This window comes from Chryseobacterium sp. 'Rf worker isolate 10' (assembly GCF_050753305.1).
Lineage (GTDB): Bacteria > Bacteroidota > Bacteroidia > Flavobacteriales > Weeksellaceae > Chryseobacterium.
Genome location: NZ_JBOZOF010000001.1, coordinates 1,045,978 through 1,161,320, shown reverse-complemented (window position 1 = coordinate 1,161,320; position 115,343 = coordinate 1,045,978). Strand labels below are relative to the sequence as shown.

Here is a 115,343-nt window from a genome sequence, read left to right as displayed (position 1 = left end):
GAAGTAATTCCTCATCATGACCGTTTTGAGAAAAAAGACTATGAATTGACCGAAAAAACAATGCGTCAGTTAGGTGAAATGGGACTTTTGGGAATTACAGTTCCAGAAGAATATGGAGGCCTTGGAATGGGATTTGTGAGCACAATGCTGGCGTGTGATTATGTTTCAGGAGGAAATGGCTCATTAGCAACAGCTTATGGAGCACATACCGGAATCGGGACTCTTCCAACTCTTCTTTACGGAAGTGAAGAATTAAAAAAGAAATATCTTCCGGATTTAGCTACCGGAACAAAATTTGGAGCATATTGTTTGACTGAACCGGATGCCGGATCTGATGCCAATTCAGGAAAGACAAGAGCAAAATTGTCTGATGACGGAAAACATTACATCATCAACGGACAAAAAATGTGGATTTCCAATGCAGGTTTTGCTGATACTTTCACTTTATTTGCTAAAATTGATGATGATAAAAACATTACAGGTTTTGTCATCAACCGTTCAGAATTAGAAGATCCAAACAGCTTATCTTTTGGTGAAGAAGAACATAAATTAGGGATTCGCTCCTCTTCGACTCGTCAGGTTTTCTTTAATGATATGAAAGTTCCTGTCGAAAATATGTTAGGAGAAAGAAACAATGGTTTCAAAATCGCTTTGAATGCATTAAATGTTGGTAGAATTAAATTAGCTGCTGCAAATCTTGACGGACAAAGAAGAATTTTAAACCATTCTATTCAGTATGCAAACGAAAGAAAACAATTTGGAGTTTCAATTTCAACTTTTGGGGCTATCAGAAAGAAAATTGCTGAAATGTCTACCGGAGTTTTCGTAAGTGAAGCAGGTTCTTATCGTTTAGCAAAAAATGTAGAAGATAAAATTGCTGAATTGGTTGCAGGAGGAATGGATCATCAACAAGCTGAATTAAAAGGTGTTGAAGAATTTGCAGTTGAAGCTTCTATCTTAAAAGTTTTTGTGTCTGATCTTACTCAAAATACAGCTGATGAAGGAATTCAGATTTATGGAGGAATGGGATTCTCAGAAGATACTCCAATGGAGTCTGCTTGGAGAGATGCAAGAATTGGAAGAATTTATGAGGGCACCAACGAAATCAACAGACTTTTAGCTGTAGGAATGCTTATCAAGAGAGCAATGAAAGGTGAATTAGACCTTTTATCTCCTGCAATGGCAATCAGCAAAGAATTGATGGGCATCCCTTCATTTGAAGTTCCTGATTATTCAGAATTCATGAGTGAAGAAAAAGCTATTATTGCTAACCTTAAGAAAGTATTCTTAATGGTTTCCGGAGCTGCTCTTCAGAAATACATGATGGATATTGAGAAGCAGCAACATTTATTATTGAATGCATCTGAAATTCTTAATCAGATCTATATGGCAGAATCTGCAGTATTAAGAGCAGAGAAACACTTCTCTCCTGAATCTGTAGAAGCAGCTATGGCCCAGTTGAACCTTTACAAAGCTGTTGAGAAAATCATCACTGCGGCTAAAGAAGGAATTGTTTCTTTCGCTGAAGGAGATGAGCAGAGAATGATGCTTTCAGGATTAAGAAGATTCACTAAATATGCCAATCACCCGAATGTAGTAGCGCTTACTGAAAAAGTAGCTGCTCACTATATCGAAAAAGGAGCTTATTAGTCTTAATAACATAAATTTGATTCAGCGTCTCAATCTTTGAGGCGCTTTTATTTTTCACCGTGTTTATTGCCATTATCGTTGAATTTACTGACATTCAATGGCTTTATTCAAAAAAAAATTATTATTTTTATTTAAAATTAAATAACACATGAAAATTATATTATTTCCCCTACTCCTTATATCGGCTGCTCTGACAGCACAAAAACGGGATAAACTAATCCCTTTTCCTAAAGCAGATACCGCAAAAATTCAGAATAAAGATTTGTTTAAAAATTTTGGACTGAATTCTACTCAGCAGCAGAAAGGACTGTATAAAATGCTGGTAAAAAAGCCTGGTGATACAATTGCATATCTTGCCTTAAAAGAATCTTCAAAGGACTATTCACAATACAAAATTTTAAATGCCATTACCCCAGACAAAATACTGGCGAAACCTAAAAAACTAATACCATCCAAATAATCACAACACCAAACTCAAAACTATTACCATGGGAAAATTTATTATCTCTAAAAGGATAAACGGAGACTTTCAGTTTAACCTTAAAGCAGGAAACGGACAGGTTATTTTAACCAGTCAGGGTTACAGTACAAAGCCATCCTGCGAAAACGGAATCGGATCTGTAAAAACCAATTCACAGGAAGATTCAAAATTTGAAAGAAATACCGCCAATGACGGCCGATGTTATTTTAATCTTAAAGCAGGAAACGGGCAGATCATAGGAACCAGCCAGATGTATGAATCTGACAATGGTATGGAAAATGGAATAGAATCTGTAAAAAACAATGCTCCACACGCTCCTATAGAGGATGAAATCAATTCATAAAATCATCTGAAATAATTTTAATAAAAATGCCTTAGTTTTTAAGGCATTTTTTATTTTTGTATTCTATTTTTCATTAGAAATGACAAAAGAAGAATTACTGAATAAAGCAATCAAAATAGCCGATAAGGCTCATAAAGGACAAACTGATAAATACCATGCCCCATACATTGCCCATGTAATGCGCGTAATGGAATATGGTAAAACACTGGATGAAAAGATCGTAGGAGTACTGCATGATGTAGTAGAAGATCATCCGGAGGAATTCAGCCTGGATTATTTAAGATCTGAAGGCTTCCCTGAATACATGATTTTCGCCATCAGCTGCCTTACAAAATTTGATCCGGAAGAGGATTATGATGAATTCATTAAAAGAACAGAAAGATCTCTTCTCTCTGTTGCTGTAAAAATTAATGATCTTCGAGACAATATGGATCTTAGAAGAGTAAACAGAGAGCTTACCCCTAAAGACATTAAGAGATTTAATAAATATTTGAAAGCGTATCGCTATCTGATAGAGAAATATTAATCTGCACCCGGGAAATCGTAAGTCTTCGTGTGGTGGTCTGTTCCATCAATATTGATGTTTAAAGCAAGGTAAACAAAATGTAAATTTTTATTCCCTTTTGCTTCAAATTCACGCTGCCACAGATATCCGCTTACGATTCCAAAATAATCATCGATCTGATAGCCGAAACCGCCATAAACCCTGTTTCTGGCAAAAGTAGGCTTCATCGGAGAGACAAAGAAAACTTCGTCATAAGCATTAGCGAAAACAGTTCCTTTCTTGATGGTTTTGGAATTTAAAGGAACACTTACGTTCAGACGGTATCTGTAACGCATTCTCTGGGAAGTCTGATCTGTTTTGGGCTCATAAAACCAGCTCTTTTCAACACGGAAACGGTTTTCAAACTTTACGATACCTTTCTTGATATCAATAACGTCCTGCAGCCATACCCTGAACTCTTCTCTGCTTAAGCTGTGATCTTTATAATTTACATATCTTCCAAGTCCCACAAAAGGTTTATGATTTTTGGTAAGATTATACCCTAGTCCCCCCTTTATCTCATAATAATCAGGGTAGGTATAATCTTCATTACCACGTATCTGCCCTTCAGCATAAAGGAAAAATTTTGGATGAAACTTATAGGTCAGAGTCACTGCATTGAAGCTGGAAATGTGTTCCTGTGCTTTAAAAAAAGAAATTCCAAGTAATAAACCTAAGCCTATAAGACGTTTCATAAAAAATTTTTGCAAATGTATATTTTTTAACAATTTGTTAATATTAACTTTTATTCACATCAAATTAACATCTACTTAATATTAATCGTATAAGAAAACCCAATGTGGAACCACCTTTGCGGCATTGCTACCCCAAACGCCTCCGTGTATTGTGTATTCGTAATATTGTTAATCAGCACATACACCGAATAGTCTTTTTTAGCAAAGCTTAGTTTCTCATCTACAAGATTATAGGTTCCCAGATTTACTCTTTCATTGTAACGGTAAACAAGCTCATTGGTAAAGTTTTTCAGGAATTTGACCTCTAATTTAGAAATAAACTGATGTTTCAGATTGTCCAGAATGTATCTTGAAACCAGACCATTTTTTTCTTCATATTTGCTGTCGATATAAGTGTATCCAATTGTATACTTTAACCAGTCTATTGGTCTGTGGCTCCATTCTGCTTCAATCCCTTTGGTTCTGATATCTCCTACATTTTCTGCAAACCAGATTTTATCATTTATATCTTTTTTCACCCAGTCGATAGAGTTGCTGGAGTTTCTTAAAAACCCGCTTACTTTGGCTAAAATTTTACGATCATGATATTGATATCCCACCTCTGATGACACAGCATTTTCAGGGCGTAAATCAGGATTTCCCTGTTCCGTTTTGCTCACATAATAAAGATCGGTAAAAGTCGGAATACGGTGTACTTTTGCGATATTACCATACACTTTATGATTAGGATTAAAGTTATACCCTACATCCAGCCCAGGATAGAAAAAGTTTCCTTCTTTTGAATAGTTTGCCCATGAAATTCCCGGAGTAATATTCAGTTTTTTATCCAGCAATGAAAAATGGTGCTCAAAGAAAACCTGAGAAACAAAACGGTTTCTGTTACCCAGATTACTGCTCGCTAAAAATTCTTTTCTAAGTTCAACTCCAATTCCGGTTGTTCCCAATCCCCACTGATAACTGGAATTCACTTCTCCGCCAACATTATTTCCGATGTGCATATTTCGGTAAAAATCTGGGTTCCATCTGTCATAAAGGTACATATCCTGACCTCTTCTCCAGTATACATTAGAATTAAGTTTTAGTTTTCCAAAAGTCTGCTGATGAGCAACACTTACAATAGATGCCTGCGTTTCCTCATACTGTTTTGTGGCAGCACTGGATGCATAAAAGCCATTCGCTCCGAATTTCTTTTCAGAAAAACCTGCCTGTACTCTTACATCTCCATTTTTGATATTCAGTTTTCCCTGATAAAATACGTTTCTGATTTCATAATCAGTATTGAACATATAACCTTCTGAAGAAGCAGAATTTGCCTGAAGAGAGTTCGTGAATTTTTCATTTCCAATCTGCGCGTTGAATCCAAGACCGTAAGTACTGTAGTCTCCACCATCTGCACTGATCTTCACTTTTTTCCCGGGGCTCGTTTTAGTAATGATATTGATAACACCGGCATAAGCATTCTGTCCGAAACGTCTGGCAGCAGGTCCTTTTACGATTTCTATTCTTTCCACGTCATCCAGATCTACCGGAATATTCATATTATTATGTCCGGTTTGGGAGTCATTCATCCTGATTCCGTTCAGAAGCAGAAGAACCTGCTCAAAAGAACTTCCACGGAAACTGATATCACTCTGCACCCCATTAGCTCCTCTCTTTCTGATATCCATACCTGGCACCTGCTGAAGAATTTCATCAATACTTTTAGCCGGAGAATTTACAATCTCTTCTCGGGTGATGACACTGATGTTCTGATTGGCACTTTTATATGGTGTGGAGATAAATTTCCCCTGAAATTCAATGCTTTCAATATCCATTGTCTTTTCCTGTGCATTTACCCAAAGTAAAGATCCCAGAAAAAAAGCACTTCCTATCTTTTTGATCATAATCGTTTCCGTAGTTTTTTAAGATCCCAAAAGTAAGGGAGTTCACCAAGACAGGCAAATGATAGTTGTCATAAAAAAAGATGCAGCGTAATGCTGCATCTGTGTGAGGGAGTAATTCTATCTTTTTCTCATTAAATGTGTAACTAGATCTCTGAATAATTTTCTCATTTCTATATTACATATTTACGGATACAATTTTAAATAATTTTAAAACATAAAACAATACTTAAATAAAAAAACGTAATGTATTTTGCAAAGTCTTGTAAAATACTGTAAAATAAACAGTAAAATAACAATAAGTCAACAAAACATACTCATTTTTACTATTTTCCTATGGAAATATTTTCATTTTTTCGTCTTATTTAACGTTTACAATAATAATTTTTAACAATAAGATAAGCATAAAATTTTCACTAAAAATTCGTAATTTTGTGGGTCTTAATTTTATGATGAAAATATTCTTTTTCAATGATAATTTTTGAGGAATATATTAAAAAGTTCAATTGATGACAGCCCCGGAATGTTCTGTGGCAAAACACCATTACTGACAGCCTGAATGCTGTACAGTCTTTTTATGAATAAACAAAATATGGCTAACACAACAGAAATAGATATAAAAAAACAGATTTTCGTTAAGAATGCACATCTTAACAATCTGAAACATATAGATGTCCTGATTCCAAAGAACAAACTGATTGTTATTACAGGAGTTTCAGGAAGTGGTAAATCGTCTTTAGCTTTTGATACTATTTATGCAGAAGGACAGAGAAGATATGTTGAAAGCTTAAGTTCTTATGCCCGTCAATTCTTAGGAAAATTAGAAAAGCCAAAAGTAGATGACATCAAAGGACTTGCACCTTCTATTGCCATCCAGCAGAAAGTAATTTCTTCCAATCCGCGGTCTACTGTGGGAACTTCTACAGAGATCTATGATTATATGAAGCTTTTATTTGCAAGGATTGGTAAAACCTTTTCACCGGTTTCCGGAGAAGAAGTGAAAAAAGATTCGGTTTCTGATGTGATTGATTTTATTAAAGCCTCTAAAAAAGATACTTCTTTTCTATTGACTGCTCCTTTGGAATATGATGCAGACAATTTTAAAGAAACTTTGAATATTTTAAAACTGGCAGGTTTCACAAGACTTGAAATCAGTGGAAATGTAGCTGGTATTGAAGATCTGGAAAGCTTTGGTTTCACTCCTGAAAAAGGAATGGCAATCAACCTTGTCATTGACCGTTTCTCCTATGAAGAAGATGAAAGCTTTTTACAAAGACTTGCAGACTCTATTCAAATGGCATTTTATGAAGGACGCGGCTACTGCTCATTAAAGAACACCGATACTGAAAAAGTAAAGGAATTCTCCAATAAATTCGAACTGGACGGAATGGAGTTTCTTGAACCCAACGTTCACTTTTTCAGCTTTAACAACCCATATGGGGCTTGCCCGGCATGTGAAGGATATGGAAAAGTAATCGGAATTGACGAAGATCTTGTAGTTCCTAACAAAACACTGTCTGTCTACGAAGATGCTATAGTTTGCTGGAGAGGAGAAACCATGAGCGAATGGAAAAAAGACTTCATCAAAAAAGCAGGTGACTTCCCTATTCACAAACCTTATCACCAATTAACAAAAGAACAGAAAAATTTCCTTTGGAAAGGTGACGGAAAAGGCAATTTCCCATGCATCAACAATTTCTTCAAAATGCTTGAAGAAAATTTGTATAAAATCCAGTACAGAGTAATGCTTTCGCGCTACAGAGGAAAAACCCTTTGCCCTACGTGTGAAGGATTGAGACTGCGTGAAGAAACAAGTTGGGTAAAAGTTGACGGACACAATATCCAGTCAATGATTGAACTTCCTTTGGATGAATTGGCTCCTGTAATCAATGGATTAAAGCTTTCAGATCATGACAAAGAAGTAGCGAAAAGATTAATCTACGAAATCACAACCCGCCTGGAATTCTTATTAAAGGTTGGATTAGGATATTTAACATTAAATAGAACATCCAATACTCTCTCAGGAGGAGAAAGTCAGAGAATCAACCTGGCAACCAGTTTAGGAAGTTCTTTGGTAGGTTCTATTTATATATTAGACGAACCTTCTATCGGGTTGCACTCTAAAGACACGGAAAATTTGATTGAAGTATTGAAAAACCTTCGCGACCTTGGAAATACCGTAATTGTGGTGGAACATGACGAAGATGTGATGAGAGCTGCTGACTATATTATTGATATTGGTCCGGAAGCAGGTTATCTTGGTGGTGAGCTGGTATTTGCCGGAGATTATAAAGATCTGAAAAAGGCAAACACCCTTACTTCAGAATACCTTACCGGAAGGCTTGAAATAGAAGTTCCGAAGAAAAGAAGAAAAGCAAAAGAGTGGATTCACATAAAAGGAGCACGTCAGAATAATCTTAAAAATATAGATGTAGATGTTCCTTTGGAAAGTCTGGTAGTCATTTCAGGAGTTTCAGGAAGTGGAAAATCTACTCTGATGAAAGAAATTCTTACCAATGACATTCAGATTCAGCTTGGAATGGGCGGTAAAAAAGGAGACTATGATTCTGTAGAATTCCCGAAAAAGCTGATCAAAAATATTGAATTGATTGATCAGAACCCAATTGGAAAATCATCCCGTTCAAATCCTGTAACGTATCTGAAAGCTTACGATGATATCCGTGATCTTTTTGCCAAGCAGAAAGTAGCCAAAATGATGGGTTATAAACCTAAACATTTCTCCTTCAACGTAGATGGCGGACGATGTGATGAATGTAAAGGAGAAGGAGTAATCAATGTTTCCATGCAGTTTATGGCAGATATTGAGCTTGAATGTGAGGTTTGTAAAGGAACACGATTCAAAAATGAGATCCTTGAAGTAAGATTTGATGAGAAAAATATCTCTGATATTCTTCATATGACCGTAGATGAAGCGTTGGAGTTCTTTAAAGATAACAATGAAGACAAAATTGTAACGAAACTGAGACCTTTGCAGGAAGTAGGTTTAGGTTATCTGCAGCTGGGACAAAGCTCTTCTACCCTTTCCGGTGGTGAGGCACAACGTGTGAAACTGGCTTCATTCCTTGTAAAAGGAGTAACCACGGATAAAACGTTATTCATCTTTGACGAACCTTCCACAGGACTTCACTTCCATGATATTCAAAAATTATTGAAATCATTACAGGCGCTGATCGAACTAGGACATTCCGTGATTGTTATTGAGCATCAGCCAGACATCATCAAATGCGCTGATCATATTATTGATATAGGTCCGGAAGCCGGAAAACACGGTGGAGAAGTGGTATTTGCAGGAACACCTGAAGATCTGACTAAAAATAAAAAGTCTCACACCGCAAAATATATCAAAGAAAAATTGGAACAATAAATACAATCGGCTGTTTTTAAAAACAGCCGATTTTTTATTAAGATTCTCTATCTTTATTAACCCATTACAAAAAATATTTTTATGCCCTGGAATCCTGAATTATATGATCAGTACAAAGATGTACGTTACAAACCCTTTTACGATTTAGCAGCATTAATCAAGCCTGAAAATAACATAAAAGCCATTGATTTAGGCTGTGGTACCGGAGAACAGACTTCTATTCTGGCTGAAAAACTGACAGGTTCCACATTTTTAGGAATAGATTCATCGGCAGAAATGCTTGAAAAATCTAAAAAGTTTAAGAATGATAATCTTCATTTTAAACTTCAATCCATTGAAGAAACAGCGCAGTCTGATCAGAAATGGAATCTTGTCTTCAGTAATGCAGCATTACAATGGGCTGATGATCACGAAACACTATTTCCTAAAATCATTGGATTGCTTTCACAGAACGGACAGTTAGCCATACAAATGCCGGTTCAGAAAGAAAATATCCTGAATCAGATTCTATCGGAAATGGCAGATGAAGAACCTTATGTATCACAGTTAAATCATTTCAACCGTGATTCACCAGTGCTTTCAATGGATGAGTATGCACAGATATTATTTGATAACGGAATTGAGGATATAGAAATATTTCAGAAGGTTTATCCCATTATTGCAGATGATCATGAAGCCTTATACGCCTTTATTTCAGGAACAGCATTACTGCCTTATCAGGAACGTCTGGAAGGGGTACAGAAAGAAAATTTTATCTCTGAATTTAAATCGCGTATCGCAAAAAGATTTACAAAATATCCGGCCATCTATGCATTCAAGCGTATTCTGATGTATGGACGTAAAAAATAAAAAGTTTTAGAAATATAAGCAGTCGTCTCAAAATTCGAATAGTTTGAATGGTGTCATTCTGACGAAGGAAGAATCTTATTACTGGCTAATGAGTGAGATTCTTCATTACATTTTATTTCATTCAGAATGACATTTCTGAAACGACTGCTTCTGTTGATCAATTAAAACACTTTACTCTTTCACATTATACAAAAACGGACTTTTCCTGATATACTCAGAATCCTCGATCTGAGAAACCAAAAACTCCGCCAGATCTGCAGTACTGATGCCTTCACCTTTACAGTCTGTGAGACTTGTTTCCGTTGGAAAATTTCCCTCGGTAAGATGAATCAGCGGTAATCTTACCAACGTCCAGTCGAGATTGCTTTCCAAAAGAAGTTCATACTCTTTTTGTTTGTCAGCTGTTGTCTCAGGATAATTCTGGTACATCCAGTCTGTAGCCATTTTTATCCTTTCATTTTTATGATCGTATGCTGTATTTACACTCAGACCAGTGGTTACAATATAACGCCTGATCCCATGATGATTCATTGCAGAGATGATATTTTTTGCAGCATCACTGAATATAGATTTCTCTCCTTTTGGCTGCCCCAAAGTACTTATTACAAAGTCAGCTCCTTTAATCAAGGTATAGATTGCAGCTTCATCCCTTGCATCCCCTTTTACAACTTCAATTAACGGATTCTGAAGAGTATAGTTTTCTGGATGTCTTACTAAAAGTTTGAGGGAATATCTCTTTTCAAGAAGGTTTTGTACCAGATATTGTCCGGTTTTTCCGGTTCCGCCGATTACGGCAATTTTATAGGTTTTCATAATGATTTTTTTTTAATATTAAATATCAATAATCAACAGCTGATTAAACGCTAATGACCATTGAAACAGCAAATGACAATTTGTCTTTGCCTAATGATGATATAATAGAGGTATTGGGCTCAGAAAATTGAACCTAAGATGTTCAGGGTTTAAAAAATAACACCTGATAATAGTAATATGTATTACGAGATTTTAATGAATTAAAGTTACCTATTTTTTATCATTAAAAAATTAAAAAATTTATGATTTTGACAACATTTATTAAAAGAGAAAGTTTTTAACTTTGATAACCATCTTACTATCAATATTTTCCAAAAACAACACTTACACCAATAAAATATAATCATATGGAACCATTTACAGTAAACATTCCTGAATCGGTTATAACCGATCTTAAAAACCGTCTGCAAAATGCCCGCTGGCCGGGAGAACCTGAAAACTCTGGCTGGAACTACGGCACGAATGAAACTTATCTGAAAGAACTTGCCCACTATTGGATCAACGATTACGACTGGAGAATGCATGAACAGCAATTGAATCAACATCCTCAGTATATCGCCCTGATAGACGGAATTTTGATTCATTTTCAATACATAAGAGGAAAAGGCTCAAATCCAAAACCGCTGATCCTTACTCATGGCTGGCCGGACAGCTATTACCGTTTTCATAAAATTATTCCTTTGCTAACAGAAGGTGAACAGAGTTTTGATCTGGTTATTCCTTCCATTCCGGGATTTGGCTTTTCTGACAAAACAGCGGTCAGCAGTGAAAGAGTTGCTGATCTTTGGAAAAAGCTGATGACTGAAGTACTTGGATATGAAAAATTTTGTGCTGCCGGAGGGGATATAGGCATGGGAGTGGTAAAAGCATTGACTTCAAAATATCCTGAAGTACTGGAAGCCGTTCATCTTACAGATGTAGGATATCCTACCGGTCAGGAAGATCCGGCAACAATGAGCGAAGATGAACAGGCATTCGCTCAGTTTGTACAGCAGTGGTGGTACAGTGAAGGAGCTTACGCCATGGTACAGTCTACCAAGCCCCAATCGTTGGCTTATGGTCTTAACGACTCTCCTATCGGACTTGCAGGCTGGATCATAAGCTTTACCAATGCAGGAGCTCCTCCGGAATTGATTGAAACTGCATTTGGCGGAAGAGATGAAATGCTTACCAATATTATGATCTACTGGGTCACTCAAACCATAGGTTCTTCAGCCAGAATGTACAAAGAAGACGCAGCTGCTTTATGGAGTGGCACACAGGTTCATCAAAAAAGCAATGTCCCTGCCGGAGTACTTGTATTTCCCCGTGAAGCTCAGTTTCCAAAAGAATGGGCCGAACGTTTTGTGAATGTGACGAGTTTTAAAAAAATGAATGAGGGCGGTCACTTTGCCGCATTGGAATTACCTCATATATTTGCAGATGAACTAAGATCATTCTTTTATTCTGCACAATAAAATAATTCATGAAGTACAATCTATCCGCTCTTATTCCATTTTCTCTTTTGATGATGAACTGTTCTATACAAAAGAAAAATACTGAAAGTAATGATTATGAAGTAAAAATGGACACTTTAACCCTATTTGATTCAAGCAGAAACCGTAAGATTCCTGTTGCTTTTTATTATCCTAAAACAAATAAAAAGATTTCTAATCAGGAAGTCATTATCTTTAATCATGGGTATGGATTTAATAAAGGCGGAGATTATTTTGTATATTCTTATTTAACGGAAAAACTGGCTTCAAAAGGTTATTTTACAGTAAGCATTCAACATGAGCTTACAACAGACAGTCTTTTACCGACAGAAGGAAATTTACAGATCGTAAGAAGACCTTTCTGGCAAAATGGCTCAGATCATATTCTGTTTGTACTGAATGAGCTTAAAAAGACAAAACCAGAACTCGATTACAAACATCTGACACTTATAGGACACTCTAATGGAGGTGATATGGCAGCATTATTCGTCAACCAGCATCCTAATCTCGTCTATAAACTGATCACTATGGATAACCGGAGAATGTTTCTGCCGAGAACATCCGTTCCTAAAGTGTATACTTTACGATCCAATGATTATCCGGCTGATGAAGGAGTATTACCCAATGAAGAAGAACAGAGAAAGTATCAGATGACGGTACAGCCTACTCTAATTAATCATGGACACATGGACAATAAGGGAACTGATAAAGAGAAAAAAACCTTGACTAATTTTGTTTTAAAATACCTTTCTGAACAGTAATCTCAGATAAGCCTATAAGTTATCCACAATAAATTGTGGATAACTTGTGAATTTTAACATTAAATTCATATTTCGTATTAAATTTATTACTACATTTACTATGTAATAAACATCGAAGTGGAAACTTTATTTGCTTTTCTTACTACCATTGAAATTGCAATTAAATTTGAAATAAAAATTTAAGCACAGCATTGTCGGCTGTGCTTTTTATTGTTGTCTAATTAAAAAAATGAGATGTATTTATCTACTGAATCTACCCCTAAAGGGTAGATTCTTTTATGTATACTGCCTTAAGACAATGATTGTTACTGTTTTGTAATTCCTATAAATTGATGAATGCATATTCATCATACACAGTATTGATAAGCTCATCAGCATTGATGTTTCGAGAGAAAATGGGGTAATGAAAACGGTCAAGTTTATTTAAAATACGGATCAGATCCATCTTTTCCTTATGATTAAGATTTCCTGCTACAATATTGGTAGCCTGGCGAATCTTCTCCATTTGTTTTTCCAGAATCATTAATCCTCTTTCAGAAATTCGGATTAGTTTGCTTCGTTTATCCAAATCAGAATCTGTCTGTTCTATAAGTCCCTGACGCAGCAATCTTGTAATGATAAGCATACCAACCGGCTTATCATGGATATTTTTTTTGATGAGTGCCATTTTGGTCATTTCACCAAAAGCCTTTAAATTGATTAAATAGATAAAGTCTTCCTGAGTAGAAAATTCAGAATCTGATATGGCAGATTTCGAGTAGGTTTTTGCATATCGGTTAAGATGTACCAATAATGTACTTATTGCACTTTCCGGTGTTCTTCCATTTTCTTTACCCTCCCAGTAGGGCTCTTCAACATTTATCACCTGTTGAATATTCTTTTCATCAGAAATCCAGGACCTAAAACCTTCAATGGTACTAGGATAAGAATCAGGATTGGCATTCGATTCAAATTGCTCAAGGAGCGTCATAAAGTCTTTAATAAGAGGAAAATTCATTTGCCGTTAAAATAGTATACAAATATACTTTATTTTATGATAATCTCCTTTATTTTTAGTTTATACGGTATAACTTTTGTATTTTAAAGTGTAATTATCAACATTATGGACGAAACTAAAACAGAACCATTAGACCTGATTAATGATAAGCATTTAATAGATGAGTATTTTAATTTCAAAGTAAAAACTGAATTTAATATTGACATTGATCTTAGTAACGAGTACACTACTGCACACAATATTGTTTCAAAAAAATTAATTCTGGTGCAGACATTTTCTGATACCACTATTGGAAATCCACAGTTATATCTTTTATTACGTTCTTTAATTCATAATGTCAACAGTTATCATCTGACAAAAAATCAAATGATTTCTACATTGAAAAATAAATAAAAAAAATCTCTCAACATTTGAGAGATTTTGGTTTTTGAAAAAATTGCAAGGTTTATACCTGTTCTTTTATGTGTTTTGCCACCATATCTTCCAGGTCATCCAGATTGAAAGGTTTTGATACATAATCATCTGCCTGCGCCTCGGAAGCTAAAGCAGCGATATCGTTATTTGCCGTAACATAAATGACAGGAATATGATTAAATTCTTCACTGCTTTTAAGAAGTTTTGTAGCTTCCACTCCTCCTATTTTAGGAATCCAGTTGTCCATCAGGATAACATCAGGATGATATTCTGCTACTTTTTCCAAAATATCATGTGAAGTTTCTGAAATTTTTACATCGTAGCCATTTTCTTCAAATATGATGGTAATCACTTCTAAAATGGCAGCATCATCATCAAAAATTAAAATTTTCTTTTTGTTCATATTATTTAGGTTATTCTTATTACAATTGATTGATATAATCTGCTAAATTATCCGGTGTGATAATCAGATCATAATCAATTTCTTCTACGGCATGTTTGGGCATATATTCCACTTCTGCCGTTTCAGGATCCTGAATCCAAACCTGTCCGTTATTTTTTTGAATATAGCACAAGCCTTCTACCCCATCAGCATTGGCTCCGGATAAGAGAATTCCAACCATATGCTCTCCATAAATCTCTGCTGCCGATCTGAAGGTAACATCTATTGAAGGGCGGGAATAATTCATTTTTTCTGAGCTGTCTAATGACATATTTTTCTTATTCTCAAACAGCAGATGATAATCAGCAGGAACAATATATAAGGCATTGTTATTTATTTCAGTTTTATCTTCCACTTCTATCACTGGTATTTTAGTAAACTGCTGCAATAAAGTCCGCAAAATATCTCCGGATTGGGCTTTACGGTGAAGCACAACAACTATTGGGATTTTCAGAGTATCATCAAGATTTTTGATCATTTCAATAATGACCTGCAGGCTTCCTGCCGATCCTCCTATAACAATTAGTTCAATGTTCATCTGTGATTTCATAGCAGTATTTATTAATGATGATCAAGCCTTTTCCAGATTTTCTGATCTTCCACCTGATGATAATTCTTTTCAATGGTAGAAAACCGAAGTGTTTCTTTTGCTCCAAGAGCCAGAAAACCTAAATTTTCCAGACTGTTGTCAAAAAGCTTGAATACCCTTTCCTGCAGCTCCCTATCAAAATAAATCAGAACATTTCTGCAGATAATCAGCTGAAAGCTATTGAAAGAACTGTCTGACACCAGATTATGAGTCGATAAAATAAGTTTTTCCTGTAAGCTTTTATCAAATTTTACACTGTCATAATTGGCTGTATAGTAATCTGAAAAATCGCGTTTCCCTCCTGAAAGCATATAGTTTTCAGAATACAATTTCATCTGGTATAACGGGAAAACACCGGCTCTGGCTGTTTCAAGAACAGCAGGATTCAAATCTGTACCATAAATCAGGGATTTATCATATAAACCTGCCTCTTTCAGTAAAATAGCAATGGAATATGCTTCTTCACCTGTGGAACATCCTGCAATCCAGATTCTGATCAGCGGATAAGTACCCAATTGAGGCAGAACTTTCTCTCTCAATGCTTTAAAAAAAGAAGGATCCCGAAACATTTCTGTAACGTTTACCGTAACTTCTTCTACAAAACGTTTTAAATATTCTGCATCATTCATAATGGTATACCTAAGTTCCGCGAAACTGGTAAATCTGTCTAAAAGGCATATACGATTTACCCTTCTTTTAAACGAAGCCCTGCTATAACCGGAAAAGTCGTAGCCATACATTTCATAGACATCATTAATCAGATGTTCTACTTCTTTATCTTTTACGATACTTGGTTCCAGCATCTATGAAAGTTTTTCTATTGCCATCATTAAAAGTTCTACGTCAATTGGTTTCGAAACATAATCATTAGCTCCTACCTCAATACATTTCTGACGGTCTTCAGGCATTGCCTGTGCAGTAACCGCAACAACTGGAACATTTTTAATTTCAGGAGTGTTTCTTATGATCCTTATTGCCTCATAACCATCTATTCCAGGCATCATCATATCCATAAGCACCACTGAAAACTGAGGATCAGCCTTTAGCATATCTAAAGCTTCCTGAGCCATGGTACAGGTTTCAACTGCATATCCACGAGCCTTAAGGGTTAGTTTCAATGCGAATATATTGCGTGGATCATCATCCACAATTAAAATTTTCTTACTCATCAGAATTTTATCTGTTTAACTTTCATATAACCAAACGCGAAGCAGCGACAACAGCTGATCAATATCTACAGGTTTTGAGATATAATCTGAAGCTCCTGCTGTAATACATTTCTCGCGCTCTCCAATCATCGATTTTGCGGTTACCGCTATAATAGGCAGTCTCTTAAATGCCGGCATTTTTCTGATCTGCTTGATGGTTTCGTAGCCGTCCATTTCGGGCATCATCATATCCATTAAGATTACATCTATATCAGGATTGTGGTGAATTTGCTCAAGGGCATGCTTTCCATCCATGGCTACAATAACTTCAACTTTATATTTTTCCAGTGCTTTGGTTAAAGAAAAAATATTGCGGACGTCATCATCAGTAATCAGTACTTTTTTGCCACTCAGCACTTCAGTGAGAGATCCAAGCATTCTTCCTGTTGTATTTTCTGAAGAATTATTTTTTTCTTCCACTAAATGCAGAAACAGTCCTACTTCATCTAAAATTCTTTGGTATGAATGTGCTGTTTTTACTACAATTGAATCTGCATACTGTTTTATTTTAAGTTCTTCTTCTTTAGATAAATGGTGTTCTGTAAAAATGATAATGGGCAGATTTTCCAGTCCTTCATGACTTTTTATTGACTCTATTACATGATAATCATTTCCTTTTGAGCTTCCAATATCCAGAATAACGCAGTCAACAAGATCAGAAGTGAGGGTTTTCACACTATCTTCCACCGTATGTTCTACGGATAAAGAGATATTAAAATTGCTCAGGAAATAAGACAATGCACTGGCATGTTTGGCGTTTTCTTCAACAATCAGAACTTTTTGAGATCCTTTTTTCAAAGCTTCTTCAATCTTTCTGAACACATCGGTCATTTTATCCAGCGCTACCGGCTTATTAATAAAATCTACAGCACCTTTCATAAGACTTTCCTTTTTAAAATGAAGGACAGACATCATATGAACCGGAATATGTTTGACATAAGGATCAGCTTTCAGTTCATCCATTACTTCCCAGCCATCTTTTACAGGAAGCTGAACATCCAGTAAAATGGCATGCGGATGATACTTCTGAGCCGCTGAAAGACCATGATCTCCTCTTACTACAACCACTCCTTTATAGCTCTGCAGATGGGCATATTTCAATAAAGCTTTTGCAAAATTGATATCATCTTCAATGATCAGAATAACTTTATCTCCTTCCTGAATATTTTCCCTGTCGTCCGGTACATCTTCCGGGATTTCAAGAGTATTTAAAGGAATTACTTTTGCTTCTCCTTCATCAAGAATATTTTGGATTTCCTCCACATCTTCACGGATCACCTCTACAAGATCCTGATCTGTTTCAGAATGAGCAATTTCAGTTACGGCATGTACAGGAATGATAAAACTGAACTCACTTCCTCTGTCTACCTCACTTTTCAGAACCAGCTCTCCTCCAAGAAGTCTGGCGATTTCACGGCTTATTGACAGACCTAAACCTGTTCCCCCAAACTTTCGTTTGGTAGATCCGTCTGCCTGCTGGAATGCTTCAAAGATGATCTTTTGCTTATCTTCTGCTATTCCAATACCTGTATCTTTAACTGAGAATATAATGAAATCAGGTTTTTCAGAATGTTTTTTGATGTGTAAACCGATGCTTCCTTTTTTGGTAAATTTTAAAGCATTAGACAACAGATTTCTCAATACCTGATCAATTTTAAGACGATCACTTTCGATCACTTTCTGCACATTTGCATCAATTTCGATATTAAACGGAAGAGATTTCTCCTGAAATACCGGATTGAAAAGACTTTTTAGATCTTTTACCACTTCTTCGATCATTACTTCCTGATACTCAAGAGTCATTTTACCGGATTCTATTTTTGCAAGATCCAGAATTTCATCGATCAGGGTTAATAAACTTGTACCGGAACTATGAATTACTTTTGCAGATTCTACTTGATCTTCATTGAGGTTTTCATCCGGGTTTTCCGTCATCAAACGGGATAAAAGAAGGATTGAATTCAGCGGAGTTCGCAATTCATGAGACATATTGGCTAAAAACTCAGATTTGTATTTGGTGCTTAATGCCAGCTCCTCTACTTTTTTCTGAATTTCATTATTACGTTCTGCAATCAAATGATTTTTCTCTTCCAGCAGCCTTGAGCGTTCTTCCAGTTCTGCATTGGCCTGCATCAGTTCTTCCTGCTGTACTTTGAGCTCTTCCTCCGAAGCCTGAAGCTTCTGTGTTTGTGCTTCCAGTTCTGTATTCAGATTTTCAAGTTCAGAGTGCTGAACCTGCAATTCTTCAGACTGTGCCTGGGTTTCTTCCAGTAATTGCTGTTCTTTTTCTCTGCCTTTGGCAGCGTTCAGGGCAATTCCTATATTGACGCAGCACTCTTCAAAATAACTTATCCTGTCTTCTTCAAAATTAGAAGTTGCACCAAGCTCCAATACTCCAATAATGTGGCCGTCTGCAAAAAGTGGAAGCAAAATAATTCCGTAAATTTTTATGGTACTGCTGGCAAAAGTTACCACAAAGTCATCTTCATGAAGATTATTATAAACCTGACTTTTAGCATTAACAAAAGCCTGACCTACCATTCCTTCTCCGGGCTCAAAAGCTTTTTTCATATTGGATTCTAATCCAAATGCTTTATTAAGTTTTAAAATACCTTCATCATACAAATACAGTGAACCATTAATGCAGTTTCCATATTCAATCAATTGTATTAAAGCTTTATGGGAAACTTCCTGAACAGTCTTATTCCCTACCAGGGATTCATTCAGCAAAGCAAGACCTTTCTGACGCCAGTCACTTTTATTAATTTTCTCAAAAGAGATTTTGAGAGATTCTGTCATATTGTTCAGAGATCCTACAAGATCTCCAAGATCATCCTGAGCATTATCCACTACTTTTTCACTGTAATCACCGTTAGCGACTCTGTTGGCAATCTTTTGAATAGCACTTACACGGCGTGTCATTTCTTCATCTTTCTGCTTAAGCATCCTTTCCAATTTATCTCTTCGGATAAGATCTGCACGCATTTTTATATAGAAAAATGTAGTTACCACTATCGCAGCAATTGCGGAAAAAAGGATAAAAATAACCGTTGTACCGGATGAGCGATTGAGATCGTTATTTTTAACTTCAACCTGACTTTCTTCATATTGTACAAAGTCACTGACAATTTTCCGGCACTGATCCATATAGGTTTTCCCTTCAGTAATCTGTTGCTGAGTCATGATAATGCCTCTTCGTCTGTTCTCAACCAAATGCTTCAGATTCTGCATTACCTGATCAACAGCTGCTTTTAAACCTGCGAGTCTTTGTAATTGATTCTGATCATTTAGCCCCAAAGATTCAGCACGTATCAAAGCTTTAGGGTATTCTCTTAATCCCCGTTTATAAGGTTCAAGAAAATCTTCTCTTCCAGTAAGCTGATAACCTCTGTTTCCTGTTTCTGCATCCAGTAAAGCAACCAGCACATCTTTCACAGCTGTTACAGACCGTCTGCTTTTGGAAAGGCTTTCACGGTGTTTCATTTGATTTTGGATACTCCAGTAAGAAGCCAGTGAACTGGCTATTAAAATCAAAAGTGAAAGACCTACTCCAAATTGAAGATTTCGTATTATTTTTTTCGGCATTAAAATTAATTTAGTGGTAATGTGAAATAAAAAGTAGAGCCTTCATCTACTATACTGGAAACCCCAACGCTTCCATGGTGCTGTTTGATGATCTCAGAGCAGATAAACAATCCGATTCCCATCCCCTGAAACTGCAGTGAAGATTCTTCTACACGATAAAATTTCTTAAATACAGCATCCTGTTTAAAATCCGGGATACCAATTCCAAAGTCGGTTACATTTACTCTTACTTCTTCTGCCTCCTTATCTACAAAAGTGGTGACAATAACCTGATTATTATCGGGTGAATATTTAATGGCATTTGTCAGAAAATTGATGAGTACCTGTTCTATGCGGATTTCGTCTAAAGGAATTAAAATATCCGGTTTTGTTCCGTGGCGCTCAATTTTCACTTCACGCTGATCATGAGTTTGTAATATTGTTTCAATCGCATTACTGATCAAATTTTCCAGATTAACCGGTTTTTTATTAATTTTCAACTTGCCGTTTTCTATTTTAGAAACATCCAGCAGGTCAGTGATCAATGTATTCAGCTTTTCAATCTGCCCCTGAACTTTCGTTACAAATCCTGCTTCAGAGCTTTCTTTGTCTAGCTTCAACTTTCTTTCTAATAACTGAACATAGGCTTTAATACTTGTTAAAGGAGTTTTCAGTTCATGGCTGGCGATGCTTAAAAATTCGTCTTTTTCTTTTTCAACTTTTTTCTGATCATCAATATCAGTAAAAGTTCCAACCCAGTTTTTAATGTGATCTTCATCATATACCGGAGTTACTCTAAGCAAATGATAGCGGTAATTGCCCGAAACAACATTCTTTATTCTTATTTCCAGCTCAAGAGCTTTTCCTTTTTTTCTGCATCTCTCCAACTCCTCCGTGATATCTGGGTCATCGGGATGTATTTCAGGAAAACTCTGTTCGGAGTCTGAATATTCATACCATTTACCATTCACAAAATCAACGGCTCCTGCTTCATTCAGTGTGAATGCAATTTGTGGAAGTGACTCCAGCATTAAGTGAAAATGATCTATCTGAGACTTCATCGTCACTTGTGATTCACGTCTACCCTTAACCTCCAGTTCAAGATTCTGCTGGGTCTTTTTCATGGCTATATTCTGCTCTTGAAGGTTATAAAAAGTTTTCACCTTAAGCAAAAGGATCTCTGGATCTACAGGTTTGGTTACATAATCTTTAGCACCCGAGGCATAGCCTTGTGTTATAAATTTTTTGTCTGTGTTGACAGCCGATAAAAATATAATGGGAACTTCTTTTGTTTTACTGTAATCTGCCAGTGTTTCCGCCACTTCAAAGCCGTCCATATCAGGCATTTGAACATCCAGAATAATGAGGGCATAGTCGTTTTTGAGGGCTTTACCCAGAGCCTCTTCACCAGAATTGGCTGTTTCCACCTGAAAATCCTTGGATTCGAGTAATTTTTGCAGTGAATAAAGATTACTTTGATTGTCATCAACAATTAAAATCATAGAAGTTAAAATCAATAATTAGTTACAGATATTTAAACTTCAAAAATACTCACAATATTTCAAAACATAGCAATTTTTAAAGTGTTATGAATAACTATTTCATACCACATTTTACTGTTTAAATATTAATGGAATAAGGACTGAAATGGTTGATAATATTTAAAAAAAATTATATTCTTGTGAGAAATAAAGCCTATGAAAAAATTGTTTTAGTTTACAAACGACTGAAGTTGTAAGAATTACTAAAACAATTCATGAAAATGCTTTAGAAACAAGCTGAACCTATGTTGGAAATAAGAGTGCGTTTGGTAAAAAATTTAAAAATGGGGACTTTTATCAGAGCTATGAAAACGTTTATAAAACTTTGCGGGGGATTTAATGGAAAATCAAACATCCTAAAATATAGAACATAAATAAACCATAACAAATAGTAAATAATAAAAAGCCAGAACTTTAACAGTTCTGGCTTTTTTTATGAAACTAACTTTAATTTGTCTTCTTTCTCCATTCCGCTTTTACGTCTTCTGCAGCATCTTTTGTATTTTCCCATGCTTCATCAGCCTTATCTTTAATATCATCCCACGCGTCAGAAATATTAGATTTCACCCTTTCCAACCAGTCTTCCTGAGTTGCTTCTTCATCATTATTTCTTTTTTCATTGATATAATCTCTGGCTTTATCAGCTAAGTCATTAATCTTCCATTTCGCATCATTAGCAGCATTCTTTAGAGTGTTTTCTGTTTCGTTAACTGCATTTTCCGCTTTGTTGTAATCTGAATTATTCATAATGTAATATTTAAGTATTTGGTATATAAATAAACAATATCCGTGCCTTAAAAATATTTCACTTGTTAAAATATTCTTAAAATAAATCAATAGTTATTTAAGTTTGCTTAATAATTTACTTTTTCAATGGGTTTTTCCGATCCTGCTTCACCCAGATCAGCTTAGAAGTATCGTAACCTATTTCTCTGGCTTTAGAAATGAAATTCTGTTTTACATTTTCAGGGATGTTTTTTTCACGGGAAAGGATCCACAGATAATCTAAATTTTTTCCCGCTACCAATGCATATTGATAATCTTCCAGGGCAATTACATTATATCCTGCATAAAAAGGGCCGAAAAAACTTACTTTTAAAGCAGCTACACTCTTATCTCCTCTGAATTTTGCAGTTCCATTTACCGAGACCCATTTCTTCTTTTTTATATTATATCCGCTATTGATAACATTTACACTGCCATCATTATTAAGGCTATATTCAGCCATTGCATTGTCGAGATCCTTTTCAAAGCGATAATCGAATCTTGCAATCTCATACCAGGTACCTAAATATCTATTCACATCAAACTGAGATACAGGCTGTGCTCTTTCAGGCATACTGGTACAGGATGCCATGAAACACAATAATACACAAGCAGCAATCCGTTTAAAAATTGTTTTATTTTTCATTTTTAGTTATTTTTTTAAAGAAGTAAATATTCAGCAGAAACTGACTGTATCCATATACTGCATCTTCAACAGGAATAGTGGTCATTCTTATACCAAGAAATTCCTCAGGATTATAATTTACAACCGGAGATGGAATCAAAGATCCTGTGAGAATTCCATTCACTGCAAAAAAACCGGGCATCAAAACCAAGTATACAAAGCTGGCCTTTCCTATCCATTCTTTTTTAGCGATAAAATGGAGATAGCAGAGTGTAAATAAAGTTACAATGACTGTAAGCAAAGTATATATTCTGTCATAATAAAGAAGTCCTACTACACTGAGAACAATAGCAGATGTAAATACGATAAGATTATTTAAAGCGTTAGCCACGTTCATATTGAAAAATTTTTCCAGGCAGTAATAGGTAAAAACACAAGAAAAAGGAATACAGTAAAAAAACAGCCATTCTTCAACAGGAAGTCCTGCTATTTTAAATCCCAAAGTATAGTTAAGATCAAACCACCATACTCCTCTTGCAGTAAACCATATGTCCCAAATAATGAAAGGAATTGCAACAATGGTAGACGACAGAAGAAACTTTCCAAAAAGCTTATTAAACTGTATTCTTCTGTCAAATGAAGCTACAAAGCAGATAATGACAGTGAAAAAATTAATCAGTATGTAAGTATAAGACATCATTTTTTATTGAAATACATTTTAAAATATTTAACAGGAACCCATAGAAATCCAAAACATTCTCCTTTTTCTTTACCCAAATGTTTGTGATGCTGCTTATGAGCACGTCTTATAGCAAGGAAGTAGGGATTTTTCGTTTTTGTAAAAATTTTGGCTCTTTGATGGATAAAAATATCATGCACAAAGAAATAGGCCATTCCGTAGAGACTTATTCCAAGACCGATAAAAAACCAATAACTGAATTCCTGCTTTACTCCCAGATATAACAAGGCAATCGCGGGGCTTGCAAAAATGAAAAAGAACAGATCATTTCTTTCAAGTTTTCCATCATGGCCGTGATCATGATGGTCCCGATGCAGGCTCCATAGAAAACCGTGCATAATATATCTGTGGATAAGCCAGGTAGCACCTTCCATAGCAATAAAAACACCCAAAACAATCAGAAAATTCATAATAAGGATGTTTTGCTGTTAAAAAGATCATCCAAAATATTGTATCTGAAATCGAAAATACTTTTGAGTTTTTCTTTTACAAACAGCTGATGGACAGCTCTTCCCAGAATACCAAACGGAAGCTCATAGTCTACTGTATCTTTCATCAATATTCCCTTTTCATTAGGAATGAATTCATGAAAATGATTCCAGTATTTATATGGGCCTTCTTTCTGAAAGTCGGTAAAACTTTTATACTCATCAACCTGGCTGATAATTGTTTTCCAGCCCATAGGAATTCCCAATACGGGAGAAACCTTGTAATCTATTTCCATTCCTTCAAAAACAGGCTCGCTCTTACCAGCTGAAAGAACCACAAACTTCATACTTTTCGGCGTAATTTTCGCCAAATTATGAGGGGATGAAAAGAACTTCCATGCCGTTTCTCTATTGCAATTCAACTGTTGTTCTCTGTATAATCTGTACATCTTTTCTTTTTTACTAATTCTTAAACTTTTCAAAAAATTAAATTATGTTATTAGAAATAAGCAGATTTGTAGCGTATATAACTTTTGAATGCAACCAGAAGTTTCTGTGAATTTGCAATCCTGATTCTTTGCTGCAAAATATGCTGTGAGCTTGTTTTCTTTATTTTTTCAAACAGAGACAGATAATATCTGTATGCCAGATATACCCCAAAAATGGAAGAGCCCGGCAGTTTTTTAATTCCCTGTAATGCTTCTTTAAATTCTTTTTCAATTTCTTTTTCAATCTGGGCCTTTACTCTATTATCAAAAACCGACATATTCAGAGAAGGAAAATAGGTTCGACCTAAAATCTGATAGTCATCTTTCAGATCCCGCAAAAAATTTACTTTTTGAAAAGCAGATCCAAGTTTCATGGCAAACGGTTTAAGCTCTTCAAACTGCTGTTTATTTCCACCTGTAAATATCTGCAGGCACATAAGACCAACAACTTCTGCCGAACCGTAGATATACTCATTGTACAAATCAGAATTGTAATCTATTTTCTGAAGGTCCATTTCCATACTGTGTAAAAACTGACTGATAAGCTGAACATCAATATTGTACTGACGAACTGTCTGCTGAAATGAGTTCAGAATGGGATTAATTGAAATCCCATCTTCCAGAGCATCATAGGTTTCAGTCTTTAACTTTTTCAAGAGTTTTTCTTTATCATAACCATGAAAACTGTCTACAATTTCATCTGCAAGCCGTACATAACCATAAATGGCATAAATAGCAGATCTTATTGATGGTTTCAATGCTAATATGCCTAATGAAAAACTGGTACTGTATTTCCGTGTAGTATACCTGCTTACTTCACAGGACAACTCATCAAACAATTTTTTCATATTAATTTAGTTTTAGTTTATTGACTTCAGACGCTACAATTTTTCCGGAAATAATTGAAGGTGGTACTCCTGGCCCTGGAACAGTTAATTGCCCTGTATAAAAAAGGTTTCTGATTTTTTTGTTTTTGATTTTAGGTTTTAATACTGCTGTTTGAGACAAAGTATTGGATAAACCGTAAGCATTTCCCTGAAACGCATTATAATCTGAAATAAAATCACTTACACAATAGCTTTTTTTATATTCGATTCTTGAAGAGAGGTCGTTTTCTCCTGTATGCTTTTCAATTCTTTCAAGCATTTTCGTCAGATATTTTTCGCGAACAGGCTCTTCATCATTAATTCCCGGTGCGAGAGGAAGCAGCAAAAAAAGATTTTCACCATCTTCTGGGGCAACATCCGGATCTGTTTTTGAAGGACAGCACGCATAAAAAAGTGGTTTTGATGGCCATTTTTTATTTTTATAAATGCAATCTATATGATTATCCAGTTCATTTTCAAAGAAAAGGGTATGGTGCTTCAAATGAGAAATTTTCCCCTTAATTCCTAAATAATAAATCAGACATGAAGGAGCAAACATTTTTGACTCCCAATAGGCATTATTATAATTTCTGAGAGATTTAGGAATTAATGTTTCGGTATGATGATAGTCTGATGAAGCAATGACTGCATCAAATTCAAACTCTTTACCATCTACCGTTATTGAAACAACTTTCCCATTTCCTGTGTTGATTTTCTGGACCTCATGATTAAAATGAAAAATTACCCCCTGTTTTTCCCCTACTTTTTTCATAGCCAGAACAAGCTGATAAAATCCTCCCATCGGGTATTTGGTTCCTAAAACATAGCCTCCATAATTCATGAGACTATAGAGAGCAGGAATATTCTGTGGAGAAGCTCCCAGAAATATTACAGGGAACTCCATCAAAGACTTTAATTTTGAATCAGAAAAATATCCTGATACATATTTCCTGAAATTACTTAGGAGATCAAGCCTGAGAGCACTGCCTGCTATTTTTAAAGAAGCGAACTCCAGCCAGCTGTAACAGGGTTTGGTAACAAATTCCTTCATTCCTACTTCATATTTAAATTTTGCAGATTCCATAAATTTGTCATAATTCTTACCCGCTCCATTTTCTATTTTTTCAAAAAGTTCTCTTATTGCATCATTTTTCTCAGGAACAGAAACTTTTTCTCCTGAAAAAACCATTTCAAACTGTGGATCTAAGGAAACAAGGGTAAAAAAGTCAGATACTTTACAATCAAAATCATTAAAAAACCCTTCGATGATATCTGGCATCCAATACCAGCTGGGACCCATATCAAACACATACCCTTCTTTAGTTTTAAACTGTCTTGCCCGGCCTCCGGGTTGATTGTGTTTTTCAAATACATGTACTTCATTACCTGCTTTAGCAGCGTAAGCTGCTGCTGAAAGACCGGAAAATCCAGATCCTATAACTGCTATTCTTTTTTTTGAGCTTCCAGTATTCATTGTTATTTTAATTAAGAGTTTATACAACTCATTAGTCCAGTTTTTCATAAGCAGCATTCAACATATCCACTGTTTCAAGATTCATTTGATAAACAGAATAATGGAATTCATCCAATTTAGAAAGTATTGAAATCAGCAGCATTTTCTCAGATTGATTTAAATTTCCCGTTACTACCTGAGATGCTTTACGAATTTCGTCCATATGATTATTCAATACAGCAAGCCCTTTATCTGTTATTTTAACATGCTTTGTTCTTTTATCTTTTTGAGAGACGGTCTGTTCTGCCCAGCCATTATGGATCAAGCGATTAACAACCAGTATACCCGATGATTTTTCCTGAACATTATGTTTTATCAATTCCATTTTTGTCATCGCTCCCAGTGTCTTTAGACTTATAAGATAAATGAAATCATCCTGACTTGAGAAAGCAGAATTACTCATAACCGAACGGGAATAAGATTTTGCATATCTGCTCATTCTTATTAATAAGGTATTGATTACACTATCGGAGCTTCTTCCTAATTCCTTGCCTATCCAATCTGGATTTTGTGACCCATGACAAGTTTTTTGCGAAACATTAAGCCATTCTATAAATCCATGAATATCATTACCATATGTAGTTTTCATATCATTTTGCTCCACAAATTGCTGAACAAGTTCTACAACTGATTTTATAAGATCAAAATTCATATTAAACAAATTAGTATACAAATATACTTATTATCATTAATAAAGTATATTAATACACTTTAAAAATTCAAACTAAAGATATAAAACACTAATTTACAGCATGTTATTTTTCTGATTAAAGTAATAGGATCTAAAAAAAATGTATATAAATAAACATTTTTTGAAAAAGCATATGAAGAATATGCAATGTAAAGTTTATTGTAAAGCACCATAAATACCGAAGAATCTGCAATTGTAACTCCAAATTAAAATCATAAACCGATCATTAAACTATTTCAGCGAATAATTTGTAATTTTATTGAGCAGGGCCTCATAGTTCAATGGATAGAATAGAAGTTTCCTAAACTTTAGATCCAGGTTCGATCCCTGGTGAGGCCACAATTTATATCAAAATCAACCTAAATCGGCAATAATTTAAAAATACGTGGCTGAGAAAAAAAATCCCCGGAAATCTCCGAGGATAAAAACTAATAACCATGAAAACTCAAATTAATAATGAGAATCTAGTTCAAAATTAAAACATATTGAATTCTTCTACAATCGATCACATCAATGAGTACTATTTTAAATAACTTTTTCTAAAATACCATTATTCTGCCTTCTCATTTATATACGACAAATTCATGCAATTAGTTTTATGAATTACTTTTTAATACAGATACTTTATTACAATAAAAACCTCCAATAAAGGAGGTTTAAATGTAATTTGAACTATAAAAAAGTGATGTGGTGTTAAATAATTTTTATCTCTAAAAACTTGTGTTAACATTTACAATGCGTATGCCAATAAACATCACTGTTTAATGAAACTATACTTTTGTGGTATCTTTTATCAAATAAAACCCCTCAAGGCCTGGTGAGGCTACACTAAACTGAATTTTCCCAAAAAAAATGTAAGAATCTGAAACAATTAAATCTGATCACAAAAAAAACCTCCCGAATCATCGGAAGGTTATACTGTAATTTGTCAGAAATATGAAATTTTCTATGAGCCAAATATAACTAAGTGTTTACACCGTCGAATATGATCTGAATCATATCGCTATGAAAAATATTCATGTATCAATGGAGAATAAAACATTAGTTTTAAAGTTATGGCTTTGCTTTTATTCAAAAATATCTGCTACTTTTTATTCATCACTCAATTTTTATCAAATTAAATTGTACATTTGTTTTTCTATTATGCAAAAATTTCTCAGAGTCTTTTTTGTTTTTTCTTTACTTCTGATATTTGTTTCTAATGTCAGCGGCGTAAGCACATGTCTTGATCATGCCAAGCACACCAAAAGTAAAGTAATTTATAAAAAAGGGGCAAAAGAAGAGAAAATCCCTACCTTTTCCCAGGACGATGAATGTCAATGTGTACTTCATATGCATATGAATAACGTACTTCTTCCTGAACCTTTAGAAATGGATTTTGCCATCAATAGTACCAATGATAGCGAAATGCCGCAACCAAAAGCCATTTCGTATCGTTGTCTTCTGGACTTTTTCAGCTCCAGAGCTCCCCCATCCGCATTTTTCGCAGCAGCTTAATCTACGCTGCCCTAATTTTTTGTTTACAGATTTCTTAGTCTGTACTGTGATTCCGTGGATACCTGTGTCTTCACAACATTAAGGATATCCTTCTATTAATGGGCTTATTTACTGCCCGTACATTCCTATTCATGATTACCAGTAATTTTAATTATTCGGGAATAATTCATTGTATTTCCCCAAATCCGGTGAAACTTTTCAGCGTAAGTTTCATCACCGCATCATCATTTTTATATGCTCAGTCCCGTTCTGAAGATTCCTTATCTACAGTAGTTCAAACCGTTGAAGTCATTGGAAGAAAATCTAAAGGTTATACTTCCGACTACTCTTTTGCGGCCACCAAGATTGCTATGAAGAATAAAGATCTTCCTTTAACGCTTAATACAGTTACCAAAGAACTGATCACCGACCGCCAGGCTTTCCAGCTTGGAGAGGTTATGAAAAATGTGAACGGAGTTTCTCCTTCAAGCTATTACAACCAATACAACATCCGGGGAATCAGCCAAAATGAAGAAGGCCAGATTATCAATGGAATGCGAACAAGGCAATATTATTTTTTACAGCCCATGACTTCTAATATCGAACGTGTGGAAGTCTTCAAAGGTCCGGCAAGTATTACCATGTCCAGTGTGGATCCCGGAGGAACGATCAATATGGTCACCAAAAAACCATTGTCTAATCCTCGTCATGAGATCAGTTTATCAGGAGGTAGTTTTGATACCTACCGTATTACCACAGATTTGACAGGTCCTTTAAATAAAAGTAAAACCTTATTATACCGTTTTAACGGAGCTTATCAGAATGCTCAGTCATTCAGGGATCATGTTAAAAACAGTGGTATTCTGATCTCTCCTTCCATCACGTTTGTTCCTAATGAAAAAACATCGGTGAATGTGGAAATGATTTTCAATGATCTCTATGGAAATCTAGACCGTGGACAACCTATTTTCGGAGCGGTGGCAGGAAAAACAGATTTATACAGCACACCAAGAACTCTGAATCTGGGAGCTCCGGACGATTTTTTTAAAACCAGAGAACTCATATTAATGGGAACGGTTGCTCATCATTTCAACTCATCTATCAGTTTTAATGCTTCTTATATGAAACAATACTGGAGAGAAAACCTGCAGGAGCACAGAACAACCAATTCTTTTGTCCCTGATATGGATAACAAACCGGTTTCCAGTCTTGCTATGATGCAGTTTGTGCAGAGAAAACAAAACTGGGCTACAGATAATATTAATGCTTATTTTAATTTTACATTCAAAACAGGTTCTGTTCAGCATCAGGCTTTGATAGGCTATGACAATCAAACTTGGGAAAAACGCAAAGGCGGACAGCAGAATGCAGCAAGAGGTTTTCTTTTAAAAAACGGTTCTGTAGTTTCTTCCTATAACCCGGCAAAAGCTTCTGAATATCAGACCGCCAATTATAATGGAACGATCATTCCTAAGCCAAATGTCACTCCGTTTGATCTGAATCCGGGTGCAGAAAATTATCAGGGTGCTGATTTTAATACATTGAATGTAATCACTACTCTACCTTCTGCTCTTACCACCACTCATGCAGCTTATATTCAGCATCTTTTCACCTGGAAAAAGTTTAAAATATTATCAGGACTCCGCCAAGAGTGGTTTCAGGATATTACCAACTTTAAAGATTCCAATGAGTCATCTTTTAAAAATAACAAACTTCTTTACAGGCTTGGTATTACCTACAGCTTGACAGATAACATCAATCTGTATGGAACTTATTTAACCGGATATCAGCCCCAGTCCAATACAGTAACATTAATGCCCAATACTTCCAACATTACAGGATCTGCAGCAAGATTTAAACCTTTGACCTCCGATCTCAAAGAATTGGGAATCAAAGCCCAGCTTTTTGGTAGAATCTCAATGAATCTTGCTGTGTATGAAATCAACCAAAAAAATATTTTAATCAATGCCAATAATCCTTCAGAACCAGACGAGCTTGTACAGCGTGGTGCTGACCGAAGCCGTGGATTTGAAGCTGAATTTTCAGGACATATTCTTCCTCAATGGCATATTTACGGTGGCTACAGCTATATTGATGCTAAAATACTGGATGATACCAACCGTGATCTTATAGGAAAAAGGAAAGAAAATACCTCCAAAAACTCATTTAATATCTGGACACGCTACAATTTTTCAACTATTGAACTGCTCAAAGACTTTGGAATTGGGGCAGGAATGCTTTACCAAAGCTCTAAAGTTCCATGGTTTACAAGGAGTTTTGAACTTCCCGCCTATACAACAATAGATGCTGCCTTGTATTACACTCCGGCAAAATCTGTCCAGCTTTCGTTTAATCTGAATAATATCACCAACAAAGTCTACTGGATAGGAGCTCAGAACTATTTAAGGCTATTTCCGGGAACTCCAAGAAATTATTTACTAACTGCTACTTATAAATTTTAAATTATGGCTATTTCAAACTTACAACTGATGGTGAGAAAAACCTGGCAGGATTTGTTTAAAGGAAAACAAAATCTTCTCACCACTATTGCCGTACTCTTATTCTGTATGCTGAGTATTGGTATAGGATATACAAAATATACGGACTCTTTTTCGAAAATAAAAGAATACCGCAAAGAAGTCCGGGAAAGCTGGGAGCATCGACCAGATAAACATCCGCACCGTATGGCTCATTATGGCTATCTGGTTTTCAGAATCGGGCATCCATTGAATATTTTTGACAATGGACTGGATGATTATCTTGGAAATGTCATATTCCTGGAGGCTCATAAACAGAATACCGCCAACCTTTCGGAGGCCGGAAGCTCGGGCACCTTGGTAAGATTCGGAGCTTTCAGCAGTGCATTTATTCTGCAGAGTATTGTTCCACTAATTATTCTTTTTTTAGGATTTGGATTAATTGTTCAGGAACGTGAGAATGCCACATTAAAAATCATCAGTGTACAGGGAACTTCCGGAAGGGATATTCTTTGGGGCAAAATTTTGGGGCTCTGGCTGTTTTCCCTATGTTTTCTGATTCCGGTAATTCCTATTGTTTTCATGGCAGCATTCCTATCAGAGACTACCAATACAGCTGATATTGTATTACGCCTGTCATTCCTGCTGCCTGCTTATATGATCTATTACTTTTTCATCAGCACTTTGACTGTTGTGGTTTCCGCAAACAGTAAAAGTACCTCATCAGCATTGATAAGCCTCATCGGTTTCTGGCTTCTTTTTATTATTGTTTTGCCAAAAGGAATTCAGTTTGCCGCACAGAATTTATATCCTGCACCTTCCCGAATTGCTTTTGAAACTACTCTGGAAAAAGATATTTTAAAATCGGGAGACAGCCATAATCCTGATGATCCGCATTTTAAAAAGATTAAAGATTCTTTACTGGCAAAGTATAAAGTAAAGACGACCAATGAACTTCCCTTCAATTATGGTGGATTTGTCATGAAGGAAGGGGAAAAAATAAGTTCACATATCTACATCAGACATCAGAAAGAATTACAAACCATTTATAATAAACAACAAATCCTGACTGATTTTTCAGGATTGATCAACCCTGCGATTGCTGTTAAAAACTTTTCCATGATTGCAACAGGTACAGATTTCTTCTCTTATAACCAATTTCAAAAACAGGCAGAAGAATACCGCTATCAGATGGCTCAGCATTTAAATGATTTACAAATTGAGCAGATCAGCAATATTAAACCGGAAAACGGCGGTCCACCTGCTGTAATCGACAAACACAACTGGGAAAGGTTTCCGGATTTTAAATACCGGTATACGTCTGTTCTGAGCAGTATAAAAGAACAGCCGATACCTGCTGCTGCATTAGTTCTATGGTTGATTATATGCGTGATTGCAATCGAAATAAGTGGAAGAAAATTAAAACTAATCTAAATGAATCGTTATTTATATACCCAATTTTACCGTAACAAAGCGTATATCACTGCACTGCTGTTTTTATTCATGGCGGGGCTTATGGCTATTTATACAGGAAAAAAATTCCTAGACAGAAACGAAGATATTATCTCCAAAAGCGGAGATTTTCAGAAAGAAAGTATAGAAAGGAATACAAAATTTCATAAGGATGATCTTGGTCTGCTACTTTATTATATTAAATTCAATCTAGTTAATGAAACACCTAGATTGGCTGCTTTAAATATTGGAATGCGTGATTTAAATCCCTCTATTCAAGGAGTTACCATCCGAAATCTGGAGGAACAGCGCTACAATGCTGATTTTTATAATCCCGCCAATGCAGCAGTTGGCAATTTCGACTTTAGTTTTGTGATTGTTTTCCTTTTTCCACTGGTGATTGTGGCATTCTGTTATAATCTGATTTCTGAAGAGGAGGAAAAGGGAACGTGGAAGCTGCTTTCTGTTCAGAGCGGCAATTTACAGAAGCTTCTGGATCATAAGATGTTCATACGTTTTTTAGCAATAACAGCTGTATATCTTATATTAATTGTCATTGCTTCGATCTGGATCAAAATACCTTTAGACTCCTATTATATTGTATTTCTTATTACCGGATGGTTTTATATTCTGTTCTGGTTTGCCCTGTGCAGATGGATTGTTTCTTTCCGAAAATCATCGGCTCAGAATGCTTTGATCCTTTTGATTGTTTGGGTAGGAATCAATTTTATTATCCCAATGAGCAGTAATATTCTGATACAAAAACTCTATCCGGTGCATGAATCCCTTAAAGCGGTGATGGAACAGAGGGAAGGTTATCACAACAAATGGGATGGGGCCAAGCGCCCTACGATGGAGAAATTTTACCAAGCCTATCCTCAGTACAAAAATTTCACTGTGGAAGAAAATGATGCATTCACCTGGACATGGTATTATGCCATGCAGCATATGGGCGATCTTGAATCTGCCAAATCATCAGAACAATACACTGAAAAAATGCAAAAAAGGAATCTGGCTGCAGCTTATTTAGGCTATCTCCTTCCGAATCTTCATACTCAGCTCGTAGAAAGTCATCTGGCAAAATCTGATATGAATAATCATTTGCAGTATACTTCATCACTCAAGAAATTTCATGAGAAAAAAAGGTTGTTCTTCTACCCTCTTATTTTCTCCGGAAAGAATGCTGAGTCTATCAACTGGGCACAGCAAACTATACAGGTATTCAAATTTTCTTCATCTATTAAATGGGGACAGATGCTTCTTCCCTACCTCATTTTTATTGCTTTATTCATCATGCTTTCACAATACAAATACAGAAAACTATGTTAAAAACGGTCAACTTACATAAAAAATACAACGATTTTACAGCACTTCATTCTCTTAATCTGGAAGTAAAAAAAGGAGAAATATTTGCGCTGCTCGGGCAAAACGGAGCGGGAAAAAGTACAACGATCAATATTCTTCTGGGCCTCATTAAAGCCACTTCCGGTGATGCATTTATTAATGACATTTCAGTAAAAGAGGAACCGCAAAAGATAAAAAAACACCTTGCTTACATTCCTGAAACGGTTCTTTTATATCCTAACCTTACGGGAATAGAAAATCTTGATTTTTTCTCCAAAATTGCAGGATTTAATTATCAAAGAGAAGAATTATCTGCCCTTCTTAAGCGTACAGGATTACAGGAAACGGCACACCAAAAAGCACTAGGAGGATATTCCAAAGGGATGCGACAAAAAGTAGGTATTGCCATAGCACTTGCCAAAGATGCGAAAGTCCTTCTTCTGGATGAGCCCACCAGCGGACTGGATCCAATAGCCACAGCAGAATTTACAGAAATTATTCGTCAGCTGGGTAAAGAAGGCAGAACTGTTCTAATGGCTACTCACGATATCTTCAATGCGGTAAGCGTTGCCACGAATATCGGAATCATGAAACAGGGAGAGCTGATACAAAATTTAACTTCCAAAGCATTTACAGCGCAGGAATTACAGGAGCTGTATCTAAAAACGATTTAATACTCAGTTACTTTCATATTAAATATCAATTGGTTGATGCCCGGTGACATTTTGTTTCCGGGCATTTTGCTTACCATATTATTTATGCCAAAGCTTTTTTATATTCGGATAAAGCTCTTTCGCGGGCAAAGGTATGTTCTACTATGGGTGAGGGATAGGCGGAGATATTCCATTCAGGGAGCCATTTTTTGATATACAGTAAGTCTTTATCAAATTTTTCCATCTGTGCGGTAGGATTAAAAACCCTGAAATAAGGAGCAGCATCACAACCTGAACCTGCAGCCCACTGCCAGTTTCCATTGTTGGCAGACAAGTCATAATCGTTGAGCTTTGAGGCAAAATAAGCTTCACCCCAACGCCAGTCGATCAGCAAGTGTTTACATAAGAAACTAGCAACAATCATTCTTACGCGGTTATGCATAAAGCCTGTCTGATTCAGTTCTCTCATTCCGGCATCTACAATTGGGTAACCAGTAGTTCCTTCACACCAGTGTTTAAATTCATTTTCATTATTCCGCCAATGGATATTATCATATTGTCTTTTAAACGATTGATGAACTACCTGAGGAAAATGATATAAAATCTGCATAAAAAATTCACGCCAGATCAGCTCTGAAAGCCATACCGCATTATGTTTCAGTGCAAAATCCACACACTTTCTGATGCTGATGGTTCCAAAGCGTAAAGCAATTCCGAGCTGTGTGGTATGTTGTAACGCGGGATAATCACGAAATTGATCATAGTTATCAATAATGGAAGCATCCAGAACCGGCTTTTTAAAATCAAAATCCGTTTTTTTGAAACCTATTGCCTTTAGACTCAAAATATCAGAATATTCCTGTGGAAAGAGATTTTTAAGATTTAGCTCGACAGATTGATAATGTTCAGGAGTTAATGCTTCCCGCCACTTCTTTGCAAAAGGAGTGTAAACAGTGTAAGGGGAACCGTCTTTTTTAATAATCTGGTCTTTATCAAAAATTACCTGATCTTTATAGGCTTTAAAAGGAATATTCTTTTCCCTGAAAAAATAATAAACTTCTTTATCTCTTTCAATCGCCTGAGGTTCATAATCTCTGTTGCAGAAAACGCCTGAAACATCATATTCTTCAGATAGTTTTTTGAATATTTCGATGGGTTTACCACAGTAAGTATTAACTTTTGAATGGTATTTTTTCAATGAAATATTGATATCCTCCAAAGCCTGGTGAATATAATCTACCCTTCTGTCTTCTTTATCTTCCAGTTTTCCAAGAATATCAGTATCAAATATAAAAATGGGTAGTACCGGAGCATCAGATTGGAGCGCATGGTGAAATCCGACATTGTCTTCCAGCCTCAAATCACGTCTGAACCAGAAAAGGGTGATTGTATTTTTCATAGGAGTTTGTTTCAATTTCATTGATCATTTCTGTTTTAGAAATGCTTTCATAAATACGGATAAATATACAGATTTTAACCTATAAATAATTTTAGCAGTTTGTATTATTTGGCTTTATCATTACAATTTGTATGATAATATGAACTAAAATTTCCCGACATTTACCCAGAATTTTTAAATGAACAGAAACTCAAAGCAATGGAAGAATTTGAAGTACCGGTAACTTATAAGGGTAAAGAACTGCTTTTCAACGGAAAACTGGCTACATTCTCTTATGGATATAAGCTTTACGTAGATGTAGATGGAACAGAAGTCGTTATTGAGCGTGATGATCATGGTGATTTAAGAGCTCTTTTGCCAGATATAGCTTCGGAAAAAACTATAGATAAAGGACTTATTGAAGCCATTATTGAGGTATTTAGGGAACTTCAGGTTTTATAGTTCATTCTTAATAAAAAAGAGATCTTTCAAGATCTCTTTTCATTCAAATATATTGAGTTTCGTTTATTCAAAAACTACATAATTTACCTTATCTACCCCCGTATTTCCTGTTTTCTCGTGATAAGCATACAGCACGAGCTCATAGTTTCCCGGCGAACTGATCATGTGACTTCCTTCAAACAGATTGGTTGAAACTAAAGACATATCTATATTCTTTACCAATTTGCCATCTTTTTTCAAAATTCCTTTCACTTCAATTTCATCGGAATTCCATACACCTCCTTTATCTATGACACACCCGCACATCATCACAATATTAGCCTGAAACTGAAAAGGTTTATCTTTAATACTGTTCAGCGCAATATACTGATGGGTTCTGGGTTTCAGAATATCAATAATATATCCCGGAATTTCAAGGATAATTCCTTCTCCTACAATATGCTTACCGGGAATCAGCCACAACTCTGTACTTACCACTGCCTGAGCCTGTTTGCTGTTCAGAGGGGAAATTACTTCTATATTCACAAATGTGGGTTCATCAATATCCACAGCAGCCATAAAACCACCTGTCTGCTCATCTGCAATGGAGTTTCCTCTTACTTTGGGAGTTTTCATAATCAGATCTGTATTTCCGGTGCTTCCGGTGGTATTTCCTTCCGCAAGAATCCTTTGGTTAAGCTTATTTCTAATGATAATATGAGCTCCCCCTAATGAGGTTCCGATAAATTTGGCATCTCTTGCTTTTGCACGTACCATTATTTTTGTTTCGGTTGCCGAAATCATAAGATTGGAAAAAAGAAATACTGTAATAAGAATTAATGTTTTCATGATGGGTTTGATTTTAAATATTCCTGTTTAAACCTGTGATGGAAAGATTCATTTTTTAATTCCTGATCAATATGATCCAGATAAGTAAAAATTGACAGATCTTCTGATAATATCTTCAGAATGGCTTTCTCACAACTGTCCCATACCTGTTCCAGCTGAGGAAGCATTTCAATGGCTTTGGGAGATAATGAAATGATCTGTTTCCGTTTATCTACTTTGTCTTTTTTGATGATGAGATAACCGTTTTCATTCATTTTTTTGACGATCACCACAACAGACGGATGTGAATACCCTAACGGTTCAGCAATATCAGTAATTGAAATTTCGCCCTTCTTTTGCAGTAACATAAAAACCAGATACCAGTTCGGCTCAACATCCATTCCGAATTCCTTATAAAATTTCCGGACATCATGAGACATTCTGTCACTGATTCTTTTCAGCCTGCTATCCAAAGCTTTATATCCTAATTCTTTAATAAAATCAAAATCCATCTGAAATATATTTTCTGTAAATATATAAAATATAAAGTCAACTATATAGTTGACTTTATATTTTTTTGAAAATTGAATTCAAAAACCTATTTAAAAAGGATATCTATTTGAAATTCTTCCTGTATTCTCCGGGAGTTATTCCCCTATACTTCTTGAAAAGCTTGGAAAGATGGCTTTCATCACTGAACTGAAGCTCGTAAGCAATCTCACTTAATCGGACACTGCTGTATTTTAAATAGGTTTCAACCAACTTCAGTCTATAGTCCAGTAGATAATCCTGATAAGAAATTCCTGTCTGCTGTTTGAAATATTCTCCGAAATAATTCCCGGAAATACCAAAATGATCGGCAATAACCTGAATTCCAGTTTTTTCACGGTCTTTTATATGCTGCTGAATATAAGTAATGATCTTCATGATGGAAAAAGCTTTCCGGTTTTCCTGCAGATCTGAAGTTTCGCTCTGAATGATATTCCTGGCAATCAGATTCAAAAGTATTGACATACAGTTGCGGATAATAAGATAGTCTTCTGCTTTGTTTTTGAACTCATTGGCAATCTGTAGAATAAGGGTTTCTGCAAAGTTCTCATCATTTTTATTCCTGAAGATACATCCAGCTCTTGCATGGTAATTATGACTGATATATTGTAACTTATACAAATTCTCACAGCTTTCAATACGGTCTGCCTCCAAACGGATTTTATCAATAAATTCCACCGGACATTGAATGCTGATAAGCTGAGCCTCCTCACTTTCAAACTGATAAACTTCCTGCTGCGGAATAATGAAAAGCTTACCCTGAGAAAAATTAATAGTACGATCACCATAGGTAAGCGTACCCTTTCCTTTGACAATATAAACGAATGATAGAAAGGTTTTTGTTTTAAACAGAATGTCTTCTTCTTTCAGTTGTATTTCCCTTACATCAATTTCTTCAAGAGGCAGTCCTTTCATAGCACACTGTATTTTCCTCCAAAAGTACAATTTTAACAGAATACAAAGCGGGTAATTTTGCATAAAAAAATATGAAAACCTATCCGAAAAGATGGCAGGCACTCAATTTTCTGATTGCAGGAGCTTTTCTTTCACCCCTGGATTATTTTATCGTCAATATGGCTTTGCCCTCTATTAAAAAAGCATTTAATGCCAGTGATCATCAGCTTCAGATGGTTATAGCCATTTATGGACTTACCTATGCAGCACTTGTAGTATGTGGTGGAAGGCTTGGTGATATTTATGGCCGCAAAAAGGTATTTATATCGGGATTATATACTTTCCTGTTTTCATCTCTCGCCTGTGCTTTTTCCCCTGATGTTACATGGTTAATCATTTTCAGATTGTTTCAGGGTATAGGAGCATCATTGCTTGCCCCACAAGTATTGGCTTCCATAAAAGACCTTTTCAACAGTCAGGAACAGCCCAAAGCTGTAAGTCTTTTCAGTTCAGTATTTGGCCTTGCCTCCGTGATCGGGCAATTATTTGGCGGACTTCTTTTAAGTATGCATTGGGGAAATTTTTCGTGGGAAATGGTGTTTCTTGTGAATGTACCTATTACAGTGATCTGTATTCTGGGGATTCATCTTACGATGGACAACAGCAATAAGAAGGAAAAAACAGGTATTGATTTTATTGGAGCTTTATTATTAATTCTTGCTTTGCTTATGCTTATCTGTCCTCTTATTTTCGGACAAAAGTTTAAATGGGCATGGTGGATCTTCGGGATTCTTTTTATTGGAATTCTGGTATTTATTTCATTTTTAAAATATGAGAAGAAACAGCTTCAAAAAAGTCGTCCTGTACTTATAAATCCGGTCTTGTTGCAGCAAAAACCTTTTGCTTTAAGCCTTCTGGTTATTTTCTTTTATAATTTTACTGCAGGATTATTCATTTGCTATCCTTATTATCTTCAGCAATTTCTCCATCAAAACTCAATACAGACCGGGTTGGCTATCGTTCCTTATGGGCTTGCGTTTTTCCTGGCTCCTTTAATTACCTCAAGGATACAATTGACAGCAGCAAAAATGATCTATACAGGATTAGGATTATTGATGGCAGGTTTTCTTATAAGTGCAGCAGTTTTTTATTTTCAGCAAAAACCCTCTTTTATTACTCATATTACGCTGTTCATTGCCGGATTTGGACATGGTACTATTATGCCGGTTATGATGCGGACGGCTATTTCTTTGGTTTCTAAGGATAAAGCAGGACAGGCTTCAGGGCTGGTAAGCATAGGAATTCAGATGGGCAGTGTCACTGGAGGAGCTATTATTGGTACCTTATTTTTTAATCTGATACCCATTCTGGGATTCACAAAAGCATTTGCCGTGGCTGTAGGAATGATTGGTATTTTTCAGCTGATTGGGTTATGGGCAGGAAACAGATTAAGAAAAATCATTGATTGAAAGATAAATTTAAATCAAAAAATACTTTACATTTAAATATGAACAATACAGAAAAGATTATTGGGGAAATTGAAGAATTTCACAGGAATATTGAAAAATGGTTTCAGGGGGAAACAGAAAATCAGGAAAGCCTTTACAGACAACTATTATCCGGATTCTCACCAGATTTTAAGATGATTAATGGAAACGGAGATACTGTTACCTTATCCATGCTTGGAGAATGGCTTCCCACCGTATTTGGAAAATTTCCGGAGAGAAGCATTCAGGTTGAAAATATTGAAGCCAATCATTCTGAGCATCATGGATTGGCCACTTATATTGAAACTCAGGTTACAGGAGATGTCACAACCAAAAGAAAATCATCAGCTATCTTTCTGCTGAATGAAGAAAAAGCATTATGGCTTCATCTTATAGAAAATTGGATATAAACTAAATAATCTATTAACAGTTCTGATACAGGACTGTTAATAGATTAATAGCAGAATTCTTTTGCTTATTCAGACCATGGGGAATGTAAAATACAATCGCAAAAGTTTTTCCTTTCAAAATTGGGGATCATGAAGGCACAGACATCTGCTTTTATATTTCCGAAAGTAGTTTCCGTTTTATGCTCAAAACCTCCAAAAAATGTAGGAATAATCTTCTTTTTGAAATCATTTCTCGGAAAAGCTTTAATAATCTCTTCCCGATGTTCCGTACTCAGATTTTCATATCCTTCTCCCATCACATCCAACCCAACGCCTGAATACATTAAGGCTACTTCATTCTCTTTATGTTCTGCAATTCCAATGGTGGTGTGAAGAGCAATGGTATCCCAAACAAGCTGAAGCTTATCCTGAGCAATACCATGACCTTTCAAAAAGTTTCTGGCTGCATTGGCTCCGTCTACCTCAAACCTCAGGTCAGGACTGCTGTAATGAGAAACGAGTCCCAGATCATGAAATACTGATGCAACATATAACAGTTCAGAATCATGAGCTTTTTTTTCACGTTTTGCATTTAAAGAAGAAAATAGAAAAACACGCAGAGAATGATTGTAAATAAATTCTGTTCCGTGTTCCAGGAGAAGTTCTGTTGCTTCTGTTGCAATTTTACTATCCGGGATGATGATTCCCGCGACTTCTTTCATACGATTTACTGACATATCTTTATATAATTTTATCCAAAGATATCCTGATTAGAGAGGTCGGAGAATAGCAATAAATACCGATGGGATGTCAAAATTTCAGTCGAAACTATATTCCGATATGAATAAACTTACTGCGATAGTTTACAGGAGATATTTCTGTATTTTTTTTAAAGAAGTGGCTGAACTGTTCCGATGTACCAAAATTAAGCTGATAAGCAATCTCTTTTACAGAATGGGAACTGAATTGCAGAAGTCTTTTGGCTTCCGCAATAATCTGCCCGTTGATGATTTCTTTGGCACTTTTATCAGAACACCGCTTACACAATTCGCTTAACCTTCTTGGCGTAATATTTAACATCTCAGAATAGTCATTCACGGCATGAAGACTGTGGTACTGACTGCTCAAAAGTTCCATAAACTTTCGGTAAATGATATAATCCTGACTGTCAAAAGTTTCTTCTTTTACTATTTTTACATTCGCCAGCTTGATCATGATGATCTTTAAGTAGGCGGCCAATACGTCCATCTGGTTGGTATAAGAAGAAGCGGTGTATTCTAACATTAAATTTTTAAATAATTGTAAAAATTCTTCTACTTCAGCATTATCCGGTATCAGCTTTTGATTTGCGGAAGCATTATTAAACAGAACAGCTTTACAATTGCTGGCGCTGGAAGGCACTCTTTCCCAAAAACAGTCGCCGAAAGAAATATGGTAACCACAGACAGAAGAATCATTCTCAAACCTGCAGATCTGGCCTTTAGACAATACGAAAATTTCCTGACCGGCTATATCAAAAGAATGTTCGTCTATTGTCAGAACTCCATTACCGCTTTCTATCATTATAATGTGATGATAGTTAAGCCTCACAAAATTTTTTGAATATGGAATATCATCTTCCAGCCGTTTTGCGGAAAAAGAATTACTAATCACAGTTTCGGTTACAATTCCTGAGACCGGTTTCATGCAAGGAAATTTTTAATAAAGATAAAAAGTATTTTAAAATGCAAGATTAGCCAATGATCATGAGCCGGAACATGTCAAAAAATGCCTAAAAGATGTCAAAATTCCTTTCAAAAAGAATCATTACGATTTTCTGAAAACTTTCATCTGGCCTGCCATAATTGCCAGTAAAATTCCAAAACAAGCAAAAAGGCCATATGAATACCTGAGATCAAAGCTCTCCCCAATATATCCGATTAGAGGCGGCCCCATGAGAAATCCCAAAAATGAAATACTGGAAACAAATGACAAGGCAATGCTTGGAGCTACCGTACTCACCTTTCCTACCGTGCTGTAAACGGACGGCACACTCAGAGAACTTCCAAGACCAATAATCATAAAAGCAATGATACAAATCCATAGTTCCGGAAAGAAAACACTTAGAAAAAGGCCGCTACTCATCAAAATACCACAACATTGCAAAACAATCTTTTTCCCATATTTCTCAATGATTCTGTTTCCTATAAAACGTCCTAAAGTCATCATTAAAATAAAACTTGTATACCCCAATATCACAAGGTTTTCCGGTGCTTTAACTATCGTTTGAAAATACACCCCGCTCCAGTCGAACATAGCCCCTTCAATCGCCATACTCAGAAATCCTATAATTCCCAAACCAACCAGTGTAGGATTCACAGCCTTGAATATTGACCGGGTTTGAGGCTCTGCTTTATGAATAATATTGGTCAGATTTCTTTTACTGTAGAACCAAAGTATTCCTACCAGAATGAAAATAACAACAAAATGGTAAAAAGTTCCTACATGAAGATTAATCATTAACAACCCTACTACCGCTCCTGTAAGCCCTGCAAAGCACCAGGCTCCGTGATACGAAGAAAGCAGCGTTCTTTTCGTTATAGACTCTATTTCAATGGCCTGGGTATTGATCGCGATATTACACATATTCCCGGAAACTCCAAAGAAGAATAGAACAGCACCCAGTGTCCAATAAGAAGGTGATAAACCAATTAATAAAAGAAAAAAAGGATATAGCAAAAAACACCTTTTAATAATCCCGCTGCTTCCGTAGACACTGATCAATTTTCCGGCTAAAACCATTGTTGAAAGCTGTCCTATAGGCATGAGAAGCAATAACGTTCCCAATTGTGCTTCATTAATGGAAAGAGCCGTTTTAATAATAGGAATCCGGCTCGCCCAGGAAGAAAAGACAAGCCCGTGGGCAAAGAAAAGTAAAAAACAGGCTGTTGGCATTTTTGCATTAAAAAATTCTTTCTGGTTCATTATAACAGGGTGATAAAAATTCCTTTTGCAAAGTTAGAGAGGCACACCCATTAAAATCTAGTCCGTTTTTGTCATTTTTATGTTCCATTTTAACCAATAGATTAGAAAATAGACCTTATTATGGTAGAAAATCATTTTATTTTTTGAATATAGACATTCATTTTTCGTTAATTTCGATATATAAAAATAGACCATGAAAGAAAAATGGATATCCTATCCAACAATTTTAGAAGGAGAAAAGGTAGAACTAATTCCACTTGAAAAAGAACATTTTGAAGAATTGTATGCTGCAGCTGCAGATAAAGAACTTTGGAAACTGATTCCTACAGACTGCTCAGACAAAATCCTTTTCTATAAAAACTATGAATCTGCATTATCTGAAAGGGAGACAGGAAATCAATACCCATTTGTAATCCGTCATAAAGAAACCGGAAAGCTGATTGGCTCTACCCGCTTTTTTGAAATATATCCTGCCGACAGAAAACTGGAAATCGGATGGACATGGATCACAAAAGAATACTGGGGAACAACCATCAACCTTGAATGTAAATTACAGCTCCTCACCTTCTGCTTCGATGTATTAAAGACCAACAGAGTACAATTAAAAACGAAAGATGATAACTTCAGATCAAGAAAAGCTATCGAAAAAATTGGTGGCGTATTTGAAGGTATTTTACGAAAAGACAAAGTTCTCAGTGATGGCAGCACAAGAAATGCAGCTTATTACAGTATTCTAAATGATGAATGGAAAACAGCAAAACTTAAGATCGAAGCTTTGATAAAAGAAAGGCAATAAATAAAAAAACACCCGGTCTTCAAACCGGGTGCAGTATATCTAATTGAAAGATTGTCTGTAACTCAGAGGAGTTTTTTCTGTTTTCTTTTTAAATAGTTTATTAAATGACTGTGGATGCTCAAATCCCAGGGCATAAGCTACTTCGGATACAGAGAACCCTGTAGTGGTAAGATATTCCTTCGCCTTTTCAATCAGTTTTTCATGAATATGCTGCTGGGCATTCAGCCCTGTAAGGTTACGAAGCATATCACTCAGATAATGAGGCGAAAGATTGAGCGTGGAAGCCAGGAATTCTACCGTAGGAAGCCCTTTGTTTAATGTTTCCTGCTGATTGAAATAGTTTTCCAGCACAACATCCATTTTGGTCAGTAAATCATTATTAACTGCCTTTCTGGTAATAAACTGTCTTTTATAAAAACGGTTGCTGTAATTGAGAAGAACATCAATATAAGAAATAATAACGTCCTGGCTTACTTCATCAATAGCAGTATTCAGTTCATTTTCAATATTATTCAGCAGTCCTGTTATAGTAGCTTTCTCCTGATCGGACAAATGCAGCGCTTCATTCGTATCATAAGAAAAGAAACCGAAGTTCTTGATTTTCTTTGCCAGATCATAACTTCTGATAAAATCCGGATGCACCAGTAAAGTATACCCACAGTATTCCGCATTCTCATCGGTGGAAAGAACCTGACCGGGAGCCGTAAACATCATTCCTCCCTCATTGAAATCATAATATCCCTGTCCATATCCCATTTTCCCAACAGTAGAATATTTATAAGAGATTTTATAAAAATTCATAATAAAACTTCTCCTCAGCATCTCTTTATTGATACTCATTTTCGTATTATCCACAAGACTTACCAACGGATGAAGCGGTTTCGGGAGCTGCAGCATATTGTGCAGTTCTGAGATGGATGAAATTTTCAAAGGGATGTTATCTTTCTTTTCCATGATATAAAATTATAAATTATTTGGTGGAAAAGACAGTATAAATGTGATTTACTTTATACTGTCTTTCAAAAACCTGACTAAATAAACTGTTTTCCAAACTGCTCTCTGAATGCTTCGTCTCCTAATTCAAGGCGTTGTGCATAGATCGCTTTAGCATCTTCTCCGGCTACATATCTCAGCTGTTTTTTGCCGTCTGTAGCAGCCTCATATACCACTTCTGCAATCTGCTCAGGTGTAGAAGCAGCTTCCATCATTCCTTCCATTTTAGAAAACAGAGAATTCGTCATATCTTCATAAGCAGGGCTGGATGCTGAATCCAGAGAACGGCTTACAAAATCGGTTTTGATTCCTCCTGGAGAAACCGTTTTAATATCAATTCCCAACGTATTAAGTTCAAAAGCTAAACTTTCGCTCCAGCCCTCAAGCGCCCATTTGGTAGCGTGATAAGTAGAACCTAACGGAAAAGCAACCAGTCCTCCTATAGACGTTGTAGAAATGAACATTCCTTTTTTCTGTTCTCTGAAATAAGGAATAAAGGCCTGTGTAACGCGAATAACCCCTAATAAATTCGTGTCCAGCTGTTTTACGATCTGATCATCAGAAAGTGCCTCTAAAGGTCCTATTAAGCCATATCCTGCGTTATTGTATACCACATCAATGTCTCCTAGCTCCAGCGCCAGCTTTACGGTAGACCGTATCTGTTCCGGATTGGTAACATCCAGTGGAAGTACAGTTATGTTCTCCAAATTAGCAAGATCAGCTGCTGCTTCTGGATTTCTCATCGTAGCGATTACTTTCCATCCGTTGTTTTGAAATAATTGGGCAGTTGCTTTACCTAATCCTGTAGAAGCACCTGTTATAAAAATTGTTTTCATTTTTCTTGGTTTAAAATTACAGGACAAAGTTCAGGATTCGAACAAACGCAGGAGTTGCCAAAATGGGGTAAGCTGTAGCCAAAACGGATGGGTTCAAAATAAAAGCATTTAACCAAAAAAAAATCCTTTAGCTGATATTTCAAACTAAAGGATTTCACTCCGGAAATATATATGGCTTATTTCCAGAGCTAAAATCAATATATAATAAACGTTTCTTTAAATAGTTTCTGCTGTCACCTTTTTCATCTCATATCCTTCATAATCAAAAACTTCCGATATGGATAATCCAAGTGCCCGGCTCACTCCTTCTCCGTACGCTGGATCAGCCCTGTAACAGTTTCTGATATGACGAATCTGTATAAACTTCTTTGCACCTCCCACTGCTTCAGCCGTATTCTTAAATAAAACCTCTTTTTGCTGATCAGACATCAGTCTGAAAAGATTTCCCGGCTGCGAAAAATAGTCAGTATCTTCACGATGATCCCAATGACCGGCATCACCATCAAGCTTTAAAGAAGGTTCGCTAAAATCATGCTGTTCCTGCCACTGACTAAAGCTATTGGGTTCGTATCCTATCGTACTTCCAAAATTTCCATCTGTTCTCATAGCGCCATCACGATGATAAGAATGGTATGGACATTTAGGAGCATTAACAGGAATCTGATGATGATTAACCCCTAATCGGTACCGCTGGGTATCTCCATACGAGAATAAACGCCCCTGCAGCATCTTATCGGGTGAAAAACTTATTCCCGAAACAATAGAAGCAGGATTAAAAGCAGCCTGTTCCACCTCTGCAAAATAATTGGACGGATTTCTGTTCAACTCAAGTTCTCCTACCGGAATAAGAGGATAATCACCATGAGGCCATACTTTTGTTAAATCAAATGGATTGATGTGATAAGTATTAGCCTCTTTTTCTTCCATAATCTGAACATACATTGTCCATTTAGGAAAATGGCCTTCCTCAATACTTTCATACAAATCTTTCTGATGGCTTTCCCGGTCAGTTCCGATGATTGCTTTTGCTTCTTCGTTGCTCATGTTCCGAATGCCCTGCTGTGTTTTAAAATGAAATTTAACCCAAAACCTTTTATTTTTATCGTCAATAAAACTGAAAGTATGACTTCCAAAACCATCCATATGTCTGTAGGATTTTGGGATACCGCGATCACTCATGGTAATGGTAACCTGATGAAGAGATTCCGGCAATAAAGTCCAGAAATCCCAGTTATTATCAGCACTTCTCATATTGGTTCGGGGATCTCTTTTCACGGCATGATTCAAATCCGGAAATTTTAACGGATCGCGAAGAAAGAAAACAGGTGTATTGTTTCCGACAAGATCCCAGTTGCCGTCTTCCGTATAGAATTTGATAGCGAAACCACGAATATCCCTTTCTGCATCGGCAGCTCCTCTTTCTCCTGCTACGGTAGAAAAACGGACAAATAAAGGTGTTTCCTTTCCAACAGAAGAAAAAATATTTGCTTTTGTATATCGGGTGATATCATGGGTTACCCTGAAAATGCCGTAAGCACCTGATCCTTTTGCATGCATTCTGCGTTCAGGAATTACCTCACGGTCAAAATGAGCCATTTTTTCTAAAAACCAAATGTCCTGTAATAAAGCCGGACCGCGACGTCCTGCGGTTTGAATGTTCTGATTGTCTGATACCGGAGCTCCGGTTCGATTTGTTAATTTATTTTCGTTCATATTGTATAATTTATTGTTCAAAATTATCGGATTAATGTGGTGCCGGAATCATCCAGTTTATACAAAAGAAAGCAGTCCAAAAACTGATCAGCCCGAGCTATCGACCGCCTCTTCATTCATTTGTTTTTTGTAAGTTTGTCTCCATCTATTTTTATGGCAGAATATATTCTTGACAACATCAATATAAGTACACTTTCCGTATATGACCTGCTGAAACATACCTCAGACAGTACATTTATCGGAATCAGGGATTTTCGTGAAATCTATCCCGTTGCTATTGAAAACAATTCAGGAATATTTACGAAACAATCATCATTAGAGGAATTTCCGGTGGTTACCATCAGCAAAATAGGCAGTTCATTGCTTTGTTCCTGTACCTGTGACAATGCCAAACACCAGCTTTGCTCTCATCAGGCAGAGATTATTCACTGCATTATTGAGAATAAAAATTACCGCCTGTTTTTTGATGAGACTCTACGCAAAAAAACATTTCTCCCTAAAGCCAAAGGATATGGCCTTGAAAATGAAGCAGATCTGGATCAATATTTTCAGCTGGAATATGCTGATGGCAAAATTGAAATACTGCCCAAAATCAAGGAAATGCTTCCTGTAGATGATATCATGCTGACAAAAGATCTTCTTCCCCAGCTTCCTTCTAAACTGGATGAGCTGGCTGTACTGGAATCGGGTAAAAAGCAAATATTGGTCATCGGGAAACACCGTTATTACAATCATATGACCTTCTCTCTGATGGAGGCAGAAATAACGCAGACAGGAAAAATAAAAAATCCTGTTACTCCTGTAGATGCCATGCAGCTGATATGGAAAGCGGAGAAACCGGCAGACATCAAATTTTACACGGCTATTACCTCTTTTCAAAATAATTACAATGAAGATTACAATCCATCAGAACTGGAAGCTTTAAAGCTCATTGTACAGAATCCTCTGGAGCTTGAAGTCTATTATCACGACCGTGAAATTGCAGAAACTGTTTCTGCAAAGTCACTTTCTCATATTGAATTAAATACTTTAGATGCAGAGGTTCAATTATCTGTATTTAAGAAAGATCCGTTTTTTGAAATAACCGGAGAATTGCTTTTTAATGACATTTCCATTCCTTTTAAAAATATTGTTCTCAGAAATGAATATTTTGTATATAACCGAAACATTTTCAGCTTTGTAGATGATCCGGACATGCTCAGAATCATCAGATTCTTTAAGGTTAATAATGAAATTTTACTGATTCATTCTTCAAAATATGAAGTGTTTATGCAGAACATCTTATCTAATTTAGAAGATCGTATTCATATCAATTACAGCTATATAGAGCCTGCAACAAAAGTACAACTTGAAGACAAGAACTATCAGACTGAAAAAGTCATTTATCTTCGTCAGCAGGAAAATTATATAGGAATTACTCCCGTTATGAAATACGGAGAGGTAGAAGTGCCGGTGTATTCCAGAAAGCAGCTTTTTGATACAGATCAGAATGGAAATCCGTTTAAAATAGAAAGAAATGAATCTGCAGAAGCCCGCTTTACATCTTTGGTAATGCAGCAGCATCCTGATTTTGAAGAACAGATGGATGGTTATCAGTATTTTTATCTTCACAGGGATAAGTTCCTGGATAACAACTGGTTTCTTGAAGCATTTGAAACCTGGCGGAATGAAGGGATCATCATACTTGGTTTTAACGAACTAAAAAACAACAAATTAAACCCTCACCGTGCTAAAATCAATATTCAGATTACCAGCGGGCTGGATTGGTTTAATGCTAAATTAAAAGTTGGATTTGGCCCCAAAGAAGCATCCTTAAAGCAGCTTCACCGGGCGATACGAAATAAGAGTAAATTCGTTCAGCTGGATGACGGAAGCATGGGAATTCTCCCTGAAGAATGGATGGAAAAAATATCCGCTTACTTCCATGCAGGAGAAATTGATGAAGAACTTTTAAAGATTCCGAAAATCAATTTTACAGAGGTTACTTCGCTGTTTGAAAAAGAAGTTCTGACCCAAGAGGTTCAGGAAGAACTTACTTCTTATTCCACGAAGTTTTCCAAAGTAAAGAATATCCCGGAAGTAGCTATTCCCGTTGAACTGAATGCTGAGCTAAGGGATTACCAGCATGATGGCCTGAACTGGCTTAATTTTCTTGACAGTTTTAACTTCGGAGGATGTCTTGCGGATGATATGGGACTTGGAAAAACCATTCAGATCATTGCGTTTATTCTTTCGCAAAGAGAAAAAAGAGGGCATACTACCAATCTGGTTGTAGTTCCTACTTCCCTGCTTTTCAACTGGCAGGAAGAGATCAGCAAATTTGCGCCTTCTATAAAAGTTTTGCTTCATTATGGGGCAGACCGACCAAAAACAGTGGCTCACATGCCTGATTACGAAGTGGTTCTTACTACATATGGAATGCTTCTTTCCGATATCCGGTTTTTGAAAAATTTTAATTTTAATTATGTATTTCTGGATGAATCACAGGTTATTAAAAATCCAAATTCGGAAAGATATAAAGCCGCACGTTTGCTTCAATCGAGAAACAGGATTGTGCTGACTGGTACACCTGTCGAAAACAGCACTTTTGACCTTTACAGCCAGCTTTCCTTTGCCTGTCCGGGATTGTTGGGAAGTAAACAGTATTTTAAGGATATTTACGCCATTCCTATTGATAAATTTGAGTACAGTAAGCGTGCAGTGGAGCTTCAGCAAAAGATAAAACCATTTATCCTCAGAAGAACAAAGAAACAGGTTGCCAAAGAGCTTCCGGAAAAAACAGAAACAGTAATCTACTGTGAAATGAATACGGAACAGCGCAAGATCTACGATGCTTATGAAAAAGAACTTCGTGAGTTTATTGCTGCCAATGATGACGATGATCTGAATAAAAACAGTATGCATGTCCTTACAGGCCTTACAAGGCTCAGACAGATATGTAATTCACCCGTTTTGATGAAAGAAGGATATTCTGGTGAAAATGCCGTTAAAATTGAAATTTTGATGGAACAGATCCTTGGGAAGTCAAAAGATCACAAAATCCTTGTTTTCTCTCAATTTGTTGGAATGCTGGATCTGATAAAAGCTGAGCTTGAGCGCCACAAGATCCAGTTTGAGTATTTAACGGGGCAAACTAAAGACAGAGGTGAAAAAGTAGCTAATTTCCAGCAAAACGAAGATATCCGTGTGTTCCTGATCAGCTTAAAAGCTGGTGGTGTCGGTCTCAATCTTACTCAGGCAGATTATATTTACCTCGTGGATCCCTGGTGGAATCCTGCGGCCGAAAACCAGGCTATAGACCGTAGTTACCGTATAGGACAAACCAAAAATGTAATTGCTGTAAGAATGATCTGTTCCAATACTGTAGAGGAAAAAATACTTACGCTTCAAAATAAAAAGAAACAGCTGGCTCAGAATCTGCTTGCAACCGACGGAAAGAAACTTCAGGGACTGTCTAAGCAGGATCTTATGGATTTGCTGGAACCTGGTTCATAATATACACCTAAAAATATCTAAATCAAAGAATTATACAAATAAAAAAACCGACAGGTAAAGGACCTGTCGATTAAAAAACAAAAATTGATATGGATATGATTTAGATATGATGTGTCTATTTTTTAATAATTTTTTCTGTGACGATTTTTTGATTCTTCGTCTTAATTTTGATCAGATAAGTTCCCGGAACAAAACTGTCCATAGAAACTGTCATTGAATTACCTTCCAGTATCTTTTGTCCGGAAATATTGTAAATTTCATATTTCTCCAAACCTTCTTTCATTTTGATAGTCAATGAATTTGAAGTAGGATTCGGATAAAGTTGCATATTGGCTGAAGTATCTTTAGAAACTTCTGATGTTGAAAGATTTTCAGGCTGAATTTTAAGGGTATAATCTTCCACCTGTCCGATGAACCATCCTGAAGGACATGGAAGGTTTTCCAAAGTTCCCATCCATGAATTGGATTCATACGCTTTTACCAGTCTGAAACGGGTATCTCCCAGCTGTGCCCCCGCCGGAATGGTAATATTGCCTGTAGTAGCTCCAGATTGCTGGTTAGGAACCGGATTGGAATTATCCAGATATCCCAGATTAAATTTTTCATCAGCATCAAACTGATTATTATGGTTAAAATCAATATAGGCATAGGCTGATACAGTACTCTGACCATGTGTACCTCCTGTTACTGTTATCGGATAGGTATTTCCTCGGTTCACATTAAAAACAATTGCTGTGAAGTTTTCAAGAACATCAGAGTTCCCGTCTAGCACACTGTTTTTAACATTTCCTGCAAATTCCACAGTGCTTATTTCGCTTACTGTAAGACTCGTAATATTTTCAGTACCACAGTAAGGTGCAGGGAAATTGGCAGTATTTCCTATGATATTGACTGTATAATCTTCTGTCTGCCCTGCTCTTAAACTTGTGTCACAAGCTGAACTGATAGAATTAGCTGCTGCAGGATTCGAATACGCCTGAACATTGGTATTTTTAAGAACCCTCATTCTTGTACTTCCATTCTCCGCATTGGCCGGAATCGTTATTGTATTGTTGATCATAAAAGCATTGGCTGGGTTGGCAGCTTCAAGCCTTCCGATATAAAAGCTTTCTCCGGCATCATCAAAATTTCCATTCTGATTAAAGTCTATATAAACTACTACATCACTTGGAAATGTGCTGGAAGGACCTTTCACTGATATCGGATAAGAATTTCCCGACTGGAGATCTGTAGACATTGCAGTAAAATTCTCATAAATTTGTGCATTCCCGGATTGAACGGGAGATGTATTATTAATAGTTCCGAAAGTTACATTGCTAATCATATTGCTATCAGCTCCATACTGAAAAGTTGGTGTACAATATTGCACCTGTGCATTCATCAGCGAAGCAAGTACAATACCGGAAAGAGTAGTTATTTTTTTCATTTTCTTCGTTAAATTTCTTGGGACAAATTTATATTTATTTAGAATGAATAAAAATAAGAAAGTAATGATATTTGTCAGTTTAATAAAAATAGATTGTTTAAAGCTTATCTGTATCCATTGAATATAATGATTTATCAATGGATAATCAATCCGTTACCAATACAAAAGATCCCTCTCAAATTTAACTTCAAGAAAGATCTTTTTTAATATAATCATTGAAATCTAAGGTATTTTATCCCTTTTAGCCTATATTTTCAATAAGAACTGCGGAAGCTCCTCCTCCTCCATTACAGATGGCAGAAATTCCATATTTGCCTTTTTCCTGACGTAAAATATTCACCAAAGTAGCCATAATTCTGGCACCCGAAGCACCAATTGGATGTCCTAATGCAACCGCACCTCCATACACATTTACTTTGTCCAAATCATATCCGAGGATTTTCTGATTGGATAAAATCACGGAAGAATAGGCTTCATTAATTTCGAAAAAGTCAATATCTGATAGTCTAAGACCAGTTTGTTTCAATAACTTTTCAATAGCTACGGAAGGTGAAGTAGTAAACCACTCTGGTGATTGCGCAGCATCTGTATAAGCTACTATTCTTGCCAGTGGTTTCAGATGATGATGCTCTACAGCTTCAGAAGATGCTAATAGTATTGCTGCTGCGCCGTCATTCAGATTACTGGAATTGGCAGCGGTGAGGGTTCCATCTGCTTCAAATGCGGGTTTCAACAGCGAGATTTTCTCTGGAATCAGTTTATCAATATCTTCATCTTTATCAACGATTGTAGTTCCTTTTTTACCTTCAATCGATATTTGGATCAATTCATTGTCGAACTTGCCATTTTTGGCTGCTTCCTGGGTTCTATGATAAGATAACAATGCATAATCATCAAGTTCTTGTCTGGTGAGCCCATATTTTTTTACACCTAATTCTGCGGCACTTCCCATATGGAAATCATTGTATACATCCCACAAACCATCTTTAATCAATCCATCAGTAAGGTTGGTATCGCCTAACTTTATTCCCTGGCGGATTTTTACATAATGCGGAACATTACTCATACTTTCCATTCCTCCTGTCATGACGATATGATTCTGTCCAAGCTGAATCTGCTGAGTACCAATCATGGCTGATTTCATACCGGATGCACAGACTTTATTAATTGTTGCAGCGTCTTTATCAATGGGAATATTAGCAAAAATCGCGGCCTGTCTTGCTGGAGACTGTCCAAGTCCCGCACTCAGTACATTTCCCATATAAACGCTGTCTATATGCTCGGGTGCAAGGTTGATGCTTTCATAAGCATGCTGAATAGCAAGAGCGCCCAATTGAGGTGCTGTAAATCCGGACAGGCTTCCCATAAAACCACCAACTGGGGTTCGTTTTGCGGCTACTATAAATACTTCTTTCATAGGTTTTATTTTACAATATACCGATCAGTATATTTTTAATTAAAAAAAATCTCTTTGCTTTTATGAGAGATATAACAAATATAATCAAAATATACCAATCGGTATATTAATAGTGAAAAAAAATCTTACTTATGGAAGTAAGGTTTTATTATTTATGTTCTGCTTAGCTGATCTAGCTTTTTCAATAGTGTGGGCATTCTGTAATCTCCATGCATTTGTTCTACTTTTAATTGAACTTCATCTACATTCATTCCTCTGGCTGTTACAAAAAGTGGTGTTTTGCTTTCTCCACGTACTACATTTCTTCGCTGGGAATCCGGAGTTGTAAATTCATTTTTTGCAATCCCAACTATAGGATACTTTTCTTCCAATTCTTCGTAAAGGTGTCCGCCCAGACCAATTTTCCCATCATTATCCAGGGTAACATATCCATCAACGATAATAATATCTCCTGGTTTTAATGTTATTTTCTCCAGCAGGCTTAAAATGCAGGGTAATTCTCTTTTGTAAAAGGCTCCGCTTTCATATTCTGAACTTACAGAGGTCTGTTCTATAAAGATTTCAACTTCTTTTTCAGAAGTCCAGTTTTCAAATGCAATACATACGGTATTGGCATAATCCTCATAATAGTAGGTATCGAATGCGTAAATCATATTTCTTTTTCCTTAAAAAACTCACCAAAATGCCACAATATTCCAGACGGATCATGTACAAAACATTCTTTTCCCCAATCCATCATTCTTACAGGAGTAAGTCTTACATTCTCATATTTATCTGTAAGTTCTAAAGTCAGGAGTTCCTTCCAAAATTCATCGGTATTGGCAAATTCCATAAAAATCATGGTATTGTCTACCCAGTCTTTTGCATAATAATCCTGAAGATAAAAGCCAATTTCTTCACGGATAAACAATGATAATTTGGATTCCAGAACAACTTCTTCAAATCCCAGATCCCTGTAAAAATTTCTGCTGATCTCAAAATTCTGTGCCCCGATAAAAGGCCTGATGGATTTTAGTTTTGGTGTCATAATTCTTTATTTTTCCAGTTTTCAGAGGTCATTTCAAACTTAATTTCTCCTTTTCCATGGGTTCCGACTTCCTTCCATCCAGATTTTCTGTAAAAGATTTCAGCCCTCGTTCCAGGTGAAGTACTCAGCCATACAGAATCTTTGTTTTGCTCAAAATACCAGTCGAGCATGATGTCATGAAGTTTTCTGCCGATTCCATGGTTTTCAAAATCAGAATGTACAAAGAGTGCCCAGATATTATTTTCTTTCAGATCTGCAATAGAAAAACCAACAATCTGATCTTCTATCTCACATATCCAGCCTTTTCCTCTTTGAAACAGAAACTCTTCACAATCTTTATCGGTAACCAATCCTGGATCCGACAGTGTATTTTCTTTCACTGAATTTCTTACAATCTGAATTTGTGCAATATCTTCCTGTCTTGCCTCACGAATCAATGTGTTCATGGTAATAATTTTGTTGGTAAACGCAAAGGCGCAAGATATTTTTATGATGAAGTTTTTAAGCCGCAAGGATTTTATCTTCGATAAAATTTGATCATGTTCAAAGCGCTGTAAATAAAAGATACTTTATGCCTTTGGGCTTACCAATGTATTTCAGTGTAATCTAAAATTAATACTTATTTTCTGTCAACAACAATTCTTTCTTCTCTGTTGGCAATATCCCAGGCCGTTGTGAAAACAAGCTGGGTTCTTTTCTCCAACAACTGATAATCAATCTTTTCAGGATCATCCCCTGGTTTATGATAATCTTCATGAATACCGTCAAAGAAAAATGCAACAGGGATATTATGCTTAGCAAAATTATAATGGTCTGAACGGTAATATAATTGTTCAGGATCATTCAGATCATCATATTTGTAATTAAGTTCCAGATTATTGGTTCTCTTGTTGGCAGCTTCGTTAATTACTTTAAGCTGAGAACTTAGCATTTCTGAACCAATTACATAAACATATTGCTTTCCTCTGTTGGCAGGATCATCACGTCCGATCATATCAATATTAAGGTCAACAACAGTATTGGCTAATGGAAAAACAGGATTTTCAGAATAATATTCTGACCCGAACAGTCCGTGTTCTTCTCCTGTAACATGGAGAAACAGAATTGATCTTTTAGGTCCCTTACCTGCTTTTTTAGCCTGCTGGAAAGCTTTCGCAATTTCCATTACAGCAACAGTTCCGCTTCCATCATCGTCTGCTCCATTGTATACTACCCCATTTTTTGTTCCTACATGATCGTAATGTGCAGAAACCACAACAATCTCATCGGGTTTTTCACTTCCTTCAATAAAAGCTAAGATATTTTCAGAATCAGGAAGGTTGCCTCCTCCTCTTTGTTTCATAAATTCAGACGGAACTTTCTGATAGTATGAGCCTAATGCTTTAGGTCCCGAAATACCCAGGTTTTTATAGTAATTAATCATATACTCTCCCGCCTTTTTCTGCCCTTTACTTCCGGTATCACGTCCTTCCATATCATCTGCTGCAATGACATACAGGTTTTTCTTTAAATCTGCTGCATTGATCTCTTTGTAAGCATTCTCAAATGCCTTGCTATGTTTTGTAGATACAGGATGGGCATTCCCGTCAGATAGATTTGCCGTTCCGCAACTGGTCATCACAACCATAGCAAACAGCGGAATAAGTACTTTTTTCATAAAGAATAAATTTCTTAAAAATAACAAATTTTATTGAATTCAAAATATAAGCAACAAATATGATAAAATAATATGACTTTAAATATAAAATTAACAACATCCTAATTTAAGACTCAATATGATATCAAATTTTTATTATATTTGGTTAAAATACAAAATAGGTGGATAAAATTTATGGATTTACACATTATTCCTTTTTCACGGAAATGTCCGAACTGGCAACCAGGCACGGAAGCTTTGATCTTTCTCTGGGTCTTCCTGATTTTGACATTGATGAACGCCTTAAAACATTTTTAAAAGAAGCTGCTGAAAAAGATACTTATCATTATGAACCTCTTGCCGGAAGTCCATTTCTGGTCGAAAGTATCGTCCGTTTTAATGCAAAACGAACTCACAGTATCTCCATTACAAATAAAGAAATCACCATTGTTCCCTGTGCAACCTTTGCTTTATATACTTCCCTAAAATCTATTCTTAATCAGAATGATGAAGTCATTATTATTCAACCCTCCTATTATACTTACGGACCTGCTGTTGTTATGAATGGCGGAGTTCCTGTTTATTATGATCTTGAAGCAGATTTTACGATCAACTGGGATTTGTTCAAAGATTGCATCAGTGAAAAAACCAAAGCGGTTATTATCAATTCACCCCAGAATCCAACGGGAAAAGTATGGAAAAATGAAGACTGGAATCAGCTGTATGAAATGATAAAAGACCGTGATATTTATTTAATTTCTGAAGAAATATATGATACCTATTGCTATGATGAAGTTGAGCATTACAGTTCTTTCACTCATCCAGGGCTTCGGGAAAAAACTTTTTGTATTTTTTCTTTTGGGAAAATGTTTCATACTTCGGGATGGAAAGTGAGCTATATGCTTGCTTCTGAAGCTTTAACACGGAGATTCCAGTGCCATCAGCAGTATATTTCTTACAGTGCAAATGCTCCGGCACAGTATGCCATAGCAAAGTATCTGGATCTATTTGATCCGGATATCAGCAAAAAGCTCATGCAGAGGAAAAGAGATATTTTTAATGAACTGATTAAGGAAACTCCTCTGCAGGTAGAACAAAAATCGGAAGGAAGTGTTTTTCAGGTTGTCAATTTCCGCAATGTTTCTAAAACAATGACGGATGTGGAGTTTTCAAAATGGCTTACGATTGAGAAAAAAGTTTCCTGCCTTCCACTTTCTGCTTTTTACAATTCCAGAAATAATTCGGATTATATAAGATTTAGTTTTGCTAAAAAAGATGATTTGATTATTCAGGCTTTGGAGCATTTGAAAAGGAACCTTTAATATTTTCTATAGTTTTTCCCCACTGATCGCACAGATTTTCACAGAGGATTGTGGGCATTTATTTTTCTTATTGTTTCTTTTGTGGGGTTTGATATGATAAAAAAGCACCGCCAGGGCGATGCTTTTCCAGTATATTTAAATTGATTTTAAAGAGCAAGTACTCTTACGTCAATTCTTCTGTTTTTTGCTTTACATTCATCAGTATCATTCGCTTCACATACAGGATGCTGTGATCCATATCCTTCTGCTTCTATTCTGTCTGCTGAAATCCCTAATTCAAGAAGTTTCAGTTTTGCCGTTTGTGCTCTTAAATTGGATAACTTGATATTACTATCCTCATTACCGCTATTGTCTGTATATCCGCCTAATTTAATTTTTAAATCAGGATAGGCATTTAAAATTTCAGCCAATGTATTCACCTGGAGTACGGATTCTGCTTTCAGATCACTTGAACCCGTTTCAAAATATAGATTTTCAATCGTGTACCATTTATTTGGGTCCAATGCAGATTTATCTTTCTGTTTAACCACATTATAAAGCTGATAAAGCTGGCTTCCATCTCCAATGGCAATCGTTTTTCCTCCATCCAGCTTTATTTTCTGAATATTTCCGGTTTCATACACAAAGTCACCGCTTTCATTAAGGTGTCCTTTAATTTCTCCCGGAACAGCAGTAATGATTTTTGTATCTCCATTTACCCCTGTTGCAGCGGTAGCAATCCCTGTAAGACTTTCAATTTTTGCTTTTCTGTTCGCTTCAATTTTATCTTTATGTAAAACAGCCAAAGTAGGTGCAATAACCAATGAAACAATTGACATTAATTTGATCAGGATGTTCATAGATGGTCCTGAAGTATCTTTAAACGGATCTCCCACCGTATCTCCTGTAACGGATGCTTTATGAGGTTCTGAACCTTTATAGTAAGTCTGGCCATTGATATCAACGCCTTTTTCAAATGATTTTTTAGCATTATCCCAGGCACCTCCTGCATTATTCTGGAACATTCCCATCAGGACACCACATACCGTAGCACCAGCAAGGAATCCTCCCAATACTTCAGGTCCGAAAATAAATCCGATTAATAGTGGAGAAACAATGGCTATAGCCCCTGGCAGCATCATTTTTCTGATGGATGCGTCTGTAGAAATAGCCACACATTTTTCATATTCCGGCTGCGCTTTTCCTTCCAGAATTCCGGGAATTTCACGGAACTGCCTTCTTACTTCTTCTACCATTGCCATAGCTGCTTGTCCTACAGCTGTAATTGCCAATGATGAAAAGATAAACGGAATCATTCCCCCTACAAATAGCCCGGCAAGAACATCTGCTCTGTAAATATCAATACCGTCAATTCCTGCAATTCCTACAAATGCAGCAAATAAAGCCAAGGCCGTCAAAGCAGCTGATGCAATTGCAAATCCTTTTCCTGTAGCTGCGGTTGTATTTCCTACGGCATCCAGAATATCTGTTCTTTCACGTACTTCTTTAGGAAGTTCACTCATTTCAGCAATACCTCCTGCATTATCCGCGATAGGTCCAAAAGCGTCAATAGCAAGCTGCATCGCTGTGGTAGCCATCATTCCTGCAGCCGCAATAGCCACTCCGTAAAGTCCGGCACACAGATAAGAACCATAGATACCACCTGCAAGTACAAGAATCGGAAGTAAAGTGGATTCCATACCCACGGAAAGTCCCCCTATAATATTAGTTGCATGTCCTGTAGAAGACTGTCTCACGATACTGGAAACCGGTCTTTTACCCATTGCGGTATAATATTCAGTAATAATACTCATTAAAGTTCCTACTACCAGCCCTACCATAATAGCTCCGAATACTCCCATTTTAGTAAACTCATGACCTCTGAGAACCATTTTTTCAGGAAGAATATAGGTTACAAGAAAGTAAGAAGCAATAGCAGTAATCACAATGCTTCCCCAGTTTCCAAGATTTAATGCATTCTGCACACTTGAAGTGGATGAGCCTTCATTATCATTAATTTTCACAAATAAAGTTCCGATCATTGAAAATATTATTCCTGTTCCTGCAATCAGCATAGGTAAGAGAATTGGAGCAAAGCCTCCAAAAGCATCATCAGAAACAGTTTCTCTGCCCAATACCATTGTTGCAAGAACTGTTGCTACATAAGATCCAAAAAGGTCAGCTCCCATTCCCGCAACATCTCCTACATTATCACCTACGTTATCTGCAATCGTTGCAGGGTTTCGGGGATCATCTTCGGGAATTCCTGCTTCTACTTTCCCAACAAGGTCAGCTCCTACGTCTGCAGCTTTTGTATAAATACCACCTCCTACTCTTGCAAAAAGGGCAATAGATTCAGCTCCCAAAGAAAATCCGGTAAGAATCTCAATGGTTTTTTCCATTTCATGCGAATCTACTGTGGCTTCGGGTGCAAAAATCTGTTTAATAATAAGAAATAAAGCTCCTAAACCTAAAACAGCCAGCCCGGCAACTCCCATTCCCATTACAGAACCTCCTGTAAAAGAGACTTTCAGGGCTTTTGATAATGAGGTTCTTGCTGCTTCTGCGGTCCTCACATTCGCTTTAGTAGCGATTTTCATTCCGATGAAGCCTGCTGATGCGGAGAAAATAGCTCCAACAGCAAAAGCAATTCCGATACTCCAATGTGAGTTGGCGTTTGTAGATCCCATCACAGCCAGTAAAATGGCGACTACAACAACAAAGTACGTTAAGATTTTGTATTCAGCCTTTAGAAAAGCCATTGCACCGTCTGCAATATGGCCGCTGATTATTTTCATTTTTTCATTTCCGGCATTCTGTTTATTGACCCAGTTGCTCTGAAGAAATGTGTAAAGTAAAGCTACGACACCAAAAATTGGCACTAACATAAATAGATCCATAGTTTAATATTTTTTTGGTAATAGAAAATTAAATATAATAAATAATTACCATCAAAGCGTTAAAAATTTTAACAGTATGACGTTTGTCATCAAAAAAAATAAAAATACCGCAATGGAATAACAGGGATCTAAATCTACAAAAAACGGTACTGAATAAAGGTTTCAGGAGGAATCATCTGAACTAAAACCCTTAAATAATTTAAACATTTAAGAGTTAATAGATAATAAGAATTTCCATAAAAAGTAAGATTGCTTCACATTCTGTTCGCAATGACAGTTTTATATTCAAATAATTGCTTTAATTAAACAACAAAAGGGTAAACAGAAACCTGTCTACCCTTTTGTTGTATTGAATTAAGAGAATCTTATCCTCCGAATTTATCTGCATAGTCTGTTTGAGAAGCTTTAATCACTTTTCTTGCGTGCTCAGCTCCGTAAACCTCCTGGATTCTGCATTTTGCTGGTTCATCCGGTAAGTTTTTATACGTAAGGAAGTAGTGCATCAATCTTTTTACTTCTGCTTCTGGTAATTCAGCAATATCTCTGAAGTGTCCGAAAGCGTGGTCATTGATCATTACTGCAACAATTTTATCATCAGCTTCTCCTCCATCGATCATTTTGAAACCTCCAATTGGAATAGCTTCCATCAATAAACCTCCCGCATGGATGTTGTGAGAACTTAAAACACAAATATCAAGAGGATCATGATCTCCCATTGTAACATCAGTAGCTCCTGATTCTACAGCCAGTCTCATCACTTCTTTGTCACAGTATGTTCTTGGAACAAAACCATATAAAGCAGGGATAATGTTAGAGAATTTCTGAGGTCTGTCTACCTTTAAATATCCTGTTTCTTTATCTACTTCATATTTAATAGTATCTGAAGGAACAATTTCCACAAATACATTTACAACATTTGGCGCATCTTCTCCTGCAGAAATTCCGTGCCATGGATGTGCTTTAAAATTTGGAATCATTATTTATCTGTTATTTTTTAAGTTATTATTAAAATTTCTTTTCTTAGGTCTTCTATTGTTTCAACAATATAATCATTGCCTTCCATATAGTTCATGATGAAAATCGTTTTGAATTCATCCAGCTGAACTTCTCCTTTCAGTCCGTCATAGGTTTTGTGAAGCAGTTCTATGATTGCATTTTTAGAATCTACAATATTCTTCCAGGAATTTTTTGTGATGTATAACTGTTGTGAAGAGTTATATTCAAATTCTTCGTTGATTGTCTTTTCGGTGAGGAAAATAAACTCATGAACGGCAAGGTCTCTGTCAAACCTCTGGATAAGGTTTGACGGTTTCATTCTGTCCAGAAACAGGGTCATTCTTTCGTAAGAATGTGCCTTATTTTCTGAATTCGACTTCACGCTAAGTAGTTTGATTTCCTGGTTTTTAAGGGTAATGTACGAGTGTACAAATTGTCTAAGCAAAACCAGAAAAGGAATTGCAATAATTAATGCAAATGCATACGGTAAATATCCTGAGAGACTCGTCATAATTTTAGACTGCAAAATTACTAATTATTTTCCGTCTTCTAAAGAGTTTTTAAATATATCCACTCTAGAACTTTGTATATAAATTAATGCCAGCATAATTACGAGATAAAAGCCCAGCATCATCCTGTTTACCAGAGACGGAAAAATCAGGAATCTTAATATGACTGTTCCATAAATAATAGCAAAAAATAAGATCTGAGCCTGAGTTTTTTTATTTCGAATGGAAAAATTATTAGCCAGAATAATGACTATAAAAATCAAAAGAATCGGAAAATACGAAGCATTGAACTCCAGCATTATCTTACTTTTAATAAAATGAACATAATCTGAAAAGGAAAACGGATCAGGCTGTGAAACAGGATAAATCTGAACTTTTGTAAACTGGTTCATAAAAAGTACAGACCACGAAACCTGATTAAAAGCCTGTATCAAGCAGAATGAAAGAACCAGATAGCCATATGATATCAATAATGGAGCTGTTTTTACCTGGAGTTTGTTTCTGTAAAAATAAATAAGAACATACAGGAATGAATAAAGAATAAAATATTCCGGTCTTGTCAGAATACACAGCATAGCAAAGATACCTGTCCAAAAGATATTTTTTCTAATGATAAATGTATAAAAGCTTAAAAGCAGCAACAGACATGATAAAGAATCAGGAGAAGCATGTCTGCTCGACTCTAAAACAGGCTTGAACAGGGAAATTAAAACTGTTATGATAAAGGCTAAGTTATAGTTTCGTAAAATCTTAACCAGAAAACTGAAAATAAGGATAAGAATCAGTGCATAAGAAATAATTGAAATCAGAAATGTAGAGGTAGAGGCACTGAAACCTAATTTAAAGAATGACCAGTTGACAAAATTATAAAATGGTTTTACAGCAAAAAGCTGTAATTCTTCTTCATAAGCTTTTGGATTTTCTGATAATACTTTGTAATAAGTACTTTCACCTTCTGCTACTTCTTCCACCATTGGATCTATAGGTCCTAATCCCGCAAAATCAGGATTTTTTCCCCTCAGTTCATAATATACATTCTGATGAATTTCTTCAATTTTCATATTGGGAAATTCTGTTTTATAAATCAGCCCCATATACGCTTCCATATCAGTGTTGTAATACTGGTGGGTATACAGGTAGTATGACATGATGCATACATAGATTGAAAAGATAAAAACAAGAATATTTTCCCTTTTTTTCATACATGACTATTATAAGAATACAAATGTAAAAAAACTATCTTTTAAACCTGTATTCTTCTAAAGAGCTTTTACAATAAAGGATAAATGTCTATCAAAGTTCAAAAAGTGCCGGTCTTTGAGTCACTTCGTGATAGCAAACGCTATTTTCATCAAAAAAGTGATATACAAGACTCTTTCTCGTTCTGTTCTTATCAGTATGAGGTTCTCCGCCATGAAGAATATTAGCATGCCAGATTAATAAATCTCCTTTTTTTGCTTTAAAAACTTCTTTTTTTAATCCCAGCTCCTGTACTTTTTCTTCAAGGAATGTTTCATAAGCTCTATAACTTTTCTTACCAATTTTCATGGATGTACCTTCATTATCATAATCAGAATTTAGGAAATAAGGCAGTTTGTGGCTTTTAGGAATATAGTGCAGAGCACCATTTGTTTCATCTACATCTTCCAGTGCAATCCAGACTCCCAGCAATCCTCCTAGTGGATAAGTGGTCATGTGAATACTGTCTGAGTGCGTTTTTTGCTGGCTCCCGTTAATAAAATTAATACTTTGGAAGAGTTTAGATTTTCCGTCCAGTAAAACAGACAAAAAGTCAAGCAATTCTTTATCGCTTCCAATATTTCTGATGATTTCCGAATGGTGAATTGCAAACATCAGTTTCCCTCCGTAGATAAACTTCAATGTACCATCTTTCATCAGGTTATCAATTTCCGTATTGATTTGATCTGCCGTTTCCGATGTCAGGAAATTTCTCAGAATCAGGTAACCCCGATCATCATACTGAAGAGCACTTTCTTTGTTTTCTTCCGACAGCTTCTTAAAAAAAGGAGTTTCTGTAAGTTTTGAATAATCTACCTTTCTGCTGCAGGTAGGAAGATGCGCAAAATCTTTACTCGAAATACTTGAAAAATAGTTCTTTTTGATTCCGTATTTTTTATAAAGTGGAATATTATGCTTTAACTTATTCTTTTTAAACAAGTTATAAAGCATATATGATAGTTTGTACTGACGAATCTGTTGTAACATAACTGTTTTAGTAAGGATTTTATAAAGTTACGGAATATTACTTAATTAGAACCAATCTAAACAATGCTTTTCATCATAAAAAGGATTTCCTGTTGATGATAAGATACCCTAATTTTTTAAAAAGATTTTTTTTTGAATTTTCAATAATACCGTAAGGTCTAAGCTCCGGGCGAAATCCCCTGAAAAATTCTTCAATATTAGGTAACTCTCCCCCTTCAAAATCAAAAATATGAGTTTCTATATTTTCTTTAAGAATATGATCAATCAATACAGAAGCGCCTGATAATTTGACGTAATCTTTATCATTAAAATTACCTAAAAGGGCTATCATATTACAGTCTGTATAAGTAGCAATAACGTTGATAATCTTATTTTGATAATAAAAAGCGGTAAACTTCAGATAATTTGACTTGTGAAAGCTTTCAAAAATTCTCATGAATTCACCCAGGTCATCATCTTTACTAAGCCCTATTGTATTAGCTTCAATGAAGGCTTTTGCTTTGTCGTAAGAAATAGTCCGGATTTCAGATTCTTTTAAAATATCCTCACCCAGCCTAAGTTTTCTTTTCCTTTTGGGAGAATATCCTGCATATATTTTTTCATAATTATCCGGATATAATAAAAAGTTTTTCTTGATTCTGATCTTTGTACGAAGCTTGTTTACATCATTAAACGGATATGCCCTGATCATGTAATTTTTTTCCAGATATTCTAAAAAAGCCTCATTGAGATCAATATTATCTTTCCCGGAAAAAACACCAAGCTGCTGGCAAAGTTTCGGATTGTGAACAATTTTCATCCCATATTTTCTTACAAAGGGCACAGGCATTACCGCTTCATAATCTTTATAAACAAGAATATCCCACGGCATTGTTGAAGTAGTATCTAAAAATGTTTTTGTAGCAGAATATTTTCTTTGTTCGGAATTTTCTAAACATTGAGCATATTTTACAAAATCAATTTCATGGTATTTCAATCTTCTAATCATAATAATCCTGAGTCCGAAAAACTAAAATAGGAGTCCTGCGTGACAATAATATGGTCCAAAAGCTGAATACTTAATGTATTTCCGGCTTCTTTTATTTTTTGTGTAATATTGATATCTTCCCGGCTTGGTTTTAAACTTCCGGAAGGATGATTATGGGCAATGATAATACCCGTTGAAAAATGATCTAATGCCGTTTTATATAGAATTCTAACATCTACAATAGACTGGCTTATTCCACCCTGTGTCAATTGCGAAACATGAATTACTTTATTGTTATTATTCAGTAAAATAGCCCAGAACTCTTCTGTTCTCAAATCAGAAAGCTGGTTTCTAAGAATCATATAAGCATCATGACTATTACCGATAATTGTTTTTTCAGGAATTTCCTGCGCAGCCCTTCGTCTCCCGATTTCTAAAGCTGAAATAATCGAAATAGCTTTTGACTCTCCAATACCTTTAAATTTCATCAAATCTTTAGCGGAAAGTAAGCTCAACTGATGCCAACTGTTATTAACAGAAGTTAAAATTCTCCGTGCCAGTTCCAGAGCATCCTCTTCTCTATTTCCACTTCCCATAATAATTGCCAGCAGTTCAGAATCAGAAACTGAGCTTTTACCTTTCTGCAAAAACTTTTCTCTGGGTCTGTCATCTTCGGCAAGGAGTTTTATGGACATGGAAATAAATTATAGATGAATATTATCAATTAATAGAAAGCATATAAAATCACCGGTTTCGTAGATTGATCAATATATTTTGCGGTTTCTTTAAGAGCATTTACAGAAAGCATCGGACACCCTAAGCTCAGGCATGCAGGAGTCTGAGATTCTACATCCGGAATACAACCGTAAGAATGAAGAACAATTGCTCTTTCCATGGCATTGCTATTTGTAGAGTCCAGACCTTTTAAACGATATGCTTTTCCAAATTTTCCTACATAGCTTTCTCCAATGGCATATTTTCCAAGAGATGACTGATAGGAACCTTCAACATTACTGAATTTCAAAGCATCTGATCTTGGGATAACAGAGCCTGAACCATGAGACACAACAGCTTGTTGTACAATGGTATTCTTTTTCAGATTATAAATGAAGTAACGGTATTTTCCGGAAGGTATCTTAAAGTTGATAAAAACAGCCAGTTCCTGATTATACTCTTTTCCTTTAATATAATTTTTAATCTCTGAAATCTTTGCCTGAGGTACATTCAGTGAATTCAACTGCTGGGATTCGGCTTTTGAACAGGAAATTAAAATGAGAAAAAGAAAAATAAAGTGTTTCATCATCTGGTATTGTATGCTTCTATTCTATGATCATTCCGTCTTTCATCACAAGTTTGCGGTCTGTAATTTCTGCAAGATTCGGATTGTGGGTTACAATCACAAATGTCTGGTTATATTTATCTCTAAGATCGAAGAACAGTCTGTGAAGATCATCTGCGTTCTTGGAATCCAGGTTTCCTGTAGGTTCATCTGCAAAAATAATTTTAGGTGAATTGATTAAAGCTCTTGCTACGGCTACCCTTTGCGCTTCTCCACCTGAAAGCTGATTGGGTTTATGCTGCAGTCTTTGTTCTATTTTTAAATCTTCAAATAAAGCATACGCCTTTTCAAGTGCTTCTTTTTCATTGGCTCCGGCTATTTTTGTCGGAAGCAATACATTTTCCAGGGCTGTAAACTCCGGAAGGAGCTGATGAAACTGAAATACAAAACCAATATTCTGATTTCTGAACTTCGACAACTGCTTATCATTCATATTAATAAATGATTCTCCTGCTATTTCAATTTCAGTATCATATTTGTTTGACTGAGTTGGATGATCCAAAGTTCCCAAAATCTGCAGCAATGTGGACTTACCTGCTCCAGATTCTCCTACAATAGAAACTACCTCACCCATTTTGATGTGAATATCAACACCTTTCAGTACTTCTAAATTCCCATAAGATTTATGGATATTTCTTGCTTTAATCATGATTCAAAAATAGTAATTTGATTTTGAAATTCCATCAAAAAGTACAGTGATAATTTTCAATTCTCAAATTGATATAACAAAAAAACCTCCCGGCTTGGGAGGTTTATTATTTTCGATTCAGAAAATTACAGTAACAATGTTAATGGACTTTCTAAATAAGTTCTTAATGTCTGTAAGAATTGAGCACCTGTAGCGCCATCTACCACTCTGTGGTCACATGCCAATGAAAGTTTCATGGTGTTTCCAACTACGATCTGACCATCTTTAACGATTGGTTTTTCGATAATTGCTCCTACTGAAAGGATTGCAGAGTTTGGCTGGTTGATGATACTTGTAAATGTCTCGATTCCGAACATTCCTAAGTTAGAAATAGAGAATGTAGATCCTTCCATTTCATTAGCTTTAAGACCTTTACTCTTAGCTCTTGAAGCCATATCTTTTACGGATGCAGAAATCTGAGTATACGTCATCTGATCTGTATTTTTCAATACAGGAACTACCAATCCGTCAGGAATAGCTACTGCCACACCAATATTGATATTTCCTCTGTGAATGATCTTATCACCTGCCCAGCTTGAATTTACCTGAGGGTGTTTTCTTAAAGCAATTGCAGTAGCCTTAATGATCATATCATTGAAAGAGATCTTAGTATCTGGTAAAGAATTGATTTCTTTTCTTGCCTCAATTGCTTTATCCATATTGATCTCAACCATCAGATAATAGTGAGGTGCAGAGAATTTACTTTCAGAAAGACGTTTTGCAATAATATTTCTTACTTGTGAATTTTGAGTCTCTGTATCTTCACCCTGTACGAATTTTACTGCGGCAGGAGCAGCGCTTACTGCCGGAGCTGAAGCAGCCGGTTTCGCAGCTGGCTGATAATTTTCAATATCTTTTTTAACGATTCTTCCGTTTTCACCAGATCCCTGAACACTGTTGATATCAACTCCTTTATCCTGAGCCATTTTCTTAGCCAGTGGAGAGATTGCTACTCTTTCAGAAGATGAAGAATTGGCAGCCGGAGCAACTTTTTCTTCTGTTTTAACCTCCGCTTTTTGTTCAGCTGGTTTTTCAGCAGACTGAGCGGCAGCTTTTGGAGCACCTACAGCAGAAATATCAGTTCCTGCAGGGCCAATGATTGCCAATACTGAGTCTACGGGAGCAGCACCTCCTTCTTCTACACCTTGCTTCAATAATACGCCATTGAATTCAGATTCGAAATCCTGTACCGCTTTATCTGTTTCGATTTCAGCAAGAAGATCACCTTCTTTTACTGTATCGCCTACATTTTTGTGCCATTTAGCTACTTTACCTTCTGTCATTGTATCAGAAAGTCTTGGCATTGTAATAACTTCTACTCCAGCCGGAACTTCTGTTGCAGCAGGCTCAGCAGTTTCTGCTTTAGGCTGTTCTTCTGATTTTTTTTCTTCAGTTGCAGCAGCAGGAGCAGCAGCTCCACCTGTCAATCCTGAAACATCTTCTCCTTCATTCCCGATAATAGCTAAAACAGAGTCTACAGCAGCAGCACCTCCTTCTTCTACACCTACGTATAAAAGGGTACCTTCTATTTCAGATTCGAAATCCTGAACAGCTTTGTCAGTTTCAATTTCAGCTAAAATATCTCCTTCTTTTACTTTATCTCCTACTTTTTTATGCCATTTTGCCACCTTACCTTCCGTCATAGTGTCGGACAGGCGGGGCATCGTAATTACTTCTGCCATAATTTATTTTAATTTGAAAATTTAGCAATCTGAAAATTTGAAAATTAAAAAAGGACATGTTCTATCACATTTTCAAATTCTCAAATTGTCAAATTAACTCATTATCTTTTAGTTTTCTAATTTGTCTAGGAATGGATAATCTTCCTGAGCATATACATACTCATAAACTTTTTCAGCATCCGGATACGGAGAGTTCTCCATAAATTCGATACATTCGTCAACGAAGTCTCTTGACTTGTTGTCCATCGTTTCCAATTCTGCTTCTGTAGCCCATCCGTTTTCTAAAATTCTGTGTTTTACAAGCTCGATTGGGTCATCATTTTTATGAATAGCAACTTCTTCTTTAGATCTGTATGGCTCAGCATCAGACATAGAGTGTCCTCTGTAACGGTAAGTTCTTGCTTCAATGAAAGTAGGTCCGTCTCCTCTTCTTGCTCTTTCAATAGCCTCATAAGCAGCTTCAGCTACTTTTTCAGGATCCATTGCATCTACAGCAAGACAAGGCATTTCGTATCCTAATCCTAATTTATAGATATCTTCGTGGTTGGCAGTTCTTTTTACAGAAGTTCCCATTGCATATTGGTTGTTTTCTACAACAAATACTACAGGAAGCTTCCAGTTCATTGCCATGTTGAAAGTCTCATGTAGAGAACCCTGTCTTGCAGCACCATCTCCAAAGAAACAGATGTTCACTGCTTTTCTGTCGAAATATTTATCTGCAAAAGCAATACCAGCTCCCAAAGGAATTTGTCCTCCAACGATACCGTGTCCTCCATAAAAACGGTGTTCTTTACTGAAAATGTGCATAGATCCACCCATACCTCCGGATGTTCCGGTAGCTTTACCGCAAAGTTCAGCCATGATTCTCTTTGGATCTACTCCCATCGCCATTGGATGGATGTGGCATCTGTAAGCAGTAATCATGCTATCCTTTGTAAGATCCATTGCATGTGTAAATCCTGCAGGAATAGCTTCCTGACCGTTGTACAAATGTAAAAAACCTCTGATCTTTTGTTTTAGGTAAAGAGAACGGCATTTGTCTTCAAACCTTCTCCACATTGTCATATCTTCATACCACTTCAGGTATACCTCTTTAGAAAATTCTTTCATGTGTTAGCTCTTGCTTTTTTATGATGAAATAGTTGAGCAAAATTATGAAAAAAACTTTGTTTTTATTCTATACATAGATAACTTTTCGTTTTTTCTACAAAATCTATTTGCGGGCTGAGTGAATTATTCTTAATTTTCGACCCTTTGACAGCCCCATAAAACAGCTTCTCTTCTGTTATTTTTCTAATGTTATATTTATAGAATTGGCCTATTGATGTGGTTCTTATGAAATAATATATGGAACAGGAATATCGGAAATTTATTACACTTTCTCTCTTGCTTCCTCTCTCTTTAATTATTGTTAACATAACTTTTGGTTATTTTCCAGTCTTATTTTTCTCAAAAAAACTATGGGTTTTGCAAACTTTTCCTAAATTCATTAAAGAATTTAACAATAAATTAAAACAGTCAATATTCTAATAAACATATTAATAAACAATGACTTCAAACTTATTTTGACGCTCTGCTGCTGCTTGGTTTTTGAGGTTATAATGGTATATTTGATTTTTAAACTTGATTATGGAAGAAAAGCAGTCTTCATTATTACACAAAATTTCAAAGGTCATCTCAGATTTTTTTAATCCATTGGTCTCTCTGGTTCTGTATTTTGTATATATGAGTATCAGGGAATACACTCTTAAAGATTCTATCCTGTACTTTCTTCCTATATTATTAATGGTCATTATTCCGGTTGTCATATGGCTGATATGGAATGTAAAAACAGGAAGATACACTAATATGGATGTGTCTAATCGGGTTCAAAGGAAGACGTTATATATATTTATTGCAGCCTGCGTAGTCGCTTATCTTGCTTTTAATTATATCAAAAACGGATATGTAGATCTGGTTATGCTCTTTATTCTTGTTCTTCTTTTTGCCCTTCAGATCAGTAATCTTTTTATTAAAAGTTCGATGCATACAGCCTTCAATGTATTTGTAGCGGCATTATTCTTTACACTGAACTGGAAAATGGGTCTGATATGGCTGGGGATTGCCGCTTTGGTAGGAATCACCCGTATTATTTTAAAAAGACATACCGTAAAAGAAGTATTTATGGGAGCTGGAATAGCTTTTCTGGTATCTTTTATCTATCTTTATTGCAATATTCAATTTCAACATTAGAATACTCTATGAAAATAAATCATCTTACTGCCGCAGAAGAAAACTTTATGAAGCTGTTTTGGAAAATGGAATCTTTCTATCTGAAGGACGTTATGGAGCAGCATCCGGAACCAAAACCACACCAGAACACGGTTTCCACTTATTTGAAAATATTAGTTGAAAAAGGCTATCTGTCTACTGTAAAAGAAGGCAGAATCTTCAAATATACGGTGCTTGTTCCTTTGGAAGAGTATAAAAAATTCCTATTGAAAGAGCTTTCACATCAATTTTTCAGTGATTCCGGGAAGGAAATTTTAGAACTTTTATTAACAGAAAAATTAATTTCCCAGGAAGATATGAAAGGGCATTTTGATCTTAAAATCGAAATAAAACCATCAAAAATTGAAGAACCTAAGTTTGAATTTGCTGAAGAAATCCTAAGTCCAAGAAAAGATAAGAAAACCAAAGGAAAAGAGAAAGACAAAGAAAAGGACAAAAAGAAGAAAAAGAAAAAAGATTAAATCTAAACAAAAAAACACCAAATCATGAAAACAAAATTCCAGGAAACTTTAAGCCGGGCCAATAAAGTCATTTTCCGATATCCTATAATCTTGGTAATGGCTTTATTAGCTTCTGTTGGCGCCATATGCATTGTTGAAACCGAGCATAATGAAATAACCACATATATCAAACTCACCATTTGTGCCTGTCTCGGAATTTCTCTGATGTTTGCTCTGAAAATGCTATCACAGAGGATGGGAAAAGAATTGCTCCTGCACTTATCCGGTATTGCATTTCTTGTTGGATTTTATTTTATTCTGCCGGATAAAAAAAACAACTTCACAGAGGACTATGTTTACATTATTGCCGTTACAGCACTTCTCTCCCACTTACTGGTTTCTTTTATTCCGTTTCTTGATAAAAACAGAGAACTTCGGTTTTGGCAGTACAATAAAAACCTTTTTGTCAATTTCTTTCTCACTGTTGTATTTACAGGGGTTTTGACTGGTGGAGTTGAATTAGCCATATTAGCCGTTGATAAACTTTTTGATTTTCATTTTCACCACAGGATTTATACAGATACTTTTTTTGTTCTGGCTATTTTCGGGAGCAGTTTTATTTTTCTTTTGTTTAATGATAAAGGTCTCAATAATCTTGAAAAAGACGGAACATATCCTATCGTTTTAAAGTTTTTCACTCAGTTTATTCTAATTCCGCTGCTGCTTATTTATGCAGCTATTCTTTATTTTTATTCATTTAAAATTCTTATCAATTGGGAACTGCCAAGAGGCTGGGTCTCTTACCTTGTTTTAGCTTATAGTACCGTGGGTATTCTGGCATTGCTTCTTGTGCATCCATTAAAAGAAGAGAATGCAAAATCATGGGTTAAAATATTTTCAAAGGCATTCTATTATACGATTGTTCCTTTAATTGTATTGCTTTTCACAGCAATTTTTACCCGAATTTTAGAATACGGCTATACAGAACCAAGATATTTCGTTCTCCTGCTTGCTCTATGGCTGCTGAGTATTGTTCTTTACTTTATTTTCAGCAAAAGAGCTACGATAAAGTTTATTCCCGTAAGTTTATTTTTGTTTGGTGCTTTTGCATTGATTTTCCCTTATCTTAATGCTTTTAGTGTTGCAAAGAGAAGTCAGAAAACAGAATTAATGAATATTTTAAGTCAACATCAGCTTATCAGCGCCGGTACAATTAATTTTAACAAGAAAGTTACAGACACCATCCGTAATGAAATTGCTGATAAATTTGAATTTCTGGCTGAAAGAAAACAGGTTGAATTTTTATCGACTCTGTTAAATGAAAAAGATCAGTCTGAATTAACAGATCATATCACAACCGGGGCATTTTACAGTATAAGATATGATATCCAGAACAAATTTTCAGATGTAAATGTCACAGTAAAAAATAAAGCATACGAAATAAACAGGCTTGTTCTTATTTCAGAAAAGCAGGCTTTAGAAATTGGAAATTATCAATATTTACTTTCTTTCTACCGTTATAGCAGAGATCCTCAAAAACTGAACGGAGATCAGCTTCAACTTACAGACCAGCTGACTGATAAATCTTCATTAAAATTAAGTTTAAATTCCAAAGAAGAAGTAGATTTCGGACCACAGATCATCAAACTGTTTGAGGAAAATAAAAACAAAACCGGAAATATAAAAGTTCCTGAAATAGCGATGGAATCTGACTTAGGGAAGTATCATATAAAGCTTATTTTCAGTGAAATCACAAAGGAAAAATATTCCGATGATAATCAGGCAAGTATTTATTACGAGAATGTTTATTTACTAATCAGATTAAAATAATAAAAGAGGCTATCTTACGATAGCCTCTTTTATTTATATGAATATTTATTGATCTATTATATTATATTGGTTCAAAACCCACAGTGGGAATAATCTCCGTAGATCGATAAGCTTCCGTCATTTTGAAAAATATTCACAGGAAACTAAATTCCATAAAAAAAGCGGCTTAAAAGCCGCTTCATATTTTTTACCAACGATTTCCGCCGCCGTTACCTCCACGGTTGTTTCCACCACCGTATCCACCACCGTTTCCACGGTTGTTTCCGTAACCACCACCTCTGTTGTTGTCAAAGCTTCTTCTTGGCTTTTCTTCTCTTGGCTTAGCTTCAGATACGTTTAAAGTTTTTCCGTTGAATTCTTTTTGGTTAAGAGCTTCAATAGCTTGTTTTCCTTCTTCATCACCCATTTCTACGAAACCGAAACCTCTGGAACGACCAGTTTCTCTGTCTGTAACAATTTTAGCTGATGATACGTCTCCAAATTCTGCGAATAGATCGTGCAACTCATACTCTTTAGTTGCGTAATTGATGTTTGAAACAAAAATGTTCATTTTAAAATAAATTAAAAAATTAATAAAAATTTGGTATATAAAAGAAAAACAACATAAATTAATGAACAAATATTGATTCCAAATATAAACGTATGCAAGATACAATTAAAAATTTCAAATCAAAGCTTTTTTTAAATATTTCTCACATTATGTTGAATCCAAAGAAGAAAAAGGCATATAAAATATATTTAAATAACTGATTATCAAATAATTAATATGGAATAACTTTTTTCATAAAATTAGTTAAAAATTAAAAACAAATGCCAACCCTAAACCCTCAAAATCAAGCCAATACGATTAATATTGTTATCATCTCAATCCTTATCAACGTACTATTCTTTATGAAATTATAAATCCTGAGCCAAAATATGAAACTACACACCACAAATTATACCAACACACTTATTGAAGTTGCCGAAGACTGCCCTGTTCCTCTGGCACAAATTCCTCCTGAAAAAAAAGAAAAAACATTAGCCAATCTTCAGTATGAGAAACTTATAAAAAGTCCTTATACATATTCTTCAGACGATATTGTTTTTGAGTGTTATGCTATTAAAAATGATATTTCAGAAAATGAAAAGCAAGAAGAAAGAGAAAAATTCTTTTCAAAAGGGCAGCCTTGCCTCCGCTGTTCTCCTTTAGCCAAGAAATATGGATTTGGGTTTCATCATAATTCGGAAGGAAAAGTGGCTTTGTATCCTATAGAAAGTAAAGAATATCAAACGCTATTGAATGATACCTCTATCACAAAAACCAAAGCAATGCGTTCCAAAAGAAAATGATTGAGAAAATGAATGATTCTTTTCAGATCAATAAATACTATTCTTTTGAATACATCGGCTTTTAATACTAAATTTGTACTGCAAATTATTAAAAGATATGAACTACCATACAAGAAAATGGGTAAAACCCGAAGACTTAAATCCCAACCACTCTCTTTTCGGGGGAAGACTGCTGCAATGGATAGATGAAGAAGCTGCTCTTTATGCAATTATTCAGCTGGAAAATACAAAAGTAGTAACCAAATTTATCTCTGAAATCAATTTCGTAAGCTCTGCAAAACAGGGAGACATTATAGAAATAGGAATTGAAGCTTCCCATTTCGGGTCTTCTTCTATTACTTTAAGGTGTGATGTAAGAAACAAAATGACTCATCAAACCATTATTACAGTAGAAAAAATCGTTATGGTAAACCTTGATGCAGAAGGTAATCCTGCTCCTCACGGCAAAACTCAGATTGAATTCGTAAAAGACAGGTTAAACAGCAGTCTATGAAAATTTTCATAAAAAACATGGTCTGCAACAGATGCATTGCGGCGGTGGAGAACATCTTCCGTAATGCAGATGTAAAAATAAATGCAATCTTATTAGGTGAGATAGAAACAGAATCTGAAGTTTCTCCTGAAAAAATGCAGAACATAGAAAAGGAACTGCTTGATACAGGTTTCGAAAGAATCATGGATTCCGCGCATCAGACTGTGGAAAAAATCAAAAACCTTATTATTGTAAAAATCAGCGACCTTGATATTGCGGAAGATTTTCTGCTTTCGGAATTTTTAAGTTCAAAGCTCCATAAGGACTACAGCGCACTTTCAAAAACATTTTCACAAAACGAAAATATTACATTAGAACAGTTCTTTATTCTTCAGAAAATAGAAAAGGTAAAAGAACTCCTTCTGTATAATGAATTCAACCTTACCGAAATTGCCGGAAAATTGGGCTATAAAAGCGTACAGCATCTTTCTTCCCAATTCAGAAATACAACCGGGTTCACTCCTACTGAATTTAAAAAACTGAAAGAACATAACCGCAAAGCGCTCGACAATCTATAAGTAAGAGGGTTTGAGAGTTTGAGCGTGAAGGAGTCAAATATTCCTATTTCCCTTACAAAATCCTGATACGCTCACACCCTACACCTTTCTGACTTCTTCAACCTCTAACCTAATTTTATAACTATTATCCTTAAATTTATAACAACCTTAGTTTTCCATTTTGGAAATTTGCAGTATAAATTTAAGAATCATGGACCAACAGTATAAAATACTCGGAATGACCTGTTCCGGCTGCCAGAAAAAAATATCAAACCAACTGAACAGTATTGAAGGTGTGAAGGCCGATGTAAACCTGGAAAACAATACCGCAACAATTACGTCTGATCATGAGGTAAAACTTTCAGATTTAAATGATGCTTTGGCAGCAATAGGAAAATACAGACTTGAAGATCCGAATACTCCTGAGACAACTTTTGTAAAACCTCAGGATCGTGTATCTCCATCTTCGGTATACTATTGTCCAATGGAATGTGAAGGTGATAAAGTATATTTCAAACAGGGTGAAAGATGCCCTGTCTGCAAAATGTATCTGGTTCCTATTGAAGAAAAACTGGCGAAAGATCCTAATCACAAGCCTGCTTATTCAGCAACAAATCTTCCTGCAAATTTTAAAGACAGTATCGGAAAACATTATTGCCCAATGTTTTGCGAAGGTGATAAAGTATATGATGAAAAAGGAGAATGTCCGGTTTGCCATATGGATCTGGAACCGATCACTGAAGAACTTGCACAAAAAGCAGGCTTACATCAACATCATTCTCATTCCCACTCTCACCATGATCATCACAGCCATAACCATGAGACTCCAAAAGTGACTGATGAAATGGCGGGCAAATATTATTGTCCCATGTATTGTGAGGGTGACAAAACCTACGATTCCAATGTAGGATGCCCTGTCTGCGGGATGGATCTTGTGAAATATCCGGAAAAGAAAACCGCAAAATACACCTGTCCTATGCACCCGGAAATCATTCGCGACGAGCCGGGCGACTGTCCGATCTGTGGAATGGATCTCGTAAGAATGCCTGACAGCGGTGATGATGATGAGGACGAAACCTATAACATATTAAAAAGAAAGTTCATCATATCATTAGCGTTTACTATTCCGGTTTTCATTCTTTCAATGGGCGGAATGTTTATCAATTTTCCTTTCTCTCATCAGATTCAGGGATTTATTGAACTTGCGTTAACCCTTCCGGTGATGTTTTATTCAGGATGGTTTCTATTAAAAAGAGGCTGGGTTTCCTTCAAAACATGGAATCTCAATATGTTCAGTCTTATTGCTTTAGGTGTGGCTGCTGCATTTATTTTCAGTATTGTTGCTTTAATTTTCCCGGATATTATTCCCCATGAAATTCGTGGCCACAATCATGAAATTCCATTATATTTTGAGGCAGTCTGTGTGATTTTAACCCTTGTTATTTTAGGCCAGCTCATGGAAGCAGCAGCCCATAAAAAAACAGGAAATGCCATCAAAGAATTAATGAACCTTTCTCCGGATGAAGCCAACCTTATGGTAAACGGTGAAGAAAAGAAAGTCCTGCTTTCTCAGGTAAAAATTGGAGATTTATTAAAAGTAAAACCTGGCGAAAAAATTCCGGTAGACGGAAAAATTACTGAAGGAAATTCAATCGTTGATGAAAGTATGATTACGGGAGAACCTATTCCTGTTGAAAAAAGCGTAGATGATAAGGTCTCTTCCGGAACTATAAACGGCAATCAGGTATTCATCATGAAGGCGGAAAAAGTAGGTGATGAAACACTGCTTTCGCAGATCATTAAAATGGTAAATGAAGCCAGCCGAAGCAAAGCTCCCATCCAGAAACTTACCGACAAGGTTTCAAAAGTATTTGTGCCTGTAGTAATTCTTATTGCTATGCTTACTTTTATTCTGTGGCAGTTTTTCGGCCCGGAAGGAAAAAGAAGTTTATTTGCTTTCGTGAATGCTGTAGCTGTTTTAATTGTAGCATGTCCATGTGCTCTTGGTCTTGCAACTCCTATGTCCTTAATGGTAGGAATAGGAAAAGGAGCTAAAAACGGAATCCTGATCAAAAATGCGGAAGCTCTTGAGCAGATGAATAAAATAAATGTTCTGATCACCGATAAAACAGGAACTTTAACGGAAGGAAAACCATCAGTAGAATATATTGAAACTGTAGCCGGAGATCAGAATCAGATCTTAAAACTGGCTTTTTCTTTAAATCAAAATTCTGAACATCCACTTTCCAATGCTGTTATAAAAAGAGCAAAAGAAGAGAATGTAACGGCTGAAAAAGTAGATCAGTTTGAAAATATTTCCGGAAAAGGAGTGAAAGGAAATATCAACGGTAAAACAGCTTATTTAGGAAATGAAAACCTATTAACCTCACATCAAATCGCTATTCCTGAAAACTTAAAACAAAAAGCAGTAGAAGTACAGTCAAAAGCGCATACCATTTCTTATATCGCACAGGATCAGCAGGTGCTTGGGTTCATAAGCTTTACGGATAAAATCAAAGAAAGCTCCAAAAAAGCAGTGAAACAGCTGATGAGTGAAGGAATAGATGTTATCATGATGACAGGAGATAACGAGCACACAGCAAAAGCCGTAGCTGATGAATTAGGCATCAAACATTTTAAAGCCAACTGCCTTCCTGAAGACAAACTGAATGAAGTAAAAAGACTGCAACAACAGGGTAAAATCGTAGCAATGACCGGAGATGGGATCAATGACTCTCCTGCTCTTGCCCAGTCTGATGTAGGAATTGCCATGGGAACAGGAACTGATGTCGCCATTGAAAGCGCTGAGATTACTTTATTAAAAGGAGATATTTTAGGCGTTGCAAAAGCAAAACTCTTAAGTGAAAAACTTCTCAAAAACATTAAAGAAAACCTGTTCTTCGCGTTCATCTATAATGTATTGGGAGTTCCGGTAGCGGCAGGATTATTGTATCCATTCTTTGGAATTCTGTTATCACCTATGATTGCAGCTGCAGCAATGAGCATCAGTTCTCTCTCCGTGATTCTGAATTCATTGAGACTAAACTCCGTGGATCTGGATATAAAATAATTATCATGAAAAAAGAAAATCTTTACATAGGGTGTTCAGGATTTTATAATAACGACTGGAAAGGGTCTTTATATCCTGAAGATGCTAAGAGTAAAGATTTTCTTTCTTTATATTCCCAAACATTCAATGCTGTAGAAATCAATTCTACTTTTTACAGAAAACCAACCTCAAAAACCCTTTTGAAGTGGTATGATGAAACACCTGATTCTTTCAGGTTTTTTATTAAAATTCCAAAATCAATAACCCATCAAAGTCGGCTTGAAAATTCTAGGGAAGAAATTGCAGCATTCTGTAATCATATCCAAAGTCATTTAAAAGACAAACTATCCGGGTTTCTTTACCAGCTCCCTCCTTCCTTTAAAAATACTCCGGAAAATACAGAACGTATTGTTCATACTCTTGACCACAGTTTTCTGAATGTCATTGAATTCCGTCACAACTCGTGGTGGCAAAAAGAAATCTTTGACCTTTTAAAAGATCTTAATACAATCTTTTCAGGTGTAAGCTTTCCCGGTGATCTTCCTGAAAATGTTATCATCAATCATCCGGAAATTCTTTATTACAGACTTCACGGTAAACCCATTCTTTACAAATCTGAGTACAGCAAAGATTTTATGAATGAACTTGCAGAAAAAATTAAAAACAGTGGGAAAACGGCTTATATATTTTTCAATAACACCTGGGGAACAGCTGCAATTAATAATTCATTGTATTTAAAAAATATTTTAGAATAAGTCTACAGCTTTTGTTAAAATAAAATAATTCCCTATCAAATGAAGAATATTGAAACTTCAACAAACATAGAAAAAAACTATCGTTTTCATATTTATAAATGTTAAAAACAGAATTAAACCAAATCATAAATTCGCAATTCAGCTGTTAATGGAAAAATGCCTTACAATAAAGTTCTTAAAATAAACTTAAAAAGAAAAAATACTGCACAGCATGGCATGTAATTTGTTAATTTTCATATGTTATTTTTAACGATTTTTAACAATTTAAAATTCCATTATCTTTATGAGAAAAATTTTTGCGGGAAAGTCAAAAAACATGACTTTTCTCGGGATGTTTGCATTGGTGAGTGCATCTTCGGTTTTATTGAACAGCTGTAATTTCAAGAATGAGGTGAATGACCCGGTCGTCAATTCACAAGAACATCCTTCCGCAGAAATAGTCCCCGATGATATGGACGATGAAAGCGTAGACCCGGATAAAAGAGTGATCTACCTTACCTTCGATGACGGTCCCAACCAGGGAACCGAAAATCTTTTAAAAATTCTGGATAAAAGAAACGTTTGTGCAACCGCTTTTCTGGTGGGTAAACATGCTTATGGAAGTAAAAGGCAGAAAGATGATTTACTGCTTCTGAAGCAGAATCCTCTTGTAGAACTGGCTAACCACAGTTTCACCCATGCCCATAATAAATACACCGATTTTTATAGAAATGCAGACGCAGTGGTGCACGATTTTGATATTGCCAAAGACAGCCTGAAGCTTTCTGATAAAATTGCCAGAACTCCAGGAAGAAATATCTGGAGGCTCAACAATATTAATGTAACGGATATTAAAAGTTCCACAGCAGCGGCAGACGGTCTTAAAAAAGCCGGCTACAAAGTAATCGGCTGGGATCTTGAATGGAGACCTTCCCAAAAAATGACTTTGAAAGGAAGCCATGAGGCTATGATCAAAAAGGTTGACAGTATTTTCTTGAATGATCTTGAAAAAACTTCCAGACATCTTGTTTTTCTTACTCATGATCAATATCTGAGAGATGCAGATTCTATCAACGAACTGGATCTTTTTATTGAAAAATTACAGAAGAGCAACAAGTTTGTTTTCAGAAAGATTTCTCAGTATCCCAAGATTAATGAAGTACTGAATTAATTTACTGCAAAACGTATTCATACCTGGCAACTGTCAGAGAATTTTCGGAAATTTGCATCTATGAGTATTAAAGAAAATTATAAAACTATAAAAGACCAGCTGCCATCCCATGTTCAGCTGGTTGCTGTTTCAAAAACACATCCGGCTTCTGCAGTTCAGGAAGTGTATGATCTGGGACAAAAAGTTTTTGGAGAGAATAAGGTACAGGAACTGATGGAAAAATCCCCTCTCCTGCCTCAGGATATCCAATGGCACCTTATTGGCCACCTACAAACCAATAAAGTGAAGTACATTGCCCCTTTTATAGATACTATACAAAGTGTAGATTCTGAAAAATTATTGGCAGAAATCAACAAAGAAGCAGGAAAAAATAACAGAACAATAAAAGTCCTTCTGCAGGTAAAAATTGCTGCTGAAGAAACCAAGTTTGGCCTTGAAATCTCTGAAGCCAAAGATCTTTTCCAGCAATATACGGATGGCAATTTTCCTCATGTGGAAATTACCGGTTTAATGGGAATGGCAACCTTCACAGATGATGAACAGCAGGTCAGAGATGAATTTTTAATCCTGAAGGGACTTTTTGATGAATTAAATAAATTAAAAACAATAAATACCTTATCAATGGGAATGAGTGATGATTTCCCTGTTGCCATTGAGTGTGGTGCTAATTCTGTGAGGGTTGGATCTGCAATTTTTGGCAGAAGAGACTATTCAAAATAGATATTTAGGTATAGTTTTTGCTAATAATTGAAACAAAAAATTTAAATTTGCAACTATGCAAAAAATCCTTATAGTAGAAGACGAAAAAGCAATCTCGGGAGTACTTCACAGTATTCTTTCGGATGAACTCACCGATTATGAATTTGTTATCGCAGAAGACGGCCTTGAAGGTTACAAACAGGTAGAAAAAGAAGATTTCGCATTGGTGATTTCTGATATCAAGATGCCTAAGGTTTCAGGAACCGAATTGTTGAAGCAAAGTCTCGCACTAAAACCAGAAACTACTTTTATTATGATCTCAGGCCACGCAGATATTGATTCTGCCGTTTCTTGTTTGAGAGAAGGTGCATATGATTTTATTTCCAAGCCAATTGATATCAACAGATTGATCACAAGTGTGAAAAACGCTTTGGCTAAGGAAACGCTGAAGAAAGAAAACAAAAATCTTCAGACCGAAAACAAAACTTTAAAAAGAAAAGTAAGCAAAAAATATCAGATGATCGGTGATTCTCCTGCTCTTCAAAAGATTCAGGATATGATCGAAAAAGTAGCAGTTTCTGATGCCAGAGTACTTATTACAGGTCCTAACGGTGCCGGAAAAGAACTGGTAGCTCATGCTATTCATAACCAAAGTGACCGTGCAAGAGGACCTATGATTGAGGTAAACTGTGCTGCCATCCCATCTGAACTTATTGAATCTGAACTTTTCGGACATGTAAAAGGATCTTTTACAGGGGCGATTAAAGATAAGCAGGGAAAATTTGAGCAGGCTAACGGAGGTACTATTTTCCTTGACGAGATTGGTGATATGAGTCTTATTGCTCAGGCTAAAGTATTGAGAGCACTTCAGGAAAGCAAAGTTTCTCCTGTAGGAAGTGATAAAGAAATCAAAGTGGACGTAAGAGTAATTGCGGCCACCAATAAAAATATGCAGAAAGAAATTGAGGAAGGAAAATTCAGAGAAGACCTTTACCACAGACTTTCTGTTATTGAAATCTACGTTCCACCATTGGATGATAGAAAAGGAGACATCAAATTGTTGGTTGAACATTTTTCAGGTATGATTGCTGATGAGCATGGTACAGCTGTGAAAAAGTTTGACGATAAAGCTATTGATGCTTTAAAAGCGCTTTCATGGACTGGAAATATCAGAGAATTAAGAAACGTCGTTGAGAGGTTGATTATTCTTGGTGGAAATACTGTTTCTGAAGGTGACGTTGCAAGTTTTGTAAGGAAATAATAACGCTATTATTTACAATATTATAAAAATTTGCAGTGTTACCACTGCAAATTTTTTTTTTGCCCTATTTGAATTATAAACTATATGAATCTTAAAATATTATGAACTTTTTAAACAAAAACTATACGAAAGAATGCCTGACTTTGGCTCTGCCTGTGATGCTAACCCAGGTAGGGCAGGTTTCAGTAAACTTATTCGATAATATTATTGTCGGAAAACTTTTAGGTGCAGATGCATTGGCATCTGTATCATTGGGGAATGCTGTGTTTTTCTCCATATTTGTATTAGCCCTGGGCTTTTCATTTGCTATTCCGCCATTGGTTTCGGAAGCACACTCGAAAGAAGATCATGCTACAATCAATTCCGTATTCAGCCATGGTTTTATCATTAATATGTCTGTCGGGATCATCCTGATGGTTATTCTCCTTATGGGAATGCCGCTACTCTATCATTCCGGACAGCCGGCCAAGATCATTCCGGATACGGTAAGTTTCCTAAGTATAATGGTGGTCAGTATGATCCCGTTTATGGCGTTTCAAACGCTTCGTGAGGTTTCTGAAGGATTATCTTATACGATTGGAGTTACAAAAGCAACCATCATTGCGAATATCATCAATATTGTCTTAAACTATGTCTTTATTAAAGGACTTTGGGGAATACCTCCAATGGGCGTAAAAGGGTCTGCTTTAGCAACCTTGATTTCCAGAATTTTTATGGTTGTTTTCCTTTATTTTGTATTGCTTAAGGAAAAAAGAACAAGACGATATATCAAGGATTTTTCTTTAAAAATTCAGGTTTTCTCAAAGAAAATGTTTGATAAAATGGTAAAACTGGGATTACCAACAGCTTTACAGATGTTTTTTGAAGTAACGGCTTTCGCCGGAGCGGCATTTATCTGCGGACTGATCTCTGCTCATGATATTGCTTCTCATCAAATCGCCTTAAGTATGGCTTCTTTTACCTTCAACTTATGTGTTGGGTTTAGCGTTGCCTCTACAGTAATGATTGGAAGAAAATTAGGTGAACAGAACTTCGTTGAACTCAGAAAAGTAGGAATCAACAATCTTAAGATTGCCTTTATTTTTATGTGTATCTGCGGATTGGTGTTTATTTTAGGAAGAAATATCCTCCCGACATTCTTCACAAAAAAAGAAGAGATTGAAGTAATCAGCCTGGCATCAAAACTGATGATTATTGCAGCTTTGTTCCAGCTTTCTGATGGAATTCAGGTAACAGCTTTAGGAATGCTGAGAGGATTGCAGGATGTGAAAATTCCGTCTATTTACACCTTTATCGCTTACTGGGTAATTACTATTCCTTTGGGCTATTTCTTCTGTGTCACTTTAGAAATGGGAGCATTCGGAATGTGGATCGCACTCGGAATAGGATTGACAATATCCGCCGTTTTCCTTGTGAAACGATTCCTGAATATGTCTGCGAAAAGAGTAAAGCAGAATTCATAAAAACAAAATAGCTGTTTCAAATTTGAGACAGCTATTTTTATATTTTTTCGTTTTTTGCTTAACCGCAGATTTCATGGGTGAGCACAGATGATTGTATATAAACCCGTTTTACAAGTTTACCTTTTTTCTTTCTCTACAATTACAATTAATCTATCCTTCTTCCTAAAATTTTCAGACTTCTTTCAACGCCATCCAGAATGGCTACATTAGGAAGGCTTCCCCAATCTTCAAACCCAAAGTGCCTGAAAAGCTTTAAACTGGGTTCATTATGAAGGAAAATAAGCGCTACCAGGTTTTTTACTCCAAATTTTCCGGCATTATCAATACAATACTGAAGAATGGTTTTTCCATATCCTTTTCCTCTGCAGGTCTCATCCAGATAAATGCTTACTTCTACCGTACCATTATAGGCAGCCCTTTCATGGAATGAACTGAAACTTACCCACCCAATGATTTGATTCTGATTATCTTCAACTACCCAAAGTGGTCTTGTCTGAGGATTGTGTTCTTCAAACCACTTTAGTTTGCTTTCTACAGAGACTTCTTCCATGTCTGCAGTTACCATTCTTGAGGCAATTGTTGAGTTGTAAATGGCTACGATTTTATTTAAATCTGCCAATTCAGCATTTCTGAACTTTAATGTTTCCATGAATATTGTAATTCAACTTATTCTTATGCAAAAATACTAAATTTTAAAATCACCCTATATATTTCGGATGTTTTATCCGGATTTTTATATTAAAACAGAAAAAGCCCTTAAAATGACACCGTCATTCACATTTGTTTTAATATTTTTTTTTGATAATTGCAAAGTCGCAATCGAATTTAGACTTTGAATATTTTTAAGGTGAAAGGATTTTATCTCCGATAAAATTGAATACTGCTTATTTTTTTGAGTGATGGTAATTATTTGCTGAAAATCTTCGATTTTCTTGCCCCTTAAAATTCTAAATATCAAGTGGAAAAACTTTGCGATTTTCTAATAAAATTATTTCAAATCCTTTAAAATTCTATTCAAGCTTCTCACCGCAATGCCGAGATAGGCCGCCATATCCTCTTTGGAAATCTGAATATTCTGCTTAGACTGCATTTGCAGCAATTGTTTCAAAGTATGTTCTACTGTATATAGCTGTTGATAGGACGCTCTGCTGGAAGTATTGATAATTCTTTCTGCAAAAGATTCTAAAAGGAGATTGTTCAGAACGAGATCATTTTTGATCAAAGATTTGAAAGCAGGAATTTTCACCGCATACACCGTCACTTCCGTGAGGGCTTCAATACTGCACAGACAGTTTATATTTTTGATCAGTTCCACTTCTCCTATCACTTCCCCACTTCCCAGAAATTCTACGATATATTCTTTTCCATTTTCTTCAACAAAATAACATTTAACAATCCCTTCTTTAATCAGCATAACATGGGAAGGCAGGTGATCCTGTCTCAATATTTTATCTCCTGCAGAAAAAGATTTTAATGCAATATTATCACTACCACTCTGCTTTGCATACAGCTAGCTCATCAAGATAGTTTAAAAATGTATGATTTGTCCTTAACATATACACCCGGGACAAATGTCCTTTGCTTATTAAATTTTTATACTGAATTTTGCGGACAGAAAATTACAAAACAAAAATGAATAATCATATTACAACCATTGCTTTTGATGCAGATGACACACTTTGGATCAACGAACCTTATTTTCAGGAAGCTGAAAAAGAATTCTGCAGATTGATGGAAAATTACCTCCCACAACACTCAGTATCACAGGAATTGTTTAAAACGGAAATGCAGAATCTTCATTTATATGGTTACGGAGTAAAAGGATTCATGCTTTGTATGATTGAAACCATATCCAGAGTATCTAACAATACAGCGTCTTTAGAATTGGTCAATAAAGCCATTCAACTAGGTCAGGAGCTTCTTCGGAAACCTATTGAACTGTTGGATGGTGTTACGGAAACTCTTGAAAGCTTAAAGGGAAAATACAGGCTGGTTGTTTCTACAAAAGGTGATCTTTTGGATCAGGAACGTAAACTAAAAAATTCGGGATTACAGGACTATTTCCATCATATTGAGATCATGAGTGATAAAAAAGAACATGATTACAAAAAGCTTTTGAAGCATCTGGACTGCCAGCCTGAACATTTTCTGATGCTTGGAAATTCTATTAAGTCGGATATTTTACCGGTATTGGAAATCGGAGGTTCTGCAGCACATATTCCTTATCATGTCACATGGAGCCATGAGCAGCATGATGTTAATCTGGAGCATCCGAATTTTATGGAACTTAAAAGTATTAATGAAATTCTTAAATATCTTTAAAATTTAAACCATTAAGTTTTATGAAGATGATTAAGATGAAGCTTCGCTTTAAGTTTTAACACAACTTCCTTGTTATATTTTTTAATCAAAAAAAAGAGACTGTTTATGGTAAACAGTCTCTTTTTTATTTATTTCTTCAGGCACTTTTCAAGGAACTGATCTTGTTCCCATAAAAGGTGTAAAATATTTTCTTTAGCCTGATATCCATGGGCTTCTTTTGGAAGAAGAACCATTTTTACAGGAGCACCCAGATTTTTTAATGCCTGGAAGTATCTTTCCGTCTGCAAAGTAAATGTTCCAGGATTGTTATCCGCATCACCATGAATCAGAAGAAGCGGTGTCTTCATTTTGTCTGCGTTCATGAACGGAGACATCTTGTTATAAATCTCCGGAATATCCCAATAGTTTCTCTGCTCGCTCTGGAAACCGAATGGCGTCAAAGTTCTGTTATAAGCTCCACTTCTTGCAATTCCACATGCAAAAAGATCAGAATGCGTCAGAAGGTTTGCAGTCATAAATGCCCCATAAGAATGACCTCCAACAGCAACTTTCTTTCTGTCGATATACCCCAAATGATCTACTGCATCAATTGCAGCGGCAGCATTGGCAACCAATTGCGGAATAAATGTATCATTAGGTTCTGTTTTTCCTTCACCGATAATCGGGAAAGCAGCATCATCAAGAACAGCATACCCTTTCGTTGTCCAATACACGAAAGATCCGTAGTATGGGAATGTAAAATCATTCGGGTTTTGAGTGTTCTGCCCTGCTGTATTTTTATCTTTATATTCTGTAGGATAAGCCCAAATTAGTAACGGAAGCTTCTCTTTTTTCGCTTTTCTGTCGTAATTAGCAGGAAGATAAAGTGTTCCGGTCAAGGTAACACCATCATTTCTCTTATAAGTAATTACTTCTTTGTAAACATCTTTGATACTTTCAAAAGGATTCGCGAAGTTGGTTACGGCTTCTTCTTTATTAGATTTAATATTCTTTTTGAAATAATTAGGGTAAAGGCTCGGTGACTGTTGAGTTGTAAGAATTTCACCTTTTGAAGCATTAAGGATATCTATGATTTCTTCTTTACCGTTTTTTATATTAGAAGTGTAAAGTCTTTTCTTTTTCAGTGATTTTACATCCATTTCATCAATAAAAGGATGTTGTCCGTCTTTTGTAAATCCGTCTCCAATCAGATAGGCTTTTCCGCCTTTCATATCGATTACATTTCTTCCGTACTGATTTTTCGTTGTGTTGAAATTTCCCGGATCACTGTAAACATCCTGATAATTTCTGTCATCGAAAACTTTAGATTCTCCGTTGTTAGTATCTATCAGATAAGATTTTGTATTTCTTGTGTCATACCAGCCTTCAGAAACAATGGCATAATGATCATTAGTCCAAACTACATCATCATATCTCTGTTTTGTTTTGAAGAAAGATTTAGGAGCCGCTGTAAATGGAGCTTCCCAGGTAAATACCTCATCTCTGTAGTCTGCTGCTTTAGACTGATCTCCTCCATCCAAAGCTTCCGCAAAGGTAAGAGTAGCGGGAGCATCACTTCTCCAGGACATATCTCTTTTTCCGGTTCTTACGGATGAGAATCCTTTCGGCATAATTTCATTCAAAGGAACTTCATTTACTGTTTTCACAGCATTTCCTTTCATATCATACACAACAGTTGTTGATGGAAATCGATTTAGAGGAACAATATAGGAAAACGGCTTTTTGATTGTTGTAGCCAACAGATAATTTCCGTCAGGAGAAAAACTTAATCCAGCATACATATCCTGGTCTTTCAGTTTCTTAAGATTTCCTGTAAGATCTGCATTGTAGATTTCAGAAGCGGTAAGAGTTTCAAAGTTTTTTTCATCCTGAGGATTTTTCAAAAGATCCTGATATGTTCTGTTTTGAGAAACTTTACCATCTGCTGTTGAAACAATAGGACCTGTCGGAAGGTCTTTGCTTGCATCTATAAGAGCAGGTCTGTTTTGTGGAATTACTCTGATCAGGAAGCTTTGCGAGTCATTATACCATACATATGGCATTCCTAAATTGGCATTCAGATTATCAGCTGTAATTTTTTTGGCAGAAGCAGTTTCCATATCCACTACCCAAAGCTCTACCCCTTTAGCGGTTGTATTGGTAAATGCCAGTTTTTTTTCATCCGGAGAAAATGAAACATAGGTGATTTTTGGATTGGAAGGCAGATTTTTTACCTGAATCTCGTTTTTATCATTGATCTTTCTGATCTTCAGATTGTTTGAATAGGTAGTACTGCTTGAAATATTGGTAACCGGATTGATTCTAAGCCCGCCAAGTTTCATTTCCTGCTGGCTGAGATCTTCCAGGGTTTTATATGTTGGACGATACGTAAACACCACCCAGTCTTTTTTACTGTTCATCAAAACACTTGGTGGCCTTTGATAATCTGCCAGTTTTAAGATTTCAGCTGATGGTTTCTGGTAAGTGATATTCTCCTGTGCATCATAAAAATTGAGAAATGCCAGAAGGCAGATGGTCAGTTTTATCTTCATATAAATTCATTTTCTGCGAATGTAGTGAATTTTAAAAGATTTATAAAATTAAATAAATAAGACACTTTTTAGTGCCGTATTCGTTTTTTTATTACATTTACTTTACAAATTAAAATAATATGAAAAATTTAAAAAAATTATCAAAAGTACATTTAAAAACAATCAACGGCGGAAGTGCTCCATTATGTGATGCAGGCTATATGGCTTGCAGAGTAAAAGACGAAAACGGAAAGCTGATTTGGGAGTGTTTACCTCACTGCAATTATTAAGAACAAACAAGGCACTTCATTTTCTGAAGTGCCTTGTTTATTTTATTTCATTTTATTCTTTTGTAAGATTACCAGTCTGAAGCTCTTTTTCTTCTCTCAATCATATGATCTACTGAAATTTTTCCAGCCCCGATTACCATTAATAAAAGATAAACGGAAAGATAGACAAGAGGCATTTCTCTCTTTTCAAAAGAGTCTCCACCATGTACTACAAAACCAGCAATAATCATTGTAAAGATCAGAAATCCCAGAGAAACTCTTGTAAAAAGACCTAATATAAGTAGTATTGAACATACAAATTCAGCAAAAACCGTAAGAATCAGTGATATCTGAGGCCCAAGTCCCATAAAATCGAAAAATTCGATTTTACCGCCTGCCAATAGCATCTGAAGTTTTGGAAAACCATGAGAAAGCATGGCGAAACCTACAAACACTCTTACCACTAATAAAACAATATCTTTAGGTATTGAGCTCGAATTTGAATTATTATAGTTCATGTACTAAAAATTTATACTAAGGTAATAAAAATCTTTTAATACAACGGGATTCCGGCGGTTTTAGTTTAACGGTAACCGAAATTTTTAAGATCTCTATCGTTCTTTCTCCAATCTTTTTTCACTTTTACAAATAGATTGAGGTGAATTTTTTTGGTGAAGAATTTCTCAAGATCCATTCTTGCTTCAGTTCCTACCTTTTTGATAGCTTCCCCTTTGTGCCCGATAATAATTCCTTTTTGGGTATCTCTTTCTACATAGATAATGGAGTCTATGAAAATAATACCTTCTTTTTCTTTGAACTGTTCAGTCACTACTTCTACAGAGTATGGAATTTCTTTATCATAATTCAAAAGAATTTTCTCACGAATTGCTTCGTTTACGAAAAATCTTTCAGGCTTATCGGTATACTGATCTTTATCGTAGTAAGGAGGATTCTCAGGAAGCAACGATTTTATTTTAGGCAAAATAATCTCTGTATTGAAGGCATTCAATGCAGAAATTGGTAGAATTTCAGCTTTTGGAATTCTGGCATGCCAATCTTCAACCAATTTTTCAAGACCTGCCTGATCCGTCTGGTCTACTTTGTTTAATAAAAGAAGTACCGGTACAGGGATTTTATTCAGTTTATCAATCAAAAATTCTGATGGTTCTGCTTTATCAGTAACATCTACAATAAACAGGAAAACATCTGCATCCTGTAGAGAGTCCTTTACAAAATCCATCATTTTTTCCTGCAATCCGTATTTCGGATCCAATACTCCGGGAGTATCAGAAAATACGATCTGAAGGTCATCTTCATTATAAATCCCAAAAATTCTGTGACGGGTTGTCTGCGCTTTCTGCGTTACAATCGCCAACTTCTCTCCCATTAATTGGTTGAGTAAGGTCGATTTTCCCGCATTGGGCTTTCCAACTATATTAACAAATCCAGCTTTGTGCATAAAAATAATATTACGAACTGCAAAGTTAGTAAAACAAAATTGGTCTTTACAGTTAATCTCAATATTTAAAAGAAAAAAGAGAGTTATATGTCTAAATATATTGTGAGGAAAGGGAAATTTACATTGACTCAATTACTGGGCTAACCACCCCGTCAAAATTTTTTGAATTTTTGCCCCCCTCTAGAAGAGGGGAGTTTTCACCCTTTCTGTTGTAATATTGACGATAAATAAATTGAATTCAGAAGAATTTTGATTATATGTACTGCAATATTTCTTATAAAAATTACCCGATAATTTTGTATTGCATTAGTTAAAACTGATATTTTTGACTATTAGAATTCATCTTTATGAATATAGACCAGATTCTTGACCAGGTTTACCTTCTTCCTGAAGCATCAAAAAACAGTTTAAAAGAACATATCACAGAGGTTTCGCATCCTAAAGGCTTTTGTCTGATGGAAGCCGATAAAGTAATTCCTTATCTGTATTTTATCCGAAAAGGAATTGCAAGAGCCTATTCTTCAACGGCTGATAATGATATCACTTTTTGGTTTGGAAGTGAAGGACAATGTATTCTTTCCATGAAAAGTTATGTACAAGACAAGCCCGGCTATGAGAGCATCGAACTGCTGGAAGACTGTGATCTGTACAGAATGGAAACAGAAAGTCTCAGAAAACTTTTTAATGAAGATATTCATATTACCAATTGGGGAAGAAAACTGGCAGAAGCAGAAATGATAAAATCCGAAGAATTGATTATTTCACGACAGTTCAAGACTTCTCTGGAACGCTACAAAGATATTATGGCTTATCAGCCGGACTTACTTAAAAGAGTTCAGCTGGGTTATATTGCGTCTTATCTTGGGATTACACAGGTGAGTTTAAGTAGAATTCGGGCGGAGATAAAATAATTTCAATTTTGAGGATGGAAGCAGGAAGAATGAAGATGGAAGTTATTATCACTACTTCCATTCAGTTCTTATCTTTTCTTTAAACTATCTTCCAAGTTCATGTTTTAAGGATTGAAGAATTAAAAGATTCTTATGTTTTGGCTAAAGCCGGAGGAGTGGTACTATATATTGAGAGCGGACTAATGTCCGCCCCTATTGATAGACCAATATTGTTTCTTATTTTTTCCAGCTTCCATCTTCTTTTCTTCAATATCTCCACATCTTTATTTTTTAACAATTGTAAAATTTTTTCTCCTTTCAAATTCTGAAATTTGCAGTAGAAAAATTTAAAAAATGAATTGGTTAATATTAGTTATCGCGGGATTATTTGAAGTTGCCTTCGCATCATGTCTGGGAAAGGCAAAAGAAACATCAGGAACTGAGATGTACCTGTGGTATACCGGCTTTCTGATAACGATGACGATCAGTATGCTTTTGCTGATCAAAGCTACTCAGACGCTTCCTATCGGTACTGCTTATGCGGTATGGACAGGAATTGGAGCTGTAGGAACTGCTTTAATGGGAATTTTCTTCTTTAAGGACCCTGTAAGCTTTTGGAGAGTTTTCTTTATTGTAACACTTATTGGATCTGTTGTAGGATTAAAAGCCGTTTCTTCATCACATTAAAAGTGCATAAACTTCTATCTATATTTAAAAATGGAAGCCGTCTTTGTTATAAAGGCGGTTTTTTCATTCATTTTATTATCGTGATTAAATTGAATCAGGAAAAAGAAATTCTTTTATATCTTTACCGTAAACTTTTAACTCATGAAAAAAATGCTATTCCTTTTAGCAGGTAGTTTACTGACTGCCCAGCAAACCTCTGAATTACTTTCCAATACGTGGTATATTTCCAAAATGGTAACAAGCAGCGGACAAACAACCAACACTCCCTTAATTGATAACGGAATTCCTGCCACTACATTTAATTCAGCGGGAGGAACAAGCTATGTTATTAATTCCAAATATTATAATACTTCCATGATGGGTTTCGGGGTTATGCCCGGAGGCAACAATCTTATCAAAACATCAAGCTCATGCACTCTTTTGTTTTATAACGGAGGAAATGCAGCCCCTGTTCGTGCTTATGATCAGAAAAACTGTGACATTTATGGCTTAGGAGCTTATGCATCAATATACAGTTACCAAATTACAACCAGCGGCAATGTAAAGACTTTGGTAATGACAGATCCCTCAGGAAACAAAATCTACTATAACAACACCTCACAGCTGAGTACCAAAGAAACTGAAGCTGTAAAGAAAACTTTCAAAACATATCCCAACCCTGTAAAAGAAGTCTTAAACATTGAAAATATTGAGAAAAACCTTTCCCTTAAAATTTTTGATCTGTCAGGGAAACTAGTTCTGGAAACTAAAACAAATGATAGTAAAATATCAATTGATACAAAGAGCCTACAGAAAGGACAATATATTGTATCAGTGGAAAATTATAAGCCTTATCCTTTTATTAAAGAATAAAATAGGACCTATTATATAAAAACCCGTTTCAGTAGTTGAAACGGGTTTTATTTTATTTCTTGTAAACTATAGGTAAGATTTCATTGTGTCTTAACCCATATTTTTTTATTTCTTCTTCAGAGAATTTCTGTGAGTAGAAGTTCTGTTCTATTTCGAAGCCAGCTTTTTTTAGGCGGTCAAAATAATCCATTCCGTACCAGCGAACATGATCGTACTGTCCGAAGTGTTTCTGGCGTTCTTTTGGGTCTTTAATAGTAAAGTCTTCATAGGTTTTCTCCAATGAATTTTTCATCGGAACCTGAAGTATTCCCCATCCGCCGGGCTTCATTACTCTGTACAACTCGCTCATTGCTTTTGCATCATCTTCAATATGTTCCAGAACATGGTTACAGAAAACGATATCAAAACTGTCATTTTCGAAAGGTAAATTCAGGATATCAGCCTTCACATCCACAATGGGAGAATAGAGGTCTGCTGAAATATAATTCAGATTGCTCATTCTCTTGAATTTCCTTAAAAATTCCTGTTCGGGAGCAATATGCAGAACTTTATAATTTTTAATAAAAAAATCAGTTTCGTTCTGAAGATACAGCCACATCTGACGGTGTCTCTCCAAACTTAGCGTTCCCGGAGAAAGAGCATTTTCTCTTTGTTTTCCATATCCGTATGGAAGAAATTTTCTATACGATCTTCCATCAATAGGATCATAAAACTCATCTCCTTTGAAAAACTGATAAATAAGCGGTCTTGCCCAGATGCTCATTTTAATAAGCATTGGACGTGGAATTTTATTCAGTAAAAGCTTCGTTAACTTTTTCATTAAAAATCCAGTTGGAACTGCTTTTCTTCATCACTTACAATCCCTAAAGCTTCGTATACATAATCAAATGTTGAAAGCAATACCGGCTTACCATTAATCACCGCTACATCATGTTCAAAGTGAGCAGATGGCATATTATCTAAAGTTGTTACCGTCCAGCCATCATTATGGAATTTCACTTTCTCAGTTCCCATGTTAACCATTGGCTCGATAGCAATTGCTAAACCGTCTTTAATAACTTTTCCGCTTCCCTGTCTTCCGTAGTTAGGAACCTGTGGATCCTCGTGCATTTTTCTTCCCAACCCGTGTCCTACAAGCTCTTTTACCACTCCATATCCTTCTTTTTCACAATGTTTCTGGATTGCATGGGAGATATCTCCTATTCTTTTTCCTCTTACACACTGCTCAATTCCTTTGTACAGAGATTCTTTGGTAACCTGTAGTAATTTTTTAACCTCAGGTTTCACTTCCCCGATTTCAAATGTATAGGCGTGATCTCCTACGAAACCATTCAGAATAACTCCACAGTCTACAGAAAGAACATCTCCTTCTTTTATCACATCATTGTTTGGGAAACCGTGAACTACCTGCTCATTTGGGGAGATACAAAGAGAATTCGGAAACCCTCCGTACCCTAAAAATGCAGGCTCAGCACCATGATCTTTGATAAAATCATGAGCCAGTTTATCTAAATATAAGGTAGTAATCCCTGGTTTGATTTCTTTTGCCAACATTCCCAATGTTTTAGAAACCAGTCGGGCACTCTCCTTCATAAGACGTAATTCGTCTATCGTTTTTAATTGAATCATTGTATTATAGATGTTAGATATTAGATGTTAGAAGCTAGATTAAAGCATTACGCTTATTTTTGCTTCCTATCATCTATAGGCTTTCTATCATAAATTATAAAAAATCAGAAGCACCTGATATTAAAAAACTAACCTCTAATATCTAGTGTCTAACTTCTATATCTTACCAGAAAAGTCCTTTTTTCTTTTCTTTTTTAAGTTTTGAATAGGCAAGAACTTCTTTTCCTTCTACGCGGAATTCTATTCTTTCCTGAATAATGTTATAGATCTCACCCCATCCCGGAAATCCTCCTAAATTTCTGTCATCAATAAACCAGTCTGCATCTAATTTTCTGGACTGACTTTCAGAATCAAAAACTTCTCCTTCAAAACTTGAATTCACTGCATAAAACTCTACTCCATTCTTTTGGCAGAATTCTACCGCCTCATCTAAAGCTCTTCCATGTCTGTATGTCCAAAGAATAAGTCTGAACCCTTCAGCCTGAAGTCTTTTCAATGTTTCGAAAGCAAAAGTTTTTGGTTTTCCAATTGCCGGATAAGCGTCATCAACAATAGTTCCGTCAAAGTCAACAGCAATCTTTTTATTATTTAACATTTTGTTCTTTTTTTAGCTTTGCAAAGATAAGAAATAAAAAAGAGTGCCAAAAAGAAAGGCACTCAATACTTTTATATTTTAAATAATAATATAGTTATATCATTATTTTTTCACCCAGTTAAACTGAAACTGAAGATCCGGAGTAGAAACTCTGTCTGTGATCTTCTGTAGTCTTGCAGGAAGTTTCATCAGGTATTCCTGAGCTTTTTCCGCTTTTTCTGTAAGTCCTTTTACGTGCTCAATTTTCCATTCATCTAAAAGGTCTTTCATAATATTGATATAATCATTACCTGTATACACCATACATCTTTGGGCAGCATCTGAGAAATGTCCCCAAAGTTCTCCTGCTTTTTGTCCGGACTGTCTCATCAAGTGAGCAGGCATTACAATTTTCTTACGCATCATATCTTCGAATGCCAGAATCATTTCTGAAGGGTCTACTTCAAGAATTTTTGCTACGAAGTGTTTGTATGCTTTAGCGTGTCTTGCTTCGTCTGCAGCAATTACCCCACACATTTTTGCTAATTTCCCGTTTCCGGATTGTTTTGCCAATGTACCTACTCTTCTGTGAGAAATATTAGTAGCTGTTTCCTGAAAGCTTGTATAAATGAAGTTTCTGTACGGATCCATACTTGTCCCCAAATCGAAGCCGTCATTAATAAGATATTGAGTTGTGATTTCCACTTCTCTCATGTTTACTCTTCCACACAGATAAAGATATTTGTTTAATAAATCTCCGTGTCTGTTTTCCTCAGCTGTCCATGCTCTTACCCAGTTGGCCCAGCCTAATTTTTCTTCCTGATTGATTCCGTCAACTCCCATCAACCAAGATTCATAGGAAGGAAGTGCTTCTTCTGTGATACAGTCGCCGATCAATGTTACGAAAAGATCATAAGGCATTTCACGGGCAAAAGTCTGAATTTCTTCTAAATCGTGTTTAAAATCATCGCTTGAAGGATCTGGTAAATAATCGGAAGGCTGCCATATTTTTTCAATTGGCGTTAAAAATTTATCAAGAAAAGAACCTACTTCCTTTTCCAATAATCCCATTACTTCTTTCCTTACAAGCTTTTGATACATTTTACTATTCAGTTTTAATTTACAAAGATATGATTTATTTGTTATTTAACGCATAATAAAGTATGCAACTCATACTTTATCTGACATAAATCATAAAAAAAATGCCGCAGCAAAAGCATAACGGCATTTTTTTAACAATATTGTTGAATTTTAATTAACTAAAACTTCTCCAGTCATTGCATCTGGTATTTCAACCCCCATTACTTTAAGGATTGTAGGGGCTACATCGCCCAGTTTTCCTGGTTTTAAATTCCATGTATGATCTTTATCCATTACGATAAATGGAACAAGATTCGTAGAGTGCTGTGTATTAGGTGTTCCGTCCGGATTCATCATTACATCTGAATTTCCGTGGTCAGCAAGAATGAATACAGCATATCCATTTTCATAGGCAGCAGTTGCTACTTTTTCGATGCACTGATCTACTACCTCAGCAGCTTTTACAGCAGCTTCAAAAACTCCTGTGTGCCCTACCATATCTGTATTGGCAAAATTTAAACAAACAAAATCAGCCGTTCCGTTTTCTAATTCTGGTACGATAGCATTGGTAATATCATAGGCTGACATTTCCGGCTTCAGATCGTAGGTAGGAACGTCTTTCGGGCTTGGACACAATAGTCTTCTTTCACCATTAAACTCCTCCTCTCTTCCTCCTGAGAAGAAGAAAGTTACGTGCGGATATTTCTCTGTTTCTGCGATTCTGATCTGGGTTTTCCCATTTTTTTCAAGAATTTCACCCATTGTTTCCGTCAGTACATTTTCATCAAAAACGACCTGCACATTCTGGAATGTTTTATCATAGTTCGTTAATGTGATATAATAAAGGTTCAGCTTTTTCATATCATATTCCGGGAAATCCTTCTGAGAAAGCACTTCTGTAATCTCTCTACCTCTGTCTGTACGGAAGTTGAAGCAAATCACCACATCATTATCAATGATTTTTGCTACCGGTACTACATTTCCTGTAGCTGTAGTATTCATTAAAATGATTGGTTTCAGGAATTCATCGGTAACGTTGTTGTCATAAGAAGTTTTAATAGACGCCAAAGCATCTGTTGATGGCTCGCCTACACCTTCTACAAGGGCATCGTAAGCCAATTTTACACGTTCCCATCTTTTGTCTCTGTCCATTGCATAATATCTTCCTACCACTGTTGCCAGTTTTCCTGTGGTAGCTTCCATATGCTTTTGCAGCTCATCAATAAATCCAAATCCAGAGTGTGGATCACAGTCTCTACCATCGGTAAATGCATGAACAAAAACATTCTCATTCAATCCGAATTCTTTTGCAGCAGTTAATAATCCTTTTAGGTGATTGATATGGGAGTGTACTCCTCCATTGGAAACCAGTCCGATAAAGTGTACTTTTTTATTTTCTTTTTTGGCATATTCAAAAGCATCCTGAATCACTTTTTCTTGTCCCAATGTTCCATTTTCAACGGCCATATTCAGTTTTACCAGATTTTGGTAAACTACTCTTCCGGCTCCCAGGTTCATGTGTCCTACTTCAGAATTCCCCATCTGTCCGGCTGGTAAACCTACAGCCAGTCCACTTGCTTCAAGCGTAGTATGTGGAAATTTTTGGTAACAGCTGTCTATGAATGGTGTGTTTGCTTTATCTATTGCAGAAACGTCAGGGTTTGTTCCCAATCCCCATCCGTCAAGAATGGCCAGTATTGCTTTTTTCGACATTTTGTAAAACTTTTTGTTACACAAATTTACCTAATTTTGGATGAATAGAAGAATTTGGAAGAGTTATTTCAAAAAATATTCAGATATAATGAGGGATCTTTTATGACGTTTATATTCGTGTATGGTTGTTTTTTAATCTCTCGCAGATTTAGCAGATAACGCAGATTTTTATTTTTACTATAATATTAAAACTGCCGTTTTTCTACGGCAGTTTTACAAGGTTTATAAAATATTTATATTAGTATCTTCCAAAAATGATCTAAAAAGTTTTACCCATAATCTGGTTTTGAGGGAATATCATTTGTAAACTTAGAATCTAAACTACGTGTTGAAGTGCAAGGTTGAGGAGTAAAAAATATATTATTTCTAGCCTGTTTTAGCTTATCCAAAACTTGAGTAAAACTATATTAATCCATTCTAAAAATTAACAGCTCTGTACTTTTAGCTCTTAATGAACCTCCTGTACCGCTACAATTTCCAGATTGTCCTCTACCCAATTGTATTGTCCATGTTCTACCAGCCGGAACAGTTGTTGTATAAGTTACTACGCCCCCATGATTACTAGAAGCTCCCTGATTATGAGCAGACGTAGTATGTATTCTATTATAAGCAGTACCTGCTCCATCCGGGAAGTCAACAAGATAAGAACTGATCGTGCAGCCAGCAGCATTATGATCACCTTCATAAATAAATTCCATTTTGTAAGTTCCGGCAGGAAAAGTAATAGTGGAAGTAGTACTATCATAGCTCAGTCCAGGGATTTTATTAGAAAGCATAGTCATTGGAATCACTACGGAACTTCCTGCACCTTGCCCATTTAAAAAATTGATCATACTAGTTTCTAGTCTAAATACTGCAGGCGCCAACAAAGGCAGACTGGTTTCATCAAGCATTAATTGCCATTTACCAGTAGTGGCGTTGAACTTATAAAAATTGTCTTTTTTAACGGGATTAGCTCCTCCTGCATCTACCAGATTATAAACTAACAATCCATTAGCGGGATTGGGTATTGTGGTAACATCAGTATTTCCCGTTAATAATACCCGGGGAATTAATAATCCTTTATTAGTGGAGACTATATCTAAAATTGAAGAGGGGCTGGGTGTTGTTGTATTTATTCCTACCTGTGAGAATAAGTTTACAGAAAACGCTGTGATGGCAATTAAAAATAAAAGTTTTGTTTTCATTGTGTTTTTCTTTTTTTGTTAATACTTATTTTAATTTGTTTTATAATTTTTTACAATCAATTTCATTAATTCCCTACTTAGGATTATTTTCGGTTAAAATTTGAGACAAAAGATCCCTTAAAATGTCTTTCCAAACATTTCAATCAATCTATATGTTTTTTTGGGGTATCAAATTGCCAGGTTTAAAAGCAATCTGTATATACTCTTTTTGTTTTGTGTTTTTACAGTGTATTATTAAAAAGTAATTTTTTACTTGCAGTAGCTATATGATAAATTGCAAATCTACCTTTTTGAGCTCATAGTATTACATCCAAACATTACATTGTTTACTATTAATTTTTCAACTATATATTTCTCATTTGTGTATCGCTTAAAAAGCTTGAAACAAATTTGAGTTATTCATCTGATTATTCAAAAAAAACGGATATTACATAGGTGTCACATAGGTATCACACCAACATATACACTTGATAATCAAAACAATAAAAGAAGCATGATTAATATTCCTAATTATAAAAAAATTTATATTGACATCTTAGATAAAAAGTATCCTCAAAAAATATCTATATGCCAAAGAATATAAATAAAAAAATACTTTCTACTCTGGATATTATTACATTAAATAAAATAATATTCGGAGAGCAGGATAGAGAATCAATAAGCTTCAACCAAAGACATCGTACTTATTGTGAGAAAACAATAATAGAAATTCTTGAATATCAAAAGGAATATCACCTTAACAGCCTTAATATTTAAAATAAGCCGTAATAGCCTTACAAATTAGAAGAAAAAATATCTAATCTGAATAGTAATTTATAATCACCAGAGGGTTATCAAAAGAAAATTTTATTCTTCCTAACCAATTTTTAACCTCATCGATGGTCTTTTATAAATTATTATTTAATTTTGCGGTATGGATTTAAGAGATCAATTGAAGAATCTTTTTCCTGATCATGACGAGCAGGATTTTGAGATGCCTGAAGAGCAGTTCAAGCAGAAAGAGCCTTTGGTATGCAAATTTGAGAAGAAAGGAAGAAACGGTAAGCCTGTAACGATTGTTGAAGGCTGGGAAGGAAGTGAAGAGGATCTGAAAACAATCTCAAAGAAAATAAAAACCACCCTGGGTATAGGCGGCTCTGAGAAGGATGGAACGATTATCATTCAAGGGGATAACCGTGATAAAATAATGAATATCCTTAAAGAAATGGGATATAAAACCAAACGTGTTGGCGGATAGATCTAGAAATAGATCTGGGTTTCCGGCAGTAAGGTTTTTAGATTTTCAATAGTAGATTTTTCTATAGGATTTCCTGTAAGAATCAATGTTTTCAGATTTTTAAGCTGTTTGATTTCTACAGGAAGGTCTTTCAGATTATTATTGGCCAGATTCATACTGACGATATTTTTCAACCCTTTTACTTTGGCCGAGATTTCTGTAATATGATTTCCGCTTACATTCAAAAATTCAAGATTTCTTGATTTGAAAAGGTTTTCGGGAAGTTTATTGATAGCGTTCTGCTGTAATTCAAGATATTTTAAATTTTCAGGAAAGGACAGATTTCCAAGGTCATTGATCTGATTATCCGAAAGGTTCAGAAATTTCAGATTTTTGATTTGATCCAATCTGTCTGCAATAAAGCTGATCTGGTTTCCCTGAAGGTTAATTTCTTCCAGTGTGGGAATTTCCATAAGGGCTTCCGGAAAAGTATTCAGGTTGTTGGCATCAAAATGCACTGCCTTTAGGTTCTGAAGCTTTGCAAGATTAGGGTTAATACTTGTAAGGCTATTCAGATTCATTGAAAAAGTGGTTAGTTTTTTAAGGTTGCCTACCTCATCTGGAATGTATTTAATACTGTTTTCATTGACATTCAAAATTTCTAATTCTTTCAGGGCAAAGAGTTCCTGATCCATTTTCTCAAGTTTATTCGCCATGATATTCAAAAAGAACAGTGAATCCAGCTTGACAATCTGAGGGGGAATATTAAATAATCCCTTCTCTCTGAAACTCATACTGTAGACAGTTTTTCCACTCTTTAAAGCATCTTCAATATTGGTAAAAGTGGGATACTTCACCGGATCAATCTGTGCTTTGATCTGAGAAAGTGAGATTATGGAAATGAATAAGAAAAGTTTTTTCATAAAATAAAAGGTCTGCCAGCAACCGAGGCTGCCGACAGACAAGAATTATAAATAATTTATTTCTTTAAAAGTTTAACGGTTTTCTGGAAACCTCCTTCAGCTTCAATATTTAAAACTAAAACTCGGGATCCTTCCAACTGTTGTGTAAAATCAAGATCCAAAACTTTGTTGGTTCCATTGAATTTCTTTGTATAAACGATTTTCCCGTCCATGCTGTAAGCTGTCACAGAAATATCTTTCAATCCTTTTGGTGAATTGATTTTCACGATTCCTGAAGTTGGGTTAGGAGCTACTGTTACTGTATTTTCTGCAGTATGGTTTTCGATAGTTCCTAAAGAACCTTCAATTCCTAAGTTATTTTTAAGGGCAATTACGATCGTTGCTGATTTTCCTTTATAATCAATAGTATTTCCTGTTGCATCAACATCTGTAGAGATTGTTGAATCCGGATGTTGAATAGAGAAGAAACCAAATTTATGATCAGGCGTGAATGTAAGACCTGTAGGTTCTGAACCAGCCGGCATAGAAGCAAATAATCTTACTTTAGGATTAGCCTGTGTATGATCCGGAGCAATTACCCAGATATAGTTTTTTCCTCCATCCTGAAGTACCCAAAGGTTTCCAAGTTCATCGAAAGTAAGGTTATCATTACCATCTCCCCAAGCTTCAGATTTCATTCCCTGAGCGGTATTGAAAGAATATACGGAAGAACCTCCACCTACAAATGTTTCTACCTGAGAAGCTGTAGTTCCGTTATCCTGAAGACGGTATACTCTGTCTAATCCTTTGGCTGTAAAATAGATTTTACCATCCAGCGGGCTGATGTCAACGTCTTCTACTCCGTTGAATTTTGTTCCTCCTACAGATAAAGCATTATTATTGGTATTGTTCTGATCGGCTTTTTCTTTATTAGGAACCTGAACCCATGTTGCTGTAGTTCCTACCGGATCTCCAGCGGCAGTTAATCCCTGGTCTAATTTCAGAACATAAAGATTTCCTGAAGAAAGATCATTGGGAGTATCCATTACATATTTGTACACCATATGAGTACCTCCATCTTCCCCGTAGTAAGCCACAGTTCCCGCATTATTGATCACTACGTTTTCATGGTTCATGATCCCCATCTGCCAAAGCTTACCTTTTGTCCCGTTAGGGTTTTTGGATATAACCTGAGCAGTAGCCGGGTCTATTTCTACCAACCAACCATAATCTTTATATCCGTCTGCATTTACATCATTAGAAGTTACAGATTCTTCTGCTGTAACAATGGTTCCCCAAGGGGTAACTCCTCCTGAACAGTTTCTGATGGTTTGTACTAAACTTGGATCTGAAAAACTTACCGCTCTTGATTTTGTCAGCTGCCAAAGTTTTGAAGTGGCGTTATAGTTGATTTCCGCCATGGTAACTCCTCCGGGATTCGTTTCATGGTTTACGGAAAGATATCCGTTTGTACTGCTTCCTGCTTTTGCAACATAGCCTGTAAAGTCATTCTGGCCTCCTACTAATCCTCCTCCTTCGGTATAGCTGTCTCCTTCTTTTAAAATAAGCTGATATTTATGTTCGGCAGGGATAATCAGTTTATTAGTCTGTGCTGTAGGTACAATTGAAGTAAAGCAACTGATGTGTGTTCCGTTACAAGTGACAGGTGTCGTTGTATTAGTTGTTGTTTTCAGATAAGCATCAATTCTTAAATCTGAACTGGTAGTACTTCTGTTATGTAATTCAATAGAAAATCTATTGACACCGTTTACAAATTTTGATTTTGGAATTGAGAAGATATTATAAACATTCTCCGCCGCCCCATCAATAGTTGTGGTTGAAAAAGTATTGAACGTCACAGTACCTGCAGGCATATTGTCTCTTACAACTTCTTCTCCGTTAAGGTATACAATGATACCGTCATCTCTCATTACTCCAAGCTCCAGATTATCAGAAAGCGTTGAAAAGTCTACTGTAAAATCTTTAGTAAAATAAGCTGCAGTAAGCCCTGAGTTGATTGTTGTTGTTACAGGATCTCCATATCCTAATGGTCCATTTCCAGCTGCCCATGTTGAAATGTCATAAGTTTGAGCATTCCATCCTGCCGGTTGAGCCTGGTTGTTATCTTTATAGCTCCACGACGCATTCTTATTAAATATGAACGTCTGTGCATGGACGCCAGAACTGGCCAGTACAGCCAAAGCTCCCATTGTTAGTAGTTTTCTCTTCATTTTTATTTGATTTATTAGACGTTGCAAAACTATTTTATTAGAGCTTTTATCCTGTTAATAGGACTTTAAATATAGATCACTCAATATTAACTTATCAAAAACCTAATGTTAAGGGGATTAACTTTGTGTTAAATGATGAGGGATGCGAAGTTCTAAGGTGAGAGAGTTTTATGCGGAAGTTAGAGGTAAAAATTGTTTAACATAGATATATAAAATAGAGGTATTCATCTTCAATCCCAAATTATAACTCGAAACTCGAAACACACCCTAACTCTCTTACTCTAAAACCCTACAACTCTCTCATCCCGCAACCCGAACCACGCCTACTTCGCTTTACTCACATCCGTAAGGGCATTCAGAAAGGCTATGATCTGTTTTATTTCTGTTTCAGTAAGATTTAATTTATCAGGTGCAAGGGTTTGGTTTTTCATTTTCAATCCTAATCCTTCTCCCCCTCCTTCATTATAAAAATCCAGCACTTCTTCCAGCGTATTGAAAGCTCCGTTATGGAAATAGGGTTTTGTAAGCGCAATATTTCTAACGGTTACTGTTTTGAAAGAGTAATCATAAATCCATGACTTTTCCTTTTTTACAGGACTGTTCCCTCTTCCTAAATCCTGATCAAGCTCTACGGGAAACTGTTTGATGGGCTTCGTGGTAATTCCCAACACTTCGGATTCATTTTCATTAAAAAATGGCGGTACCAATCCGGAAAAATGAGGGGCAAAATGGCAGGTTGAACAATTGGCTTTGCCCATAAACAGGTTGAACCCTTTCTTCACATCATCAGACACATTCTTTTCATTTCTCATAAAACGGTCGAAATCGCTGTCAAATGAGTACAATGAAGCTACATAAGAACTCAATGCTTTCGAAAAATTTTCTTTACTGATCTTTCCGTCCTTGAAGGCATTTTGGAACGCTTTTTTGTATTCAGGTTTTGTTTTTAGTTTCTGAATAATGCTTTCATAGCTTGTATTGAACTCCTGTTCATTATAAATGACGTGTTCTGCCTGCTGTTCAAGATAGAATGCACGAAGGTCATAAAAAAATCTCTTGGCAAAAACGGCATTATATAAAGATGGAGAATTTCTCAAAACCGTTTTTCCTTCCACATTGCTTTGTGATTTGGCTTTAAGATCAGTAAAAGCGTTTTCCTGAAGGTGGCATGTGGCACAGCTCATTTTTCCGTTACCACTTAAGTTCTGATCATAGAAAATAGATTTCCCAAGGTTTCGGAGATCCGGATTATCTTCTGAAGATTTTAATAAAGTATAAAAATAGGGATCTAAAAAATCACTGCTGAAAAAGTTTTTATTCCCTACATTCCATCCTGAAAATTCTTTAAGATCATCTGGTCTTCCATCCCATTTTCCCAATTCTTCGTACAATGGCTGTATATATTTTTTATAAAACTCAATTCTGTCGAAAGTTTCAAAATCGGTGTTTTTTGAAAGATAGCTGATGGCTTCTGTTAAAGTCTGATTGGCTTTCTCAGTATTATAATTTTTAAAATAAGGATCATCATTAATGTATTTCTGCATTCCTTTCAGAGCGTGGCTTGTTTCCTCAGAAATATTCAGAGAACCCGGCGTATCAAAACCTGAAACCCCTAGTGAATAAATCCTGATCAGTTCTATACGTAAAGGCAGTGTTTTGTTGTTACCTTTGCTCAAGCCGTTTTTTAAAGCACTTAAATAAAACCCGGAATAGCTGTTATATAAAAAGGTGGTAATCGTTTTGATCTTTTCTTTTTCATTTTTTGCCTCATCTGAAAATATAAGCTCATCCAATACTTGCAATCCTTCAGGAGGGAGCGTATATGCTGATGTTCCTGCAGCTTCAATGTGAAATAAAGGAGCTGCATTAAGGTGCGTTTTGGTAAATTCAGGGTAATGGTAAGCAACATAAAACTCTATTTCTTTGAATGAATTTCTTGTACTGCTCAGTGATTTCTGCAATTCTGCCAGGGAAATACGGTCTTCTGAGAACTTATCAACATCTGATTTCAGCTGTTCAAGCTTTGTTTTAAAGTCGGACAATCCTTTATTGATAAATGTATTTTCGCTTTCTTTTCCTTTATAAACAGGGTTAAAAGACATTACTGCAAATCCTATCAGAAGGACAATTACAAGCAGTGGATAAGATCTCATGAATTTTTAGCGGCAAAAGTATTCATCTGATGTTATCTCAGTTTTAATAGCAGATTAAATAATGTTTATATTTCTGATACAATATTTTTCACTAATTTTAAACCCCGAAATCAAATTCATTATTCTAAAGAAAAACGGTTCTTCGAAATACCGGAAAAATAATGGCGGGAGATTATTGGGAGAGGATTTTTTAACTTAAATTCAACACATCAAAAAAACTAAAATAGGATTATGAAAACAAAACTATGGTTTGCTGTTGCGGCAAGTTTCCTTTCTATGATAGCATATTCACAGAAAAAGAAGCAACCGGAAAAACCATCCGGAAAGCAGCAGGAAATGGCTGTATATGCAGAGAAAAGAGGTTCTGATTATTATTTGGTCCGTCTGGAAAAAGATAAAAACATACCGAATGTTTATGTATATTCCAACGGTGTAACCAAACGCTATAAAGATTATACAGATCTGAAAGATGTTGTTATGGAATTCCCGGGTATGATGACTTCCAACAATTCAACCAAGGAAGAACTGATTTCTATTCTTAAAAAAGATGATCACTTCTACGAAATTACTTCACAGAGGAAAGATCCTAAAAACATTGAAAAAACTGTTGTTACTGTATATGAAGTAATGAACGGTCAGAAAAGGATTGTAGAAGAATACAATGACATCTACGAGGTTATGGCATCCCCTTACAAAGAGGCTATTATGATTAATTAAAAAAACAAAAAAATATACATCTTATGCTAAACAAACTTGCTGCCTCAGAACTTGTTCTGAATGAAGACGGAAGTGTATACCACCTGAATCTTCTTCCTGAAGATATTGCTGACAAAATCATCCTTGTAGGTGATCCGGACAGAGTGGCAAAAGTTTCAAAATACTTTGATACGGTAGAGATCAAAAAAAATAAAAGAGAATTCTATACGCATACAGGGACGCTTCGCGGGGAAAGAATCACGGTAATGTCTACCGGTATCGGAACTGAAAACATCGATATCGTCATGAACGAACTGGATGCTTTGGTGAATATCGATCTTAAAAATAAAGAGTTTAAGACTGAGCACAAAGCCCTTGAACTATTCCGTATGGGAACTTGTGGAAGTGTAAACCCGGATGTACAGGTAGACAACATGTTGGTTACCCAGAACGTTGTTGGTTTAGATGGATTGATGCATTTCTATCAGGACTACAACTTCGAAAATGAGTTTTCTAAAAGCTTCTTAGAAAAATTCCCTTACGAAAAAATCAAGCCGATGCTTTATTTCTCAGACTGGGCAGAAGAAATGGGTGAATATTATAAAGATGCCAAATACCATGGAAATACGGCAACATTCCCGGGATTCTATGCTCCACAGGGAAGACAGCTTCGTTTGAAAGCAGTAGATGACAAATTCTTAGAAACGTTGAATGATCTTGGAATTACCAATTTCGAAATGGAAACTTCTGCCATTTATGCCCTTTCAAAATTATTAGGACACAAAGCCATTACCGTAAATAACGTTATTGCCAACAGAAGACGCGGAGAGTTCTCTGCAGACCACCATGCCTCTGAGAAAAACCTTATTGAATGGGTATTGGAACGAATCATTAAATAATTATTTTATTTATACAGATAAAAACTCCGGAAACAGTTTCCGGAGTTTTTTTTATTAGGTTTTGGCTAAAGCCAATGGAATTTTGTTTTGTAAGAATGGGCTCCCTTCGACTAGGCTCAGGATAATGACCGGTTCCTATTGAATTATTCTTATAATAAAATTAATTAAGCCTTAAAACTAATTACAAATGAAAATTCCTCGGATCCGGATGAAGAAATACGTAGCCCAACTCTGAAACCAGTTTTGTAGATATTATTTTTTTTCCTTTCACTTCAAACTCTTCATCATCAGAGATATTTTTCTGGGCATTAATCACCTGGCTTTTTGCCGGATGAACCGGAGCAGTTACATTATATAATTTTGATTCTATTCTCCTTTCAATCATCTCTGAGATAATGGCACTGATATCAGTATAATGAATATGATTGACAGCGTGATCCAGATTACTCACCTTATAGTTTTTCAGGAGCCTGTTGTCTCCCATCAGGCCACCAAGTCTTAAAATATTAAGCTGTGGATATTTATTTCTCAGTATTCTTTCGCCCGATACTAAAGGAACGTCTTCTTCTGTAAATTCCTGAGGAAGATCGGGATAAACCCCTGTAGAGCTCATCAGAAACATCTGCCCTTTAAAATCACCAATAAATGCTGATAAATTCTGAATTCTGTTGTATAGAGAACTTACACAACAACTTTTTTCAGAAACAGGAATGGTAATAATCAATACATCTGTATTTCGAATTTCTTCCCATTGAGAAACAGGTTCAGACAACTGATAGTCCGGGAAAGAAGCTATTATAGCATCGATTCCTTTATTATTGAGTTGATCTGCTTTGCTTTCCGTTGTAGTTGTTGCTGATATGGTATATTTCCCTGAAAAGGAAGGAGCTATTCTCTCACCCAGCCAGCCATACCCTATAATTCCTATTTTCTTCATATTTCGAAAGAGATATTCATTTTAATAGTACAAAAATAGCCTATTTACAGGTGTAAAGTATTTTATATAAAAGAAATTTCAATTAAAATACATCCTTATGATTTGAAAATAAAAAGGACCTCCAGTCCGGAAGCCCTTCACACCATATCAACTATAATAAAAACCTATTATTTAAAATTCATTAATCATCACATAGAAATGTCCGGAGTACAAACTGTTGGCACTTCCTGAAATATTGGTGAGATTAACTGTAATGCTTGATGTAGAAGTAAGCCTTGGATTCGAGATAGAAAATGAAGAATTTCCTGTAAAATCTCCCGCCGGAGAAACTACTACAACAGCTCTTGTAGAGCCCGGCTGATATCCTGCCGGAACCGGAATATCAATGGTTGTTGATTTTCCCGGAGGTAAATTGTTGATGGATATTCCCGGCCATGTTTCAAAACTGATCTGATTTTTCTGTACACTGCCTTTTTCACCCAATTTAAACTGTCCGCTTACATCCAGTTTCGCGGAGATATTCGGAGTACTAGTACCAATCCCTACATTAGCATTATTATCGCCCAAAACAATAGCGTTGGCCTGTGAAGTAGTTGCCCCATATCCTACCGCTGTTGAATATTGCCCCAGTGCATTAGCACCAGAACCTAAAGCTGTGGAGTTTTGACTATTGGTTACTGCATTATATCCTAAAGCAGTTTCACTATTGGTATTTGTTTTCGCGTTATATCCTAATGCAATGGATTGAAATCCATCTGCTGAAGAATTATTCCCTACAGCAACAGATTCATTACTGTTCGTCTGTGCATGAAACCCTATTGCTGTAGATCTGAATCCGGCTGCCGTAGTTTTATTTCCTACTGCTAAAGCTTCATTTCCGGAAACTACTGTTGCACTCCCTATGGATATTCCCATAAATGCGGAACTTGCACTTCCAATAGCAACACCATTCTGTCCTGCGGCAGAACCTATTCCAAGGCTGACAGAATTATCAACGCCCAACCTTCCGGCTGTTAATGCATTTACTTTAAAGATTAGATCATCATATGTTTTTGTTCCTAAAGCCAGAGTTGTGTTCGCTCCTCCATAATTTCCAACATTCGTACCTGAAAGATTCCAGTTGGTTCCATCTTCTATTTTAGTGGGAGTACCACCGTTTGCCAGAATTTTATTCCATTTTGATTCAAACCAATAATAAAATCCAAGTTCCATTAGCGTTGAAGTTCCATTATTCCATACAATCAGCCCGTCTGCCGGAGAAGGTACGGTAACGTTATCTGTTGTAGATGTTAAAGCAACGCTTGGAAGGAGCACCCCTTTATGACTGGCATTGATATGAAGCATAGCTGAAGGTGCAGGATTAGGAGTTCCAATCCCAACCTGAGCATATATAAAACAAGTAAAAAAGAATAAAAGTAAAGTGAATTGTAGTTTATAGTTTTTTTGCATTCCTTCCATTTTTAGGAGGCGCAAATATACGAATTTTTAATGTTTTATTAATAAATCATTAATATTGTTGAAAAAACAATAATTAAAAACACATTACAGTGATTAAAACAAACCTTAATCACAAAACATTGAAAAATGTTTAAATATCAATCAGTTATTAAGCATAGCATTCATTAGCCTTTACAGATATCTCTAATTTTATGCTTAATTTTTTAAATTATATAATTAACAATAAACATCACTAAATTTTGAATAATAGACAACTATTTTTTCCTGGTAAAGCAGTCTTTTAAGTGGTCATTCACCATTCCGGTCGCCTGCATATGGGCATAAATTACCGTAGAACCAACAAATTTGAATCCTCTTTTTTTAAGCTCTTTGGAAATAAGATCGGAAATTTCTGTAGTGGCAGGAACATCAGACAGTGTTTCCGGACTGTTATTAATCGGTTTTCCGCCTGTAAAACCCCAGATATATTGAGAGAAACTTCCAAATTCTTTCTGAATCATTATAAATTTCTGAGCATTAGTAACCGCTGCCATAATCTTGAGCCTGTTTCTGATAATGCCGGGATTGTTCATCAGTTCTCCAATTTTTTTATCTGAATAAGCAGCTATTTTTTTATAGTCAAAATGATCAAAAGCTTTTCTGAAATTTTCTCTTTTGGACAAAATAGTATACCAGCTTAGTCCGGCCTGAAAACTTTCAAGGATCAGGAATTCAAAGATCGTTACGTCGTCATAGACAGGTCTTCCCCACTCTTCATCGTGATATTTTCTGTAGAGATCATCTTTTTCGCACCATCCACAGCGTATTTTTTCCATAATTATCAATTTTTATATAGTAAAGGTACCACTGATTTGGAAAATTATAACAAAACATTATGAAAAGTTTAACAGATAGTCCTGATTTTAGGAATAGTTATTGTTTAATTACCATTACCAATCTAAAATTTATAATATTATGAACAATTCAGAGTATAACAAAGCGGAAAATGCAGTAAATAATGTAGAAAATTCTTTACAAAATGCAACGGACAACGCCAAATGGAAAATCAATGAATTGGCAGACAAGGCCAAAGATTATATTAATGAGAAAAGAAGCAATGATCAGGAGGCCAGCCAGGAAGACTGGTTAGACAGGGTAAAAGCTAATGTATCCGATGCATGGGAAGATATAAAGGATAAAGCAGATGAAGCATGGGAAAAAACCAAAGATGCAGCAGAGGATGTAAAGGCAGAATGGAATAAGAAAACCAATTAGTATTTCAGTCATATAAATATTTTCAATAAAATGGAGTCTTAAATTGATAAGGCTCCATTTTTTATTATGTCATAACCACAATTATTGTTACATTTGTAGTATAATAAACATTAAAAAATTATGTCATACGGTTTACTTAAAGGCAAAAAGGGAATTATTTTTGGAGCCCTTAATGAACAATCTATCGCATGGAAAGTTGCTGAAAGATGTCATGAAGAAGGTGCTGAATTCATTTTATCAAACGCTCCTATTGCTTTGAGAATGGGAGAACTTAATGGATTAGCAGAAAAAACAGGCTCTGAAGTAATAGGTGCTGATGCTACTTCTATAGAAGATCTTGAAAAACTTTTTGATGCCGCTGTTGCAAAATTTGGAAAAATCGACTTTATCCTTCACTCTATCGGAATGTCTATCAACGTAAGAAAAGGAAAACATTATACAGAAATGAACTACGACTGGTTGGAAAAAGGCTGGGACATTTCAGCTGTTTCTTTCCATAAAGTAATGCGTGTAGCTTGGGAAAAAGACTGTATGAATGAATGGGGAAGTATTTTGGCGCTTACTTATATTGCTGCTCAGAGAACATTCCCGGATTACAATGATATGTCTGATAACAAAGCGTATCTGGAGAGTATCGCAAGAACTTTCGGAAACTATTGGGGTGAAAGAAAAGTACGTGTAAATACAGTTTCTCAGTCTCCTACAATGACTACTGCTGGTAGTGGAGTGAAAGGTTTCGGAGGATTCCTTGGATATGCAGAAGATATGTCTCCACTAGGTAACGCTACGGCTTTAGAATGTGCAGACTACTGTGTAACACTATTCTCTGATCTTACTAAAAAAGTAACGATGCAGAATCTTTTCCATGATGGAGGTTTCAGCAGCTCAGGGGTTACTCAGAGAGTAATCAGTAAATATGATACTGAATAATATTATTTTTTCAATACAATAAAGGAGCAATCCTATTCAATACAAGCAATGCATTCATGATGCATTGCTTTTTTAATATAATCAACACAATAGACAAATATTCTTCAGTTACTGACTCTGATTCAATTATTTATTCTAACATATCAATAATATTAATTTATAATTTTTATTAAATACTCAAAATATCCATAAATTAGTACTACCAAATAACTTATTTATGGAAAAAAAATTAAAGTCTTGCGCCGCAATGCTACTTATTGCTGCGTCCTCGTTCTTCAATAGTACCCATGCTCAAACCTGCCCAAGCTGGGGACCGTATCTTGAAGGTTTTGATATGACGAACTCCGGTGAACTCTGGTATTCTGAAGTAATGGCAGATAATACCTGTAAAAAGGTAAACACCTATTACTCTACCCTGAATTTCTCTTTGGGCCCACGAGGCGGATATGCAGGAATTCAGTACAAACAGAATGAAATCTACAACAACATTTTTTCAATGTGGGATCTGCAGGATACCAATGTACCGCAGTGTACTACAGAATATACTGCACCCAATACTTTTGTAGATGGTTTCGGAGGGGAAGGAACGGGCCTTCACACGGATAATCCTATGCCATGGACTCCTGGAATCTGGTATGCAACAGTCGTAAGAAGATGGTCAACTGGTGACGGAAAAACCAGAATCGGATTCTTTATGTTTGATTATGGTACAGGAAAATGGAAACATTATGTCACGATTGTTACTCCGGAAAATGATGCAAAATTCACCGGAACCAAGTTAGGAGGCTTTGTAGAAAACTGGAATTCGGCTGCCAGCAAAGCTACCCGCTGCGGATATTTCAGAAACTTCTGGAGTATGAACGCGCAAGGAAACTGGTCTAAACCTTCACGATATACTGCTTCAGCCGGAACAGGATCGTGGGGAGCGGAAACGGCTTTCAACAACACAGCAATCAAGGTAACTTCATGTGGAACAGCTCCGGCACCCGCTGGTAGTTCAGTAACATTCAACGGAATTACACAAGACGGTACAAAGCCTTCAACAGCGACACCTGTGACTGTCACTACCGTTACTCCATCTTATAATACTTCTAATAATTCAGTGAATGTAAACTGGGTTAACTCAGAAACCACAAGTCCACAGTTTTCCTATAAGGTTTCATTATATACAGAAGCCAGCTGGGCAAATTCTTATACTCCTGTAGCAGTGGTTACGGGTATTCGCCCAGATCAGAGAAGTGCCCAGGTACCGCTTCCTGCGAATTCCCAACCGGGAAAATATTATGTGAGTGTTGTTTTGGAAGATATTTTTAAACAAACCTCGAATTTTGGGTATAATAATTTAACGATCAACAGTATTGTAACCGCACCTACTATTGATTCAAATGCTTATTACAGAATAAAATGTGTAGGAAGCAGCCAATACATCAGTCCTGCTAATTACAGCACTGCAACCAATACCAAGATGGTTCAATATCCTTTTAACAGCAACCTCGCCCAACAGTGGAAACTGGAAAAAACTGGAAATAATTATATCATTATCAATCGCGCTTCGGGTTTAGCCATTGATGTTCCTGCATCCAATACGACCAATAGTACTACGCTGGTACAATATCCTAAACACGGCGGCAACAATCAACAATGGATATTAAGACCTTATACCTCAAATACGCTTGTCATAGGAACCGCATTATCCAATATGAAAGCCATGGATAATCCTGCCAATTCACAAACTTCAGGTACCAATATCAATATTTGGGATCAGGATATAAATGGCACTGCTGGAGTTAATCACCAGTGGGTGCTTGAGCAGGTAACTACATCCGCTATTTCTGCAAAGCAGGAGATTACTTCTACCGCTTACCCAAATCCTGTAAAGCAGGGTGAAAATCTGACCATCAGTCTTCCAGAAAACGGAAACACGTATGAATTGACGATCATCAACGCTGAAGGATTAACATTAAAATCCCAACAGGCGAAAGCCGGTAATACGATCATTTCCACTTCAGGGATGAGAACGGGAATCTATTTCTATAATGCTAAAAACAGCAATGGAACTGTTTCCGGGAAGTTTTCTGTACAGTAAACAACTTTAATACAAATACATTAAATGCGAATCGGGGGGCGCCTCGCGGCCCCCCCTTCTGTCAAAAAAAATATTTAATTTAAATTATAAAAAAAAGGTGTTGGT

107 protein-coding genes and 1 tRNA gene (1 of these 108 running past the window's edge) are annotated in these 115,343 nt (G+C 35.9%); 45 read left to right on the top strand and 63 right to left on the bottom strand.

Features of this window, described 5'->3' with window-relative positions:
• From LKL37_RS05105 to LKL37_RS05090, 4 genes are all read left to right on the top strand, one after another.
• A protein-coding gene (locus tag LKL37_RS05105) for an acyl-CoA dehydrogenase family protein (protein WP_431609511.1) crosses the window boundary here: on the top strand, nt 1-1,650 show its 3' portion. Its footprint begins 126 nt before the window's first position; the window shows 1,650 of its 1,776 coding nt (coding positions 127-1,776); its start codon lies beyond the left edge, outside the window; it ends in the stop codon at nt 1,648-1,650.
• 148 nt (nt 1,651-1,798) lie between these two features.
• On the top strand, nt 1,799-2,110 hold the full coding sequence (locus LKL37_RS05100; protein WP_431609510.1) for a hypothetical protein: 312 nt from the start codon (nt 1,799-1,801) through the stop codon (nt 2,108-2,110).
• A 28-nt stretch (nt 2,111-2,138) separates the two neighbouring features.
• On the top strand, nt 2,139-2,474 hold the full coding sequence (locus tag LKL37_RS05095) for a YegP family protein (protein ID WP_431609509.1): 336 nt from the start codon (nt 2,139-2,141) through the stop codon (nt 2,472-2,474).
• Nucleotides 2,475-2,553: 79 nt separating this feature from the next.
• Nucleotides 2,554-3,000 (top strand): phosphohydrolase, encoded by a 447-nt coding sequence (locus LKL37_RS05090; protein ID WP_431609508.1) that lies wholly within the window; start codon nt 2,554-2,556, stop codon nt 2,998-3,000.
• Here the strand turns inward: LKL37_RS05090 and LKL37_RS05085 are convergent.
• Together LKL37_RS05085 and LKL37_RS05080 are read right to left on the bottom strand one after the other, a co-directional pair.
• Nucleotides 2,997-3,713, bottom strand: a complete 717-nt coding sequence (locus LKL37_RS05085) for a DUF2490 domain-containing protein (RefSeq protein WP_431609507.1) — start codon at nt 3,711-3,713, stop codon at nt 2,997-2,999. The genes LKL37_RS05090 and LKL37_RS05085 overlap by 4 nt on opposite strands.
• 71 nt (nt 3,714-3,784) lie before the next feature.
• Nucleotides 3,785-5,596 carry a TonB-dependent receptor plug domain-containing protein gene (locus LKL37_RS05080; protein WP_431609506.1) on the bottom strand — a complete coding sequence of 604 codons (1,812 nt, stop codon included), beginning with the start codon at nt 5,594-5,596 and terminating at the stop codon, nt 3,785-3,787.
• A 589-nt stretch (nt 5,597-6,185) separates the two neighbouring features.
• Here LKL37_RS05080 and uvrA point away from each other — a divergent pair.
• Both uvrA and LKL37_RS05070 read left to right on the top strand, forming a co-directional pair.
• Nucleotides 6,186-8,978, top strand: a complete 2,793-nt coding sequence (uvrA, locus tag LKL37_RS05075; RefSeq protein WP_431609505.1) for an excinuclease ABC subunit UvrA — start codon at nt 6,186-6,188, stop codon at nt 8,976-8,978.
• 81 nt (nt 8,979-9,059) lie between these two features.
• A complete protein-coding gene (locus tag LKL37_RS05070) occupies nt 9,060-9,827 on the top strand; it encodes a methyltransferase domain-containing protein (protein WP_431609504.1) in 768 nt (255 codons plus the stop codon).
• Nucleotides 9,828-9,998: 171 nt separating this feature from the next.
• Here the strand turns inward: LKL37_RS05070 and LKL37_RS05065 are convergent, their stop codons facing one another.
• A complete protein-coding gene (locus tag LKL37_RS05065) occupies nt 9,999-10,640 on the bottom strand; it encodes an NAD(P)-dependent oxidoreductase (protein WP_431609503.1) in 642 nt (213 codons plus the stop codon).
• Between the two features lie 347 nt (nt 10,641-10,987).
• On the opposite strand from LKL37_RS05065, the gene LKL37_RS05060 reads away from it, so the two are divergent.
• Together LKL37_RS05060 and LKL37_RS05055 are read left to right on the top strand one after the other, a co-directional pair.
• Entirely contained in the window at nt 10,988-12,097 is a 1,110-nt protein-coding gene (locus tag LKL37_RS05060; RefSeq protein ID WP_431609502.1) for an epoxide hydrolase family protein, read from the top strand.
• Nucleotides 12,098-12,105: 8 nt separating this feature from the next.
• Entirely contained in the window at nt 12,106-12,876 is a 771-nt protein-coding gene (locus tag LKL37_RS05055; RefSeq protein ID WP_431609501.1) for an alpha/beta hydrolase, read from the top strand.
• A 322-nt stretch (nt 12,877-13,198) separates the two neighbouring features.
• Here LKL37_RS05055 and LKL37_RS05050 read toward each other — a convergent pair whose 3' ends face one another.
• Nucleotides 13,199-13,873: a MarR family winged helix-turn-helix transcriptional regulator gene (locus LKL37_RS05050; RefSeq protein WP_105703791.1), complete on the bottom strand. Its 675-nt coding sequence runs from the start codon at nt 13,871-13,873 to the stop codon at nt 13,199-13,201.
• 105 nt (nt 13,874-13,978) lie between these two features.
• On the opposite strand from LKL37_RS05050, the gene LKL37_RS05045 reads away from it, so the two are divergent.
• Complete coding sequence (locus LKL37_RS05045) at nt 13,979-14,266, top strand: hypothetical protein (protein ID WP_105703792.1); 288 nt, start codon at nt 13,979-13,981, stop codon at nt 14,264-14,266.
• Nucleotides 14,267-14,318: 52 nt separating this feature from the next.
• On the opposite strand, the gene LKL37_RS05040 is transcribed toward LKL37_RS05045, so the two are convergent.
• The 14 genes from LKL37_RS05040 to LKL37_RS04975 form a co-directional block, all read right to left on the bottom strand.
• Nucleotides 14,319-14,690 carry a response regulator gene (locus LKL37_RS05040; protein WP_431609500.1) on the bottom strand — a complete coding sequence of 124 codons (372 nt, stop codon included), beginning with the start codon at nt 14,688-14,690 and terminating at the stop codon, nt 14,319-14,321.
• A gap of 19 nt (nt 14,691-14,709) precedes the next feature.
• A complete protein-coding gene (locus LKL37_RS05035) occupies nt 14,710-15,267 on the bottom strand; it encodes a chemotaxis protein CheB (RefSeq protein ID WP_431609499.1) in 558 nt (185 codons plus the stop codon).
• Nucleotides 15,268-15,290: 23 nt separating this feature from the next.
• The gene (locus tag LKL37_RS05030; protein WP_431609498.1) at nt 15,291-16,121 is read right to left on the bottom strand and encodes a CheR family methyltransferase; all 831 of its coding nucleotides are present in this window, start codon (nt 16,119-16,121) and stop codon (nt 15,291-15,293) included.
• On the bottom strand, nt 16,122-16,487 hold the full coding sequence (locus tag LKL37_RS05025; RefSeq protein ID WP_431609497.1) for a response regulator: 366 nt from the start codon (nt 16,485-16,487) through the stop codon (nt 16,122-16,124).
• A gap of 15 nt (nt 16,488-16,502) precedes the next feature.
• Nucleotides 16,503-20,111 carry a response regulator gene (locus LKL37_RS05020; RefSeq protein WP_431609496.1) on the bottom strand — a complete coding sequence of 1,203 codons (3,609 nt, stop codon included), beginning with the start codon at nt 20,109-20,111 and terminating at the stop codon, nt 16,503-16,505.
• Nucleotides 20,112-20,116: 5 nt separating this feature from the next.
• Entirely contained in the window at nt 20,117-21,592 is a 1,476-nt protein-coding gene (locus LKL37_RS05015) for a response regulator (protein WP_431609495.1), read from the bottom strand.
• Between the two features lie 486 nt (nt 21,593-22,078).
• A complete protein-coding gene (locus LKL37_RS05010) occupies nt 22,079-22,378 on the bottom strand; it encodes a hypothetical protein (RefSeq protein WP_431609494.1) in 300 nt (99 codons plus the stop codon).
• 115 nt (nt 22,379-22,493) lie between these two features.
• The gene (locus tag LKL37_RS05005) at nt 22,494-23,042 is read right to left on the bottom strand and encodes a lipocalin family protein (protein ID WP_431609493.1); all 549 of its coding nucleotides are present in this window, start codon (nt 23,040-23,042) and stop codon (nt 22,494-22,496) included.
• Nucleotides 23,032-23,718, bottom strand: coding sequence for a lycopene cyclase domain-containing protein (locus LKL37_RS05000; RefSeq protein ID WP_431609492.1), 687 nt, complete (start codon nt 23,716-23,718; stop codon nt 23,032-23,034). The genes LKL37_RS05005 and LKL37_RS05000 overlap by 11 nt, the downstream gene beginning before the upstream one ends.
• Nucleotides 23,718-24,170, bottom strand: coding sequence for a beta-carotene hydroxylase (locus tag LKL37_RS04995; protein ID WP_431609491.1), 453 nt, complete (start codon nt 24,168-24,170; stop codon nt 23,718-23,720). Before LKL37_RS04995 ends, LKL37_RS05000 begins: the two co-directional genes overlap by 1 nt.
• Nucleotides 24,167-24,637, bottom strand: coding sequence for an SRPBCC family protein (locus LKL37_RS04990; RefSeq protein ID WP_431609490.1), 471 nt, complete (start codon nt 24,635-24,637; stop codon nt 24,167-24,169). Before LKL37_RS04990 ends, LKL37_RS04995 begins: the two co-directional genes overlap by 4 nt.
• 50 nt (nt 24,638-24,687) lie before the next feature.
• Entirely contained in the window at nt 24,688-25,524 is an 837-nt protein-coding gene (locus LKL37_RS04985; protein WP_431609489.1) for a phytoene/squalene synthase family protein, read from the bottom strand.
• Nucleotide 25,525: 1 nt separating this feature from the next.
• Nucleotides 25,526-27,016, bottom strand: a complete 1,491-nt coding sequence (locus LKL37_RS04980) for a phytoene desaturase family protein (RefSeq protein ID WP_431609488.1) — start codon at nt 27,014-27,016, stop codon at nt 25,526-25,528.
• A gap of 31 nt (nt 27,017-27,047) precedes the next feature.
• Nucleotides 27,048-27,707, bottom strand: a complete 660-nt coding sequence (locus LKL37_RS04975) for a MarR family winged helix-turn-helix transcriptional regulator (protein WP_431609487.1) — start codon at nt 27,705-27,707, stop codon at nt 27,048-27,050.
• Nucleotides 27,708-28,013: 306 nt separating this feature from the next.
• On the opposite strand from LKL37_RS04975, the gene LKL37_RS04970 reads away from it, so the two are divergent.
• The 6 genes from LKL37_RS04970 to LKL37_RS04945 all read left to right on the top strand — a co-directional run bounded on the left by LKL37_RS04970 (nt 28,014) and on the right by LKL37_RS04945 (nt 35,169).
• A tRNA-Arg gene (locus LKL37_RS04970) sits at nt 28,014-28,085 on the top strand.
• An 804-nt stretch (nt 28,086-28,889) separates the two neighbouring features.
• Nucleotides 28,890-29,243 carry a hypothetical protein gene (locus tag LKL37_RS04965; RefSeq protein WP_431609486.1) on the top strand — a complete coding sequence of 118 codons (354 nt, stop codon included), beginning with the start codon at nt 28,890-28,892 and terminating at the stop codon, nt 29,241-29,243.
• 131 nt (nt 29,244-29,374) lie between these two features.
• On the top strand, nt 29,375-31,684 hold the full coding sequence (locus tag LKL37_RS04960) for a TonB-dependent siderophore receptor (protein WP_431609485.1): 2,310 nt from the start codon (nt 29,375-29,377) through the stop codon (nt 31,682-31,684).
• Nucleotides 31,685-31,687: 3 nt separating this feature from the next.
• Entirely contained in the window at nt 31,688-33,133 is a 1,446-nt protein-coding gene (locus LKL37_RS04955; protein WP_431609484.1) for an ABC transporter permease, read from the top strand.
• Nucleotides 33,134-34,480, top strand: coding sequence for a DUF3526 domain-containing protein (locus tag LKL37_RS04950; protein WP_431609483.1), 1,347 nt, complete (start codon nt 33,134-33,136; stop codon nt 34,478-34,480).
• Nucleotides 34,474-35,169 (top strand): ABC transporter ATP-binding protein, encoded by a 696-nt coding sequence (locus LKL37_RS04945; RefSeq protein ID WP_431609482.1) that lies wholly within the window; start codon nt 34,474-34,476, stop codon nt 35,167-35,169. The genes LKL37_RS04950 and LKL37_RS04945 overlap by 7 nt, the downstream gene beginning before the upstream one ends.
• 82 nt (nt 35,170-35,251) lie before the next feature.
• On the opposite strand, the gene LKL37_RS04940 is transcribed toward LKL37_RS04945, so the two are convergent.
• Nucleotides 35,252-36,547 (bottom strand): cryptochrome/photolyase family protein, encoded by a 1,296-nt coding sequence (locus LKL37_RS04940; protein WP_431609481.1) that lies wholly within the window; start codon nt 36,545-36,547, stop codon nt 35,252-35,254.
• A gap of 198 nt (nt 36,548-36,745) precedes the next feature.
• On the opposite strand from LKL37_RS04940, the gene LKL37_RS04935 reads away from it, so the two are divergent.
• Nucleotides 36,746-36,988, top strand: a complete 243-nt coding sequence (locus LKL37_RS04935; RefSeq protein WP_431609480.1) for a hypothetical protein — start codon at nt 36,746-36,748, stop codon at nt 36,986-36,988.
• A gap of 63 nt (nt 36,989-37,051) precedes the next feature.
• Here the strand turns inward: LKL37_RS04935 and LKL37_RS04930 are convergent, their stop codons facing one another.
• From LKL37_RS04930 to LKL37_RS04920, 3 genes are all read right to left on the bottom strand, one after another.
• Nucleotides 37,052-37,816: a hypothetical protein gene (locus LKL37_RS04930; RefSeq protein ID WP_431609479.1), complete on the bottom strand. Its 765-nt coding sequence runs from the start codon at nt 37,814-37,816 to the stop codon at nt 37,052-37,054.
• Complete coding sequence (locus tag LKL37_RS04925) at nt 37,813-38,307, bottom strand: MarR family winged helix-turn-helix transcriptional regulator (protein ID WP_431609478.1); 495 nt, start codon at nt 38,305-38,307, stop codon at nt 37,813-37,815. Before LKL37_RS04925 ends, LKL37_RS04930 begins: the two co-directional genes overlap by 4 nt.
• Nucleotides 38,308-38,410: 103 nt before the next feature.
• Nucleotides 38,411-39,259, bottom strand: a complete 849-nt coding sequence (locus LKL37_RS04920; protein WP_431609477.1) for a helix-turn-helix domain-containing protein — start codon at nt 39,257-39,259, stop codon at nt 38,411-38,413.
• Nucleotides 39,260-39,330: 71 nt separating this feature from the next.
• On the opposite strand from LKL37_RS04920, the gene LKL37_RS04915 reads away from it, so the two are divergent.
• Nucleotides 39,331-40,707, top strand: coding sequence for an MFS transporter (locus LKL37_RS04915; RefSeq protein WP_431609476.1), 1,377 nt, complete (start codon nt 39,331-39,333; stop codon nt 40,705-40,707).
• Nucleotides 40,708-40,745: 38 nt separating this feature from the next.
• A complete protein-coding gene (locus LKL37_RS04910) occupies nt 40,746-41,135 on the top strand; it encodes a hypothetical protein (RefSeq protein ID WP_431609475.1) in 390 nt (129 codons plus the stop codon).
• Between the two features lie 65 nt (nt 41,136-41,200).
• Here LKL37_RS04910 and LKL37_RS04905 read toward each other — a convergent pair whose 3' ends face one another.
• The 3 genes from LKL37_RS04905 to LKL37_RS04895 form a co-directional block, all read right to left on the bottom strand.
• Nucleotides 41,201-41,851 (bottom strand): HD domain-containing protein, encoded by a 651-nt coding sequence (locus tag LKL37_RS04905; RefSeq protein ID WP_431609474.1) that lies wholly within the window; start codon nt 41,849-41,851, stop codon nt 41,201-41,203.
• 91 nt (nt 41,852-41,942) lie between these two features.
• On the bottom strand, nt 41,943-42,800 hold the full coding sequence (locus LKL37_RS04900) for an AraC family transcriptional regulator (RefSeq protein WP_431609473.1): 858 nt from the start codon (nt 42,798-42,800) through the stop codon (nt 41,943-41,945).
• Nucleotides 42,801-42,920: 120 nt separating this feature from the next.
• Nucleotides 42,921-44,078, bottom strand: coding sequence for an MFS transporter (locus LKL37_RS04895; RefSeq protein ID WP_431609472.1), 1,158 nt, complete (start codon nt 44,076-44,078; stop codon nt 42,921-42,923).
• 193 nt (nt 44,079-44,271) lie between these two features.
• On the opposite strand from LKL37_RS04895, the gene LKL37_RS04890 reads away from it, so the two are divergent.
• Nucleotides 44,272-44,874, top strand: a complete 603-nt coding sequence (locus LKL37_RS04890) for a GNAT family N-acetyltransferase (RefSeq protein ID WP_431609471.1) — start codon at nt 44,272-44,274, stop codon at nt 44,872-44,874.
• A gap of 39 nt (nt 44,875-44,913) precedes the next feature.
• Here LKL37_RS04890 and LKL37_RS04885 read toward each other — a convergent pair whose 3' ends face one another.
• From LKL37_RS04885 to LKL37_RS04875, 3 genes are all read right to left on the bottom strand, one after another.
• Entirely contained in the window at nt 44,914-45,828 is a 915-nt protein-coding gene (locus tag LKL37_RS04885) for a helix-turn-helix domain-containing protein (RefSeq protein WP_431609470.1), read from the bottom strand.
• A gap of 77 nt (nt 45,829-45,905) precedes the next feature.
• On the bottom strand, nt 45,906-46,703 hold the full coding sequence (locus LKL37_RS04880; RefSeq protein ID WP_431609469.1) for an SDR family oxidoreductase: 798 nt from the start codon (nt 46,701-46,703) through the stop codon (nt 45,906-45,908).
• 216 nt (nt 46,704-46,919) lie between these two features.
• Nucleotides 46,920-48,416 (bottom strand): catalase, encoded by a 1,497-nt coding sequence (locus LKL37_RS04875; protein WP_431609468.1) that lies wholly within the window; start codon nt 48,414-48,416, stop codon nt 46,920-46,922.
• Nucleotides 48,417-48,569: 153 nt separating this feature from the next.
• Here LKL37_RS04875 and LKL37_RS04870 point away from each other — a divergent pair, with 153 nt between their 5' ends.
• Nucleotides 48,570-51,911: an SNF2-related protein gene (locus LKL37_RS04870; RefSeq protein WP_431609467.1), complete on the top strand. Its 3,342-nt coding sequence runs from the start codon at nt 48,570-48,572 to the stop codon at nt 51,909-51,911.
• 115 nt (nt 51,912-52,026) lie between these two features.
• On the opposite strand, the gene LKL37_RS04865 is transcribed toward LKL37_RS04870, so the two are convergent.
• From LKL37_RS04865 to LKL37_RS04840, 6 genes are all read right to left on the bottom strand, one after another.
• Nucleotides 52,027-53,337 (bottom strand): GEVED domain-containing protein, encoded by a 1,311-nt coding sequence (locus tag LKL37_RS04865; protein ID WP_431609466.1) that lies wholly within the window; start codon nt 53,335-53,337, stop codon nt 52,027-52,029.
• Nucleotides 53,338-53,578: 241 nt separating this feature from the next.
• Nucleotides 53,579-54,754, bottom strand: a complete 1,176-nt coding sequence (locus tag LKL37_RS04860) for an acetyl-CoA C-acyltransferase (RefSeq protein ID WP_431609465.1) — start codon at nt 54,752-54,754, stop codon at nt 53,579-53,581.
• 152 nt (nt 54,755-54,906) lie between these two features.
• A complete protein-coding gene (locus LKL37_RS04855) occupies nt 54,907-55,407 on the bottom strand; it encodes an endonuclease V (protein ID WP_431609464.1) in 501 nt (166 codons plus the stop codon).
• On the bottom strand, nt 55,404-55,781 hold the full coding sequence (locus tag LKL37_RS04850; RefSeq protein ID WP_431609463.1) for a glyoxalase: 378 nt from the start codon (nt 55,779-55,781) through the stop codon (nt 55,404-55,406). Before LKL37_RS04850 ends, LKL37_RS04855 begins: the two co-directional genes overlap by 4 nt.
• Nucleotides 55,778-56,227 (bottom strand): GNAT family N-acetyltransferase, encoded by a 450-nt coding sequence (locus tag LKL37_RS04845; protein ID WP_431609462.1) that lies wholly within the window; start codon nt 56,225-56,227, stop codon nt 55,778-55,780. The genes LKL37_RS04850 and LKL37_RS04845 overlap by 4 nt, the downstream gene beginning before the upstream one ends.
• A 173-nt stretch (nt 56,228-56,400) precedes the next feature.
• Nucleotides 56,401-57,438 (bottom strand): M28 family metallopeptidase, encoded by a 1,038-nt coding sequence (locus LKL37_RS04840; RefSeq protein ID WP_431609461.1) that lies wholly within the window; start codon nt 57,436-57,438, stop codon nt 56,401-56,403.
• A gap of 161 nt (nt 57,439-57,599) precedes the next feature.
• Here LKL37_RS04840 and LKL37_RS04835 point away from each other — a divergent pair, with 161 nt between their 5' ends.
• The gene (locus LKL37_RS04835) at nt 57,600-58,739 is read left to right on the top strand and encodes an aminotransferase class I/II-fold pyridoxal phosphate-dependent enzyme (RefSeq protein ID WP_431609460.1); all 1,140 of its coding nucleotides are present in this window, start codon (nt 57,600-57,602) and stop codon (nt 58,737-58,739) included.
• Nucleotides 58,740-58,885: 146 nt separating this feature from the next.
• Here LKL37_RS04835 and LKL37_RS04830 read toward each other — a convergent pair whose 3' ends face one another.
• The 11 genes from LKL37_RS04830 to pdhA form a co-directional block, all read right to left on the bottom strand.
• Complete coding sequence (locus LKL37_RS04830) at nt 58,886-61,618, bottom strand: sodium-translocating pyrophosphatase (RefSeq protein ID WP_431609459.1); 2,733 nt, start codon at nt 61,616-61,618, stop codon at nt 58,886-58,888.
• Nucleotides 61,619-61,983: 365 nt separating this feature from the next.
• On the bottom strand, nt 61,984-62,595 hold the full coding sequence (locus LKL37_RS04825) for an inorganic pyrophosphatase (RefSeq protein ID WP_149831792.1): 612 nt from the start codon (nt 62,593-62,595) through the stop codon (nt 61,984-61,986).
• A gap of 17 nt (nt 62,596-62,612) precedes the next feature.
• Complete coding sequence (locus LKL37_RS04820; protein WP_105703471.1) at nt 62,613-63,125, bottom strand: hypothetical protein; 513 nt, start codon at nt 63,123-63,125, stop codon at nt 62,613-62,615.
• Nucleotides 63,126-63,149: 24 nt separating this feature from the next.
• Nucleotides 63,150-64,325, bottom strand: coding sequence for a hypothetical protein (locus LKL37_RS04815; protein ID WP_431609458.1), 1,176 nt, complete (start codon nt 64,323-64,325; stop codon nt 63,150-63,152).
• A 91-nt stretch (nt 64,326-64,416) separates the two neighbouring features.
• The gene (locus tag LKL37_RS04810) at nt 64,417-65,349 is read right to left on the bottom strand and encodes a phytanoyl-CoA dioxygenase family protein (RefSeq protein WP_431609457.1); all 933 of its coding nucleotides are present in this window, start codon (nt 65,347-65,349) and stop codon (nt 64,417-64,419) included.
• Between the two features lie 73 nt (nt 65,350-65,422).
• Nucleotides 65,423-66,337, bottom strand: coding sequence for a hypothetical protein (locus tag LKL37_RS04805; RefSeq protein ID WP_431609456.1), 915 nt, complete (start codon nt 66,335-66,337; stop codon nt 65,423-65,425).
• The gene (radC, locus tag LKL37_RS04800) at nt 66,334-67,011 is read right to left on the bottom strand and encodes a RadC family protein (protein ID WP_431609455.1); all 678 of its coding nucleotides are present in this window, start codon (nt 67,009-67,011) and stop codon (nt 66,334-66,336) included. The genes LKL37_RS04805 and radC overlap by 4 nt, the downstream gene beginning before the upstream one ends.
• A 29-nt stretch (nt 67,012-67,040) precedes the next feature.
• Nucleotides 67,041-67,619 (bottom strand): murein L,D-transpeptidase catalytic domain-containing protein, encoded by a 579-nt coding sequence (locus LKL37_RS04795; protein ID WP_431609454.1) that lies wholly within the window; start codon nt 67,617-67,619, stop codon nt 67,041-67,043.
• 16 nt (nt 67,620-67,635) lie between these two features.
• Complete coding sequence (locus tag LKL37_RS04790; protein ID WP_047375239.1) at nt 67,636-68,304, bottom strand: ABC transporter ATP-binding protein; 669 nt, start codon at nt 68,302-68,304, stop codon at nt 67,636-67,638.
• A gap of 125 nt (nt 68,305-68,429) precedes the next feature.
• Entirely contained in the window at nt 68,430-70,025 is a 1,596-nt protein-coding gene (locus LKL37_RS04785) for a 2-oxo acid dehydrogenase subunit E2 (protein ID WP_431609453.1), read from the bottom strand.
• 108 nt (nt 70,026-70,133) lie between these two features.
• Nucleotides 70,134-71,135 carry a pyruvate dehydrogenase (acetyl-transferring) E1 component subunit alpha gene (pdhA, locus tag LKL37_RS04780; RefSeq protein ID WP_105703461.1) on the bottom strand — a complete coding sequence of 334 codons (1,002 nt, stop codon included), beginning with the start codon at nt 71,133-71,135 and terminating at the stop codon, nt 70,134-70,136.
• 519 nt (nt 71,136-71,654) lie between these two features.
• Between pdhA and LKL37_RS04775 the strand changes: the two genes are divergently transcribed.
• From LKL37_RS04775 to LKL37_RS04765, 3 genes are read left to right on the top strand one after another with little or no spacing between them, the layout of a single operon-like run.
• Nucleotides 71,655-72,257, top strand: coding sequence for a phosphatase PAP2 family protein (locus LKL37_RS04775; RefSeq protein ID WP_431609452.1), 603 nt, complete (start codon nt 71,655-71,657; stop codon nt 72,255-72,257).
• A gap of 8 nt (nt 72,258-72,265) precedes the next feature.
• Nucleotides 72,266-72,757 (top strand): BlaI/MecI/CopY family transcriptional regulator, encoded by a 492-nt coding sequence (locus LKL37_RS04770; protein WP_431609451.1) that lies wholly within the window; start codon nt 72,266-72,268, stop codon nt 72,755-72,757.
• Between the two features lie 24 nt (nt 72,758-72,781).
• Nucleotides 72,782-74,566, top strand: coding sequence for a DUF4153 domain-containing protein (locus tag LKL37_RS04765; protein ID WP_431609450.1), 1,785 nt, complete (start codon nt 72,782-72,784; stop codon nt 74,564-74,566).
• Nucleotides 74,567-74,753: 187 nt separating this feature from the next.
• On the opposite strand, the gene LKL37_RS04760 is transcribed toward LKL37_RS04765, so the two are convergent.
• Nucleotides 74,754-75,116 (bottom strand): RNA recognition motif domain-containing protein, encoded by a 363-nt coding sequence (locus LKL37_RS04760; RefSeq protein ID WP_040999136.1) that lies wholly within the window; start codon nt 75,114-75,116, stop codon nt 74,754-74,756.
• Nucleotides 75,117-75,484: 368 nt separating this feature from the next.
• Between LKL37_RS04760 and LKL37_RS04755 the strand changes: the two genes are divergently transcribed.
• The 9 genes from LKL37_RS04755 to LKL37_RS04715 all read left to right on the top strand — a co-directional run bounded on the left by LKL37_RS04755 (nt 75,485) and on the right by LKL37_RS04715 (nt 85,304).
• A complete protein-coding gene (locus tag LKL37_RS04755; protein WP_431609449.1) occupies nt 75,485-75,898 on the top strand; it encodes a DUF6157 family protein in 414 nt (137 codons plus the stop codon).
• A gap of 97 nt (nt 75,899-75,995) precedes the next feature.
• Nucleotides 75,996-76,391: an acyl-CoA thioesterase gene (locus LKL37_RS04750; protein WP_431609448.1), complete on the top strand. Its 396-nt coding sequence runs from the start codon at nt 75,996-75,998 to the stop codon at nt 76,389-76,391.
• The gene (locus LKL37_RS04745) at nt 76,388-76,948 is read left to right on the top strand and encodes a helix-turn-helix domain-containing protein (protein ID WP_431609447.1); all 561 of its coding nucleotides are present in this window, start codon (nt 76,388-76,390) and stop codon (nt 76,946-76,948) included. Before LKL37_RS04750 ends, LKL37_RS04745 begins: the two co-directional genes overlap by 4 nt.
• 190 nt (nt 76,949-77,138) lie before the next feature.
• Nucleotides 77,139-79,997, top strand: coding sequence for a heavy metal translocating P-type ATPase (locus LKL37_RS04740; protein WP_431609446.1), 2,859 nt, complete (start codon nt 77,139-77,141; stop codon nt 79,995-79,997).
• A 5-nt stretch (nt 79,998-80,002) separates the two neighbouring features.
• Entirely contained in the window at nt 80,003-80,731 is a 729-nt protein-coding gene (locus LKL37_RS04735; RefSeq protein WP_431609445.1) for a DUF72 domain-containing protein, read from the top strand.
• 283 nt (nt 80,732-81,014) lie between these two features.
• Entirely contained in the window at nt 81,015-81,881 is an 867-nt protein-coding gene (locus LKL37_RS04730; RefSeq protein WP_431609444.1) for a polysaccharide deacetylase family protein, read from the top strand.
• Between the two features lie 60 nt (nt 81,882-81,941).
• Nucleotides 81,942-82,601, top strand: coding sequence for a YggS family pyridoxal phosphate-dependent enzyme (locus LKL37_RS04725; RefSeq protein WP_431609443.1), 660 nt, complete (start codon nt 81,942-81,944; stop codon nt 82,599-82,601).
• Nucleotides 82,602-82,656: 55 nt separating this feature from the next.
• Entirely contained in the window at nt 82,657-83,841 is a 1,185-nt protein-coding gene (locus LKL37_RS04720) for a sigma-54-dependent transcriptional regulator (RefSeq protein WP_431609442.1), read from the top strand.
• Between the two features lie 101 nt (nt 83,842-83,942).
• Nucleotides 83,943-85,304 (top strand): MATE family efflux transporter, encoded by a 1,362-nt coding sequence (locus LKL37_RS04715; RefSeq protein WP_431609441.1) that lies wholly within the window; start codon nt 83,943-83,945, stop codon nt 85,302-85,304.
• Nucleotides 85,305-85,449: 145 nt separating this feature from the next.
• On the opposite strand, the gene LKL37_RS04710 is transcribed toward LKL37_RS04715, so the two are convergent.
• Together LKL37_RS04710 and LKL37_RS04705 are read right to left on the bottom strand one after the other, a co-directional pair.
• Nucleotides 85,450-85,953, bottom strand: a complete 504-nt coding sequence (locus LKL37_RS04710; RefSeq protein ID WP_431609440.1) for an N-acetyltransferase family protein — start codon at nt 85,951-85,953, stop codon at nt 85,450-85,452.
• A 339-nt stretch (nt 85,954-86,292) separates the two neighbouring features.
• Nucleotides 86,293-86,748 carry a Crp/Fnr family transcriptional regulator gene (locus LKL37_RS04705; protein ID WP_431609439.1) on the bottom strand — a complete coding sequence of 152 codons (456 nt, stop codon included), beginning with the start codon at nt 86,746-86,748 and terminating at the stop codon, nt 86,293-86,295.
• Nucleotides 86,749-86,936: 188 nt separating this feature from the next.
• Here LKL37_RS04705 and LKL37_RS04700 point away from each other — a divergent pair, with 188 nt between their 5' ends.
• Nucleotides 86,937-87,626: an HAD family hydrolase gene (locus LKL37_RS04700; protein WP_431609438.1), complete on the top strand. Its 690-nt coding sequence runs from the start codon at nt 86,937-86,939 to the stop codon at nt 87,624-87,626.
• A 128-nt stretch (nt 87,627-87,754) separates the two neighbouring features.
• On the opposite strand, the gene LKL37_RS04695 is transcribed toward LKL37_RS04700, so the two are convergent.
• The gene (locus LKL37_RS04695) at nt 87,755-90,157 is read right to left on the bottom strand and encodes a prolyl oligopeptidase family serine peptidase (RefSeq protein ID WP_431609437.1); all 2,403 of its coding nucleotides are present in this window, start codon (nt 90,155-90,157) and stop codon (nt 87,755-87,757) included.
• Nucleotides 90,158-90,276: 119 nt separating this feature from the next.
• On the opposite strand from LKL37_RS04695, the gene LKL37_RS04690 reads away from it, so the two are divergent.
• A complete protein-coding gene (locus tag LKL37_RS04690) occupies nt 90,277-90,426 on the top strand; it encodes a bacteriocin-like protein (protein WP_431609436.1) in 150 nt (49 codons plus the stop codon).
• Nucleotides 90,427-90,494: 68 nt separating this feature from the next.
• Here LKL37_RS04690 and LKL37_RS04685 read toward each other — a convergent pair whose 3' ends face one another.
• Entirely contained in the window at nt 90,495-90,923 is a 429-nt protein-coding gene (locus tag LKL37_RS04685; RefSeq protein WP_431609435.1) for a DoxX family protein, read from the bottom strand.
• 65 nt (nt 90,924-90,988) lie between these two features.
• On the bottom strand, nt 90,989-91,864 hold the full coding sequence (era, locus tag LKL37_RS04680) for a GTPase Era (RefSeq protein ID WP_105703444.1): 876 nt from the start codon (nt 91,862-91,864) through the stop codon (nt 90,989-90,991).
• 347 nt (nt 91,865-92,211) lie between these two features.
• On the opposite strand from era, the gene LKL37_RS04675 reads away from it, so the two are divergent.
• The 3 genes from LKL37_RS04675 to LKL37_RS04665 all read left to right on the top strand — a co-directional run bounded on the left by LKL37_RS04675 (nt 92,212) and on the right by LKL37_RS04665 (nt 94,293).
• Nucleotides 92,212-92,775, top strand: a complete 564-nt coding sequence (locus LKL37_RS04675; protein ID WP_431609434.1) for a Crp/Fnr family transcriptional regulator — start codon at nt 92,212-92,214, stop codon at nt 92,773-92,775.
• A gap of 333 nt (nt 92,776-93,108) precedes the next feature.
• Complete coding sequence (locus tag LKL37_RS04670; RefSeq protein WP_431609433.1) at nt 93,109-93,441, top strand: DMT family transporter; 333 nt, start codon at nt 93,109-93,111, stop codon at nt 93,439-93,441.
• Between the two features lie 141 nt (nt 93,442-93,582).
• A complete protein-coding gene (locus tag LKL37_RS04665) occupies nt 93,583-94,293 on the top strand; it encodes a T9SS type A sorting domain-containing protein (RefSeq protein WP_431609432.1) in 711 nt (236 codons plus the stop codon).
• A 52-nt stretch (nt 94,294-94,345) separates the two neighbouring features.
• On the opposite strand, the gene LKL37_RS04660 is transcribed toward LKL37_RS04665, so the two are convergent.
• The 6 genes from LKL37_RS04660 to LKL37_RS04635 form a co-directional block, all read right to left on the bottom strand.
• Nucleotides 94,346-95,113 carry a class I SAM-dependent methyltransferase gene (locus LKL37_RS04660; RefSeq protein ID WP_431609431.1) on the bottom strand — a complete coding sequence of 256 codons (768 nt, stop codon included), beginning with the start codon at nt 95,111-95,113 and terminating at the stop codon, nt 94,346-94,348.
• The gene (map, locus tag LKL37_RS04655; protein ID WP_431609430.1) at nt 95,113-95,922 is read right to left on the bottom strand and encodes a type I methionyl aminopeptidase; all 810 of its coding nucleotides are present in this window, start codon (nt 95,920-95,922) and stop codon (nt 95,113-95,115) included. Before map ends, LKL37_RS04660 begins: the two co-directional genes overlap by 1 nt.
• 163 nt (nt 95,923-96,085) lie before the next feature.
• Nucleotides 96,086-96,517: a BT0820 family HAD-type phosphatase gene (locus LKL37_RS04650; protein ID WP_431609429.1), complete on the bottom strand. Its 432-nt coding sequence runs from the start codon at nt 96,515-96,517 to the stop codon at nt 96,086-96,088.
• Nucleotides 96,518-96,619: 102 nt separating this feature from the next.
• The gene (locus LKL37_RS04645) at nt 96,620-97,597 is read right to left on the bottom strand and encodes an acyl-ACP desaturase (RefSeq protein WP_431609428.1); all 978 of its coding nucleotides are present in this window, start codon (nt 97,595-97,597) and stop codon (nt 96,620-96,622) included.
• Between the two features lie 150 nt (nt 97,598-97,747).
• On the bottom strand, nt 97,748-99,289 hold the full coding sequence (gene gpmI / locus LKL37_RS04640; RefSeq protein WP_431609427.1) for a 2,3-bisphosphoglycerate-independent phosphoglycerate mutase: 1,542 nt from the start codon (nt 99,287-99,289) through the stop codon (nt 97,748-97,750).
• Between the two features lie 407 nt (nt 99,290-99,696).
• On the bottom strand, nt 99,697-100,476 hold the full coding sequence (locus LKL37_RS04635) for a hypothetical protein (protein ID WP_431609426.1): 780 nt from the start codon (nt 100,474-100,476) through the stop codon (nt 99,697-99,699).
• A gap of 567 nt (nt 100,477-101,043) precedes the next feature.
• On the opposite strand from LKL37_RS04635, the gene LKL37_RS04630 reads away from it, so the two are divergent.
• Together LKL37_RS04630 and LKL37_RS04625 are read left to right on the top strand one after the other, a co-directional pair.
• A complete protein-coding gene (locus LKL37_RS04630) occupies nt 101,044-101,232 on the top strand; it encodes a hypothetical protein (protein ID WP_431609425.1) in 189 nt (62 codons plus the stop codon).
• Nucleotides 101,233-101,389: 157 nt separating this feature from the next.
• Nucleotides 101,390-101,713 carry a translation initiation factor gene (locus LKL37_RS04625; protein WP_105703436.1) on the top strand — a complete coding sequence of 108 codons (324 nt, stop codon included), beginning with the start codon at nt 101,390-101,392 and terminating at the stop codon, nt 101,711-101,713.
• A gap of 2 nt (nt 101,714-101,715) precedes the next feature.
• Here the strand turns inward: LKL37_RS04625 and LKL37_RS04620 are convergent, their stop codons facing one another.
• The 3 genes from LKL37_RS04620 to LKL37_RS04610 all read right to left on the bottom strand — a co-directional run bounded on the left by LKL37_RS04620 (nt 101,716) and on the right by LKL37_RS04610 (nt 106,978).
• A complete protein-coding gene (locus LKL37_RS04620) occupies nt 101,716-102,615 on the bottom strand; it encodes a leucine-rich repeat domain-containing protein (RefSeq protein ID WP_431609424.1) in 900 nt (299 codons plus the stop codon).
• A gap of 56 nt (nt 102,616-102,671) precedes the next feature.
• Complete coding sequence (locus LKL37_RS04615; RefSeq protein WP_431609423.1) at nt 102,672-104,825, bottom strand: alkaline phosphatase PhoX; 2,154 nt, start codon at nt 104,823-104,825, stop codon at nt 102,672-102,674.
• Between the two features lie 323 nt (nt 104,826-105,148).
• Nucleotides 105,149-106,978, bottom strand: a complete 1,830-nt coding sequence (locus LKL37_RS04610; protein ID WP_431609422.1) for a cytochrome-c peroxidase — start codon at nt 106,976-106,978, stop codon at nt 105,149-105,151.
• Nucleotides 106,979-107,209: 231 nt separating this feature from the next.
• On the opposite strand from LKL37_RS04610, the gene LKL37_RS04605 reads away from it, so the two are divergent.
• Complete coding sequence (locus LKL37_RS04605; RefSeq protein WP_431609421.1) at nt 107,210-107,695, top strand: hypothetical protein; 486 nt, start codon at nt 107,210-107,212, stop codon at nt 107,693-107,695.
• Between the two features lie 23 nt (nt 107,696-107,718).
• Entirely contained in the window at nt 107,719-108,573 is an 855-nt protein-coding gene (locus tag LKL37_RS04600) for a nucleoside phosphorylase (RefSeq protein ID WP_431609420.1), read from the top strand.
• 181 nt (nt 108,574-108,754) lie between these two features.
• Here LKL37_RS04600 and LKL37_RS04595 read toward each other — a convergent pair whose 3' ends face one another.
• From LKL37_RS04595 to LKL37_RS04585, 3 genes are all read right to left on the bottom strand, one after another.
• Nucleotides 108,755-109,510 (bottom strand): hypothetical protein, encoded by a 756-nt coding sequence (locus LKL37_RS04595; protein WP_431609419.1) that lies wholly within the window; start codon nt 109,508-109,510, stop codon nt 108,755-108,757.
• A 171-nt stretch (nt 109,511-109,681) separates the two neighbouring features.
• Nucleotides 109,682-110,959, bottom strand: coding sequence for a hypothetical protein (locus LKL37_RS04590; RefSeq protein WP_431609418.1), 1,278 nt, complete (start codon nt 110,957-110,959; stop codon nt 109,682-109,684).
• 263 nt (nt 110,960-111,222) lie between these two features.
• Nucleotides 111,223-111,783, bottom strand: coding sequence for a DNA-3-methyladenine glycosylase I (locus LKL37_RS04585; protein WP_431609417.1), 561 nt, complete (start codon nt 111,781-111,783; stop codon nt 111,223-111,225).
• Between the two features lie 139 nt (nt 111,784-111,922).
• Between LKL37_RS04585 and LKL37_RS04580 the strand changes: the two genes are divergently transcribed.
• The 3 genes from LKL37_RS04580 to LKL37_RS04570 all read left to right on the top strand — a co-directional run bounded on the left by LKL37_RS04580 (nt 111,923) and on the right by LKL37_RS04570 (nt 115,238).
• Nucleotides 111,923-112,222 carry a hypothetical protein gene (locus LKL37_RS04580; protein WP_431609416.1) on the top strand — a complete coding sequence of 100 codons (300 nt, stop codon included), beginning with the start codon at nt 111,923-111,925 and terminating at the stop codon, nt 112,220-112,222.
• A gap of 120 nt (nt 112,223-112,342) precedes the next feature.
• Complete coding sequence (locus LKL37_RS04575; protein WP_047375319.1) at nt 112,343-113,152, top strand: enoyl-ACP reductase FabI; 810 nt, start codon at nt 112,343-112,345, stop codon at nt 113,150-113,152.
• A gap of 217 nt (nt 113,153-113,369) precedes the next feature.
• Complete coding sequence (locus LKL37_RS04570; protein ID WP_431609415.1) at nt 113,370-115,238, top strand: DUF3472 domain-containing protein; 1,869 nt, start codon at nt 113,370-113,372, stop codon at nt 115,236-115,238.
• Nucleotides 115,239-115,343 lie beyond the last annotated feature (105 nt).

What these genes read in the sequence shown, in the direction of transcription:
- LKL37_RS05100 (WP_431609510.1), top strand. Translation starts at nt 1,799, where the DNA reads ATGAAAATTATATTATTTCCCCTACTCCTTATATCGGCTGCTCTGACA.
- LKL37_RS05095 (WP_431609509.1), top strand. Translation starts at nt 2,139, where the DNA reads ATGGGAAAATTTATTATCTCTAAAAGGATAAACGGAGACTTTCAGTTT.
- LKL37_RS05090 (WP_431609508.1), top strand. Translation starts at nt 2,554, where the DNA reads ATGACAAAAGAAGAATTACTGAATAAAGCAATCAAAATAGCCGATAAG.
- LKL37_RS05085 (WP_431609507.1), bottom strand. Translation starts at nt 3,713, where the DNA reads ATGAAACGTCTTATAGGCTTAGGTTTATTACTTGGAATTTCTTTTTTT.
- LKL37_RS05080 (WP_431609506.1), bottom strand. Translation starts at nt 5,596, where the DNA reads ATGATCAAAAAGATAGGAAGTGCTTTTTTTCTGGGATCTTTACTTTGG.
- uvrA (WP_431609505.1), top strand. Translation starts at nt 6,186, where the DNA reads ATGGCTAACACAACAGAAATAGATATAAAAAAACAGATTTTCGTTAAG.
- LKL37_RS05070 (WP_431609504.1), top strand. Translation starts at nt 9,060, where the DNA reads ATGCCCTGGAATCCTGAATTATATGATCAGTACAAAGATGTACGTTAC.
- LKL37_RS05065 (WP_431609503.1), bottom strand. Translation starts at nt 10,640, where the DNA reads ATGAAAACCTATAAAATTGCCGTAATCGGCGGAACCGGAAAAACCGGA.
- LKL37_RS05060 (WP_431609502.1), top strand. Translation starts at nt 10,988, where the DNA reads ATGGAACCATTTACAGTAAACATTCCTGAATCGGTTATAACCGATCTT.
- LKL37_RS05055 (WP_431609501.1), top strand. Translation starts at nt 12,106, where the DNA reads ATGAAGTACAATCTATCCGCTCTTATTCCATTTTCTCTTTTGATGATG.
- LKL37_RS05050 (WP_105703791.1), bottom strand. Translation starts at nt 13,873, where the DNA reads ATGAATTTTCCTCTTATTAAAGACTTTATGACGCTCCTTGAGCAATTT.
- LKL37_RS05045 (WP_105703792.1), top strand. Translation starts at nt 13,979, where the DNA reads ATGGACGAAACTAAAACAGAACCATTAGACCTGATTAATGATAAGCAT.
- LKL37_RS05040 (WP_431609500.1), bottom strand. Translation starts at nt 14,690, where the DNA reads ATGAACAAAAAGAAAATTTTAATTTTTGATGATGATGCTGCCATTTTA.
- LKL37_RS05035 (WP_431609499.1), bottom strand. Translation starts at nt 15,267, where the DNA reads ATGAACATTGAACTAATTGTTATAGGAGGATCGGCAGGAAGCCTGCAG.
- LKL37_RS05030 (WP_431609498.1), bottom strand. Translation starts at nt 16,121, where the DNA reads ATGCTGGAACCAAGTATCGTAAAAGATAAAGAAGTAGAACATCTGATT.
- LKL37_RS05025 (WP_431609497.1), bottom strand. Translation starts at nt 16,487, where the DNA reads ATGAGTAAGAAAATTTTAATTGTGGATGATGATCCACGCAATATATTC.
- LKL37_RS05020 (WP_431609496.1), bottom strand. Translation starts at nt 20,111, where the DNA reads ATGCCGAAAAAAATAATACGAAATCTTCAATTTGGAGTAGGTCTTTCA.
- LKL37_RS05015 (WP_431609495.1), bottom strand. Translation starts at nt 21,592, where the DNA reads ATGATTTTAATTGTTGATGACAATCAAAGTAATCTTTATTCACTGCAA.
- LKL37_RS05010 (WP_431609494.1), bottom strand. Translation starts at nt 22,378, where the DNA reads ATGAATAATTCAGATTACAACAAAGCGGAAAATGCAGTTAACGAAACA.
- LKL37_RS05005 (WP_431609493.1), bottom strand. Translation starts at nt 23,042, where the DNA reads ATGAAAAATAAAACAATTTTTAAACGGATTGCTGCTTGTGTATTATTG.
- LKL37_RS05000 (WP_431609492.1), bottom strand. Translation starts at nt 23,718, where the DNA reads ATGTCTTATACTTACATACTGATTAATTTTTTCACTGTCATTATCTGC.
- LKL37_RS04995 (WP_431609491.1), bottom strand. Translation starts at nt 24,170, where the DNA reads ATGAATTTTCTGATTGTTTTGGGTGTTTTTATTGCTATGGAAGGTGCT.
- LKL37_RS04990 (WP_431609490.1), bottom strand. Translation starts at nt 24,637, where the DNA reads ATGTACAGATTATACAGAGAACAACAGTTGAATTGCAATAGAGAAACG.
- LKL37_RS04985 (WP_431609489.1), bottom strand. Translation starts at nt 25,524, where the DNA reads ATGAAAAAATTGTTTGATGAGTTGTCCTGTGAAGTAAGCAGGTATACT.
- LKL37_RS04980 (WP_431609488.1), bottom strand. Translation starts at nt 27,016, where the DNA reads ATGAATACTGGAAGCTCAAAAAAAAGAATAGCAGTTATAGGATCTGGA.
- LKL37_RS04975 (WP_431609487.1), bottom strand. Translation starts at nt 27,707, where the DNA reads ATGAATTTTGATCTTATAAAATCAGTTGTAGAACTTGTTCAGCAATTT.
- LKL37_RS04965 (WP_431609486.1), top strand. Translation starts at nt 28,890, where the DNA reads ATGCAAAAATTTCTCAGAGTCTTTTTTGTTTTTTCTTTACTTCTGATA.
- LKL37_RS04960 (WP_431609485.1), top strand. Translation starts at nt 29,375, where the DNA reads ATGATTACCAGTAATTTTAATTATTCGGGAATAATTCATTGTATTTCC.
- LKL37_RS04955 (WP_431609484.1), top strand. Translation starts at nt 31,688, where the DNA reads ATGGCTATTTCAAACTTACAACTGATGGTGAGAAAAACCTGGCAGGAT.
- LKL37_RS04950 (WP_431609483.1), top strand. Translation starts at nt 33,134, where the DNA reads ATGAATCGTTATTTATATACCCAATTTTACCGTAACAAAGCGTATATC.
- LKL37_RS04945 (WP_431609482.1), top strand. Translation starts at nt 34,474, where the DNA reads ATGTTAAAAACGGTCAACTTACATAAAAAATACAACGATTTTACAGCA.
- LKL37_RS04940 (WP_431609481.1), bottom strand. Translation starts at nt 36,547, where the DNA reads ATGAAAAATACAATCACCCTTTTCTGGTTCAGACGTGATTTGAGGCTG.
- LKL37_RS04935 (WP_431609480.1), top strand. Translation starts at nt 36,746, where the DNA reads ATGGAAGAATTTGAAGTACCGGTAACTTATAAGGGTAAAGAACTGCTT.
- LKL37_RS04930 (WP_431609479.1), bottom strand. Translation starts at nt 37,816, where the DNA reads ATGAAAACATTAATTCTTATTACAGTATTTCTTTTTTCCAATCTTATG.
- LKL37_RS04925 (WP_431609478.1), bottom strand. Translation starts at nt 38,307, where the DNA reads ATGGATTTTGATTTTATTAAAGAATTAGGATATAAAGCTTTGGATAGC.
- LKL37_RS04920 (WP_431609477.1), bottom strand. Translation starts at nt 39,259, where the DNA reads ATGAAAGGACTGCCTCTTGAAGAAATTGATGTAAGGGAAATACAACTG.
- LKL37_RS04915 (WP_431609476.1), top strand. Translation starts at nt 39,331, where the DNA reads ATGAAAACCTATCCGAAAAGATGGCAGGCACTCAATTTTCTGATTGCA.
- LKL37_RS04910 (WP_431609475.1), top strand. Translation starts at nt 40,746, where the DNA reads ATGAACAATACAGAAAAGATTATTGGGGAAATTGAAGAATTTCACAGG.
- LKL37_RS04905 (WP_431609474.1), bottom strand. Translation starts at nt 41,851, where the DNA reads ATGTCAGTAAATCGTATGAAAGAAGTCGCGGGAATCATCATCCCGGAT.
- LKL37_RS04900 (WP_431609473.1), bottom strand. Translation starts at nt 42,800, where the DNA reads ATGAAACCGGTCTCAGGAATTGTAACCGAAACTGTGATTAGTAATTCT.
- LKL37_RS04895 (WP_431609472.1), bottom strand. Translation starts at nt 44,078, where the DNA reads ATGAACCAGAAAGAATTTTTTAATGCAAAAATGCCAACAGCCTGTTTT.
- LKL37_RS04890 (WP_431609471.1), top strand. Translation starts at nt 44,272, where the DNA reads ATGAAAGAAAAATGGATATCCTATCCAACAATTTTAGAAGGAGAAAAG.
- LKL37_RS04885 (WP_431609470.1), bottom strand. Translation starts at nt 45,828, where the DNA reads ATGGAAAAGAAAGATAACATCCCTTTGAAAATTTCATCCATCTCAGAA.
- LKL37_RS04880 (WP_431609469.1), bottom strand. Translation starts at nt 46,703, where the DNA reads ATGAAAACAATTTTTATAACAGGTGCTTCTACAGGATTAGGTAAAGCA.
- LKL37_RS04875 (WP_431609468.1), bottom strand. Translation starts at nt 48,416, where the DNA reads ATGAACGAAAATAAATTAACAAATCGAACCGGAGCTCCGGTATCAGAC.
- LKL37_RS04870 (WP_431609467.1), top strand. Translation starts at nt 48,570, where the DNA reads ATGGCAGAATATATTCTTGACAACATCAATATAAGTACACTTTCCGTA.
- LKL37_RS04865 (WP_431609466.1), bottom strand. Translation starts at nt 53,337, where the DNA reads ATGAAAAAAATAACTACTCTTTCCGGTATTGTACTTGCTTCGCTGATG.
- LKL37_RS04860 (WP_431609465.1), bottom strand. Translation starts at nt 54,754, where the DNA reads ATGAAAGAAGTATTTATAGTAGCCGCAAAACGAACCCCAGTTGGTGGT.
- LKL37_RS04855 (WP_431609464.1), bottom strand. Translation starts at nt 55,407, where the DNA reads ATGATTTACGCATTCGATACCTACTATTATGAGGATTATGCCAATACC.
- LKL37_RS04850 (WP_431609463.1), bottom strand. Translation starts at nt 55,781, where the DNA reads ATGACACCAAAACTAAAATCCATCAGGCCTTTTATCGGGGCACAGAAT.
- LKL37_RS04845 (WP_431609462.1), bottom strand. Translation starts at nt 56,227, where the DNA reads ATGAACACATTGATTCGTGAGGCAAGACAGGAAGATATTGCACAAATT.
- LKL37_RS04840 (WP_431609461.1), bottom strand. Translation starts at nt 57,438, where the DNA reads ATGAAAAAAGTACTTATTCCGCTGTTTGCTATGGTTGTGATGACCAGT.
- LKL37_RS04830 (WP_431609459.1), bottom strand. Translation starts at nt 61,618, where the DNA reads ATGGATCTATTTATGTTAGTGCCAATTTTTGGTGTCGTAGCTTTACTT.
- LKL37_RS04825 (WP_149831792.1), bottom strand. Translation starts at nt 62,595, where the DNA reads ATGATTCCAAATTTTAAAGCACATCCATGGCACGGAATTTCTGCAGGA.
- LKL37_RS04820 (WP_105703471.1), bottom strand. Translation starts at nt 63,125, where the DNA reads ATGACGAGTCTCTCAGGATATTTACCGTATGCATTTGCATTAATTATT.
- LKL37_RS04815 (WP_431609458.1), bottom strand. Translation starts at nt 64,325, where the DNA reads ATGAAAAAAAGGGAAAATATTCTTGTTTTTATCTTTTCAATCTATGTA.
- LKL37_RS04810 (WP_431609457.1), bottom strand. Translation starts at nt 65,349, where the DNA reads ATGTTACAACAGATTCGTCAGTACAAACTATCATATATGCTTTATAAC.
- LKL37_RS04805 (WP_431609456.1), bottom strand. Translation starts at nt 66,337, where the DNA reads ATGATTAGAAGATTGAAATACCATGAAATTGATTTTGTAAAATATGCT.
- radC (WP_431609455.1), bottom strand. Translation starts at nt 67,011, where the DNA reads ATGTCCATAAAACTCCTTGCCGAAGATGACAGACCCAGAGAAAAGTTT.
- LKL37_RS04795 (WP_431609454.1), bottom strand. Translation starts at nt 67,619, where the DNA reads ATGATGAAACACTTTATTTTTCTTTTTCTCATTTTAATTTCCTGTTCA.
- LKL37_RS04790 (WP_047375239.1), bottom strand. Translation starts at nt 68,304, where the DNA reads ATGATTAAAGCAAGAAATATCCATAAATCTTATGGGAATTTAGAAGTA.
- LKL37_RS04785 (WP_431609453.1), bottom strand. Translation starts at nt 70,025, where the DNA reads ATGGCAGAAGTAATTACGATGCCCCGCCTGTCCGACACTATGACGGAA.
- pdhA (WP_105703461.1), bottom strand. Translation starts at nt 71,135, where the DNA reads ATGAAAGAATTTTCTAAAGAGGTATACCTGAAGTGGTATGAAGATATG.
- LKL37_RS04775 (WP_431609452.1), top strand. Translation starts at nt 71,655, where the DNA reads ATGGAAGAAAAGCAGTCTTCATTATTACACAAAATTTCAAAGGTCATC.
- LKL37_RS04770 (WP_431609451.1), top strand. Translation starts at nt 72,266, where the DNA reads ATGAAAATAAATCATCTTACTGCCGCAGAAGAAAACTTTATGAAGCTG.
- LKL37_RS04765 (WP_431609450.1), top strand. Translation starts at nt 72,782, where the DNA reads ATGAAAACAAAATTCCAGGAAACTTTAAGCCGGGCCAATAAAGTCATT.
- LKL37_RS04760 (WP_040999136.1), bottom strand. Translation starts at nt 75,116, where the DNA reads ATGAACATTTTTGTTTCAAACATCAATTACGCAACTAAAGAGTATGAG.
- LKL37_RS04755 (WP_431609449.1), top strand. Translation starts at nt 75,485, where the DNA reads ATGAAACTACACACCACAAATTATACCAACACACTTATTGAAGTTGCC.
- LKL37_RS04750 (WP_431609448.1), top strand. Translation starts at nt 75,996, where the DNA reads ATGAACTACCATACAAGAAAATGGGTAAAACCCGAAGACTTAAATCCC.
- LKL37_RS04745 (WP_431609447.1), top strand. Translation starts at nt 76,388, where the DNA reads ATGAAAATTTTCATAAAAAACATGGTCTGCAACAGATGCATTGCGGCG.
- LKL37_RS04740 (WP_431609446.1), top strand. Translation starts at nt 77,139, where the DNA reads ATGGACCAACAGTATAAAATACTCGGAATGACCTGTTCCGGCTGCCAG.
- LKL37_RS04735 (WP_431609445.1), top strand. Translation starts at nt 80,003, where the DNA reads ATGAAAAAAGAAAATCTTTACATAGGGTGTTCAGGATTTTATAATAAC.
- LKL37_RS04730 (WP_431609444.1), top strand. Translation starts at nt 81,015, where the DNA reads ATGAGAAAAATTTTTGCGGGAAAGTCAAAAAACATGACTTTTCTCGGG.
- LKL37_RS04725 (WP_431609443.1), top strand. Translation starts at nt 81,942, where the DNA reads ATGAGTATTAAAGAAAATTATAAAACTATAAAAGACCAGCTGCCATCC.
- LKL37_RS04720 (WP_431609442.1), top strand. Translation starts at nt 82,657, where the DNA reads ATGCAAAAAATCCTTATAGTAGAAGACGAAAAAGCAATCTCGGGAGTA.
- LKL37_RS04715 (WP_431609441.1), top strand. Translation starts at nt 83,943, where the DNA reads ATGAACTTTTTAAACAAAAACTATACGAAAGAATGCCTGACTTTGGCT.
- LKL37_RS04710 (WP_431609440.1), bottom strand. Translation starts at nt 85,953, where the DNA reads ATGGAAACATTAAAGTTCAGAAATGCTGAATTGGCAGATTTAAATAAA.
- LKL37_RS04700 (WP_431609438.1), top strand. Translation starts at nt 86,937, where the DNA reads ATGAATAATCATATTACAACCATTGCTTTTGATGCAGATGACACACTT.
- LKL37_RS04695 (WP_431609437.1), bottom strand. Translation starts at nt 90,157, where the DNA reads ATGAAGATAAAACTGACCATCTGCCTTCTGGCATTTCTCAATTTTTAT.
- LKL37_RS04690 (WP_431609436.1), top strand. Translation starts at nt 90,277, where the DNA reads ATGAAAAATTTAAAAAAATTATCAAAAGTACATTTAAAAACAATCAAC.
- LKL37_RS04685 (WP_431609435.1), bottom strand. Translation starts at nt 90,923, where the DNA reads ATGAACTATAATAATTCAAATTCGAGCTCAATACCTAAAGATATTGTT.
- era (WP_105703444.1), bottom strand. Translation starts at nt 91,864, where the DNA reads ATGCACAAAGCTGGATTTGTTAATATAGTTGGAAAGCCCAATGCGGGA.
- LKL37_RS04675 (WP_431609434.1), top strand. Translation starts at nt 92,212, where the DNA reads ATGAATATAGACCAGATTCTTGACCAGGTTTACCTTCTTCCTGAAGCA.
- LKL37_RS04670 (WP_431609433.1), top strand. Translation starts at nt 93,109, where the DNA reads ATGAATTGGTTAATATTAGTTATCGCGGGATTATTTGAAGTTGCCTTC.
- LKL37_RS04665 (WP_431609432.1), top strand. Translation starts at nt 93,583, where the DNA reads ATGAAAAAAATGCTATTCCTTTTAGCAGGTAGTTTACTGACTGCCCAG.
- LKL37_RS04660 (WP_431609431.1), bottom strand. Translation starts at nt 95,113, where the DNA reads ATGAAAAAGTTAACGAAGCTTTTACTGAATAAAATTCCACGTCCAATG.
- map (WP_431609430.1), bottom strand. Translation starts at nt 95,922, where the DNA reads ATGATTCAATTAAAAACGATAGACGAATTACGTCTTATGAAGGAGAGT.
- LKL37_RS04650 (WP_431609429.1), bottom strand. Translation starts at nt 96,517, where the DNA reads ATGTTAAATAATAAAAAGATTGCTGTTGACTTTGACGGAACTATTGTT.
- LKL37_RS04645 (WP_431609428.1), bottom strand. Translation starts at nt 97,597, where the DNA reads ATGTATCAAAAGCTTGTAAGGAAAGAAGTAATGGGATTATTGGAAAAG.
- gpmI (WP_431609427.1), bottom strand. Translation starts at nt 99,289, where the DNA reads ATGTCGAAAAAAGCAATACTGGCCATTCTTGACGGATGGGGATTGGGA.
- LKL37_RS04635 (WP_431609426.1), bottom strand. Translation starts at nt 100,476, where the DNA reads ATGAAAACAAAACTTTTATTTTTAATTGCCATCACAGCGTTTTCTGTA.
- LKL37_RS04630 (WP_431609425.1), top strand. Translation starts at nt 101,044, where the DNA reads ATGCCAAAGAATATAAATAAAAAAATACTTTCTACTCTGGATATTATT.
- LKL37_RS04625 (WP_105703436.1), top strand. Translation starts at nt 101,390, where the DNA reads ATGGATTTAAGAGATCAATTGAAGAATCTTTTTCCTGATCATGACGAG.
- LKL37_RS04620 (WP_431609424.1), bottom strand. Translation starts at nt 102,615, where the DNA reads ATGAAAAAACTTTTCTTATTCATTTCCATAATCTCACTTTCTCAGATC.
- LKL37_RS04615 (WP_431609423.1), bottom strand. Translation starts at nt 104,825, where the DNA reads ATGAAGAGAAAACTACTAACAATGGGAGCTTTGGCTGTACTGGCCAGT.
- LKL37_RS04610 (WP_431609422.1), bottom strand. Translation starts at nt 106,978, where the DNA reads ATGAGATCTTATCCACTGCTTGTAATTGTCCTTCTGATAGGATTTGCA.
- LKL37_RS04605 (WP_431609421.1), top strand. Translation starts at nt 107,210, where the DNA reads ATGAAAACAAAACTATGGTTTGCTGTTGCGGCAAGTTTCCTTTCTATG.
- LKL37_RS04600 (WP_431609420.1), top strand. Translation starts at nt 107,719, where the DNA reads ATGCTAAACAAACTTGCTGCCTCAGAACTTGTTCTGAATGAAGACGGA.
- LKL37_RS04595 (WP_431609419.1), bottom strand. Translation starts at nt 109,510, where the DNA reads ATGAAGAAAATAGGAATTATAGGGTATGGCTGGCTGGGTGAGAGAATA.
- LKL37_RS04590 (WP_431609418.1), bottom strand. Translation starts at nt 110,959, where the DNA reads ATGCAAAAAAACTATAAACTACAATTCACTTTACTTTTATTCTTTTTT.
- LKL37_RS04585 (WP_431609417.1), bottom strand. Translation starts at nt 111,783, where the DNA reads ATGGAAAAAATACGCTGTGGATGGTGCGAAAAAGATGATCTCTACAGA.
- LKL37_RS04580 (WP_431609416.1), top strand. Translation starts at nt 111,923, where the DNA reads ATGAACAATTCAGAGTATAACAAAGCGGAAAATGCAGTAAATAATGTA.
- LKL37_RS04575 (WP_047375319.1), top strand. Translation starts at nt 112,343, where the DNA reads ATGTCATACGGTTTACTTAAAGGCAAAAAGGGAATTATTTTTGGAGCC.
- LKL37_RS04570 (WP_431609415.1), top strand. Translation starts at nt 113,370, where the DNA reads ATGGAAAAAAAATTAAAGTCTTGCGCCGCAATGCTACTTATTGCTGCG.